At 53.8% G+C, this 114,891-nt stretch carries 124 protein-coding genes, 5 tRNA genes, 9 rRNA genes, 4 pseudogenes and 1 other annotated feature (1 of these 143 running past the window's edge); of the genes and pseudogenes, 21 read left to right on the top strand and 121 right to left on the bottom strand.

All coding sequences use genetic code 11. The features are described from left to right. The 52 genes and pseudogenes from ORD20_RS10135 to rpmG form a co-directional block, all read right to left on the bottom strand. A protein-coding gene (locus ORD20_RS10135; RefSeq protein WP_103374962.1) for an HlyD family secretion protein crosses the window boundary here: on the bottom strand, positions 1-109 show its beginning. Its footprint begins 512 nt before the window's first position; 109 of the gene's 621 nt are visible here — the first part of the coding sequence; it begins with the start codon at positions 107-109; its stop codon lies beyond the left edge, outside the window. 1 nt (position 110) lies between these two features. After that, positions 111-908 carry a hypothetical protein gene (locus ORD20_RS10130; RefSeq protein ID WP_103374963.1) on the bottom strand — a complete coding sequence of 266 codons (798 nt, stop codon included), beginning with the start codon at positions 906-908 and terminating at the stop codon, positions 111-113. A 48-nt stretch (positions 909-956) separates the two neighbouring features. Continuing rightward, positions 957-1,400, bottom strand: a complete 444-nt coding sequence (locus ORD20_RS10125) for a MarR family winged helix-turn-helix transcriptional regulator (RefSeq protein ID WP_103374964.1) — start codon at positions 1,398-1,400, stop codon at positions 957-959. A 131-nt stretch (positions 1,401-1,531) separates the two neighbouring features. Continuing rightward, positions 1,532-2,443, bottom strand: coding sequence for a proline dehydrogenase family protein (locus ORD20_RS10120; RefSeq protein ID WP_103374965.1), 912 nt, complete (start codon positions 2,441-2,443; stop codon positions 1,532-1,534). Next, positions 2,436-3,194, bottom strand: coding sequence for a tRNA pseudouridine(38-40) synthase TruA (truA, locus tag ORD20_RS10115; RefSeq protein WP_103374966.1), 759 nt, complete (start codon positions 3,192-3,194; stop codon positions 2,436-2,438). Before truA ends, ORD20_RS10120 begins: the two co-directional genes overlap by 8 nt. 1 nt (position 3,195) lies before the next feature. Next, a complete protein-coding gene (locus tag ORD20_RS10110) occupies positions 3,196-3,906 on the bottom strand; it encodes an energy-coupling factor transporter transmembrane component T (RefSeq protein ID WP_158246215.1) in 711 nt (236 codons plus the stop codon). Then, positions 3,879-4,655 carry an ATP-binding cassette domain-containing protein gene (locus ORD20_RS10105; RefSeq protein WP_158246216.1) on the bottom strand — a complete coding sequence of 259 codons (777 nt, stop codon included), beginning with the start codon at positions 4,653-4,655 and terminating at the stop codon, positions 3,879-3,881. Before ORD20_RS10105 ends, ORD20_RS10110 begins: the two co-directional genes overlap by 28 nt. Continuing rightward, on the bottom strand, positions 4,646-5,422 hold the full coding sequence (locus ORD20_RS10100; protein WP_103374969.1) for an energy-coupling factor ABC transporter ATP-binding protein: 777 nt from the start codon (positions 5,420-5,422) through the stop codon (positions 4,646-4,648). Before ORD20_RS10100 ends, ORD20_RS10105 begins: the two co-directional genes overlap by 10 nt. Beyond that, complete coding sequence (rplQ, locus tag ORD20_RS10095; protein ID WP_430626707.1) at positions 5,422-5,757, bottom strand: 50S ribosomal protein L17; 336 nt, start codon at positions 5,755-5,757, stop codon at positions 5,422-5,424. The genes ORD20_RS10100 and rplQ overlap by 1 nt, the downstream gene beginning before the upstream one ends. Before the next feature lie 28 nt (positions 5,758-5,785). Next, the gene (locus ORD20_RS10090) at positions 5,786-6,733 is read right to left on the bottom strand and encodes a DNA-directed RNA polymerase subunit alpha (RefSeq protein ID WP_103374971.1); all 948 of its coding nucleotides are present in this window, start codon (positions 6,731-6,733) and stop codon (positions 5,786-5,788) included. 50 nt (positions 6,734-6,783) lie between these two features. Then, the gene (gene rpsD, locus ORD20_RS10085) at positions 6,784-7,407 is read right to left on the bottom strand and encodes a 30S ribosomal protein S4 (RefSeq protein ID WP_103374972.1); all 624 of its coding nucleotides are present in this window, start codon (positions 7,405-7,407) and stop codon (positions 6,784-6,786) included. A gap of 26 nt (positions 7,408-7,433) precedes the next feature. Then, positions 7,434-7,826 (bottom strand): 30S ribosomal protein S11, encoded by a 393-nt coding sequence (gene rpsK / locus ORD20_RS10080; protein ID WP_103374973.1) that lies wholly within the window; start codon positions 7,824-7,826, stop codon positions 7,434-7,436. A gap of 37 nt (positions 7,827-7,863) precedes the next feature. Then, positions 7,864-8,235 (bottom strand): 30S ribosomal protein S13, encoded by a 372-nt coding sequence (gene rpsM, locus ORD20_RS10075; protein WP_103374974.1) that lies wholly within the window; start codon positions 8,233-8,235, stop codon positions 7,864-7,866. 32 nt (positions 8,236-8,267) lie between these two features. Beyond that, complete coding sequence (rpmJ, locus tag ORD20_RS10070; protein ID WP_020376674.1) at positions 8,268-8,381, bottom strand: 50S ribosomal protein L36; 114 nt, start codon at positions 8,379-8,381, stop codon at positions 8,268-8,270. A gap of 24 nt (positions 8,382-8,405) precedes the next feature. After that, the gene (gene infA / locus ORD20_RS10065) at positions 8,406-8,624 is read right to left on the bottom strand and encodes a translation initiation factor IF-1 (RefSeq protein ID WP_103374975.1); all 219 of its coding nucleotides are present in this window, start codon (positions 8,622-8,624) and stop codon (positions 8,406-8,408) included. Positions 8,625-8,720: 96 nt separating this feature from the next. After that, on the bottom strand, positions 8,721-9,488 hold the full coding sequence (map, locus tag ORD20_RS10060) for a type I methionyl aminopeptidase (protein ID WP_103374976.1): 768 nt from the start codon (positions 9,486-9,488) through the stop codon (positions 8,721-8,723). Beyond that, on the bottom strand, positions 9,481-10,137 hold the full coding sequence (locus ORD20_RS10055) for an adenylate kinase (protein ID WP_255398098.1): 657 nt from the start codon (positions 10,135-10,137) through the stop codon (positions 9,481-9,483). Before ORD20_RS10055 ends, map begins: the two co-directional genes overlap by 8 nt. Before the next feature lie 10 nt (positions 10,138-10,147). Then, positions 10,148-11,428 carry a preprotein translocase subunit SecY gene (gene secY, locus ORD20_RS10050; RefSeq protein ID WP_103374977.1) on the bottom strand — a complete coding sequence of 427 codons (1,281 nt, stop codon included), beginning with the start codon at positions 11,426-11,428 and terminating at the stop codon, positions 10,148-10,150. Position 11,429: 1 nt separating this feature from the next. Then, complete coding sequence (rplO, locus tag ORD20_RS10045; protein WP_103374978.1) at positions 11,430-11,867, bottom strand: 50S ribosomal protein L15; 438 nt, start codon at positions 11,865-11,867, stop codon at positions 11,430-11,432. Then, positions 11,864-12,067 (bottom strand): 50S ribosomal protein L30, encoded by a 204-nt coding sequence (gene rpmD / locus ORD20_RS10040; RefSeq protein ID WP_103374979.1) that lies wholly within the window; start codon positions 12,065-12,067, stop codon positions 11,864-11,866. Before rpmD ends, rplO begins: the two co-directional genes overlap by 4 nt. Then, positions 12,060-12,517, bottom strand: a pseudogene (locus ORD20_RS10035) (ribosomal protein S5). Before ORD20_RS10035 ends, rpmD begins: the two are co-directional and overlap by 8 nt. A gap of 17 nt (positions 12,518-12,534) precedes the next feature. Continuing rightward, a complete protein-coding gene (gene rplR / locus ORD20_RS10030; RefSeq protein ID WP_103374981.1) occupies positions 12,535-12,900 on the bottom strand; it encodes a 50S ribosomal protein L18 in 366 nt (121 codons plus the stop codon). Between the two features lie 10 nt (positions 12,901-12,910). Next, complete coding sequence (gene rplF, locus ORD20_RS10025; protein WP_103374982.1) at positions 12,911-13,450, bottom strand: 50S ribosomal protein L6; 540 nt, start codon at positions 13,448-13,450, stop codon at positions 12,911-12,913. Between the two features lie 28 nt (positions 13,451-13,478). Beyond that, positions 13,479-13,877, bottom strand: coding sequence for a 30S ribosomal protein S8 (gene rpsH, locus ORD20_RS10020; RefSeq protein ID WP_173677079.1), 399 nt, complete (start codon positions 13,875-13,877; stop codon positions 13,479-13,481). 11 nt (positions 13,878-13,888) lie between these two features. Beyond that, the gene (locus ORD20_RS10015) at positions 13,889-14,074 is read right to left on the bottom strand and encodes a type Z 30S ribosomal protein S14 (RefSeq protein ID WP_103374984.1); all 186 of its coding nucleotides are present in this window, start codon (positions 14,072-14,074) and stop codon (positions 13,889-13,891) included. Positions 14,075-14,084: 10 nt separating this feature from the next. Further along, positions 14,085-14,639, bottom strand: a complete 555-nt coding sequence (gene rplE, locus ORD20_RS10010) for a 50S ribosomal protein L5 (RefSeq protein WP_103374985.1) — start codon at positions 14,637-14,639, stop codon at positions 14,085-14,087. Positions 14,640-14,663: 24 nt separating this feature from the next. Beyond that, positions 14,664-14,975, bottom strand: a complete 312-nt coding sequence (gene rplX, locus ORD20_RS10005; RefSeq protein ID WP_103374986.1) for a 50S ribosomal protein L24 — start codon at positions 14,973-14,975, stop codon at positions 14,664-14,666. Positions 14,976-15,008: 33 nt separating this feature from the next. Beyond that, positions 15,009-15,380, bottom strand: a complete 372-nt coding sequence (gene rplN, locus ORD20_RS10000) for a 50S ribosomal protein L14 (protein WP_103374987.1) — start codon at positions 15,378-15,380, stop codon at positions 15,009-15,011. Between the two features lie 35 nt (positions 15,381-15,415). After that, positions 15,416-15,685, bottom strand: coding sequence for a 30S ribosomal protein S17 (rpsQ, locus tag ORD20_RS09995; RefSeq protein ID WP_103374988.1), 270 nt, complete (start codon positions 15,683-15,685; stop codon positions 15,416-15,418). A gap of 14 nt (positions 15,686-15,699) precedes the next feature. Beyond that, on the bottom strand, positions 15,700-15,903 hold the full coding sequence (rpmC, locus tag ORD20_RS09990) for a 50S ribosomal protein L29 (protein WP_103374989.1): 204 nt from the start codon (positions 15,901-15,903) through the stop codon (positions 15,700-15,702). Then, positions 15,893-16,327 (bottom strand): 50S ribosomal protein L16, encoded by a 435-nt coding sequence (gene rplP / locus ORD20_RS09985; protein WP_103374990.1) that lies wholly within the window; start codon positions 16,325-16,327, stop codon positions 15,893-15,895. Before rplP ends, rpmC begins: the two co-directional genes overlap by 11 nt. Beyond that, entirely contained in the window at positions 16,328-17,005 is a 678-nt protein-coding gene (rpsC, locus tag ORD20_RS09980) for a 30S ribosomal protein S3 (RefSeq protein WP_103374991.1), read from the bottom strand. 9 nt (positions 17,006-17,014) lie between these two features. Continuing rightward, positions 17,015-17,368 carry a 50S ribosomal protein L22 gene (rplV, locus tag ORD20_RS09975; protein WP_103375067.1) on the bottom strand — a complete coding sequence of 118 codons (354 nt, stop codon included), beginning with the start codon at positions 17,366-17,368 and terminating at the stop codon, positions 17,015-17,017. A gap of 13 nt (positions 17,369-17,381) precedes the next feature. After that, on the bottom strand, positions 17,382-17,666 hold the full coding sequence (rpsS, locus tag ORD20_RS09970; protein ID WP_103374992.1) for a 30S ribosomal protein S19: 285 nt from the start codon (positions 17,664-17,666) through the stop codon (positions 17,382-17,384). A gap of 3 nt (positions 17,667-17,669) precedes the next feature. Further along, entirely contained in the window at positions 17,670-18,506 is an 837-nt protein-coding gene (gene rplB, locus ORD20_RS09965) for a 50S ribosomal protein L2 (protein ID WP_103374993.1), read from the bottom strand. A gap of 18 nt (positions 18,507-18,524) precedes the next feature. Continuing rightward, a complete protein-coding gene (gene rplW / locus ORD20_RS09960) occupies positions 18,525-18,812 on the bottom strand; it encodes a 50S ribosomal protein L23 (protein WP_103374994.1) in 288 nt (95 codons plus the stop codon). Further along, complete coding sequence (gene rplD, locus ORD20_RS09955; RefSeq protein WP_103374995.1) at positions 18,809-19,435, bottom strand: 50S ribosomal protein L4; 627 nt, start codon at positions 19,433-19,435, stop codon at positions 18,809-18,811. Before rplD ends, rplW begins: the two co-directional genes overlap by 4 nt. A 70-nt stretch (positions 19,436-19,505) precedes the next feature. Further along, on the bottom strand, positions 19,506-20,708 hold the full coding sequence (gene tuf / locus ORD20_RS09950; protein ID WP_103374998.1) for an elongation factor Tu: 1,203 nt from the start codon (positions 20,706-20,708) through the stop codon (positions 19,506-19,508). Positions 20,709-20,752: 44 nt separating this feature from the next. Next, positions 20,753-22,108 carry an elongation factor G gene (locus ORD20_RS09945; protein WP_430626140.1) on the bottom strand — a complete coding sequence of 452 codons (1,356 nt, stop codon included), beginning with the start codon at positions 22,106-22,108 and terminating at the stop codon, positions 20,753-20,755. Between the two features lie 51 nt (positions 22,109-22,159). Beyond that, positions 22,160-22,630 carry a 30S ribosomal protein S7 gene (gene rpsG / locus ORD20_RS09940; RefSeq protein ID WP_103375000.1) on the bottom strand — a complete coding sequence of 157 codons (471 nt, stop codon included), beginning with the start codon at positions 22,628-22,630 and terminating at the stop codon, positions 22,160-22,162. A gap of 31 nt (positions 22,631-22,661) precedes the next feature. Next, a complete protein-coding gene (gene rpsL / locus ORD20_RS09935) occupies positions 22,662-23,048 on the bottom strand; it encodes a 30S ribosomal protein S12 (protein ID WP_103375001.1) in 387 nt (128 codons plus the stop codon). 31 nt (positions 23,049-23,079) lie between these two features. Then, positions 23,080-23,337 (bottom strand): ribosomal L7Ae/L30e/S12e/Gadd45 family protein, encoded by a 258-nt coding sequence (locus ORD20_RS09930; RefSeq protein WP_103375002.1) that lies wholly within the window; start codon positions 23,335-23,337, stop codon positions 23,080-23,082. A gap of 100 nt (positions 23,338-23,437) precedes the next feature. Beyond that, positions 23,438-26,590 (bottom strand): DNA-directed RNA polymerase subunit beta', encoded by a 3,153-nt coding sequence (gene rpoC / locus ORD20_RS09925; protein ID WP_430626139.1) that lies wholly within the window; start codon positions 26,588-26,590, stop codon positions 23,438-23,440. Between the two features lie 20 nt (positions 26,591-26,610). Next, positions 26,611-28,767: a DNA-directed RNA polymerase subunit beta gene (locus ORD20_RS09920; protein ID WP_430626138.1), complete on the bottom strand. Its 2,157-nt coding sequence runs from the start codon at positions 28,765-28,767 to the stop codon at positions 26,611-26,613. Between the two features lie 190 nt (positions 28,768-28,957). Then, positions 28,958-29,344, bottom strand: a complete 387-nt coding sequence (gene rplL, locus ORD20_RS09915; protein ID WP_103375005.1) for a 50S ribosomal protein L7/L12 — start codon at positions 29,342-29,344, stop codon at positions 28,958-28,960. A gap of 30 nt (positions 29,345-29,374) precedes the next feature. Beyond that, entirely contained in the window at positions 29,375-29,896 is a 522-nt protein-coding gene (gene rplJ / locus ORD20_RS09910) for a 50S ribosomal protein L10 (protein ID WP_103375006.1), read from the bottom strand. 12 nt (positions 29,897-29,908) lie between these two features. After that, positions 29,909-30,039, bottom strand: a sequence feature (ribosomal protein L10 leader region). 42 nt (positions 30,040-30,081) lie between these two features. Then, on the bottom strand, positions 30,082-30,351 hold the full coding sequence (locus ORD20_RS09905) for a hypothetical protein (protein ID WP_146039004.1): 270 nt from the start codon (positions 30,349-30,351) through the stop codon (positions 30,082-30,084). 237 nt (positions 30,352-30,588) lie between these two features. After that, positions 30,589-31,287 carry a 50S ribosomal protein L1 gene (rplA, locus tag ORD20_RS09900; RefSeq protein WP_103375008.1) on the bottom strand — a complete coding sequence of 233 codons (699 nt, stop codon included), beginning with the start codon at positions 31,285-31,287 and terminating at the stop codon, positions 30,589-30,591. Positions 31,288-31,335: 48 nt separating this feature from the next. Beyond that, positions 31,336-31,683, bottom strand: a pseudogene (gene rplK, locus ORD20_RS09895) (50S ribosomal protein L11); the annotation flags it as partial. After that, positions 31,577-32,119, bottom strand: coding sequence for a transcription termination/antitermination protein NusG (gene nusG, locus ORD20_RS09890; protein WP_430626137.1), 543 nt, complete (start codon positions 32,117-32,119; stop codon positions 31,577-31,579). The gene nusG and the pseudogene rplK, both read right to left, overlap by 107 nt. Before the next feature lie 72 nt (positions 32,120-32,191). Next, positions 32,192-32,410, bottom strand: a complete 219-nt coding sequence (secE, locus tag ORD20_RS09885; protein ID WP_242968362.1) for a preprotein translocase subunit SecE — start codon at positions 32,408-32,410, stop codon at positions 32,192-32,194. Positions 32,411-32,437: 27 nt separating this feature from the next. After that, complete coding sequence (gene rpmG / locus ORD20_RS09880) at positions 32,438-32,587, bottom strand: 50S ribosomal protein L33 (protein WP_103375012.1); 150 nt, start codon at positions 32,585-32,587, stop codon at positions 32,438-32,440. 191 nt (positions 32,588-32,778) lie between these two features. On the opposite strand from rpmG, the gene ORD20_RS09875 reads away from it, so the two are divergent. After that, positions 32,779-33,138: a hypothetical protein gene (locus tag ORD20_RS09875; protein WP_103375013.1), complete on the top strand. Its 360-nt coding sequence runs from the start codon at positions 32,779-32,781 to the stop codon at positions 33,136-33,138. A gap of 47 nt (positions 33,139-33,185) precedes the next feature. On the opposite strand, the gene cbbX is transcribed toward ORD20_RS09875, so the two are convergent. Together cbbX and rpe are read right to left on the bottom strand one after the other, a co-directional pair. Beyond that, positions 33,186-34,130 (bottom strand): CbbX protein, encoded by a 945-nt coding sequence (cbbX, locus tag ORD20_RS09870; RefSeq protein ID WP_242968366.1) that lies wholly within the window; start codon positions 34,128-34,130, stop codon positions 33,186-33,188. Between the two features lie 24 nt (positions 34,131-34,154). Then, the gene (rpe, locus tag ORD20_RS09865) at positions 34,155-34,838 is read right to left on the bottom strand and encodes a ribulose-phosphate 3-epimerase (RefSeq protein WP_103375014.1); all 684 of its coding nucleotides are present in this window, start codon (positions 34,836-34,838) and stop codon (positions 34,155-34,157) included. A gap of 227 nt (positions 34,839-35,065) precedes the next feature. On the opposite strand from rpe, the gene ORD20_RS09860 reads away from it, so the two are divergent. Next, on the top strand, positions 35,066-35,440 hold the full coding sequence (locus ORD20_RS09860) for a hypothetical protein (protein WP_103375015.1): 375 nt from the start codon (positions 35,066-35,068) through the stop codon (positions 35,438-35,440). Between the two features lie 3 nt (positions 35,441-35,443). On the opposite strand, the gene ORD20_RS09855 is transcribed toward ORD20_RS09860, so the two are convergent. After that, complete coding sequence (locus ORD20_RS09855) at positions 35,444-35,797, bottom strand: hypothetical protein (protein ID WP_103375016.1); 354 nt, start codon at positions 35,795-35,797, stop codon at positions 35,444-35,446. 183 nt (positions 35,798-35,980) lie between these two features. Between ORD20_RS09855 and ORD20_RS09850 the strand changes: the two genes are divergently transcribed. Beyond that, complete coding sequence (locus ORD20_RS09850) at positions 35,981-36,463, top strand: c-type cytochrome (protein WP_103375017.1); 483 nt, start codon at positions 35,981-35,983, stop codon at positions 36,461-36,463. A gap of 45 nt (positions 36,464-36,508) precedes the next feature. Here the strand turns inward: ORD20_RS09850 and ORD20_RS09845 are convergent, their stop codons facing one another. From ORD20_RS09845 to ORD20_RS09810, 8 genes are all read right to left on the bottom strand, one after another. Then, positions 36,509-37,345, bottom strand: coding sequence for a hypothetical protein (locus ORD20_RS09845; protein ID WP_103375018.1), 837 nt, complete (start codon positions 37,343-37,345; stop codon positions 36,509-36,511). Then, positions 37,345-37,551 carry a hypothetical protein gene (locus ORD20_RS09840; RefSeq protein WP_103375019.1) on the bottom strand — a complete coding sequence of 69 codons (207 nt, stop codon included), beginning with the start codon at positions 37,549-37,551 and terminating at the stop codon, positions 37,345-37,347. Before ORD20_RS09840 ends, ORD20_RS09845 begins: the two co-directional genes overlap by 1 nt. A gap of 41 nt (positions 37,552-37,592) precedes the next feature. Beyond that, positions 37,593-38,138 carry a cytochrome C oxidase subunit III gene (locus tag ORD20_RS09835; RefSeq protein WP_103375020.1) on the bottom strand — a complete coding sequence of 182 codons (546 nt, stop codon included), beginning with the start codon at positions 38,136-38,138 and terminating at the stop codon, positions 37,593-37,595. Between the two features lie 24 nt (positions 38,139-38,162). Continuing rightward, complete coding sequence (locus tag ORD20_RS09830; protein WP_103375021.1) at positions 38,163-40,034, bottom strand: cytochrome c oxidase subunit I; 1,872 nt, start codon at positions 40,032-40,034, stop codon at positions 38,163-38,165. A 38-nt stretch (positions 40,035-40,072) separates the two neighbouring features. Then, a complete protein-coding gene (locus tag ORD20_RS09825) occupies positions 40,073-40,891 on the bottom strand; it encodes a cytochrome c oxidase subunit II (protein WP_103375022.1) in 819 nt (272 codons plus the stop codon). Positions 40,892-40,930: 39 nt separating this feature from the next. Continuing rightward, positions 40,931-41,563 (bottom strand): hypothetical protein, encoded by a 633-nt coding sequence (locus ORD20_RS09820; RefSeq protein WP_242968369.1) that lies wholly within the window; start codon positions 41,561-41,563, stop codon positions 40,931-40,933. A gap of 39 nt (positions 41,564-41,602) precedes the next feature. Further along, positions 41,603-41,911 (bottom strand): hypothetical protein, encoded by a 309-nt coding sequence (locus ORD20_RS09815; protein WP_103375024.1) that lies wholly within the window; start codon positions 41,909-41,911, stop codon positions 41,603-41,605. A gap of 191 nt (positions 41,912-42,102) precedes the next feature. Next, complete coding sequence (locus tag ORD20_RS09810) at positions 42,103-42,879, bottom strand: DNA-methyltransferase (RefSeq protein ID WP_242968372.1); 777 nt, start codon at positions 42,877-42,879, stop codon at positions 42,103-42,105. 51 nt (positions 42,880-42,930) lie between these two features. Here ORD20_RS09810 and ORD20_RS09805 point away from each other — a divergent pair, with 51 nt between their 5' ends. Further along, positions 42,931-43,326 carry a YidH family protein gene (locus tag ORD20_RS09805; RefSeq protein ID WP_146039005.1) on the top strand — a complete coding sequence of 132 codons (396 nt, stop codon included), beginning with the start codon at positions 42,931-42,933 and terminating at the stop codon, positions 43,324-43,326. 1 nt (position 43,327) lies between these two features. On the opposite strand, the gene ORD20_RS09800 is transcribed toward ORD20_RS09805, so the two are convergent. The 3 genes from ORD20_RS09800 to ORD20_RS09790 form a co-directional block, all read right to left on the bottom strand. After that, positions 43,328-43,403 (bottom strand) — tRNA-Thr (locus ORD20_RS09800). Positions 43,404-43,405: 2 nt separating this feature from the next. Beyond that, positions 43,406-43,482: transfer RNA gene (locus ORD20_RS09795), tRNA-Met, on the bottom strand. Position 43,483: 1 nt separating this feature from the next. After that, positions 43,484-43,569 (bottom strand) — tRNA-Tyr (locus ORD20_RS09790). Positions 43,570-43,837: 268 nt separating this feature from the next. Here ORD20_RS09790 and ORD20_RS09785 point away from each other — a divergent pair. Together ORD20_RS09785 and ORD20_RS09780 are read left to right on the top strand one after the other, a co-directional pair. Further along, entirely contained in the window at positions 43,838-44,131 is a 294-nt protein-coding gene (locus ORD20_RS09785) for a helix-turn-helix transcriptional regulator (RefSeq protein WP_103375027.1), read from the top strand. Between the two features lie 208 nt (positions 44,132-44,339). After that, a complete protein-coding gene (locus ORD20_RS09780) occupies positions 44,340-45,305 on the top strand; it encodes a glycoside hydrolase family 113 (protein WP_146039006.1) in 966 nt (321 codons plus the stop codon). 46 nt (positions 45,306-45,351) lie between these two features. On the opposite strand, the gene ORD20_RS09775 is transcribed toward ORD20_RS09780, so the two are convergent. Next, positions 45,352-45,427 (bottom strand) — tRNA-Thr (locus tag ORD20_RS09775). A 309-nt stretch (positions 45,428-45,736) separates the two neighbouring features. Here ORD20_RS09775 and ORD20_RS09770 point away from each other — a divergent pair. From ORD20_RS09770 to ORD20_RS09755, 4 genes and pseudogenes are all read left to right on the top strand, one after another. Next, positions 45,737-46,195: pseudogene (locus tag ORD20_RS09770) on the top strand (AAA family ATPase); the annotation flags it as partial. A 2-nt stretch (positions 46,196-46,197) separates the two neighbouring features. Further along, a complete protein-coding gene (locus ORD20_RS09765; protein WP_430626706.1) occupies positions 46,198-46,356 on the top strand; it encodes a hypothetical protein in 159 nt (52 codons plus the stop codon). Further along, on the top strand, positions 46,353-47,486 hold the full coding sequence (locus ORD20_RS09760) for a DUF58 domain-containing protein (protein WP_103375029.1): 1,134 nt from the start codon (positions 46,353-46,355) through the stop codon (positions 47,484-47,486). Before ORD20_RS09765 ends, ORD20_RS09760 begins: the two co-directional genes overlap by 4 nt. A gap of 17 nt (positions 47,487-47,503) precedes the next feature. Further along, complete coding sequence (locus tag ORD20_RS09755; protein ID WP_430626136.1) at positions 47,504-49,063, top strand: transglutaminase-like domain-containing protein; 1,560 nt, start codon at positions 47,504-47,506, stop codon at positions 49,061-49,063. 189 nt (positions 49,064-49,252) lie between these two features. On the opposite strand, the gene sigH is transcribed toward ORD20_RS09755, so the two are convergent. The 4 genes from sigH to ORD20_RS09735 form a co-directional block, all read right to left on the bottom strand. Then, on the bottom strand, positions 49,253-49,921 hold the full coding sequence (gene sigH, locus ORD20_RS09750) for an RNA polymerase sporulation sigma factor SigH (protein WP_255398102.1): 669 nt from the start codon (positions 49,919-49,921) through the stop codon (positions 49,253-49,255). A 216-nt stretch (positions 49,922-50,137) separates the two neighbouring features. Then, a complete protein-coding gene (rlmB, locus tag ORD20_RS09745) occupies positions 50,138-50,974 on the bottom strand; it encodes a 23S rRNA (guanosine(2251)-2'-O)-methyltransferase RlmB (RefSeq protein WP_242968377.1) in 837 nt (278 codons plus the stop codon). Next, on the bottom strand, positions 50,925-52,322 hold the full coding sequence (gene cysS, locus ORD20_RS09740; RefSeq protein ID WP_103375033.1) for a cysteine--tRNA ligase: 1,398 nt from the start codon (positions 52,320-52,322) through the stop codon (positions 50,925-50,927). Before cysS ends, rlmB begins: the two co-directional genes overlap by 50 nt. Positions 52,323-52,430: 108 nt before the next feature. Next, the gene (locus ORD20_RS09735; RefSeq protein ID WP_103375034.1) at positions 52,431-53,069 is read right to left on the bottom strand and encodes a DUF1002 domain-containing protein; all 639 of its coding nucleotides are present in this window, start codon (positions 53,067-53,069) and stop codon (positions 52,431-52,433) included. A 102-nt stretch (positions 53,070-53,171) separates the two neighbouring features. On the opposite strand from ORD20_RS09735, the gene ORD20_RS09730 reads away from it, so the two are divergent. Next, positions 53,172-54,350, top strand: coding sequence for a hypothetical protein (locus ORD20_RS09730; RefSeq protein ID WP_103375035.1), 1,179 nt, complete (start codon positions 53,172-53,174; stop codon positions 54,348-54,350). Between the two features lie 22 nt (positions 54,351-54,372). Here the strand turns inward: ORD20_RS09730 and ORD20_RS09725 are convergent, their stop codons facing one another. From ORD20_RS09725 to ORD20_RS09650, 16 genes and pseudogenes are all read right to left on the bottom strand, one after another. Continuing rightward, positions 54,373-55,545, bottom strand: coding sequence for a GerAB/ArcD/ProY family transporter (locus ORD20_RS09725; protein ID WP_158246218.1), 1,173 nt, complete (start codon positions 55,543-55,545; stop codon positions 54,373-54,375). After that, positions 55,512-56,024 (bottom strand): hypothetical protein, encoded by a 513-nt coding sequence (locus tag ORD20_RS09720; protein ID WP_430626135.1) that lies wholly within the window; start codon positions 56,022-56,024, stop codon positions 55,512-55,514. Before ORD20_RS09720 ends, ORD20_RS09725 begins: the two co-directional genes overlap by 34 nt. Before the next feature lies 1 nt (position 56,025). Beyond that, complete coding sequence (locus ORD20_RS09715) at positions 56,026-57,183, bottom strand: spore germination protein (protein ID WP_430626134.1); 1,158 nt, start codon at positions 57,181-57,183, stop codon at positions 56,026-56,028. Between the two features lie 12 nt (positions 57,184-57,195). Beyond that, complete coding sequence (gene ispF / locus ORD20_RS09710; protein ID WP_430626133.1) at positions 57,196-57,597, bottom strand: 2-C-methyl-D-erythritol 2,4-cyclodiphosphate synthase; 402 nt, start codon at positions 57,595-57,597, stop codon at positions 57,196-57,198. Further along, complete coding sequence (ispD, locus tag ORD20_RS09705; protein WP_103375040.1) at positions 57,590-58,282, bottom strand: 2-C-methyl-D-erythritol 4-phosphate cytidylyltransferase; 693 nt, start codon at positions 58,280-58,282, stop codon at positions 57,590-57,592. The genes ispF and ispD overlap by 8 nt, the downstream gene beginning before the upstream one ends. Before the next feature lie 77 nt (positions 58,283-58,359). Next, positions 58,360-59,460, bottom strand: coding sequence for a PIN/TRAM domain-containing protein (locus tag ORD20_RS09700; RefSeq protein WP_103375041.1), 1,101 nt, complete (start codon positions 59,458-59,460; stop codon positions 58,360-58,362). A gap of 202 nt (positions 59,461-59,662) precedes the next feature. Continuing rightward, the gene (gene disA, locus ORD20_RS09695) at positions 59,663-60,676 is read right to left on the bottom strand and encodes a DNA integrity scanning diadenylate cyclase DisA (RefSeq protein ID WP_103375042.1); all 1,014 of its coding nucleotides are present in this window, start codon (positions 60,674-60,676) and stop codon (positions 59,663-59,665) included. 4 nt (positions 60,677-60,680) lie between these two features. Then, complete coding sequence (locus ORD20_RS09690; RefSeq protein WP_103375043.1) at positions 60,681-61,373, bottom strand: S16 family serine protease; 693 nt, start codon at positions 61,371-61,373, stop codon at positions 60,681-60,683. Positions 61,374-61,391: 18 nt separating this feature from the next. After that, complete coding sequence (locus ORD20_RS09685; protein ID WP_146039007.1) at positions 61,392-62,030, bottom strand: hypothetical protein; 639 nt, start codon at positions 62,028-62,030, stop codon at positions 61,392-61,394. 99 nt (positions 62,031-62,129) lie between these two features. Beyond that, positions 62,130-62,702, bottom strand: coding sequence for an AAA family ATPase (locus ORD20_RS09680; protein ID WP_242968385.1), 573 nt, complete (start codon positions 62,700-62,702; stop codon positions 62,130-62,132). A 6-nt stretch (positions 62,703-62,708) separates the two neighbouring features. Then, a pseudogene (locus ORD20_RS09675) lies at positions 62,709-62,774 on the bottom strand (hypothetical protein); the annotation flags it as partial. 26 nt (positions 62,775-62,800) lie between these two features. Then, positions 62,801-65,266, bottom strand: coding sequence for an ATP-dependent Clp protease ATP-binding subunit (locus ORD20_RS09670; RefSeq protein ID WP_103375046.1), 2,466 nt, complete (start codon positions 65,264-65,266; stop codon positions 62,801-62,803). Between the two features lie 45 nt (positions 65,267-65,311). Then, entirely contained in the window at positions 65,312-66,358 is a 1,047-nt protein-coding gene (locus ORD20_RS09665; RefSeq protein ID WP_103375047.1) for a protein arginine kinase, read from the bottom strand. Then, positions 66,345-66,920, bottom strand: a complete 576-nt coding sequence (locus ORD20_RS09660) for a UvrB/UvrC motif-containing protein (RefSeq protein ID WP_103375048.1) — start codon at positions 66,918-66,920, stop codon at positions 66,345-66,347. Before ORD20_RS09660 ends, ORD20_RS09665 begins: the two co-directional genes overlap by 14 nt. 2 nt (positions 66,921-66,922) lie before the next feature. Next, complete coding sequence (locus tag ORD20_RS09655) at positions 66,923-67,387, bottom strand: CtsR family transcriptional regulator (protein WP_103375049.1); 465 nt, start codon at positions 67,385-67,387, stop codon at positions 66,923-66,925. A 264-nt stretch (positions 67,388-67,651) separates the two neighbouring features. After that, entirely contained in the window at positions 67,652-67,813 is a 162-nt protein-coding gene (locus ORD20_RS09650) for a hypothetical protein (protein ID WP_430626132.1), read from the bottom strand. Between ORD20_RS09650 and ORD20_RS09645 the strand changes: the two genes are divergently transcribed. Both ORD20_RS09645 and ORD20_RS09640 read left to right on the top strand, forming a co-directional pair. Continuing rightward, positions 67,743-68,327 carry a divalent metal cation transporter gene (locus ORD20_RS09645; RefSeq protein WP_430626705.1) on the top strand — a complete coding sequence of 195 codons (585 nt, stop codon included), beginning with the start codon at positions 67,743-67,745 and terminating at the stop codon, positions 68,325-68,327. The two genes, ORD20_RS09650 and ORD20_RS09645, sit on opposite strands and share 71 nt — an antisense overlap. Before the next feature lie 56 nt (positions 68,328-68,383). Continuing rightward, entirely contained in the window at positions 68,384-68,593 is a 210-nt protein-coding gene (locus ORD20_RS09640) for a hypothetical protein (RefSeq protein ID WP_103375051.1), read from the top strand. Between the two features lie 47 nt (positions 68,594-68,640). Here ORD20_RS09640 and ORD20_RS09635 read toward each other — a convergent pair whose 3' ends face one another. The 8 genes from ORD20_RS09635 to ORD20_RS09600 all read right to left on the bottom strand — a co-directional run bounded on the left by ORD20_RS09635 (position 68,641) and on the right by ORD20_RS09600 (position 80,851). After that, a complete protein-coding gene (locus ORD20_RS09635; protein ID WP_103375052.1) occupies positions 68,641-69,936 on the bottom strand; it encodes an MBL fold metallo-hydrolase in 1,296 nt (431 codons plus the stop codon). Between the two features lie 129 nt (positions 69,937-70,065). Beyond that, positions 70,066-70,183 (bottom strand): 5S ribosomal RNA (gene rrf, locus ORD20_RS09630). Positions 70,184-70,219: 36 nt separating this feature from the next. Next, a 23S ribosomal RNA gene (locus ORD20_RS09625) occupies positions 70,220-73,119 on the bottom strand. Between the two features lie 71 nt (positions 73,120-73,190). Further along, positions 73,191-74,701: ribosomal RNA gene (locus ORD20_RS09620) — 16S ribosomal RNA — on the bottom strand. Between the two features lie 183 nt (positions 74,702-74,884). Next, on the bottom strand, positions 74,885-75,916 hold the full coding sequence (locus tag ORD20_RS09615; protein ID WP_430626131.1) for a Mur ligase family protein: 1,032 nt from the start codon (positions 75,914-75,916) through the stop codon (positions 74,885-74,887). Positions 75,917-76,213: 297 nt separating this feature from the next. After that, positions 76,214-76,331 (bottom strand): 5S ribosomal RNA (gene rrf / locus ORD20_RS09610). 36 nt (positions 76,332-76,367) lie between these two features. Then, positions 76,368-79,269 (bottom strand): 23S ribosomal RNA (locus ORD20_RS09605). Between the two features lie 71 nt (positions 79,270-79,340). Continuing rightward, positions 79,341-80,851 (bottom strand): 16S ribosomal RNA (locus ORD20_RS09600). Together the 16S, 23S and 5S rRNA genes form the textbook arrangement of a ribosomal RNA operon. 289 nt (positions 80,852-81,140) lie before the next feature. Between ORD20_RS09600 and msrB the strand changes: the two genes are divergently transcribed. Both msrB and ORD20_RS09590 read left to right on the top strand, forming a co-directional pair. Further along, positions 81,141-81,575: a peptide-methionine (R)-S-oxide reductase MsrB gene (gene msrB / locus ORD20_RS09595; RefSeq protein WP_242968140.1), complete on the top strand. Its 435-nt coding sequence runs from the start codon at positions 81,141-81,143 to the stop codon at positions 81,573-81,575. A gap of 30 nt (positions 81,576-81,605) precedes the next feature. Then, the gene (locus tag ORD20_RS09590) at positions 81,606-81,911 is read left to right on the top strand and encodes an NINE protein (RefSeq protein ID WP_103373775.1); all 306 of its coding nucleotides are present in this window, start codon (positions 81,606-81,608) and stop codon (positions 81,909-81,911) included. A gap of 12 nt (positions 81,912-81,923) precedes the next feature. Here ORD20_RS09590 and metA read toward each other — a convergent pair whose 3' ends face one another. The 6 genes from metA to ORD20_RS09560 form a co-directional block, all read right to left on the bottom strand. Next, positions 81,924-82,841: a homoserine O-acetyltransferase MetA gene (gene metA / locus ORD20_RS09585; protein WP_103373776.1), complete on the bottom strand. Its 918-nt coding sequence runs from the start codon at positions 82,839-82,841 to the stop codon at positions 81,924-81,926. An 832-nt stretch (positions 82,842-83,673) separates the two neighbouring features. Continuing rightward, positions 83,674-83,791: ribosomal RNA gene (rrf, locus tag ORD20_RS09580) — 5S ribosomal RNA — on the bottom strand. A gap of 36 nt (positions 83,792-83,827) precedes the next feature. After that, positions 83,828-86,729: ribosomal RNA gene (locus tag ORD20_RS09575) — 23S ribosomal RNA — on the bottom strand. Positions 86,730-86,753: 24 nt separating this feature from the next. Further along, a tRNA-Ile gene (locus ORD20_RS09570) sits at positions 86,754-86,829 on the bottom strand. An 83-nt stretch (positions 86,830-86,912) separates the two neighbouring features. Next, positions 86,913-88,424 (bottom strand): 16S ribosomal RNA (locus ORD20_RS09565). Between the two features lie 188 nt (positions 88,425-88,612). Next, entirely contained in the window at positions 88,613-89,731 is a 1,119-nt protein-coding gene (locus ORD20_RS09560) for a glycosyl hydrolase family 18 protein (RefSeq protein ID WP_103376149.1), read from the bottom strand. A 94-nt stretch (positions 89,732-89,825) separates the two neighbouring features. On the opposite strand from ORD20_RS09560, the gene ORD20_RS09555 reads away from it, so the two are divergent. Both ORD20_RS09555 and ORD20_RS09550 read left to right on the top strand, forming a co-directional pair. Continuing rightward, positions 89,826-90,512 (top strand): response regulator transcription factor, encoded by a 687-nt coding sequence (locus ORD20_RS09555; RefSeq protein ID WP_103376148.1) that lies wholly within the window; start codon positions 89,826-89,828, stop codon positions 90,510-90,512. 105 nt (positions 90,513-90,617) lie between these two features. Further along, entirely contained in the window at positions 90,618-92,024 is a 1,407-nt protein-coding gene (locus ORD20_RS09550; protein ID WP_158246336.1) for a sensor histidine kinase, read from the top strand. Here ORD20_RS09550 and ORD20_RS09545 read toward each other — a convergent pair. The 7 genes from ORD20_RS09545 to dusB form a co-directional block, all read right to left on the bottom strand. Continuing rightward, on the bottom strand, positions 91,963-93,309 hold the full coding sequence (locus tag ORD20_RS09545) for an APC family permease (protein WP_103376146.1): 1,347 nt from the start codon (positions 93,307-93,309) through the stop codon (positions 91,963-91,965). The genes ORD20_RS09550 and ORD20_RS09545 overlap by 62 nt on opposite strands. Position 93,310: 1 nt before the next feature. Further along, positions 93,311-93,646, bottom strand: a complete 336-nt coding sequence (locus tag ORD20_RS09540) for an SCP2 sterol-binding domain-containing protein (RefSeq protein ID WP_103376145.1) — start codon at positions 93,644-93,646, stop codon at positions 93,311-93,313. Positions 93,647-93,676: 30 nt separating this feature from the next. Continuing rightward, a complete protein-coding gene (locus ORD20_RS09535; RefSeq protein ID WP_430626130.1) occupies positions 93,677-94,549 on the bottom strand; it encodes a quinate 5-dehydrogenase in 873 nt (290 codons plus the stop codon). Positions 94,550-94,630: 81 nt separating this feature from the next. Beyond that, the gene (locus ORD20_RS09530) at positions 94,631-95,761 is read right to left on the bottom strand and encodes a lysine--tRNA ligase (protein ID WP_430626704.1); all 1,131 of its coding nucleotides are present in this window, start codon (positions 95,759-95,761) and stop codon (positions 94,631-94,633) included. Positions 95,762-95,772: 11 nt separating this feature from the next. Continuing rightward, the gene (gene greA, locus ORD20_RS09525) at positions 95,773-96,246 is read right to left on the bottom strand and encodes a transcription elongation factor GreA (protein WP_103376142.1); all 474 of its coding nucleotides are present in this window, start codon (positions 96,244-96,246) and stop codon (positions 95,773-95,775) included. A 119-nt stretch (positions 96,247-96,365) separates the two neighbouring features. Further along, positions 96,366-96,923, bottom strand: a complete 558-nt coding sequence (locus ORD20_RS09520) for a transcriptional regulator (protein ID WP_103376141.1) — start codon at positions 96,921-96,923, stop codon at positions 96,366-96,368. Then, positions 96,914-97,885, bottom strand: a complete 972-nt coding sequence (dusB, locus tag ORD20_RS09515; RefSeq protein ID WP_242968591.1) for a tRNA dihydrouridine synthase DusB — start codon at positions 97,883-97,885, stop codon at positions 96,914-96,916. The genes ORD20_RS09520 and dusB overlap by 10 nt, the downstream gene beginning before the upstream one ends. 354 nt (positions 97,886-98,239) lie before the next feature. Between dusB and ORD20_RS09510 the strand changes: the two genes are divergently transcribed. Both ORD20_RS09510 and ORD20_RS09505 read left to right on the top strand, forming a co-directional pair. After that, entirely contained in the window at positions 98,240-98,668 is a 429-nt protein-coding gene (locus ORD20_RS09510) for a MarR family winged helix-turn-helix transcriptional regulator (protein WP_242968590.1), read from the top strand. Beyond that, positions 98,665-99,939, top strand: coding sequence for an MFS transporter (locus ORD20_RS09505; protein ID WP_103376139.1), 1,275 nt, complete (start codon positions 98,665-98,667; stop codon positions 99,937-99,939). The genes ORD20_RS09510 and ORD20_RS09505 overlap by 4 nt, the downstream gene beginning before the upstream one ends. A 10-nt stretch (positions 99,940-99,949) precedes the next feature. On the opposite strand, the gene ORD20_RS09500 is transcribed toward ORD20_RS09505, so the two are convergent. Together ORD20_RS09500 and ORD20_RS09495 are read right to left on the bottom strand one after the other, a co-directional pair. After that, positions 99,950-100,777 carry a hypothetical protein gene (locus tag ORD20_RS09500; RefSeq protein WP_146039081.1) on the bottom strand — a complete coding sequence of 276 codons (828 nt, stop codon included), beginning with the start codon at positions 100,775-100,777 and terminating at the stop codon, positions 99,950-99,952. 230 nt (positions 100,778-101,007) lie between these two features. Continuing rightward, positions 101,008-102,189 carry an MFS transporter gene (locus tag ORD20_RS09495; RefSeq protein WP_103376137.1) on the bottom strand — a complete coding sequence of 394 codons (1,182 nt, stop codon included), beginning with the start codon at positions 102,187-102,189 and terminating at the stop codon, positions 101,008-101,010. A gap of 80 nt (positions 102,190-102,269) precedes the next feature. Between ORD20_RS09495 and ORD20_RS09490 the strand changes: the two genes are divergently transcribed. Then, a complete protein-coding gene (locus tag ORD20_RS09490) occupies positions 102,270-102,782 on the top strand; it encodes a MarR family winged helix-turn-helix transcriptional regulator (RefSeq protein ID WP_158246335.1) in 513 nt (170 codons plus the stop codon). A 137-nt stretch (positions 102,783-102,919) separates the two neighbouring features. Here the strand turns inward: ORD20_RS09490 and ORD20_RS09485 are convergent, their stop codons facing one another. From ORD20_RS09485 to ORD20_RS09450, 8 genes are all read right to left on the bottom strand, one after another. Then, on the bottom strand, positions 102,920-103,927 hold the full coding sequence (locus ORD20_RS09485; protein ID WP_103376135.1) for a DUF1641 domain-containing protein: 1,008 nt from the start codon (positions 103,925-103,927) through the stop codon (positions 102,920-102,922). 36 nt (positions 103,928-103,963) lie between these two features. Further along, positions 103,964-105,103 (bottom strand): NAD(P)/FAD-dependent oxidoreductase, encoded by a 1,140-nt coding sequence (locus tag ORD20_RS09480; RefSeq protein ID WP_103376134.1) that lies wholly within the window; start codon positions 105,101-105,103, stop codon positions 103,964-103,966. A 42-nt stretch (positions 105,104-105,145) separates the two neighbouring features. Beyond that, complete coding sequence (locus tag ORD20_RS09475; RefSeq protein WP_242968589.1) at positions 105,146-105,376, bottom strand: sulfurtransferase TusA family protein; 231 nt, start codon at positions 105,374-105,376, stop codon at positions 105,146-105,148. Positions 105,377-105,461: 85 nt separating this feature from the next. Further along, the gene (locus ORD20_RS09470) at positions 105,462-105,860 is read right to left on the bottom strand and encodes a DsrE family protein (RefSeq protein WP_173677108.1); all 399 of its coding nucleotides are present in this window, start codon (positions 105,858-105,860) and stop codon (positions 105,462-105,464) included. A 236-nt stretch (positions 105,861-106,096) separates the two neighbouring features. Next, positions 106,097-106,474 (bottom strand): hypothetical protein, encoded by a 378-nt coding sequence (locus ORD20_RS09465; RefSeq protein WP_430626129.1) that lies wholly within the window; start codon positions 106,472-106,474, stop codon positions 106,097-106,099. Further along, a complete protein-coding gene (locus tag ORD20_RS09460) occupies positions 106,395-107,660 on the bottom strand; it encodes a DUF58 domain-containing protein (RefSeq protein ID WP_430626128.1) in 1,266 nt (421 codons plus the stop codon). Before ORD20_RS09460 ends, ORD20_RS09465 begins: the two co-directional genes overlap by 80 nt. Then, positions 107,657-108,595, bottom strand: coding sequence for an AAA family ATPase (locus tag ORD20_RS09455; RefSeq protein WP_103376131.1), 939 nt, complete (start codon positions 108,593-108,595; stop codon positions 107,657-107,659). The genes ORD20_RS09460 and ORD20_RS09455 overlap by 4 nt, the downstream gene beginning before the upstream one ends. 45 nt (positions 108,596-108,640) lie before the next feature. Further along, entirely contained in the window at positions 108,641-109,747 is a 1,107-nt protein-coding gene (locus ORD20_RS09450) for a type III pantothenate kinase (RefSeq protein WP_430626127.1), read from the bottom strand. A gap of 148 nt (positions 109,748-109,895) precedes the next feature. Between ORD20_RS09450 and ORD20_RS09445 the strand changes: the two genes are divergently transcribed. Next, positions 109,896-111,116 carry a molybdopterin molybdotransferase MoeA gene (locus ORD20_RS09445; protein WP_173677107.1) on the top strand — a complete coding sequence of 407 codons (1,221 nt, stop codon included), beginning with the start codon at positions 109,896-109,898 and terminating at the stop codon, positions 111,114-111,116. Between the two features lie 158 nt (positions 111,117-111,274). Here the strand turns inward: ORD20_RS09445 and ORD20_RS09440 are convergent, their stop codons facing one another. From ORD20_RS09440 to ORD20_RS09430, 3 genes are all read right to left on the bottom strand, one after another. Next, the gene (locus ORD20_RS09440) at positions 111,275-111,835 is read right to left on the bottom strand and encodes a chromate transporter (protein ID WP_430626703.1); all 561 of its coding nucleotides are present in this window, start codon (positions 111,833-111,835) and stop codon (positions 111,275-111,277) included. A gap of 159 nt (positions 111,836-111,994) precedes the next feature. Beyond that, the gene (locus tag ORD20_RS09435; protein WP_158246334.1) at positions 111,995-113,203 is read right to left on the bottom strand and encodes an MFS transporter; all 1,209 of its coding nucleotides are present in this window, start codon (positions 113,201-113,203) and stop codon (positions 111,995-111,997) included. A gap of 79 nt (positions 113,204-113,282) precedes the next feature. Next, positions 113,283-114,725: a dihydrolipoyl dehydrogenase family protein gene (locus tag ORD20_RS09430; protein ID WP_103376126.1), complete on the bottom strand. Its 1,443-nt coding sequence runs from the start codon at positions 114,723-114,725 to the stop codon at positions 113,283-113,285. Positions 114,726-114,891: the final 166 nt, after the last annotated feature.

Genomic DNA, 114,891 nt, shown 5'->3' with positions numbered 1-114,891 from the left:
CATAGTTTGTGTTCACGTAATTCGCTTGGTAATAGGCATCATACCCGGCTATGCCTCCTAAAATGAGGACACCCATTATCGCCACCAACCCGATGACCCATCGCGGCATTTTACTCACCTTCTTCTTTTTCCGATTCCAAGAGGCTTTGATACCCTAGACGGAGAATCTCGATTTCTTCGAGACGTTCTTCTGCCGCCGTTATGCGTTCTAACCGAATACGAATATCAATCGTCTGCCGGTAAGCATCCTCTTCCGGTGCTTTAGGGGGAACTCCCCGGCTAATTTCTTGCCATAACATATCCGCTTCAGCTCGCAAATCCTCAAGCCGCTCGCGAATGTCCGCAGCGGACAGGACGCGCCGGTAGCGGTCTACGTGAAATTCTGGTTCAGTGCCATTCGCCCACGCCTCATATCCTTGCGATAGAATAAAGAGCTCAAGCAATCGGCGGAGTTGTCGCGGTCGCTCATCGACGCTCTCAGTTCCATCGCTACCTTGGAGCACCAGTTCGGCCATCTCCGCGGCGCGTGATTGAATTTCTTTCGCCTTATAGCGCCACCGCGCACGCGAGACTTCCTCCCGCAGGACATCAATTCGTTGAGGTAAGTGACGCGTGACAGGCACTAGTCCCGTGTTCTCGTCCGTACGGTAAGCCGGAAGGGACCTTTGCGGTTTTTCAACCGCAGGCGTTGTGGCGTCAGCGTCGGTCGTCTCTTCTGGGGTTACTTGTTGTTCTACGGTATGGTGGCCTTGCCGACCAAAGGCCAATGTCAACAAGCCTGTAATCACGCCGACCACGATTAATCCATAACCCCACAAGGGATTAAGCGACGGTTCTCCCACCAATAAAAAGATTCCTAGGATTAAGGCGACCAACGATTCGACGATTCCTGAAATCAGTAATCCCATAAGTCGTCTCCTTGCCGTACAATAATTTGCTTCGTCTTTGTCGCCGATTCAACGAAGCTCTCGACCGTCTCCGCTGTTTGCCCCCTCTTCCATGCGTTCAATTAACGATAGAAGGGTCTTGAGATCCTCTTCGGACATATGCATAAACAAATGGCGAAGAAAATCTTTACGCTGGGCATAATGGCTTGCGATTTGTTGCTGTCCCGCCTCGGTTAAACTGACAGTCACCACACGGCGATCAGATTCAGAACGGGTGCGACTCACTAAATTCGCATGAACCAGCCGGTCAATCATGGCACTAGCGCCGGCCAATGACACCCCTAGCTCTTCCGCAATGTCTCCAACCGTCATCGGCTGATGGTCAAACAGCACTTTCAACAAGGAATACTGCCCCAGCGTCAAGGTGTCTTCTGCGACCGCATGGCGCAAACGACGGCCGATTCGAGAAAAAATCCGGTCGAGATTCTCGATATACTGGTCTCGGTCGGCCACAACACTTCACCTTCTTGATTATTCGTGGTATTAACTATCAACAAGACGTAATCTTAGTACTAACAATATTATATGTCAAGGGTTCGTGCAGAAAAAAAGCCGCCTATCGGCGGCCTGATATTGCTCGTATATTAGCGCTTTGTCAGTGACCGGGCAAAAAACAGCAAATTAGCCGGCCGTTCGGCAATTCGCCGCAGATAATAAGCGTACCAATCGCGCCCCCATGGCACATAAACACGCGTCGTATAGCCGCGTTGAGCCAAATCTTCTAACACGGATAGTTTTACCCCGTATAGCATTTGAAATTCGAATTGGTCATTTGGGATATTATGGGATGCGACGTATCGCAAAACCTTGCCAATCATTTGCTCATCATGAGTCGCGACGGCGGTATAGTTGCCGTTATGTAAGGAAGCCTCGACCAACGCCACATAGTTGTCATCGACATCGGGCTTCGACGGATATGCTAAACTCGGAGGTTCTTGGTAGGCGCCTTTGACAATGCGGAAATTTTTGGGCGGGTCGGACAACGCCTTAAGATCTTCCATGGTGCGATAAAGATAGGCTTGCAGCACGACTCCGACATTGTCTGGATAACGCGCCCAAACGTCTTGAAACAAGCGTAATGTCTGTGTGGTAAAATGAGAATCTTCCATGTCGATACGCACAAACGACTGTACCTCATGGGCTCGTGCGACAATCGCCTCCAAATTGTTGGCGGCGGCCTCTTCGGAAATCGCCATCCCCATCATCGTCAGTTTAACTGAGACATGCGATTGGACATGGGTCTCAGCAATCATGTCCAACATCTGTAAATAACTATCGCGGGCAGCCGCGGCTTCGTCGAGTCGGGTCACGGATTCGCCCAGATGATCCAGCGTTGCGGCCATATGGCGCCTGTTAAGGTCCTTCACGACACGGATAGCCTCATCCAAGGTCGCCCCCGCCACAAACCGCGAGGCGCCTAATTGCATGCCATATTGCCCAATGGTTTTCGATACGAGGGGGTTGTTGCCGACGCCTAAGATAATTTGTTTAAACATGCGCCCTGTCCTTTCCGTTATAAACGATGCGTTCCAAAACCAGACCTTGGGCCGGCACCAAGCCCCCCCATTTTCGTGCTCGGGGATGCACTAATGCCTCTCGCAACGGTCCCACGTCTTGGACCTCCGCCGCGTACAACATGGCTGCAACCAAAATGCGCACCATGTGATACAAAAAACCGTTGGCACCCACATCATAGCGCCAGATAGTGCCGTGGTCCAGCATAGACCAACGACTAAGGAAAATATGCCGGATCGTCGTCCGCGCCGAAGATCCCTCCGACCGGAACGCCCAAAAATCATGGTGCCCTAGCAATAAACGGGCCGCCTCGTTTAAATGCGACCAGGAAAGCGGCTGGGCAACAGGGTAAGCGTAACGCGTCAAACCCGGCCATAAGGGCGCGGAGCCGCGGGCAATCGTATAGCTGTAATATTTCGCATGAGCCGACCGGATGGGATGAAATTCATTCGGCACCCACTCGCATTGCCCCACTTGTACGTCGGAAGGCAAGCGGCGATTGATGACAGTGGCAAGGCGCTCCAGGGGAATGGGGACTCTTCCCTGCCAGGTGATCACTTGTCCCCGAGCATGGACTCCCGCGTCGGTCCGACTGGCGCCCATGACCAGGCCTGGCCCCAATAAGTCCTGCAAGACCTCTTGGAGGACGCCTTGCACGGTTCTTCGCCCAGGTTGTTGTTGAAACCCAGCGAAATTTGTCCCATCATAGCTCACGATCATTTTCATTAGCATGTTAAATCTTCTCTTTCCAAGCGATAATCAGCGCTATCCATAGCGCCGCCGTCACGATCCAATCTAGACGCCGCCAAGGTCTTGGCCACGGCAGCACTTGTGGACGCCAGCCACGGCTCCACAGGGCTTCCGAGACATTCTCGCTCCGCAAGATGCTTGTCATAATGAGTGGCGACAGGAAGCGAAGCGCATCACGCCAATGGGGTGTGGTCCTAGCCAGTTTACGCCGGGCCTGCGCATCCCAGCGCAAGCGGCGCGCAGATTGCACGAGATTGGGCAAAAAGCGCACGGCCACCAACCCGATGAGTGAAATTTCGCCAGCCATCGTTCTTTTTCCGCTCACCCGCTTCGCTAACCATTCCACGTGGCTAAGCATGGCCCATAATGGCATAACACGGAGGATGAGCAAACTGAACCACAAGATCAACGCAAACCGCAGAAAGGTCCAAAGCGCTAGGTGGTCTTTCGCCGCCGCCGAAGGCGCAGGCGTATTAATATAGGTTAAGAGTGCCCATATTGCAGCCCCAGCAAAAACGGCCACGGCTTGCTTGCTCCCCAGGCGCACGCCCAGGCGCCATTGTGTCAACGCTAATAGAGTAAAAGCACCGACGACAGCCCACACGTGGTCCGCCGCATACAAGATAACAATACCGACAAAAAGACCTTGAAGAGGGACTAAGGGGTTTAGCGTACGTTGGACTGGGTTTTCCATAGACTCACCACCTGTTGTGCCGCTGTATGGGGATCCACCCAATCCCGCAACCCAACTGGGGCGCCACGCTCGCATAGGGTGCGCCACAAGGATTCTAGGGGACTTGAGGGAGGGAGGGAATGAGCATACCACATTTCGCCGAGATCTTGCGGAATATTGTCAAGGACCCCCTCACACCAGTAGCCCTGGGACACGAAGGATAATACCCACGGCCAGTCATGGCTAACGATGAGCATTAAATGGTTCTCACTGCGCGCGATAATCCAGTCTCGTATTCGACTTTTCCATGTCACATCTAACCCCTCGGTCGGTTCATCAAGCAAAAACACCTCGGGATCTAGGAAATCATACACAGCGCAGACCAAACGTCTTTTTTGTCCTGTGCTTAAACTCCAGACCGAGTGTTCCCACAGGTCTTCGAGGCCCCAACGCTCCTTCACAGCGTCGAGAGATTGCCGAAAGGCCGGTTCGTTCTGCTTTACGGAGGAAAACGGCCATAGAATCTCACGACTCACCGATTCCTCGGAGAGCTGATGTTCTGGTTGCTGCATCACCCATCCCACCCGGTGTCCCCCTAGGTCAACCGTGCCTGACCGGACTCGTAACTGACCGGCCAACAATGCCAGCCACTGGCTTTTACCCGACCCGTTGGGACCCATAACGGCATAGGCGCCCCGAGGAGGAGCTATCCACTGCCCAATGTGCAGGCCCGAAAACGGTAAAGTCACGTCCTTGACGATTATGGCCATAGTACCCTCCCAAGCTCTAACGCATTCTCTAACAGTGGGCTGAGAGGGGGGGCCTGCCTCCGCACCTGCTCCGCAAACTGGTACCACGATCCGCCAATTTGGCTCGCCATGGTCTCGTGGGCCATCCATTGCGCTTGGCCTTCGGCAAACCACAGACACCGATCAGCGATGTCCAGCCACCTCGGATCATGGCTTATCAGCAACACCGTCTTGGCCTCACCCCGAATATGAGTTATCAAGCGCTCCAACGTGGCTCGGCCAAATCCATCTAACATCGCCTCGGGCTCGTCCATAATCCACACTTGAGGCTGTTGAGCCATAATGGCCGCCAGCGCCGTGCGATGAAGCTCGCCGCCTGACAGGGTAGTTACCGCACGACCGCGCAATCGCTCCAATTGCATAAAGCGCAATGCGTCCTCCACGCGCTTTACATATTCAGGATAAGAGGGCGCGTACCACTGTGGCGTTATACCCACGTCATCCTCGACGCGTTCCGCCACGACTTGATGCTCAGGCTCCTGCTGCACCCAGCCCACCGCCGTAGGCGTCCACTCGTTACCTGCGTCTGGGGTATCAAAACTTACGTGACCGCTCGAAGGCTTGACAATGCCTGCGAGCAATCGTGCGAAGGTCGTCTTTCCGCCTCCATTAGGGCCGGATATAAAAATACACTCGCCCCCCTGGATCGTGAGATCCAGAGGGCCAAGTGCAGGGCGGTTTGTGCGTCCATACTGGACGACCGCATGTTCAATCTTTATTGTGACCATTACACCAATTCGAGAATGGCCATCGGCGCAGCATCCCCACGCCGAAATCCTGTCCGCATAATACGTGTGTAGCCGCCGGAGCGCGTGCTATAGCGCGGCCCAATGCTCGTAAACAGCTTGGTGACCACATCTTCATCCAACACATACGCCAACGCCTGACGACGAGCTGCTAAGTCACCACGTTTGGCCAGCGTAATCATGTGTTCAACAACCCGGTTCACTTCTTTGGCCCGGGTCACAGTTGTTTCAATGCGCTCTTCGCGCAGGGTGGACGTGACTAAATTGCGTAGCATGGCCCGTCGATGTCCCCCAATGCGCCCCAGTTTCCGGTGCATGCCTGGCATAATTCGTTCCCTCCAATAGCTACTCTTCCGTGGCCTTCAAGCCTAACCCTAAAGCCACCAGTTTTTCCTTCACTTCTTCTAGCGACTTCTTCCCGAGGTTTCTGACCTTCATCATATCGTCATCCGTTTTGTTCGTCAGTTCGCCTACGGTGTTGATGCCTGCTCGTTTAAGACAATTGAATGAACGCACCGACAAATCGAGTTCCTCGATAGGCATTTCCAAGAGCCTATCGCGAGAATCTTCGTCCCGCTGAACTCCAATTTCGACTCCCGCGCCGGTATCGGTCAACTCCATAAAGAGCTTAAGGTGATCTGAAAGGATTTTGGCCCCGCGTGAGACAGCTTCTTCGGGAGTCAGGGAACCATCTGTCCAGACCTCGAGCAACAGGCGATCATAGTCCGTAATGTGGCCGACGCGCGTATCCTCGACGCGCCAGTTAACTTTCGTTACCGGACTAAAAATCGAGTCCACGGGAATGACCCCAATCGCTTGGTCAGGACGCTTGTTTTTGTCGGCGGACACATACCCGCGACCCCGTTCGATGGTGAGCTCCATGCGTAGGCTATGGCCTTCGTCGACAAAGGCAATGTGTTGGTCTGGCTCTAAGATGTCGACGTCCGCGTCCCCGATGATATCTCCGGCCACGACTTCGCACGGCCCCTCTTTGTCAATGTGCAACGTGTGAGGTTCGTCAGACCACAGCCGGATAGCCAACCGCTTGAGATTGAGGATAATATCCGCCGTATCCTCAAGAACTCCGGGCACGACCGAAAACTCATGCAATACTCCCTCGATACGCACAGAAGTGACTGCCGTACCGGGTAAAGAGGACAGCAAAATCCTGCGTAAGGAGTTTCCGAGCGTAATGCCATAGCCACGGTTTAACGGTTCAACCGCAAATTCACCATAATTTGCGTCGGCGCCATCGTCTACCCGCCGAATTTCAGGCTTTTCAACCTCGGTCATATACGATCTGCCTGCAACTGCAGGCGCCCCCCCTTCCAGATCCCTAATACTTAACGCGAGTAGTACTCAATAATCAGCTGTTCTTGAACCGGCGTATCGATTTCGTCACGGTTCGGCATACGCACAACCGTACCCTTTAATTCTTCACGCTGGACTTCAAGCCATGCCGGAATGGTTCGCACGGGACTCTCTAGCAATGCCTTAAAGCGTGGCTTCTGCCGGCTACCTTCTCGCACTTCGACGACGTCACCGGGTTTCACAGAAAACGAAGGAATATTCACTCGGCGACCATTCACCGCGAAGTGGTTATGCCGTACAAGCTGCCGTGCCTCCGCACGCGAAGACGCGAATCCCATACGGTACACCACATTGTCCAGGCGACGCTCTAATAGCTGAAGCAAAAGCTCACCGGTGACCCCTGTCTTCGCCGAAGCTTTCTCGAAGTAGCGTGAGAACTGACCCTCCATAATGCCATAGGTCCTGCGAGCCTTTTGCTTTTCTCGCAACTGTACCCCGTACTCAGAAAGTTTACGGCGCCCTTGTCCGTGCTGCCCCGGGGGATAAGCCCGCCGCGTCACGGGGCATTTATCAGTAAAGCACTTGTCTCCCTTTAAATACAATTTCACGCCTTCACGCCGGCACAACCGACATGCAGGTCCTGTATAACGTGCCATTTGTGCGCCTCCTTCCTTTCTCTTTGTTAGACTCGCCGCCGCTTAGGTGGACGGCATCCGTTATGAGGAATCGGTGTAACATCCTTGATCATGCTGACTTCAAGTCCCGCCGCTTGAAGGGACCGAATGGCCGCTTCTCGCCCCGAACCTGGCCCTTTTACCAGGACCTCGACTTCCTTTAGCCCATACTCCATGGCCGCTTTCGCCGCTGTTTCCGCAGCCATCTGTGCTGCAAAAGGCGTGCTCTTGCGTGAGCCCTTGAATCCGGCCTGTCCGGAAGATGCCCAAGACAGTGCATTGCCCTGCGTATCAGTAATCGTTACGATCGTGTTGTTAAAAGTTGAGCGGATATGAGCGGTACCGCGGTCAACGTGGCGCCGATCACGGCGCCGTGTTTTCTGAGTGCGTCGGCTAGGCATATTTCCTTGGTGTCCCTCCTACCATAATGTTTCCCACTTATTTCTTGCGCTTTGCGCCCACCGTACGCCGGGGTCCCTTCCGGGTCCGTGCGTTGGTTTTCGTACGCTGGCCACGTACTGGCAAACCTCGCCGGTGGCGCAAGCCCCGATACGTGCCGATGTCAATAAGGCGTTTAATGTTCATCTGCACCTCACGACGCAAGTCTCCTTCAACACGATACTCCGTGTCGACAATTTGCCGAATACGCGCAACTTCATCTTCTGTCAAATCCTTGACCCGCGTGTCCCCATCAACCTGAGTCCTCGTCAGGATCTTGCGCGCCGCGGACAAACCAATTCCGTAAATGTACGGCAACGCTGCTTCTACCCGCTTGTCGCGGGGCAAATCAATGCCTGCGATTCGTGCCACCCTGATACTCCTCCTTCTGACGGATTTACAACTTATCCCTGCGCTTGCTTGTGTTTCGGATTTTCGCAGATGACCAACACCCGGCCATGCCGCTTAATAACCTTACATTTTTCGCAGATAGGCTTAACAGATGCTCTGACCTTCATCTGGAACACTCCTTCCGTAATGGCTCACTTGTAGCGATACGTGATTCGTCCGCGCGTCAGGTCATAGGGCGACAATTGCACCGTCACCTTATCGCCAGGCAAAATCTTGATAAAGTGCATCCGAATCTTCCCAGAAATATGGGCCAGCACCTTATGCCCGTTTGAAAGCTCTACGCGAAACATCGCGTTAGGCAACGGTTCAATGACAGTTCCCTCGACCTCAATCGCGTCTTCTTTTGACACCCACGTTCCCCCCTTCACCGCTGATGGCGCAACATTCCCGTTCTCCTATATTTCCCAACCGACCCAAAAACAAACATGAATACAGCATCCGATCTATTATACCGGAATTTTGCCGTCAATTCGAGTTAAAATTTCTGGTCCATCAGGATTAATGAAAATCGTGTGTTCAAAGTGCGCTGACAACGACCCATCACGGGTCACAACCGTCCAACCATCATCTAACACATCGACGTCATAGCTCCCCACGTTGACCATCGGTTCAATCGCCAACGCAAGTCCTGGCTTAAGGAGAATGCCACGCCCTGCGGGTCCGTAGTTGGGAACTTGAGGGTCCTCATGCATTTGGTGACCAATGCCATGCCCGACATAATCTCTGACCACGGAGAACCCGTGCTTCTCAACGTGCGACTGCACGGCATGCGAGATGTCACCTAAGTGCGCTCCAGGCTGAGCCGCCTTAATGCCCTCATAAAGCGCTTCTTCTGTCACCTTGAGAAGGAGGGCAGCCGTCTCATCCGGCGCTTCCCCGACAAAAGTCGACAATGCCGCATCCCCCACAAAAGAATCTAAAATCGCTCCGAGGTCCAAGCTGACCAAGTCATGCGGCTTAAGACGGCGACTGCCGGGAATACCATGAACCACTTCGTGATTGACGGAAATACACACGCTCGCCGGATAGCCATGGTATCCCTTAAAAATCGGGAGTGCGCCACGCTTTCGGATCTCTTCGTCCGCAATGGCATCTAAGTCTCTTGTGGTGACCCCAGCCACTGCGGCGGTTTTGAGGATCTGCAACACCTCCGCCACGACTTGACCGGCCAAACGCATCTTTTCCTTATCCCGCTGACTCTTTAATTCAATCATGGAGCGCCTCCAGCTTGTGCACGATGCTACGCGTCACCGCATCAACGCTTTGTGCCCCATCGACTTCGACGAGCACACCTTGTTCTCGGTAAAATCCGATGAGGGGCGCTGTTTGCTCTTGGTAGACCTTGAGCCGCGTCTCCACCGTCTCGGGGAGATCATCGGCGCGTTGAATGAGTTTCCCACCGCACCGATCACAGACATCCACCACTTTTGGGGGATCAAACTCGACATGATAGCCCGCCCCACACTCCGCACATACCCGCCGGCCTACGAGGCGTTTGACCAACAGATCATGGGCCACAGCAATGTATATCACCCCATGCAATGGTACGTGACGCTCCGCCAACATGGCAGCCAAGGCATGGCCTTGTGCAATATTCCGCGGAAAGCCGTCCAAAATAAACCCATTGGCGGTATCTGGCTGAGATAGTCGATCGGCCACCATGGCTTCGGTAACATCGTCGGGCACCAGCACTCCCTGGTTCATAAAATCCCGGGCCCGTTGTCCTAGAGCCGTATTGTCCGCAAGATTCTGGCGAAAGATATCTCCCGTGGATATATGGGGAATATGATAATAATCACTGAGAATCGCGGCTTGCGTACCTTTGCCCGCGCCTGGCGACCCGAGCATGACAAGATTTTTCACGACACGCACCTCATTTCATGAACCCTTGATATTGCTTCATCAACATCTGCGCTTGCATTTGTTTCAAGGTATCAAGGGCCACCCCGACAATAATCAGGAGCGAGGTGCCACCAAAGTACATCCCATTCACACCCATACCCATCGTCACAAAGCTTGGCAGCACCGCAATAACCCCCAAAAACAACGCGCCGATTAAGGTCAAGCGGCTGCTCACCTTTGCCAAATACTCAGCGGTCGGACGCCCTGGACGTATCCCGGGAATGTAACCCCCGCCCTTCTTTAAGTTATCGGCTACATCGTCCACCTTAAAGACAACCTGGGTATAAAAGAAGGTAAAGATCACCACCAGCAGAAATTCGGCGACAATGTAAATAGGCGAGGTGAACCCAAAATTCCGCTCTAGCGCCGTAACCCAGCCGCCCTTGAAGAACTGGCCGATGGTATAGGGCAAAATTAAAAGCGAAATGGCGAATATCACAGGGATAACCCCGGCTTGATTGACCCGAATAGGTAAATGAGTCGTCTGACCTTGATACATCCGGCGCCCTACCACTCGCTTTGGATACTGCACGGGTATTTTGCGTTGGCCTTCGTTGACATACACTACAGCCGCGATAATAGCGACCGCAATAATTAAGAAAATGATAATCTTAGGCCAACTCACGATGCCCGCCTGAATATATTTATACAATTGTTCCACGCCGTACGGGAGTCGCGAGATAATCCCAAAAAACACCAGCAGCGAAATCCCATTACCTACGCCTTTGTCCGTAATCTCTTCCCCAACCCACATCAAGATGGTTGATCCCGTAAGCAATAACATGGCCGTAAGCAACAAGGATCCGATGTCGTGGTGGATATAAGCAAATTCGCCGTTGGCGGCATACCCGTAGAGATAATACGCGATGCCCAAAGACTGCAAACTTCCCAATCCCAACGCAAGCCAACGGGTTACCTTGGTCATCTTCTTTTGGCCTTCTTCGCCCTCTTTGGACCATTCTTCCACCGTTGGGATAACGACCGTCATCAACTGCATGATAATGCTGGCGTTAATATAGGGAATGATACTTAAAGCAAAAATGGACAAAGTCGCGGTCGCCCCGCCGGAGAACAGGTTCAACAACGCGAAAATCGTTGCCCCATGCGTAAAGAGACTCTGAATCACCGAGGCGTGGACGCCCGGAATTGGAATATGGGCGCCCACTCGAAACACGACCAGCATCAGAAGTGTGAACAAAATGCGCTTGTTCAATTGGGACGACCGAAACGCGTTCACCATGTTTTGGGCCACGTCAAATCACCTCGGCCCGTCCAGAAACCGCCTCAATCTTCTCCTTTGCTGACTTCGAAAAGGCATTGACTTGTACGGTCAACGCGCGGTCCAACTCTCCTTCTCCAAGAATTTTGACCGGTAAATTCCGCCGCACGAGTCGGTGCTTTTTAAGCAATTCAACGGTAACGACCGTATTCGGGTCGAATTGGCTGAGGTCCCCCACGTTGACCACTTCATACTCAACGCGGAAAGGATTCACAAAACCCCGCTTAGGTAAGCGCCGCTGCAAGGGCATCTGCCCTCCCTCAAAACCAGGGCGAATGCTTCCTCCGGAACGGGCTTTTTGTCCTTTACTCCCCCGTCCCGCTGTCTTACCCAGTCCGGATCCTAAACCTCGGCCACGCCGCGTCTTCTTTTGCCGATGACCAGGGTTGGGCGTGAGTTCATGCAACCTCATTTCGTGTCCTCCTCTCCTCCGGGAATCTCCTCAACCTTGACCAAGTGACGAATTTTGTGAACCATCCCCCGAATCGACGGGTTGTCGTCGAATTCCACGGTTCGCCACATTTTTCGTAGCCCAAGACGGCTGGCCGTGTCTTTTTGTTCTTGCGCATATCCAATCGCGCTCTTGACCAATGTAATGCGCAGTTTAGCCACGGTGCGCCCCCCCTAACACCTCTTGCACTGTCCGCCCGCGCAACTTAGCCACCCGCGCAGCCTTTTTCAACTGCGCTAGGCCCTGCATAGTTGCTGCGACCACGTTGTTGGGATTCGACGTGCCTAACGATTTCGTCAACACGTCCCGCACGCCGGCGGCCTCGAGAACAGCACGCACGGGGCCCCCTGCAATCACACCGGTACCCGGCGCTGCGGGCTTGATTAACACACGCCCCGCCCCAAAGATACCGGTGACCTGATGGGGAACGGTGGTTCCCAAGCGAGGAATCGTAATCATAGACTTTTTCGCGTCTTCAACGCCTTTGCGGATGGCTTCAGGAATTTCCGTCCACCTTTCACCACTTTCGCCACACGGTTGATCGCCACCACTTTTTCTTTAAACTCACTGACTGCCTTAGACTCCTGATTCTGGGCTCCTGGCCGTGCCATAATGTCCCCCCTCTTCCTTAGAATTCTAGACCGGCCTCACGGGCCCCATCTGCTAACGCTTGGACCCGACCATGATACCGGTAGCCCCCACGGTCAAACACGACCTTTGACACGCCTTTTGCGCGGGCCCGCTCGCCGACCAACCGTCCCACCTCACGCGCCTTGGCAACCGTTAAGCGTCCCTCCATGTTGTCAAATACCTTTTCCAATGTGGAAGCCGCCGCGATTGTATGGCCGGTCGTGTCGTCAATCACCTGAGCATAGATGTTGAGATTGGACCGATAGACATTAAGGCGCGGCCGCTCCGGTGTACCCACTACCTTGCCTCGAATACGGAAGTGGCGCTTTTTGCGGGCCGCGTTCCTGTCGAATCGTTTGTACACGCCTATTCCCTCATTTCTTTCCGGTCTTCCCGACCTTACGAATAATCTTTTCGCCTTGGTAATGAATGCCCTTGCCCTTATACGGTTCGGGTGGCCGTACTCCGCGGATCCGGGCAGCTGTAGCTCCTACGGCTTCTTTGTCGTAGCCCTTGACGTAAATGTTCGTCGGGTTGGGGACCTCAAATTCGATTCCCGCAGGCGGCTCAATATTCACCGGATGCGAAAATCCTACCGCCAATACGAGATTTTGCCCCTGCTTGGAGGCACGGTACCCCACTCCTGCCATCTCTAGATGGCGTTGAAACCCTTGGGATACCCCCTCAACCATATTGGCTATAAGAGTCCGGGACAAACCCCATTGCGCGTGAGCTGTCGGACTGTCATCGCGGGGCGTTACCCGAATCTCACTTCCCGTCATTTCAACCTGTACCTCATCCCGCAGGGTTCGCTCGAGCTGACCCTTGGGGCCACTCACTTTGACTGTCATCCCGTCAATCTCAACGGTGACACCCGCGGGCACCGTAATAACCTTTTTGCCTATGCGTGACATTCGGTACCCTCCCCTTCAAATCCCCTGTTTACCATACGAAACAGAGTACTTCGCCGCCTACGTGCACCTCACGGGCCTGTTTTTCGGTCATCACGCCGCGCGACGTTGACAAGACCGCAATCCCAAGCCCACCTAATACGCGAGGAAGCTGATCATGGCCCGCATACACCCGCAGTCCCGGGCGACTGATACGCTTAAGACCGGTAATCACTCGCTCGCGGTTTGGACCATATTTCAAATGGAGACGGATAACCCCATGCTTACCATCTTCCACCAGTTCATAGTCGCGAATAAAGCCCTCTTGTTTCAAGATGTGGGCAAGGGCCCTCTTCATTTTGGAATCCGGTACGTCGACGTGCTCGCGGTATACGACGTTCGCGTTGCGTATCCGGGTTAACATATCTGCAATCGGATCAGTCACATCGATCCTCCTTTCCCTTACCAGCTAGCCTTACGCACGCCAGGTATTTCGCCTTGATGGGCCATTTTCCGGAAACATAACCGGCACAATCCAAAATCCCCAATGTAACCGTGGGGCCGACCGCACACTTGGCAACGGTGGTATTCCCGCACCTTGTACTTTGGAGTACGCTTGGCCTTGGCAATTAATGATTTCTTCGCCATGTCTTCCCTCCTAACGTTGTGGTGTAAACGGCATTCCCAATAATGCCAAAAGCTCTCTGGCCTCTTCGTCGCTATTAGCACTGGTGACCAACGTTACGTCCATCCCGCGGACTTTTTCCGTTTTGTCATATTCGACTTCAGGAAATATAATTTGCTCGCGCACGCCCAGCGTATAACTGCCGCGGCCGTCAAACCCCTTCGTCGACACCCCCCGGAAGTCACGCACCCGCGGCAATGCCATGAAGAACAGCTTCTCCATGAAATCGTACATCCGTTGGCCACGCAACGTCACCTTGCACCCTATCGGCATTCCTTCGCGCACTTTAAAGGACGCAATAGACTTCTTAGCCTTCGTAATAAGAGGTTTTTGCCCAGTAATCGCCGCGAGGTCGTGGACAGCAGCATCCATCAACTTTGGATTGGCAATAGAATCGCCGACCCCCATATTGACGACCACTTTGACCACCTTCGGCACATTCATAGGATTGTTGTACTTAAATCGCTCCATTAGGCGCGGTACGACTTCCTTCTCGTATCGCTCCTTGAGCTCTGACTCCACCGCCATGGTCAACCCCCTGTTCCGTATCTACTACTCAATCACCGCGCCGCAGTGTTTGCACTCGCGCACCTTTTTCCCGTTATCCAAAAACTTGTGCCCGGTACGGGTTGGCTTCTTGCACGACGGACAAATAATCATCACGTTGGATACGTGAATTGGCGCCTCCATGGCTATAATGCCGCCCTGTGGATACTGCTGCGTCGGTTTTTGGTGCTTTTTCATCATGTTGATCTTTTCGACCACCACCCGCTCTTCTTTCGGAATGGCGCGAATGATTTTGCCTTGCTTTCCCTTGTCTTTCCCGGTCAAAATCTTTACTAAGTCACCCTTTTTGACGTGCACCCTAGTCCCTCCTTCCTGAATTGAATGCGTGCCTTAAAGCACCTCAGGTGCTAGGGAAATAATTTTCATAAAGTCGTGCTCACGAAGTTCACGAGCGACCGGTCCGAAAATACGGGTTCCACGGGGCTCTTTTTCGTCCCCCCGCAGGATAACTGCCGCGTTCTCGTCAAACTTAATGTAAGACCCGTCCGCGCGCCGCTTCCCTGTCTTTGTCCGCACGATCACGGCCTTGACGACGTCGCCCTTCTTAACCACGCCCCCAGGTGCCGCTTCCTTGACAGAGGCCACGATAATATCTCCAATGTTGCCGTACCGGCGAAACGAACCCCCAAGTACCCGGATGCACATAATCTCCTTCGCACCCGTGTTATCTGCCACGCCCAATCGGGTTTGCGGCTGTATCATCCTCTATCCTCCTCTCCCTGCAAGCTTTAAGGCCCCTAGTCAAGGTCCTCGGCCCGCTGGAGAATTTCCACAACCCGCCACCGCTTTTCTTTGGATAACGGCCGCGTTTCCACAATGCGAACCTTGTCCCCCGTGCGGCACTGGTTTTCCTCATCATGTGCCTTGTAACGCTTTGTGCGCCGCATGGTCCGGCCATAAAGGGGATGCCGCACCAATGATTCCACCGTGACGACAACGGTCTTGTTCATCTTGTCGCTGACCACGGTCCCCTCGCGCACCTTCCTTTTGCCTATCCCCTCATCCATCTGCAAGTCTCCTCCTAATCCGCGTCGCGCGAAACCTGACGCTCGTGCATAATCGTGTGAACTCGCGCGATGTCCTTGCGCACTTGGCGCACCCGCATCGGGTTCTCAAGCTGGGCCGTGGCCAGTTGGAACCGCAGCCGGAACAGCTCTTCCTTGAGGGCCCGCAGTTTCCCAGCCAATTCATCTTGGCTTAGCTCCCGAATTTCTTTAGGCTTCATGCGCACTCTCCCCTGACTCCTCGCGTTTTACGAACCGCGTTCTAATGGGCAACTTGTGAGCGGCAAGACGCATGGCCTCACGCGCCACATCCTCCGGTACCCCGGCCAGTTCGAACATAATGCGTTGGGGCTTAACGACCGCTACCCAGAACTCTACGTTTCCTTTTCCACTACCCTGACGGGTCTCGGCGGGCTTCTTGGTCACGGGCTTGTCAGGAAAAATGGTGATCCATACCTGACCGCCACGTCGGATATACCGCGTCAAGGCGACACGCGCGGCCTCAATTTGCCGGTCCGTAATCCATGCAGGCTCAAGAGCCTGCAGCCCATACTCGCCGAACACCACCTTGTTACCGCGATGCGCTTCCCCTTTCATGCGGCCACGGTGCATCTTGCGATACTTGGTCCGTTTTGGCTGCAGCAATTAGTGCACCCCCTCTGAGACTGCCGCGACGCGCTTTTTGGCAGCTGGCAAGACTTGCCCCTTGAAAATCCATACTTTAACCCCAATGATTCCGTAGGTGGTATGGGCTTCAGCGAAACCATAGTCAATATCTGCACGCAGGGTGTGAAGAGGAATCGAGCCTTCCCACGTCCATTCCCGCCGAGCGATTTCGGCACCGCCGAGACGTCCGCTGACCATAATTTTGATTCCCTTAACACCATTTTGACGCATAGAGCGCGTCAACGACTGCTTCATAGCCCTTTTGAACGCAATACGGCGCTCCAATTGACTGGCCACATTTTCCGCAACCAATTGTGCGTCGGCGTCGGGCGCCTTGACCTCTAAAATATTGAGATTGACGCTCTTGCCACTTAGCTGCTCTAACTCTTTGCGCAATGATTCCACGCCCACACCGCCCTTACCAATCACCATACCTGGCTTGCCGGTGTGCACCGTGACCTTCAGCTTGTTCGCTGCCCCGCGCTCAATTTCTACGCGGGAAATGCCTGCCGCGTGGTGGCGCTTTTTAACATAGCGCCGGATGGCCAAATCTTCCCCAAGTAGCTGGGGTGTATCCTTTTTAGACCCGAACCAGCGTGAATCCCAGTCCTTAACAATGCCGAGACGCAAGCCTTTCGGGTGTACTTTTTGCCCCATAATCTCCTCCTAGCTGTTATGCCTGGGTCTCAGCACAACCGATATATGACTCGTGCGCTTCAGGATTGAAAATGCCTGCCCCCGACTCCTGGGGTGTATCCGCTTCAGCGTTGGTCCCCCATCTACCCATACTGCGTGCACGTAAAGATCGTCCGGGGCCATGTCGAAGTTGTGCTGGGCGTTAGCCACTGCGCTCTTAAGTAGCTTCGCAATCACCGACGATGCCCGCTTGGGTGTGTGCCGCAGAATTGCTTCGGCATCGCCCACGTTTTTCCCTCGTATCAAGTCCACAACAATGCGCACTTTGCGGGGTGAGATGCGGACATGGCGCACATGAGCCCGAGCTTCCGCTACGTCTGCCATCATTGCCATCCCCCTATTTCAGAGCTGTAGACCGCTCGGCTTTGTCTCCATGTCCCTTAAAGGTGCGGGTCGGAGCAAATTCACCAAGCTTGTGGCCAACCATCTCTTCTGTAATGTAAATCGGTACGTGTCTACGCCCATCGTGAATGCCAATCGTGTGTCCCACCATGTCGGGAATAATGGTACTGGCGCGCGCCCACGTCTTCAGGACTCGCTTCTCATTCTTTTCGTTCATGGCTTCGATTTTTTTTAGCAGTTTGGCATCGACGTACGGGCCCTTCTTTGTCGAACGACTCATACTCTACCTCCCTAGATTCCGCCGGCGTACAATGAGCCGGTCTGATGCCTTATGACGCTTCCGGGTTTTCTTACCCATTGCCACTTTGCCCCACGGAGTCATCGGGTGCTTGTGTCCGATCGGTGCTTTACCCTCACCACCACCGTGCGGATGGTCGACCGGGTTCATAACACTACCACGAACCGTTGGGCGCCAGCCCTTCCAGCGGTTCCGGCCCGCCTTCCCGATTCGGATGTTCTCGTGCTCGACATTGCCGACCTGTCCAATGGTGGCCCGGCAGCTTACCGGAACACGCCGCAACTCCCCTGATGGCAACCGCAGCAAAGCGTATTTGCCTTCTTTTGCAGCCAGTTGGGCTGAAACACCGGCGGAACGCGCTAACTGGGCTCCTTTGCCGGGAATCAATTCCACATTGTGCACAATCGTACCAACAGGAATGTCCTGCAGCTGCAAAGCATTGCCAGGCTTGATGTCCGCGTGGGGACCGGCCACTACGGTATCTCCGACCTTCAAACCCACAGGCGCCAAAATATAGGCAAGACTTCCATCTTCGTACTTCAATAAGGCGATGCGAGCCGTACGAAACGGATCGTATTCAATCGACATGACTTCCGCAGGCATATTTTCTTTGGTCCGCTTAAAGTCAATCTTCCGATACACTCGTTTGTGACCGCCGCCGCGGTGCCGGGTCGTAATACGCCCATAATTGTTGCGACCCGCCTTGCGGGGACGACCTTCGGTTAACGACTTCTCAGGACGCGTTTTCGTGATTTCGTCAAAAGACGCCACCGTCATGTGCCGCACGCCCGGAGAGGTCGGTTTCATCTTGCGTACTGCCAAGGTCCTGCCTCCTTAATGTTACACACCCTCGAAAATGTCGATCGTGTCACCTGGCGCGAGCGTGACGATGGCCTTTTTACGGCGCGTCGTGTGCCCAACCACGTTGCCTCGGCGTTTTTCCTTGCTAGGACGCCATAAGGTGTTCACTTTCGTGACGTGCACTTTGAAAATTTCCTCAATCGCATAACGAATTTCCACCTTGTTGGCGGATGGTGCCACCTCAAACGTGTACTTGTTTTGGGCCATCCGGTCCGTAGCCGCCTCAGTCACGAGAGGCCGCAATACAATATCGTAGGCTGTCTTCACTTGGTGAACACCTCCTCTACGCGCGCAATGGCGTCTTCATCCAACACAATGCGGTGGTACCGCAACAAACTGTAGGCATCTAGGCTGTCCGTCGTGACGGTGTGCACGTTTTTAAAGTTCCGCGCTGATGCCTTAAAGTTTTCATCCGGCCTTGCGGTCACAAACAAGACGTTGGTGCCTAATTCTAGCGCACGCAGCAATTCCGCCACTTGCTTAGTCCGGCGTTCCGGCAATGTCAGTTTGTTGACAACCTTTAGCTCCGCAGCATCCAACTTTGCGCTCAGGGCTTGGCGAATGGCCGCGCGCCGCATTTTTCGGGGGAACTTTAACGAGTAATCCCGGGGGTGCGGTCCAAATGTTACGCCACCGTGCCGCCATAACGGCGAGCGCGTGGTCCCTGCACGGGCCCGTCCTGTTCCTTTTTGACGCCAAGGCTTCTTACCGCCCCCGCGAACATCCGAACGCCGCTTGGTGTCGGCCGAACCCGCCCGCCGATTGGCCTGCAAGGCCACAATGGCTTGGTGCAATAACGAATGGTTCACAGGGACTGCGAAGACCGCCTCAGCCAGTTCACGCTGACCTACAACCTGCCCGTTTAAATCATAGACATTAACGGTCGGCATGCCTTACACCGCCCCTTTCTGGTTTCGCACTGAATCTCGAATCAGCTGGGCCACTGTCCGTCCCCCTTGCTTATAATAAAATCTGGGTTACAACACCAGCGCCCACTGTGCGGCCGCCTTCACGAATTGCAAAGCGCAGACCGTCTTCCATAGCGATTGGTGCAATAAGCTCGACTTCCATCTGAATGTTGTCACCGGGCATGACCATTTCCACACCTTCTGGAAGTTGGACCACACCTGTTACGTCTGTCGTGCGGAAGTAAAACTGGGGGCGGTAGCCGTTAAAGAACGGGGTGTGCCGACCACCTTCTTCCTTCGAAAGGACATAGACCTCAGCTTTGTATTTGGTGTGGGGGTGAATGCTCCCGGGCTTGGCGAGAACCTGACCCCGCTCGACTTCTTCTTTGTCAACACCACGGAGCAAGCAACCGATGTTGTCTCCGGCCACCGCCTGGTCCAACACCTTGCGGAACATTTCAACCCCTGTGACTACCGTCTTCTTGGCGGTTGGAACAAGACCCACAATCTCGACTTCTTCTCCCACTTTGACCGTGCCGCGCTCGACACGACCGGTCACGACGGTACCACGTCCGGTAATGGACATGGTGTCCTCAACGGGCATCAAGAACGGCCTGTTAACATCACGCTCGGGGGTCGGGATGTAGTCGTCAACCGCATCCATCAAGTCCCAAATCTTACCGCACCACTCGCAGTCCCGCTTTCCACAACCGCACTCCAAGGCCTTAAGGGCAGAGCCCGCCACGACCGGAATGTCGTCTCCAGGAAATTCGTAGCTGCTGAGCAATTCACGAACTTCGATCTCGACTAGCTCCATCAGTTCAGGGTCGTCCACCATGTCGGCCTTGTTCAAGAAGACGACAATGCTGGGCACGCCCACCTGACGAGCAAGCAAAATGTGTTCACGGGTTTGCGGCATCGGACCGTCAGCAGCAGACACCACCAAAATCGCACCGTCCATCTGCGCAGCACCGGTAATCATGTTTTTAACGTAGTCGGCGTGTCCAGGGCAATCGACGTGCGCATAGTGGCGGTTGTCGGTTTCATACTCAACGTGCGCGGTGGCAATGGTGATTCCACGTTCGCGCTCTTCGGGAGCTCCGTCAATCTGATCATAGGCCGTGTACTGCGCTTGGCCCTTGGTGGACAACACCCGTGTGATGGCCGCGGTGAGGGTCGTCTTACCGTGGTCAACGTGTCCAATCGTTCCGACATTAACGTGGGGCTTGGTGCGTTCATATTTCTTCTTGGCCATTGATAAATCCTCCTCATTGACAGTGTGTTTAGGGTTGGCAAAGACTAGTGTTTTGCCTTAATGACCTGTTCGGTCACATGGCGGGGTGCCTCATCGTAGTGCGAGAACTGCATGGTAAATGTGCCGCGCCCTTGCGTACGCGACCGAATATCCGTCGCGTAACCAAACATTTCGGCTAGAGGCACCATGCCGCGAATGGCTTGGGCGCCGCCGGGACGGGGGTCCATGCCTTCAATACGACCACGCCGGGAGTTGAGATCTCCTATGACATCACCCATATACTCATCGGGCACAACAACCTCAACAGCCATGATGGGTTCTAGCAATACGGGATTGGCTTTTTGTGCGGCGGCCTTAAATCCCATGGATCCAGCAATCTTAAACGCCATACCGGAGGACAATGTCCCCGAGTATACCCGGAAGAAGGCAAGCTTTCCTACAAAGGGGTCGGTCATGATTTTAAACGCTAATGCCGAGAAAGGCGCCGAATCGGACACTTCGCGATAAATCTCTTCGCCTGTCGCCGGATCATGGCCTCTTACGGAACCCACGTCAAGCGGCGACGGAAGGTAATCCACAACCGCGTCCAACAATGGCTGAACGCCTTTGTTGCGGTAGGACGATCCGCAAAGCACCGGAACCAATTGATTGCTTAAGGTGCCCTTCCGCAAGGCTGCGCGAATCTCGTCTTCGGTCAACTCTTCGCCTTCCAAATACTTTTCCATCAAAGCATCGTCCATGTCGGCCGCGGCTTCGAGCAAAATTTGGCGATGCTCCAAGCAAACCGCTTCTAATTCTTCCGGGATGTCCATGTATTCGCCGGTGGTCCCGAGTTCGTCTTCGTAGAGGTAGGCTTTCATTTTCAGAAGGTCGACAATCCCACGAAACTGGTCTTCGGCGCCCCATGGCCATTGAATGGCTACCGGGTTGGCTCCTAAACGGGTCCGAATTTGATTAATGGTATTCTGAAAATCGGCCCCAATGATGTCCATTTTGTTGACATAAGCAATACGGGGCACTTGATACTTATCGGCTTGCCGCCATACCGTCTCCGATTGCGGTTCAACCCCGCCCTTCGCGTCAAAAACGGCGATTGCGCCATCTAGAACGCGTAAGGAGCGCTCCACTTCAACTGTAAAGTCCACGTGGCCGGGCGTGTCGATAATGTTGATACGGTGATTACGCCAGGCAGCCGTTGTCGCGGCCGACGTGATGGTGATGCCCCGCTCTTGCTCTTGGACCATCCAGTCCATTGTTGCCGTGCCTTCGTGAACTTCCCCAATTTTGTGAGTACGGCCCGTGTAGAATAAAATACGCTCGGTGGTTGTCGTCTTACCGGCGTCAATATGGGCCATAATCCCGATGTTTCGGGTACGTTCCAAGGGAAACGATCGAGCCATGACTGCGAAACTCCCTTCTTACCTTCCTGCTTTCCAGTCCCCGGAAGCAATTTACCAACGGTAGTGCGCGAAGGCCTTGTTGGCATCCGCCATACGGTGCATTTCGTCGCGCCTTTTCACAGCGCCCCCCGCGTTATTCGCGGCATCAAGAATTTCATTGGCGAGACGCTCTTCCATAGTGCGTTCTTGCCGGTTACGCGCATACTGTACAAGCCACCGAATCGATAAAGAGAGCCGTCGTTGCGGCCGCACTTCGATGGGAACCTGATAGGTTGCGCCACCGACCCGGCGGGGCCGAACTTCCAGAAGCGGCGTCGTGTTTTTCACAGCCGCGTCAAAAACTTCCATGGCATCTTTTCCGCTCTTTTCGGCCACAATATCAAGGGCTCGGTAGACAATGCGTTCTGCAAGGTTCTTCTTTCCATCGAGCATGACCTTGTTCGTCAGTGCTGCAACGAGCGGACTATTATAGACCGCGTCGGGAGTGATTTGCCGTACTCCCGCTGCTCCACGCCTTGGCAATGCGTTACCTCCTTCTTACTTCACAGATACCCTACTTTTTACCTGCAGGTTGATTTTTCTTGGCGCCGTATTTCGACCGCCCCTGCGCGCGCTTTTGCACACCACCAGCATCAAGCGTTCCCCGCACGACGTGGTAGCGCACCCCTGGTAGGTCACGCACACGACCGCCCCGCACAAGGACAACCGAGTGTTCTTGCAGGTTGTGACCAATGCCGGGGATATAAGCCGTGACTTCTTCTCCATTGGTTAAACGAACACGTGCCACCTTACGCAATGCCGAGTTAGGTTTTTTAGGCGTCACGGTCTTGACGCTGATGCATACGCCCCGCTTCTGTGGATTCCCACGCAACGCGGGTGCCGTTGATTTCTTTGTGGTTTTCTTGCGTCCATGTCGAATCAATTGGTTAATTGTCGGCACTACCTTGACCCCCCTTTCACCGGGGCAGCTATCAGGCTCGCTCCGGTATTAGTGCCGCACAAGCAGCACCTACTTCAATTCCGCACAATCGGCCGAGTTCATCCATAGAATCCACGTAGTCAATCGGAATGCTGCGGTTTTGGCTTTGAGTCGCGATGTCCTCAATGACCCGGGCTTCAGCGTCTTTAGCTATGTAGACGTGAAGCGCTGTTCCATGGGTAATTTTCTTCAAAGTCTCCCGCATACCGACAACCCGGCGCCGATTGTCTCGCAGCGCGTCGATATCCATTGGTCTGGCCTCCCGGCGGTTACAGGCTTAGACACACTAGGGTATTTTATCACTGGAAAAGAGGCGTGTCAATTGACACGCCTCTTTTTGGCTGGTGATGCTACTTGATGAGCTCATTCTCGAGGTGCTCGGTTTCGGTACCTTCGGGGCCCTCAATCACCACATTGCGGTACCGAGACATTCCTGTCCCTGCTGGAATAAGCTTGCCGATAATCACGTTCTCTTTAAGACCCAATAGCGGATCGCGTTTGGCTTTAATCGACGCTTCCGTTAACACGCGTGTTGTTTCTTGGAAGGACGCGGCCGATAGGAACGAGTCGGTCGCTAAGGACGCCTTCGTAATTCCCAGCACCACGGGTTTTGCGACCGCAGGAGTTCCCCCACGCATCAACACTTCCGCATTTTGGTCCTCAAAATCAAACCGGTCAACCAAAGCGCCTGGCAACAAATCGGTGTCGCCGGCTTCTTCGATCTTCACCTTGCGCATCATCTGGCGGACCATGACCTCAATATGCTTGTCATTGATATCCACCCCTTGCAGCCGGTAAACCCTCTGCACCTCTTGGAGCAAGTAGTTTTGCACACCCCGAAGCCCTAGGACCCGGAGCAAATCATGGGGATTGACCGAGCCCTCGGTCAGCTCGTCACCCGCCTCAATACGGTCTCCATCATGCACGCGGATGCGTGATCCAAAGGGCACCACATACGTTTGGGCGTCATTTTGGTCATCGTTGACGACCGTAATCTCGCGCCGGCCTTTGTACGCTTGCGCAACGTCTTCCATAATAATTTCGTTGGCTTTGATCAACAGTTCACCGGTTTCGGGATGATACACATCTTCGGGCACGACCCGCCCAACAAGTCGGTCGTAGAGACCCTCGATGGTTTGGCCGCCATCTTTGATCTCAGAGACCAAGGTCCCCTGAGTGGTGCCACAATCCATCTCCCGAACAATCACATCTTGGGCCACGTCGACTAGACGCCGTGTTAAGTAACCCGAGTCTGCTGTCCGCAACGCCGTATCCGCAAGCCCTTTTCGAGCTCCGTGCGTCGACGTGAAATATTCGAGCACCGTCAAGCCTTCACGGAAATTAGCCCGGATTGGGAGCTCAATGATCCGCCCGGAAGGGTCAGCCATTAGACCCCGCATTCCGGCGAGCTGCGAAATCTGTTGCACATTACCACGGGCTCCAGAAGTGGCCATCATATACACGGAGTTATTCTTGTCAAGAGTCTCCATCAGGGCCTGGGTGACACGCTCTTTGGCTCGGGTCCAGATCCCAATGACGCGCTCATAACGCTCGTCGGCAGTAATGAGTCCCCGCCGATACTGGCGCGTGACTTGAACGACTTCGTCTTCGGCTTCCTTCAATATTTCCTTCTTTGCATCCGGTATCACGATGTCCGAGACCGCAATGGTCACGCCCGCGCGGGTCGCGAAATTAAAGCCCAGTGCCTTAATCCGGTCCAAGGTTTCCGCCGTCACGTCGTTTCCATAGGTACGAAACAAATTGGCCACGATGGTCGCTAGCGCTTTACGGCCTACGGTTTGGTCGATAAACCGCAACCCCTCCGGTAACGCGTTGTTGAAGAGGAACCGCCCTAAGGTTGACGTCCGTTTTTCGCCATCATACCGCATGGTGATTCGGGCATGTAAGTCTAGGAGCCCTTGCGAATAGGCCATTTCCCCTTCAGAAAGGTCTGCCAAGATCATGCCTTCGCCCTTAGCATTCTCCTTATCCATCGTCAGGTAGTACGATCCGAGCACCATGTCTTGGGTCGGCGTCACCACGGGTTGCCCATCTTTCGGGTTGAGAATATTTTGGGTCGATAACATGAGCACCCGCGCTTCAGACTGAGCCTCGGCGGACAAGGGGACATGCACAGCCATCTGGTCACCATCAAAGTCCGCATTATACGCGGTACAGACCAAGGGATGAATTTGAATGGCGCGCCCTTCAACTAAGACGGGTTCAAAGGCTTGAATCCCAAGGCGGTGCAAGGTTGGGGCGCGGTTTAGGAGCACCGGATGCTCACGAATAACATCTTCGAGCACATCCCACACTTCCGGCCGCACACGCTCCACCATGCGTTTCGCCGACTTGATGTTATGGGCGTAGCCTTCGTTCACCAGCTTTTTCATCACAAACGGCTTGAAGAGTTCTAACGCCATTTCCTTGGGAAGCCCACATTGGTGCATTTTGAGTTTGGGCCCTACCACAATAACCGAGCGGCCTGAATAGTCAACGCGTTTTCCGAGCAAATTCTGGCGAAATCGTCCTTGCTTTCCTTTAAGCATATCCGACAGAGATTTTAGGGGCCGATTACCCGGGCCCGTAACCGGACGTCCACGGCGGCCGTTGTCAATCAGTGCATCGACCGCCTCTTGGAGCATGCGCTTTTCATTGCGCACAATAATATCCGGTGCTCCGAGATCTAACAGCCTCTTTAACCGGTTGTTGCGATTGATCACCCGGCGATAGAGGTCGTTCAAGTCAGAGGTGGCAAACCGTCCTCCATCAAGCTGCACCATGGGGCGCAAATCTGGCGGGATGACCGGAATGACGTCCAAAATCATCCAGTCTGGCCGATTGCCGGATTGCCGGAATGCTTCCACCACTTCGAGACGGCGAATCGCCCGAATACGGCGTTGTCCCGATGAGCTGTTCAACTCGCCGCGCAGCTCCTGGGACAGGTCCTCGAGGTCCAGTTCCGCCAACAATTCCTTGACCGCTTCCGCTCCCATGCCCGCACGGAAATGGGCACCATATTTCTCCCGGTACTCCCGGTACTCTGACTCGACCAGCAATTGCTTTTTCATCAGCGGCGTTGTGCCTGGCTCGATTACCACGTAGGCCGCGAAGTATAAGACCTTCTCCAACGCACGCGGCGACATGTCGAGAATCAAGCCCATCCGAGAGGGAATCCCCTTAAAGTACCAAATGTGGGACACAGGGGCCGCTAACTCAATGTGCCCCATACGTTCCCGCCGCACCTTGGAACGTGTCACTTCTACACCGCAACGGTCACACACCACGCCTTTGTAACGGACGCGCTTGTATTTTCCGCAGTGACACTCCCAGTCCTTGGTGGGTCCAAAGATTTTCTCACAGAACAGCCCTTCACGTTCCGGTTTCAACGTCCGGTAGTTAATCGTTTCGGGCTTTTTCACTTCGCCTTTAGACCATTCCCGGATTTGCTCAGGAGATGCCAAGGCAATGCGCATCGAATCAAAGTGGTTTACATCTAACATCGAGTTGGATCCCTCCCGGTCTAGTAATCCTCGCCGTCTGTATCGCCCTCATCATCCGGGTCTACGCCATCCTCGTCGAGACCCTCATCGAACTCGGAATCCTCTGATCCTTTGCGCAAGATGGCGTAGGCATTTTCGGCTTGCTCATCAAAGTTCATGCCGCGCCCTGGCGCAAACTCTTCAGGCCGCCCACCTTCTGCATCTTCCATCAGACGGTGCAGCTCTTGCCCTTCGACATCATCTATGGCTTCAGGCAGAAGGTCAAAGGTGCGCTGATCCCCAGGCTCGTCATCCAACTCTCGCATTTCGATTTCTTCGTCGTTCTCGTTGAGAATCTTGACGTCCAATCCTAGACTTTGCAGTTCTTTAATCAGCACTTTGAAGGATTCCGGCACGCCAGGTTCTGGCACGTTCTCGCCTTTGACAATGGCTTCGTAGGTTTTGACACGCCCCACGACATCGTCAGACTTCACTGTCAGAAGCTCCTGGAGTGTGTAGGCCGCGCCATACGCTTCTAAGGCCCACACTTCCATTTCTCCAAAGCGCTGTCCACCGAATTGCGCCTTTCCGCCCAGAGGCTGCTGCGTCACCAGCGAGTAAGGGCCCGTAGACCGCGCGTGGATTTTGTCGTCGACTAAGTGGGCCAACTTCAGCATATAAACCACACCCACGGTGACCTCGTTATCAAAGCGTTCACCCGTGCGGCCATCATACAACGGCGTCTTGCCTGAGGCTGGCAAATGAGCGTCTGCGAACATACGCTGCAAGTCTTCTTCGCGCGCTCCATCAAAGACCGGCGTCGCCACTTTCATTCCTAGAGCCCGCGCGGCCCATCCCAAGTGAGTTTCCAAAACCTGCCCAATGTTCATACGGCTAGGCACCCCTAGGGGGTTCAAGACAATTTCCACAGGAGTTCCATCGGGCAAGAACGGCATGTCTTCTTCGGGCAAAATCCGGGAAATGACCCCTTTGTTCCCATGCCGCCCAGCCATTTTGTCGCCTTCCGATATTTTGCGTTTTTGGGCGATGTAGACTTGCACCAACTGATTAACGCCGGGTGAGAGTTCGTCCCCTTGGTCACGAGTAAATACCTTGACATCCACCACGATGCCCGATTCTCCATGCGGCACGCGTAACGATGTATCGCGCACTTCGCGTGCCTTTTCCCCGAAAATTGCCCGTAGCAGGCGTTCTTCAGCGGTGAGTTCCGTTTCCCCTTTCGGCGTCACCTTGCCAACTAAGACGTCGCCGGGCCGAACTTCCGCCCCAATTCGAATAATCCCGCGGTCGTCCAAGTCCTTGAGAACCTCTTCTCCCACGTTGGGAATATCCCGCGTAATCTCCTCAGGCCCCAATTTCGTATCGCGGGCATCGCATTCATATTCTTCAATATGAATGGATGTAAACACATCATTCTTTACCAGCTTTTCGCTTAGCAGAATCGCGTCTTCGTAGTTGTATCCTTCCCATGGCATAAAGGCCACCACCACGTTACGTCCCAAAGCCAACTCGCCTTTATCCGTCGAAGGACCATCTGCAATGATCTCCCCTGCCGACACGCGCTGCCCTTTGCGCACAATGGGCTTTTGATTGATACAAGTGCCCTGGTTAGACCGCGTAAACTTCAAAAGCTTATACGTGGAAACGGTGTGGTCATCATTTCTCACCGTAATTTGGTCAGCTTGAATTCGGTCGACGACACCGTCTTTCTCACTAATACTGACAACCCCTGAGTCCCTAGCGGCTTTCGCTTCCATCCCCGTGCCCACGACTGGAGAATCCGGCACCAACAACGGCACCGCTTGGCGCTGCATGTTCGCTCCCATCAAGGCACGGTTGGCATCGTCATGTTCAAGAAAGGGAATCAAGGCTGTTGCAATCGAGACCACCTGTTTAGGCGAGACGTCCATGTAGTCGACCCGCTCTGGTGTCTCTTCCAAAATTTCATGACGAGAACGCACCTGGGTCTTCAAATTGTAATCCACAAATTCTAAAATCAGGTTGCCGGTAAAATCCTGGATCGGGGAGATGTCGCGAAACATCTCACGCAAGCCCTCGCGCAAAAACCATTGATAGGAGTTTTGCTGAATTTCGATGAGGTTGGGCATGTCAAGAACTTCGTTGATGCGCGCAAAAGACACCCGCTGCGGGTGCTCGGCTTGGAGAGGATAAGCCATTCACAGTCAGCTCCTTGTTCTGATTTAGGTCCCAAAGGTTGCACGAGTGCTACAGACACGCGCCAACACGGTTGGTATGAATTGGCTTATAAAATATGGCAATTAAAAATAATATCACAAGCCCACCCCTAGGTCAAGGAAAAGTTTTTTCCGACCCAAGGGAGGGCTCCTACACTAGACTTTCAACAAACTATTTAACCTGAGCAGTTGCTCCGGCTTCTTCCAACTTCGCCTTTGCTGCATCGGCATCCGCCTTTGAAATCTTTTCCTTCACCGGCTTCGGCGCTCCGTCCACTAATGCCTTCGCTTCGGTTAGGGACAAGCCTGTCAATTCACGCACAGCCTTGATAACCTGGACCTTCTTGTCACCCGCTGAGGTCAAGATGACGTCAAACTCGGTTTGCTCAGCTTCCTCGGCCGCAGGAGCTGCTGCTCCACCAGCCGCGGGAGCCGCGGCGACCGCAACCGGGGCGGCAGCCGTCACGCCAAACTCTTCTTCCAGCGCCTTCACTAACTGGGATAATTCTAGCACATTCATCTCTTTCACGGATTCAATAATCTCTTCAACCTTGGCCATTAATTTTCCTCCTTAAGTCGCGTGAACGGGTCACGCTTGTTCTTTTTGTTGACGAACTTGGTCAAGAGCTCGGACTAAATTGGTGACGGGCGCATTTAAGACCCAAACCAGCTGTTGAATGGGCGCGTTAAGAGTTCCAACCAACTTGCCAAGGAGCACTTCACGCGTCGGCAGATCGGCCAGTTCCCGAACACTTTGGGCCGACAAGGCGCGTTTGCCCAAAATCCCGGCCTTAATTTCGATCTTGCGGAATTCCCGCGCCGCCTGCGTCATAAGCTTCGCGGCAACGACAGGGTCGTCATGCGCAAAGGCCACGGCTGTAGGACCTTCCAAGTACGGCTCTAGTCCTTCAATACCGACTTCATCCGCAGCTCTCTTAATCAAGGTGTTTTTGATAACCTTGAACGAGACCCCACCTTTGCGAAGACTTTCGCGCAACTGCCCTAACTGCTGCACAGTCAAGCCTCGGTAATTCGCAAGGACCGCCCCCGATGAGGCTTGCAATTCCTCGCGCGTCTCTTCAATGACCTGCGCTTTTTGTGGTGTTGGCACACATTCACCCCCTTAAACAAAAAAATGCCTCCACCCAAGAACGGCAGAGGATCTGTAGACAAAACATATCCAAATTCCTACCTAAGTGGGGTATTAAGCCTGATTAAGGCACCCACTGTCTTGGGTTCGGAGTTTACCCTAACACGAATGGCACAAAAAAGCAACCACATTTTCACCATGCAATCTCAATTACCAAGATCGGGCCCTTGCGGCATTGTCGTGGCCCCAGTCACCACGCTTAGAAGAATAATACCAAACGATACCATCAACAGGCCTCGACCGATATGGTGGAAATGTTCTATTCGGCCTCCGGCCACAATGGCTAAGATAGCCGCTAGAGATACGGCTAATTTGATGAGGTCGCGCACGATCTCTTCTCCACCTTTCTGTTGTGATTGTCGGGCCATCATTTCTAAAACGCGCCTGAGATTATGACGCAATGACTGGAGAGACAAAGTCCGATCCCCAACGGACCGGATCGCCAGCGACAACAAAACAGTTAGGGAGAAAGCCACCCTATTGTAAAACAATATAGCATAAGGATTATGACGAAAGTTGACGAACAAAGTAGCGGTGAAAAAAGTTGTTCTGCTCCCGAAGGGCAAGGTCTTGAAGCGGGCGACGATTCACCCAATACAAAAGGCGCCGACAGCGCCGACGCCTTTTGATTGCGATACACACAACAGTCTTGGTTAGACGGCGCGTTGTGCCGACTGAGGATTTACACGAATTCCAGGTCCCATCGTGGTGGAAATCGTAATCGACTTCAAATAAACCCCTTTAGCTGCAGCCGGGCGCGCTTTATTCAAGGCATCCACCAACACCACAAGATTTTCTTCCAGCTGCTCAGGAGCAAAGCTGACCTTACCAATAGGGGCATGGACAATCCCAGCTTTTTCCGTACGAAACTCGATTTTTCCGGCTTTAATTTCTTTGACCGCATTGGCCACGTCAAATGTCACGGTTCCGGTCTTAGGATTAGGCATCAAGCCCTTGGGGCCCAAGATTTTTCCAAGACGCCCAACCAACGCCATCATATCAGGCGTCGCGACAGCCACATCAAAGTCTGTCCAGCCTGCTTGGACACGCTCCGCTAAGTCCTCGGCCCCCACGACATCCGCGCCGGCTTCTTCGGCCTCTTTAGCTTTGTCCCCTTTTGCAAACACTGCTACCCGTTGTGTTTTGCCGATGCCTTGGGGAAGTACTACCGCACCCCGAACAACCTGATCGGAGTGACGGGGATCAACGCCGAGGCGGATCGCGACTTCCACCGTTTCATCAAATTTAGCGTGAGCCGTTTCTTTCGCCAATTGAATAGCGGTACTGACGTCATATAAACGGCCCTTTTCCACACGGGCAGCGGCCTCTACGTATCGTTTGCCTACACTCATTCTAAACCCTCCTTGTGGTCCAGCGGCTGCATAGCCTCCCACGAAGCTTTAATCAGCAATCTCCACGCCCATACTGCGTGCTGTACCTTCAATCATCCGCATGGCCGCTTCGATCGTCGTCGCATTCAAGTCGGGCATCTTCGTCTCTGCGATTTGTTTGACCTGTTCTCGGGTCAAAGTCCCCACCTTTTTGGTATTAGGGGTTGCTGAACCACTTTCCAGACCGAGCGCCTTTTTAATTAAGACGGCCGCGGGCGGAGTTTTGGTCACAAATGTAAAGGAGCGATCTTCATAAACCGTAATTTCTACGGGAATAATCAGACCAACTTGGCCTTGCGTACGTTCGTTGTAATCCTTGACGAAGGCCATGATATTCACGCCGTGTTGCCCTAAGGAAAACCTCTTCGATACGCCCAGAAAAACCTTCAAAGGGCCCTTCAATTACTGTAATCTCCTGGCCCACTGTCAAATTCACTTTGGGCAATTCGGGAACTCCTGACAGGTCGCTGCCCAGGATCATATGCACTTCGTGTTCAAGTAAGGGAATGGGACGCGTGCCCGACCCCACAAATCCGGTTACACCCGGCGTATTGCGCACGACGTACCATGAATCGTCCGTCATGATCATTTCCACCATGACATAGCCCGGAAACACTTTCTTTTTCACGAGCTTTTTTTTGCCATCTTTCACTTCAAGCTCTTCTTCCATGGGAACCATGATCCGAAAGATCTTGTCTCCCATGTTCATGGACTCCACACGCTTTTCTAGGTTAGCTTTCACTTTGTTCTCGTAACCAGAATAGGTGTGTATCACATACCAATTTTTCTCCACTGTACCAGCCGCCTTCCCTCACAAAAAAATGCGCCAAGCCGGCGTCAGGGTAAGGCCTCCAAGGCGCTTGTACTAGCGAACGAAATGGTCCAGCCCCAAATTAAACAGGGCATCAAGCCCCATAATAATCAGCGCGACAAGTAAAGAAAAAGACACTACAAACCCTGTATACGACAAAGTCTGGCGAGGCGTTGGCCACACCACTTTTTTCAATTCTGACCGCACTTCCCGAAGATAGCGGCGAGACCTATCAGTTGTCGATACAGTTGTTTTGCCCTTTGCTTCCATCATTTTCCCCATTTCTGTGAATCCGGAAACCTATCGCGTTTCACGATGAACAGTATGGGTCCGGCACCACCGACAGTATTTGCGGCGCTCCAGCCGATTAGGGTCATTTTTCTTGTTCTTGGTCGTCGTGTAATTGCGTCGTTTGCAATCCGAGCACGCCAAGGTAATAATTGTACGCATGTCGCTTACCTCCCACTCATGCGCAAGGATTTTATCATACCGTGGTTAAGGTGTCAATGACAGAAGAAGTGGCCGCGAGCCGTTAGCCTATTCCCAGGCTACGTTCCTTCAACCGACAGATGTTGATGACACCTCCAAAGAGGTTGGCATACAATAATAGGAAAATCATACCCATTAAGGAAGGATGTCCTATGCCGCTTAGCACCGACGACCTTCGCACCTTTTTACACTCCGCTCGTGCCCTAGGTCCAGAATATGATGAGGAATGGATTGAGCAGGTCCGCACAGCTATGCAACGCGCCGACATCGATGCCGGTCTGTCCACATTTGCCCAACTATCCCCTGCCCAACAGCGCCGATGGCTCCGCCAAGCGCGCCGCATCGCACAACGCCCGCATCCTTGGGCCTTGGTGGCTGTGGTCTTCGCCACAATGGCATTTTCAATCCCACTGCTGGCGATTGGCGGGATGTTTGGCCAGCTCCCAGGGATTCTTGCGGTGTTGAGTTTGGATGTATTGGCTATGGCCACATTATGGTGGGTTAGTCGATAAAAACCCGGTCGAGAATCTCCTAAGAGATCCCGACCGGCTCATTACCTTTATCCTTGGTCAGGAACGCCTTGGCTAAAGACGCGACTTGCAAGGATGTCTTCTGCCTCAATGGTTATCAAATCGTCTTTTTGCACGCGGCCCCCTTTTGCGAATAGCCGATTGGCCTGCCGTAGTCGTGCTCGATCTAATGCATTGCGGATACTGCGGGCGTTCGCAAAGTTCGGCATCTGCATGCGCTTTTCTAAGTACGAACGAAAGGCGGTGCGCGCATCTGGGCTGAGACGATAATGCTGCTCAGCCAGCATCAGTTCGGCTATGAGCAACAATTCATCCGCAGAGTAATCTGGAAAATCGATATGGTGAGCAATCCGTGACCGCATGCCAGGATTGGATTTAAAAAATCGGTCCATCCGATCTTTATATCCCGCCAGAATAACGACGAGATCATCTCGTTGATTCTCCATCACTTGTAGAAGAATCTCAATGGTTTCTTGCCCGTAATCTCGTTCATTCTCTTCGCGATAAAGATAATAGGCTTCGTCAATAAAAAGCACGCCGCCCATAGCCCGTTTCAGGACTTCTTTTGTTTTCGGCGCAGTATGTCCAATATACTGTCCAACGAGGTCATCGCGGGTCACCGCGACCATGTGACCTTTGCGCACATATCCCAAGCGGTGTAGGATTTCCGCCATGCGCATGGCCACGGTGGTTTTCCCTGTTCCCGGGTTGCCTGTAAAAGACATGTGTAAAGAAGGCGTTTGCGATGATAATTCCAATTGGCGACGCATCTTATCGACGAGAAGAAGCGCAGCAATTTCACGAATCCTGGTCTTCACGGGAACGAGGCCAACTAATTCCTTGTCCAATTGCGCTAAAATGTCAAGGACTTTTGTCTCACCTAAGACGGTGTCGAAATCCATTGACGCTTCGACTTCGGTACTCTGCGGCACTAAATCCATCGTCATTGCGCGTGTTTGGGCCCAGTTGCCCAAGATCCACGCTCCCTCCTCCCTGTTCTATCGCGTCGTGTTTAATCCGTCTTGCGCATGTTCTTGAATTTGTTGAATAGCTGCCCGCCGGTCGGATTGGCCAAAAATCGCGCTGCCCACCACCAAGATCTCAGCACCCGCGCGAGTGACCTCCCGTGCCGTTTCGGCATTGATTCCACCATCGACTTCAATCGCAATTTCGGGGTATCCCGCATCATCTAGCTTTTTGCGGAGCGCTTCCACCTTGGCCGTCATGGCCGGAATATAACGCTGCCCCCCAAATCCGGGATTAACAGTCATCACTAATACATAGTCAAGATCTTTTAATACATAATCCACCGCATTAGTGGGCGTTGAGGGCGTAAGAGCTAACCCAGCCTTTTTCCCTGCCGAACGAATCATGTCCAGAGCCCTTTGCACATGCGGTGTGGCCTCATAATGAAGAGAAATGCTGTCTGCGCCCGCCTTTAAAAAGTCGGGAATATATTGTTCAGGACGCACAATCATTAAGTGCACATCAAGATGTGCCGATGTTTCAGGACGCAAGGATTCTACGATGATGGGGCCCATAGTGATATTAGGCACAAACTGCCCATCCATGACATCAATATGAATCCAGTCAGCCCCTCCCGCTAGGACTTCTTGAACCTCAGCGCCTAGGCGAGAAAAATTTGCCGATAAAATCGATGGAGCAATTAACGCCCGTTTCATCGCAGCCTCCTTTTTCTCAGTTGCTGAAGCATACACAGCAACCTTGTGAATTTTCTCACTAATTATCGGTCAATTGGCTGTCTCTGTCAAGAGTGTCGACGGTCAATTACTGTTACAATCCCGTCAATCCCCACTTTCTTTGGCTGACTGCCGCACGTTGTTCTACGGTCTATAGTTCATTGCATAAGGTAAAGCAATGTTGTCCATCAGCTAAGGAGGCGGGTTTAATGCATATTCTCAGGCATTTACATCCTGCCATCATCCATTTCCCAATTGTGTTGTTTCTTTTAGCGGCTTCCGCTCGGATTTTCAGCAAAAAAGTCCCCGCACCACTCATTCAATTGCTGCTGTTGTTCAGCATCGCCGCGGGATTTTTAGCCCTTATAACTGGACTCTTAGCTGCTGGCCCTTTGACATGGGCTACGTTGCCCAACCTCTTGCGGCTACACATGATCTTAGCTCTAACCTGGTGGATCTTGGCCTGTTACCTTTATTTCACCTTTGCCAAGGACACCTGGGTCTCCCTCACGATCTGGCTTTTCGCCTCTGTCCTTCTCCTAGCCACCGCCACCTTGGGCGGGGCCATGGTGCATGGCTGGTAAGTATTAATGTGCTTTTTGATAGGCCCACCCTAAAATGGCGTCAGCAGCCCCCACAATCAACCCAATAGCAATGGAGTCGAATACATACGCAAAAGTATGAACGATGGGGTAGACAAAATGCGTAAAATAAATGCTCACGATGGTTGTCGTGACAATAAATCCCACAAAAGAACGCCCTGGAGGCGACAAATATCCCCCAAAAACCTCGTCCGCCAAGTAGCCAATCCCACCAACTAACGCGGCAATCATCAATGCCTCCCCTAGGGTAATGGCGGGAAACAAACTTAAGGTATAGCGAAAGATTTCGAGCAGCAACAAGGTGATCACAAAACGCGAAATGGCACCTTTCCAGTTCATCGTAAGCCTCCTCCACTCCAATGATCTCTGCTCTAGTGTGAGTCGACAGCCTTGTCTTTATGCCGCCACCGTAGGTGGTATAGGCAAAATTTTTAGGGACACGATAGGCATGAGAGGACTCTAATCGCAGTTTTCGTTTTCACAAGCAACAGCAATGAGTTTTTCTAAGGAGGCTATAACAGGGTGGAAAAGTATAAACTTTGGGGTACCGCAGCACTCGCTATGACTATTCTCGCTGGCGGCTGCGGTTTGTACGGAGGAGCGGGCCCCAATAACAATGTGCCTCGCGGTGCCAAAGGTCAACAACCTTATGGGGTCAGCGATATTAACAACACGCAAAACCCCGCCTTAGATCATAAAGCCAACCGCACACGACTCAAAAAGGTCGTAGCCGACAGCAAAATTCCCCCATCTCAAGCCGCAATTCAAGCAGGCTCGGTTGTTTTTGCTCGGGATTGCGCGTCATGTCACGGCAACCAAGGCATTGGCACCACAGGCGCTCCGCGGCTTGCCGCGCCGAGTGGCGTCGTATCTACATTTGATAATGAGGCTCGTCTTAAAACCTTCATTGCGCTTCATATGCCTGCCAATCATCCAGGAACTTTGAGCGCGAAAGATGCTATTAATGTCTCCCAGTACGTTTGGCACATTGCCAAAGGCAAATAATGCAAAGCAAAAAAGGCTAGGATTCTGGCCTAGCCTTTTTCTTTTTTAATGTACGTAATATAAGGCCAAACAAATGAAAACCGACCCCAAATAGATCCACGACAACATACGCTGCCACGGTCTGATCATCCGATGCGAAAAGGCAACACTTGAGCCGATACCTAATACATACATCAGCCCCAAGAGAAAAACCCACAGCAAATAAAGAGTTGGCAACCGGTCCACGTAAAAAGGAACTAAAGCCAAAAGCGCCGTAACTTCCCCCCCTATCAGCGTTTGCGTTTTTAACCGCTCCTCGCGCGAGGGATACGTCGCCTGCTGCCGTCGAGACTCGTAAACATAGGACAACCATTGGTCCCCACGGATATCCGCCCAGACCCAACCCATAACAAAGATCCCCATGATCGCAGCATCCTTCACATCAAACCCATGAGGACTCAAACTCATCCCGACCGCCAGACTCCCGATCCCTGCCACCCAAGTAAAGGCCCTCAACGACAGATAACCTGCCCGTGCTTCTACCACCCGCCATAACCCAATGGCATCAAAGGCCAAGAGACTGAAATGGGCGGTATGATAGCTCATATGACTCAGCCAGACATACGAAATACTTTGAATCCCCATGGCCCATACCATACGCAACGCCATAGCGATGATAGGTCCTCGCGTCATGGACGCCACAAGGGCCATGCTCCACAACGACAATCCCCATCCACTGCTTGCCGCAGCCAAGGTTCCCCCATCTGGCCACGCATGATTGGCTGCGATAAGAGCACAGCCACTGGTCATGGTGAAAACCGCTATGCGTATCCATGAAGACTGAATAAGGCCCGCCTCATAGGACGAGGCAGGCCTTTTCACTACAGGCCGTTCCACCTCCATCAGGTTCTCCGGATCGATGACGGATCTTTAGGCGGCTTCGGCTTCGGGTCATCATACTCTTCATCGACACGCAATGCGACTTTGCGAAATGCTAACAAGAGAACTGTCATAATGATGATTTGAAACATCCACCAAAATGGATCCCACCAGTGCGCCATCCCGGGACTATACGGAATGCGCACGGGTAATTGGGGGAAAAAACCCATTGTTTATGTCCCTCCTTTAGGCTATTACAAAATCCCGTAGCTTAAATCCAGTACAGGAACAAGTACGACAAAAATCCTGCAACCATTTGAAAAATCCAGAAGTACTCAGCGGCTTCCGCATCCCAGTGATAATGGGCGGTAAACTGCACACGTGCGGCACGGAAACTAATGGCCACAAGGACAAAAATCCCTATGAGCTCATAAAATCCTGACACGCCGCTTAAGGTGTAGTACACTTCGCCATAGCGTGTCCCGGGCGGGATAAAGCGAGTTCCCCATTGGTACGCCAGCAACACCAACTGCGCGCCGCCTATTACGGCGGCCCGCCGAAATCCTTGGATCATGGCCATCAAGTGGCCTGCGCGAATGGCCTGCAAAGCCCGCCACGCAATGAGTCCGGACAGCAACCCGAAAAATGCTTCGATTGATCCGAGCCACTTGCTAGCTACCGGGCTCACATAGTACCCATCAAACATATACCAATCGGCAAATATGAGAATGAAAGGCACCGATTGGCTTACGAGGAAGATACGAAACCCCCACCGATAAGCGGCGATTTCTCGGTCTTTTGCATAGGTTACAGCCATTAGTCTGCTCCTTTTTGTGTTGGGCTACTCGGCAGGTTCCGGATTTTTCACCAAGTATGCCGAGGGTTCATCATGGTCATAGCGGTAAAATCCGCGCACGACTTCGACTTCTCCATCGAAGTTGTCATCAGGAGGAGGAGAGGTGGTCAACCATTCAAGAGTTCGCGCATGCCATGGATTTTCAGGTGATTTGGGGCCTTTTACCCAAGCCCACCAAATGTGTATAGCGTTGGCGATGAAGCCTGCTCCTAAAAAGAAGGCAAACAGCGATACAGAGTAATTCAGGGGTTTTAAATAGGGTGGATAAGCGGGCACCCAACGGTTCATGCCATCGAGCCCTAGCAAAAACATCTGACTAAAGGTCCCGTTGAATCCAATAAAGATCCACAGGGCGAGCCACTTTCCTAGGGTGTCATTAAACATTCGACCCGATAGCTTGGGCAGCCAGTAATACATCGCCGCGACCCACGTGAAAATCGCGCCCCCAATAATCGTATAGTGAAAATGGGCAATAACAAAGAACGTGTCGTGGACCTGAAGATTTACCGGAGGGTCCGCCAAATACACGCCGGTCAACCCGCCAATGACAAAGTTGAAAATCGCCATCAACACCAATAGCGTTGGCGTGGTAAAGCGAAGGCGCGCCCGCCATAAGGTCCCAATAGCCGCCATAAACGAAAAGCCGGTGGGGATGGAAATCATCTCACTGAAAAACGAGAAGGGAAACATCTCACTGTTGCGCATGTTGGTGAAAATGTGATGTGCCCATACCAAGCCACTCAGCATCATGACAAAAATCAAACCAATAATGGCCCAGTCGCGGGCAAAGAGGTTTTTCTGTGCCATAACCGGAATGATTTCATTCCACAATGCGAAGGCTGGCAACACGATAATATAGACCTCAGGATGGCCGAAGAGCCAAAACATGCTGAGATAGGTCAACGGACTGCCTAAAGCATCAAAAAAATGAAAGGGAATCAGTTTGTCCAAGAGCGCCATGACAAAGGTCATTTCGATTTCCGGCTGCCAAATCAGATTCAACAAAGAGACGGTCAAGATTCCCCATACAAAAAGCGGTAAACGAGCCCACGTCATTCCTCGCGCGCGGTGAAAGATAATCGTCGCCGCCAAGTTCAGCGAAGCAATAATGGTCGACAGGGTCATAGCAAAGATTCCCAAGTAATAAAACACCATGCCTCCGGGATCTTGACTCGCCAAGGGTTCGTAGCCTCGCCAACCGGTATCCCAATATCCTAAGAGAGGACTGGCGATAAGTGTCAACGCTCCCGCCGGCAAAAGCCAATGGCCGATCCCAGACAGCCTTGAGAATACAGTCTCTTTGGCGCCAATCATTAATGGCACAAAGTAGTTGCCCAGCCCTGAAATCAAGACCACCGTGCCCACTCCAAACATCATGAGCGACCCGTGAACACCGACCGCCGTCAAATACTGTCCCGTATAGGTGAAGAAGTGCATCGACGGCTGCATCAACTCGTAACGAATCGCCATCGCATCCATCCCCGCTATAAAAAAGATGGAGCTCGAAGTCACAAGATATTGGAGACCAATCACTTTGTGATTGGTGCTAAGACCAAAATACTTGCGCCAATTCTTCGGTTCCACCCACGTACTCGGAGACCCGAACAACGGCAAGATTACCCCTTCATAGCCTCCCACGCCCATGAGCCACCCGATAAGAGCGCCCACCCATCCCACCACGACAGACGGCTCTGTTACCAAAGGGTGGCCTCTAAACGGGTCGACGGCCACCGTCATCAAGTCGAAAATCGCAAATCCTATCGTGGCCCATACCAGACCCCGAAGGACTGGAGCCATATGCATAACTTTAGGCTGCGGATTATTACGCGCCTCCGCCTGCGTTATTTGCTGTTCCATCAATCAACCTCCTAAGGCATTACTGTCACAACCACCATTTATGATCCGCCCGCAGCCGCCTGTAACTTTTGTTCGTATTTAATCCATTTGGCAAATTGCGCCGCCGTAACCACCGAGACCGGCGATTCCATATAGGGATGCCCCGGTCCACAGACTTCTGCGCATTGCACCCGGACTAATGGACTGGTGTGGTAATTGGCTACGTGTTCAGGAATCAGAAATTCGGTGCGCGTTTCGCCTGGAATCACATCTTCCTTAATGCCAAACGCGGGAATCCAAAAGCTATGAATGACACCCGCATACACGTCATAAGTGTGAAAGGGGTCATACGACCGTAAGAAAAACTCGACCGGTCGGTTGACGGGCAACTCCATTTCATCAAGCCCTTGCGCATTAACCGCTTGGGTCACATGGTATTGGGGATAATTGAACATCCATTCCCACTGCCGCGCTGTCACATTCACAATCAGAGGATGTTGCGCCTTTTCTTTACGCCAGTTCGTAAACATCGCTTCAAGGTCCACTGATGTGGGGTGGAGCCAAAACATAATATTGAGCGCAAAGCTCAGTCCCACCCACGTAAAAATGAACGCGCGATTACGCATCGCCTGGACCTCACTGGGCTTGGGCTCATTATTGGGAGCCCTAAAGCGTACCAGCGCAAATATCGTGACCAGCGCAATGAAGATAAAAATCGGCATCAACCACGAGGACAAAAAGTTGAATGCACTGAGGGCCAAACTTCCCTGGTTAGAGATGGTGTAATAAAACGAATGTGCCCGGTGTGTCCGGAACACCCACTCTCCAACCGCTGTAAGCCCGGCCCAGAGTATGCCAAAGACCACGATGTTTCCCATATAAACCTTCCCTTCTCGCCACTCAGCAAATGACGGTTCTTAGGCCGGGAGAATGTTGATAATCCCTTGCATACCATCCCGATAATGGATAAATTCTTGGACAAAGCATCCGTAATACCAAATCCCCGGCTTATTAGGCACAGTAAACGTCAGCTTAAGACTCCCGTTGGGTTGAATGGTCGGGCTAAAATCTCCCCCGGACTGAATTTGATAGGGTCCTTTGGGTCCGACATACGTTACATGTGCCGTATTCGGCACAAAGTTATCGATCTTATAAGGGTCACTCAATGTCACATCGACGTCTTGCCAAAAATCAATCGCCCACGCATCCGCATCCATCTCACCAAAGGCTTGAAAGTAGTCCATATTTAAATGGCGCCCGATCGTCCATTCATGCCAATGAGTATGGCTTTGATTTTGCAAGGTCACTTCGAGCTTGTCGCCCACCCGCCACGTCATATAATTCGGTACAAAATAATAGTCAAACTGATAGAGATTGATCTTGCCGGACATGACCGGGGACCCAAAGACATCCCGCGCCACATTGACAATCGCTTGTTTGCCAAAGATGGCTGCGGCTGCTGTGGCCGCCAATCCAGCTCCGCCCCAGAGCAGCTGCCTGCGGCTCCAGGTCTGTTCCATAATGCCTGTTGGTTCATGCGGCTGACTCATCGTCATCCCTTCCTTTGTCTTGTAATCTCGCACCTATGGCTACCGAATTTTCACAACGCTCATCGTCTGGTCGGTTTGAGGATTCACGCTCACTCGATAGACGTGCTGGCCCCGCACGACGCGTACCACCAGAACCGGAGTCCCCGCCTGCACAGCGCCATTTAAGGCCACCACCCGTCCACCACCGACGGCATTCATAGCGGCGCTGTCCGCCCGAATAATCACTTTGGATTCAGGCACAGACCATCCATGAGCAGCCTGCACGTATCCGGGCCCCAGTCCTGCGGCCGCGACCGCGAACCCTAATGCGGCCAAAGCCCCGCGCCCCCACAACCATTTCCCTCTCATAACATCTCCTGCCTTTTTCGTTGTTATCACTGGTAATCTGTTCTAACTGACCTGGGGTAACCCGTCCGGTGGTGGTATGTGTTTTTCTGCCATCTTCTATGCAGTCGTCGGTAAAAAGACATAAAAAAACCCCCGCGCTTACGCGCGGGAGCCTCAAATACGGCCGACCTTTCAAGCCACCGCCTCACCGCTCAACGGGTAATCTGAGCCATTCGGCGGCGAATAATGGCGACCGCATCAGGATTGCTATCCCCCAATACAACCGGACGCCCGCGACTTACAGCGGCTACGCCGGTGGTTCCCGAGCCCGCCATAAAATCCCCAACCCATTGGCCTGGCGTCGTCAATAACTCCACAACCCGGTCTAACAATTGCACCGGTTTCTGTGTGGGATAACCAGTCCGTTCTTTGGAGGAAATGGCAATGATGGGCATATCCCAGACACTGTCGATGTAGCGTCCTTGCCGAACGGCCTCGTCAATGTAAATCCGATACGCGTGAGATTGCCCTCGCCCCTTATGACCCCAGATCCACTCGCGACCATTTTCATCGACGTGCACTTGCTGCTTTTTCATGCGTATGTAGTGTTCGCGGCCCCACGGATCAGACAACGGCTGCATCCGTGCCGCCCCACTGCGGGCCCAAATCAACAACACATCATGTTTACTGTTCACCCGTAGGCCCGCCGGAGTCCGGCGGCCGGTATAATGCCAAACAATTTCATTGCGAAAATTCTCATACCCAAAGACTTCGTCGCCGATTACTTTAATGTAATGACTCGCATGATAGTCACAATGTAAGACAAAAAACCCCGTAGGCGCTAAAAGGGGTAGAATAGAGACCATATAAGTCCGGATAAATTCTAAATAAGCCGTGAGGGTGGGCCACCGATCCACAAAGGCCCCTGCATCCGCCTTCTGCACCTTTCCGGAATAAAACGGAGGGTCCGTGTACACGAGTTGCATCATGCCAGAAAACCCTAAACGATCCAACAAGGCGATTTGCTGGAAAAAAGGCGCTTGCATAATCAGATGCGGGATCGGCTCATCAAGGGAGGAGAATATATCATCGCGCACAAACCGGATCCGCGAGAGATTTTGGCGAATGAACGCACCTTTTTGTCGTGGTTGCGTACAGGCATATCGTTGATGGCGTTTGGCTTTGTCGTATCGAAGTTTGATCTTTTTTTGCAAATTACCGCTCACCGTCCTGTGCAAAATGGAGCATTGGGTATGGGTTTAGTCGCAGGCGGTGTCATTATCATGGCTGTTGCTACATGGCAATATCACCGCAACTACATTCGTATTCAGCGCGGTGAAACCCTTACCGACATGAAATTTTCTCTATTGACGGGATTTATTCTCGTAGCAGTGGGAATCGCAGTATTTGTGTATTTGCTAGGAACTGGACAATAAATGGAGCTCACGACCGGATTTGAACCGGTGACCTCGTCCTTACCAAGGACGTGCTCTACCTACTGAGCTACGTGAGCAATGGTTGCGGGGACAGGATTTGAACCTGCGACCTCCGGGTTATGAGCCCGACGAGCTACCAGACTGCTCTACCCCGCGGTGGTGGATGGGGTTGGATTCGAACCAACGTAGGCGTTAGCCAGCGATTTTACAGACCGCCCCCTTTAGCCACTCGGGCACCCATCCGTAAACACATCCATGGTCACTTGCACCAACATCTCCGAGGAAACGCTGTGTAGTACCGGACCGCTTAGTTATTATAACGGCAGTGAGTCAAAAATACAACCCTATTTTGAAGAACCCTAGCCTGGGAATTTCTTTCGCCTGATCTCAGACCTTGTGATCTTTTGACCCTAGCAAGAGATACGCAAAAGCCCTTCACGCTACCGGTAGCGTAGCGGCTCCAATTGGTTTATCATAAAGAAAACTGTTCGGGCAAGGAGGGCGCTTTGAAATGTCTGAGTGGACATTTCTTAACAATCACAGCCAAGTTTTACTGTGCATTGCCCGCAATGGCACAAAAGAACGCTTGACGGCCCGCGAAATTGCTGAAATCGTTGGAATTACCGAACGGGCGGTCCAAAGAATTCTGGAAGACCTGGAATCGGCCGGTTATATTAGCCGTTTTCGCGATGGCCGCAACAATCGCTATGAAATACATCCCGAGCTGCCCATGCGCCATCCAGCGCAGCAGGGGCGGGCGGTCAAAGATCTCCTGGAACTGCTCTCATTACCAGACTGGAAGTAAGGCTTTTGGGCTTGCCCTCGTTTTCGCACCAACGCGCAATAAATTGTATTTAAGATGGGCACACTGACCTCCAACTCTATTAAGTGGAGGCGTGCTCATTGCGATGCGTCTTATCCGAATAGCTATAGCCACTTTGCTCCTATTTATAAATACAGGATGCGGGGACATCATATCCCAACCACCTCCCTTGCCTTCTTTGACAAGTCGTATGAAAGGCATGACAGAGGCCGGTTACACGCCGTTGGTTTTTAACTCGGCTGCTGTTCGCAATGCCGTGAACCATCTTCATCACGACGGAGTAACGTGGCTGGCCATTCAAACCGCTTGGTATCAAAATACCAATAGCTCTACGACGATTTTTCCCAGTGCTAAAAAAACGCCGACAGATGCCAGCGTGTCCCAACTTATTCGCTTAGCCCATCATGACGGCATGCGTGTCTTTTTAAATCCCTTCGTCAATTCTCTCCAAGGCAGTGGATGGCAAGCGCTGTTCCATCCGCGCAATGTGGCACAGTGGTTTAAAAGTTTTGACGTCTATATTGCTCACTATGCTCAGCTAGCTAATGCGGACCATGCTGACCTGTTTGCGATTGGGGACGAATTTGATTCGCTCGATACGGTACCCGCGTATCGTCCTTATTGGCTCCATGCGATTCAGATTGTGCGCCATGATTATCACGGCCCCATCACCTATGGAGCGGATTATCCCAATTATCAAAGCGTCACATTTTGGTCGGCCTTAACAGATGTCGGTGTGGACGCTTACTTCCCTCTCAGCCAAGATCCCCATCCCACGACGTCCGCTTTAGCGGCTAGTTGGAACCGTATAGCCAATCAAATTGAAAATTGGCGGCTGTCCTCTGGGCTCGCCAATAAACCCTTTCTCATCACAGAACTCGGCTATCCTTCCGAAAATGGCGCAGCAGCTACTCCGGGCTCCTGGTTTCCGGATAAGGCTGTAAATTTACGTCTACAGCAACAGCTGTACGAAGCCACTTTTGAAAGCATTTGGCGTAGGCCGTGGCTTAAAGGAATAATGTGGTTTTGGTGGGCTAATCCCTCGAATCCCGATTGGCAAGGCGGGCCACATAATAATGGATACACGCCGCGTGACAAACCGGCGGAATCCGTCCTAAAACAATATTTTAGAAAATCCACGTCTTCTTCGGCATAATTGGTAGGAGCCAATAAAAAAACTCCGGCCATCGCGGAGTGGTTTGTGGAGCTGGCGAAAGGACTTGAACCTTCAACCTACTGATTACAAATCAGTTGCTCTGCCAATTGAGCTACGCCAGCACAAATTGCTCTGCTATTATACCACAACTTTGAGGGTTTCATGACCGTACACATAAATTTTTCATTCAACTTCGTCCTTCCCTTCTTACCTTACCCGCCCTGGGTCCAAGAATTTGCGTGACCCAAGGCGGGTTCGTGACGTTATGCCAAGCGTAGCTCCATCAACTGCGGTATCATTAACATATGAGCGATTATTCGTGGTCACCATGGTAAGAGGAAGGAGCTGTTCTGGTGAGAGAAGCCCCTAAACGCACAAATAATCCGGCAGACGAACCGTTACATCCCGAACTTTTTCGTGTAATTGATAATATGGAACACGTAATCGTCGGAAAACGCACCGTTATCGTAAAATTAGTATGTGCTGTGCTGGCACAAGGCCACGTATTGCTCGATGACGTGCCCGGCGTGGGCAAAACCACGTTAGCTAAGGCCCTAGCAGCCACATTGGACTTACAATATGCTCGCATTCAATTTACTCCCGACTTGCTGCCAACGGATGTCACGGGGGTCAATATTTATAATCCGGCTCAGAATGCCTTTGTGTTTCAACCAGGCCCCGTATTTTCGAACCTCCTTCTCGCGGATGAAATTAACCGAACCTCTCCCCGAACGCAAAGCGCCCTGCTTGAAGTGATGGAGGAAAACCAAGTCACCGTAGACGGCGTCGCCCACCGGCTCGCGCCCCCATTCATGGTCCTTGCTACACAAAACCCGATAGAATATGAGGGAACCTTTCCATTACCCGAAAGCCAACTTGACGCGACTTTGTTATCCCAGATGACATTCAAAGCCTCCTCCTCGACGTCGCCGCACACCGCATTATCCTGAAAGGGGGCCACCGCCATCAGCAAATTGCCGCGGCGCAAGACGTTTTGCGTGATGTCTTAAAGCAAACGCCCATCCCTGAACCCGAGCGGCGTGAGCGATGAAACCTCTTGTCTGGCGTAGTCTAGTCACAATAGGCATAGCCGTGAGCACTTGGAGCTTTGCCTACTTTCAAGGCGGTTACCTTGCTTACCACATATGGGATACTTTACGAATTTTAGCCGTGCTCATCGTCATCCAATTGCTTTTCCCACTGCGTCATCTTCATGTGGTCCGCCACCTCGAGCCCTCTGAGGTTATGGAGGGTGACACGGTAAGCGTTTCTCTGGTGGTGTCGCTCGATGCCTGGTGGCCGTGGGGATGGGTCTGTGTCTCTGATCCTCTTCCTCTTAGCCTCAAAGCCAATGCTACGCCGCATTTTGTTCTGGCATTATGGCCGCATCGCCGCACAACCGTAATGTATCAATTAGCCAACGTCCGCCGCGGCGTCTATCGATTAGGACAACCCGTAGCCGTTACTGGGGATATCTTTGGATTATGGACGAAATCCCGAATTCTTGATCTCCCGCCCGCTACGCTCGTCGTTTGGCCGAAGACGATTGTCTTACGCAGCTTTGGCGCCATACTGTCTCAGTGGGAAGGAACATCTGAAGCCCCACGCCGTTTTGCCGAAGAATCCAGTCTGTTATTTGGGATTCGGGACTATGTAGCAGGTGACCGTCTTGCCCAAATTCATTGGCGCACCTCGGCACGCACAGGCGCATTCAAAGTCAAGCAATTTGAGCCGATGACCCATCCTCGCATCCGCATCATTTTAGATACATTGTCATCCTTTGACAATGCGGAGCAATGGGAACTTGCCATTCAAGTTGCTGCATCGCTCCTTCATTTATCGGCACGTTATTCCCAAGCCGCGGGGCTATTGTGGATGGGAGAGGGTGACCAACAATTCGCGGTCAACACCGGACAGTCGCATTATCTGTTAATGCAAAACTATTTGGCCTCGTTGCCCGCCATGGACGCCACGGTGCAAGAGACCTCCATGGCCTACATTCCCCTTGACGCCATTCCTCTTTGGATTACAGGCTCAGGAACACATCCGGCGATGACCCCAGATGCCCCCGTATTATTCATCGGCCCAAACGGCGTGTCCCGCCTTGAAGAATTGCCATTTTACCTTGAGAGACCCCTGAATGACGTACAAGCGATTCGATCGGACCCCAAGCCAATTTGACCCGAAGGAGGAGTTGGGTGAACACACGACAGCTGCTATGGCGCGGACTTTGGATGAGTGCACTCTTTTGGCCTTATACCCACAGTGGAGGCTTTCATGATGCCGCGGTGCTCGCACTTACCCCGTTTTGGCTCGCCTTGGGCGATTTGTGGTCCCGTTGGCTTCTCAAAAGCCTGACTTGGGCCATTGCCTTAACCGCGGAACTCGTCCTCGAATGGTCGTCATGGCCTGGATTTCGTCACATCATCGGAACATTCACCCGGTCCGTGCGTGTGCTCCATGCTTTATCGTTTGCCCATTGGGATCAGATTTCAGCCCATATCGCCACGCCCTTGCTGTTCGCAATCATCGCCATTATTTTCTCGTTATTGGGATGGAGTTCGTACGCCCGGCAAACCCGGACGCCAGCTCGAATTGGCTTGAACGGCTATAAATTCCACACACTCTTTTACCCCGGGGTACCCTTAACGTTCCAATCCCCCGCCTCTCTTTTGCTCTATCCTGGCAAAGAACAGTTCACGGCATCGAATATTGCCACCTATCATGTAACCAGTGTTATTCCCCAATTTACGACCCAAGAGCTAGGCAGTGTTTTCTTCGGAGAATATTCCCAAGCAGCCCTGAAAGAGGATTTGCAGGTGCCCCGCAATCTCTCACCCAATGTCGCCAAATTAGCCCACCAAGTGACCCGCGACGCTCTAGGACCTTGGCAAGCAGTCTCTGAACTGAAAGCCTACCTCGATAGCCATTACCGCTATTCCTTTGTCGTCACACCAAGCCGCACTAATGTTGTCAATCATTTCTTGTTTCACGACAAAGAGGGCTATTGTGATCAATTTTCCAGCGCTTTTATAATGATGGCCCGCACACTCGGAATCCCCGCACGCTGGGTCGTTGGCTATGCTCCCGGCACCTACAATACCAAAAAACATGGGTACGTCGTACGCGCTATCGATGCGCATTCATGGGCTCAGGTGTACATCGCACCCTACGGATGGGTGGCCATTGATCCTACCCCGGGGTTTTATATGCCGGGTATTGTTAAAAGCCCCCCTACCACACCCCAGGCACAGCCAACGGCGCAAAATCCCGTGGTTTCGCTCCCCAAAGTTCACTACACGCAAATACCGGCAGCCAGCAGCCACCATCTGACAAACGCCGGTCAAACATCTTCCCGTCCCCACCCCTTGTCCCCGAAACACCCGCGTCAATGGCTATGGCCCCTTCTTCTCGGAGGCCTCGGCATTTTAGCATGGGTCGGAGCTTGGGCGGGACAACGGAGGCGGCATCGTTTTGAACCCGCGTCTCTTAGCGCCGCTCGCCTTTGGCACCGCGTAAGACGATGGAGTCGTTGGCGATTGAGGCTTTCATCCCGTACCCTTACGCCGCGAGAATGGGCTCGCTACTGGGATTCGCACCCGAATGCAACAGAAGCCCACGAATTGGCCCAGCTTCTCGAACACGGGCTGTTTAGCGCCACCGGCTGGGATCCACGGGAGCGTGAAAAAGCTTGGGCCTTATGGCGCCAACTGCGCTTTGTCCGCCATTTTAAAAAAGCGACGTCGCAAGTATCCTAATGCCACAATAAGCATACACCGGAAATTAAAAGGAAAGCTGACGTCCGTAAGAGGGAGCGTAGGAAAAAGAAGGACCTTTCGTATTGCCATTAAGCCGCTATAGGAAACGAAGGATTTAAAGAGCAAGAAAACAATGTTGCCTTACGGCAACATTATCCCGTCAAGATAATAGGAAGACCAACTCAATTGTTATAGACGGCGTAGAGAGGGTAAAAACATGGCATCGCGTCCATCGAGATAGCGTTCCAGTTTGCGCTTGACACGCTGCAGGGCATTGTCAATCGACTTCACATGACGCCGCAACTCAATAGCAATCTCATGATAAGACCGACCGTCGAGATACGCCATGAGCACTTTCCATTCTAAGTCGCTAAGAATTTCTCCCATTTTTTCTTCGATATCACCAAATTCTTCCCGGTGAATTACCATTTCTTCAGGGTCCGACACTTTTGCCGTCGAAACCACATCATATAACGTGCGGTCCGAATCCTCTTCAAATAATGGCTTATTCAAGGAAACGTAGGAATTTAACGGCACATGCTTTTGTCTCGTAGCGGTCTTAATGGCCGTGATGATTTGCCGAGTAATACATAACTCCGCAAACGCTCGAAACGAGGATAATTTATCGCTTCGAAAATCACGAATAGCCTTGTAAAGGCCGATCATTCCTTCTTGCACAATATCTTCCCGATCCGCACCAATTAAAAAGTAGGACCGCGCTTTAGCCCGAACAAAATTCCGGTACTTCTGGATAATATAGTCCAGGGCATCACTACTACCATCCCGAGCTTCAGCTACGATATCTTCATCGGTCATGTCTTCATAATTGTGGGTCGTATCACAAGAGGGCACCAACACGTTATCATCGCCTCCACCGCTCGTTCTGTTATTATCAGAAAATTCGATACACGTGGTGCCTATTCGCTTTACATAAATGTCTGCGCTCATTATAATCAGGCAGGAAATTCGCCGTCAAGCGTTCTGGCGGCGAATCATGCAATAATTTGCTTTTTTGTTGCGTCTGCTAAATTAGTCTATCCGTCATCAGCCCCGACCTAGCGTCAAGCGTCGTAACTATTTTCTATCCGTTGTCTCGCGCTCCGCACTACGTTGGCGCACTACTTCAAACGCCAAGACCGCGCACGCCGTGGCTGCATTTAACGACGCGACCTGGCCTTGCATAGGCAATTTCACCATCTGATCACAGCGCTTCTTCACCAACGGCCGCAGCCCTGGGCCTTCGGCTCCAATAACCAGTGCCACAGGCCCTCGAAACTGGGCTTGCGTGTACACGATTGGGGCTTCCGGATCAGCGGCATACACAAAAAGACCCCAAGTTTTTAATGTTTCCACGGCTTGTGCCAAATTAGGGACTTCCGCCACCGGCACGTATTCGGTCGCCCCTGCCGCCGCTTTACTCACGGCAGCACTAAGCGGTGCGCTACCATGCTGAGGAACTATCACGGCACACGCCCCCGCCGCATTAGCAACGCGAATAATCGCCCCGAGATTTTGCGGGTCTTGAATTTGATCTAAGAGAATCACCAAAGCATTTTGACCTTGAGCAGCCACAATCTCTTTCACATCATCCAATGTTTTTAAGGGAACTGCACTGACCGCCGCAACAACCCCTTGATGATTAAGAGGCCCCGCCAACGCATCCAATTTAGCCCGTGGCACCATCTGGATTGTAATGCCGCGTTCACGCCCCAGACCAATAATCTCGCGCATACTACCTTCATGTTCGCGGTCAAGAACCCATAGGCGTTGGATCCCCCGCCCAGCACGCAAAGCCTCCAACACCGGCCGACGTCCGACTAAAATATTATCCTCGCCCTCTTGATGGAGTTCCGCCTGTCTCTCACGCGGACGGCTGAGATAAGATCCGCGGTCCCTCTGGTGTGTCTTCAATGGTATATCCCGCCTTTGCCAGTAAATTGCGGATAGCATCGGCCTCCTGAAAATCTCGTCGCGCTCGTGCCTGCTCGCGAATGCTCAGCAGCCGTTCAGCCATCGTCGATAACGATAGGACTTGGGACGTTTCCGGCAAGAGACCCAAGATCTGGTCCGCCGCCTGCAAGTTCCTACGCGCCCATGCGAGTGCCAATGCCCCATGGCCTTGGGCCATGCCATATCGCACATCATGCGCCATTTCAAAAACTTCCGCAAAGGCTTTGGCCGTATTAAAGTCATCGTCTAAGCACTCGGCCAGCCGCTGTTCAAAACTTTCCAAACGCCGTGCCCACGGTTCATCCACCCATTCACTAGGGGCTGGCTGATTTTTTGCTTCGTCCCATAGGCGCCATATCCGTTGCAAGCCTCGCCCCCACTCCTCAGCAGAGGCTAGCTGAAAGTCTAAGGGCGATCGGTAGTGAACGCTCAAGAGGTAGGTACGTAAAACGACAGGGTCAATCTGCTCCAAAATCTCCCGAAGCCCCAGCCCATTGCCGAGGGATTTCGACATCTTGACGTTATCTTGGGTGATCAGTCCATTGTGGACCCAATAGCTAGCGGGTTCACATCCGAAATACCCCATGGATTGGGCCCTTTCATTTTCATGATGCGGGAACACTAAGTCAAGGCCGCCCCCATGCAGGTCGAATTGCCGTCCTAAATATTGCGCAGCCATGGTTGAGCACTCGATATGCCATCCAGGTCGTCCATAGCCCCATGGGCTAACCCACCCGGGTTCCGTATCGTCAGCACTTTTCCATAGCGCAAAATCCTGGGGCGCACGCTTACCTTCGTGCACTTCCATTCGCACCCCCGCATACAAATCCTCAATTTTGCGGCCGGATAATTGACCATAAGTGCCATCATCTGTCACCGTAAAATACACATCATGCCCGGAGACATATGCCATCTGTTTGTTAATCAGCTCGGTGATAAACGCGATAATTTGTGGGATATTTTCGGTCACACGCGGCGCGTAATCGGGCGGAATCACCCGCAGACGTTGCATAACATCCGTATATTGCGCCATATATCGTTCGGCTAACACTTTAGGATCCTCATGTTCTGCTAATGCTTGGCGCACAATTTTGTCATCAATATCTGTGAAATTCTGGACATGCCGTACGAAATACCCACGCCGCGTCAAGTGCCGTTTGATCACGTCCCACATCACGGCCGGACGGGCATGGCCCACATGCGCCTCCGCATAGGGTGTCACACCGCATACATAAATCGAAACTTCGGGCGGCTTCAAAGGGATGAACGGCCGCTTCTGCCGCGTTAACGTATCGTAGATATAGATCATCGGACCCCGCCTTTCTGACCCGGCCCCGATGCATGGGAGCCCCTGACTGTTCCCTGCATTTTAGGAAAAGTTGGACCCGACGTCAATCCAAGGTCACGGGAGGCGTGCCTACGCCTGTTGGTCTCGTAGGGTCTGCCAAATAGCGTCGGCCAATTGCTGACGTTGAACTGCGGTTGCCGAAACCTGACATTGCCGTGCTAGGCGCTCAACCTCAGCCGCTCTTTGGGGAGCGGACAAATTCGGGGTGCGCTTTGCGAGTTGTGTCAGGACGGTAACCAGACGCACCACGCCCGCCGCATCATGCCCATGGTGCGTCAACTGGCTCATCACCGCAAGCTCCTCTTGAGCGTCATGTTGTACATGGGGATTCACCGGCTCATGGGCTAAACGTGCCGCCGCCCACAGGGCTGGCAACACATGGATACCAGGAATCCCGTAAGGAGCAGCAATCACAACAGAACCTTTATTCATGCCTGCTGTTTCCAGTACGGCTCGGTACATCGGCGCCCGCACCTGGGTAATATGGTAGACGTGAACCGATAGTCCGCCGTCTCTCTCACTCGTTTCTAGGGAGGCACACCCCATAAACCGCCCCTCTCCGGGATGTAAAAACACCGTGGTAATCACAGGTGGGCCGTGACTTGTGGCGAGGTAGGCAACCATCTGCTGACGTTGGCCCGGCGTGAGTCCGGAACCTAACGCAATGACTTGCAGCCCTATGGCTATACCGTGAGCCCAAGTGTTCATCGCTTCACCATCCCTTGCGGAACTCTGGCCGCCAAATCGTGTTATAGCTTGCCCTCCCTTTATGCAGGCGATACACTAAGACTAGGAAAGTGAGGGAACGATGTGCCTATTCGCCGTTTTTTAGGAGTCTTGGCCATAGCTGCAACGGCTCTTACCGGTTGCGGTTCTTCTTCCCCGATGCCCGCCCAAGGCCCCATTCAAAACGCACCCAAACACACCAAAACCCTCATAACGGCCAATGTTTCGTGGCAATCGGTCTCCATCGGCCCTGAAGTGCTTCTCAATGAAGGCACGGCGATTTCGTCCGTATTATGGGGACCCGACGAACGAATTTATTACGGGACCAGTAACCCGCTAGGGGATAGCACCACGATTGGATGGTACAACTTCGCCACCCACCGCAATGTCTGGACCACTGTCCCTCCAACGACCGCTTTTCCCTCGGGATCGGGCCTCAATCCTCACACTCTAAGCCTTGCACAGTCGGCCTATTGGGGCGCGGTTGATCTCGTTGTGAGCGGCAGTGACACCGTTTGGTACCGGCACTGGGGCTATGTCGGCGGATGGACCCGCACCGGAGCATTTGTCCCGGGCGATTACGGTATTCCCGGTCCAACCGTTCATGCGCAGAATGAAACCGCCTCCGTGTATACATCATTTCAAGGCAGCCAGCTCGTGCGTATTATGAATACCACCACACGACACATGCAGTCGTTTACGCTTCCCAGTCCCGAGGATCCGGTGGCCATTGCATTTGCTAGACGCCCCGGTTATTTGTGGTTGTTAACCGCTGACGCCTTATGGTCTCTTGATATCGCCCAAAATTTATGGACACCTGTTGTCAGCGCCGCGCCCGGCGATTTTTTTGTCGCGATGGGTCATCAAACGGGGCCAAGTCCCCTATGGCTGCTCGATGCGAATGGCAATATTGGTGAAGTTCTCCACCACACGACGTTGCAGTGGATTGCACACCTGCACCTAAGTCCTCTAGCCGCACAATCGGCGACTCAGCATGGGCTATGGATCGCCGGCCTGCGTCATCTAAGTCTTTGGATTCCAGGCCAGCCTCTGCAACAATGGCCATGGCCATCCTTATCCTATCCCGCCAGCGCTGCATCCTTCTCCCACCATGCAGTCGGCGTAACCGCTAATTGGCCTCCAATCCCCCACATTGTTGCAGGCCCCGAGGGACAATTAGTCATTGGCTACGGCACCGATATCGGTCAAGCACGTCTAATCGCCAAGCGCATTACCATCTCGGCCACACCGAAAACGCCCTAATCCGCCCCGGCTACGGCACCCTCTAGCGGGGAAGACTTCTCGCTTGGGAGCTTTGGCGCCGTCCTTTCCTCCATGTGATAAGCACCAAGGTACTCACCCATAACGAGGTCCCCACAAAGTTGATGGGAGCTAAAATTACCAAGAGCAAATGCTCTAAAATGGCCGGATTAAAGCTCACTTCCAAGACCATGGCCCCCACCATGACAATCGCGACGGCCACCGCAACTTTGCTTTGACTGGGCTTCCCATGGTGCAAATGATCCAATAGCAAGCCTTGATGCCAGATATGCCAACCGATAAACCCCATAAAACTGACCGTCCAAATGATTGCCACTCCAAAACCAATCTCACTAATAAAGAAATTCGAGAGGTCAATGTTTTCAAACACAAACACAATGGGCCATGTGGAATGAGCCACTCCTTGCGGTCCAAGCGTCGAAACCGCGAGCACATAAAGGACGACAAGCAACGCTATTTGTAGTCCCGTACCCCACAACGTCACCCCTACCGCCCGAGCCCTCACGGCTTTACGCATCATGCCGATCGCCGTCGCCGTCGGCATGATGGGAATCCAGAAGAAGGTGCCAGAGACGCTCGCCATAGCCACCGGTTTTAAAGCAATAGGGAAGTGAGGGCGTAACGCATTGGGAAATTGCATGTTGTGAAATCCTAGCACGGCGGTTATCAACGTTAAAACTGTAAGGCCTGGAATCGTAATCGTAAACATTCGCACCACCGAAATGGGTGGTCTGGTACTTAACCAAAACACATAAATCACCAATACTACCCCTAAACTCCATGCTCGGTGTCCTGGAATGACTACCGTCGTTAACACGGAAATATACAAAGCACTAATTAATGCCAGATACGCCGCCGTCATAAGCCCCGTAGCTATCGCAATGCTGGCCGCAAGCACGTTGCCGACCGTTGACTCGAGTTTTTGATATGCGTTTTGACCAGGCGCTTTAAGCGCCCAATACGCCACTCCCCCAAAGACCAAGACAGCCCATAGGCCCGATAGCAGCAACGCAATAGTCCCATTTTGCCCCGCCATTTGGCATAAACTCCGAGGCCAAACATAAATGCCTCCACTCGCATAGGCGGCAAGGATGACCATGAGAAATTCAAATAAACCCATGCGCTCCATGGATTGGGAAAAGGTTACACGGTTCGCGCGGTAGATGTGATGTGGCACTGGACACTCACCTCCAAGGGTGGCATTGATGAATGAGGAGCTGAGAGCCATACCAATTGGTTCCTGACCCCAAAGGGGTCGGCCTGTTCTTGACCCGCCCACCGGTAAAGTGCCAACACATTATGCAAAATCTCTCGTTCCGCTGCCAAATTGAGGGCCCGATTGGCCGCATTTCTCTGGACGGACTGCCAATGACCTGCCACAGAAATTTTCCAGTAAGCCACCGCACGCCTTCCACGAATGTCGACTCGGCGCCGCGTCGAGATGCGCACGTCCTCGGCATAAGCGGAGCGTTTGTTATCCAGAACTTGCAACGCGCCATTCTTATAAAGCCCCATAACCATGGCCCAATGAACCGTTTGTGCAGGAGAGCACACAATCACCCGCGATGGTGTCAGCCATGCGCACCGATTCACCTCAATCGTCTTATGCATCACCGTGGTGACGGGAATGACGGCCGTCTGGCTTGGCACCAGCATGTCATCCCAAGCCCCCAAAATTGGGCCGCAGACGCAGTGCGGCCTCACGGATAATTTCAATCACAAAAATCATAATAATGGCCTCAAGAATGGGAGGAAACGGTAAACCAATATGGCTGCCGATGATGGTGGTCAACAATTGATAGGGCACCAGATTCTGATTCGTCGTGGTAAACACAATGTAGAGTCCCGGAAAATACAGCGTAATGAAAAAACCGGCCATGCGAATAAACCGTGCAAACGAGGCATCATACCACGGCGAGTTGTAATCCATTCCCGTTTGATAGAAGTCCCAAAGAGTGGCAGGTAACAAAATAACAAAAGGGTCCCCATCGACAAGCACCGCGACTTTGCCTTGTTCGAGAGCCCATACTACAAAGTCTACGTGCTCGGTATAGCGCACCGTGGGAAAGATGCTATAGGGATGATCGCGAATCATACTCCCGATTTGCGTGGCATTGGGGACCGCATCCAAACGGATGCGGTGCAACCGGTAAAGCACCGTTTCCCAAAGGCCTGGGTTTACCACGCCATGCAGCCCCGCCACCACAATAGGATGATGGTCCAATGTGCCTAATTGCATCTGCTGAAACACAAGACGTTTGTCTCTAAGCCGACGGCGAATCTGGTTCATTTGGGTCAGCCCAATCTCGTTGAACGCTTCTTGGGGCCCGCGGATGGCCAATTCCGTCTGAGGCCGTTCGATCGCTCGTTGACGATACTGAACCGTATCGACCAACCACGCATACGTGGACCCTTCGGGCACTAAAACCGTGTTCCCCGCCAACAGTTTGGGCCAAATTTTATTCCAGTGGGTTTCTTGACTGATGTGCCCCACATGCAAAGTGCTCTGGTCCCAGTGGTCGGGAGGTGCGGTGGTCTTAAGCAAGGGAGCAATGATATCTTGGTCGACCATCTCGGTATCGACCAGCCCATCGATGTACACCATCAAAACCCGTTGTTGGGATCCGCATTCCACAACGCGCACAATCGCATCAGGGCTCTTATTTAACTCGGATTTCAGATATTGCTCAATGGCCGGCAAATCGCCAGAAATGGTATCGGGGGTTAATTCCTTCCATGCGGCAAGCTCAGCCAGCAACCGTCCGGACGATTCGCTGATTTGTTGCACATCGCGGATTTTTGACGGATCTAACACCGTACGCCCTCCTCACAACACCTGAGTTAAAAGATCACACTCACAGACTCTGCTGAGATTTTCGCGCATGGCCAGAATATAAGGCGCCATCTTAGGTTTTTGGGCCACAATCGTCATATCCGCTGAGACAAGTTGATATCCATGGTGTTTCATCATCACGACCACTTGTTGCAAGAGCGTCAATGATGAGGCGCCTTGCACCCTCGGATCGTCGCTTTTAAAGTAGGTGCCTAAGTCTCCTAAGGCCAAGGCGCCTAAAATTGCATCCATAAGTGCATGAGTTAATACGTCGCCATCCGTGTCGCCCTCAAGACCCCGGTCATAAGGAATACCCACCCCGCCCACAATCAACGGGCGTCCTTCGACCAAAGGGTGAACGTCAATGCCCTGGCCAATACGGGTGGAATTACCCATGGCTTAGCCTCCATTCAAACCACAAGATGTCCTCAGGCGTCGTCAACTTCCGGTTATTGGGATCGCCGTCCACCATCACCACGCGGTGCCCCATCGCCTCCACGACTTCCGCATCGTCCGTCGGGATCCCATGCGTCCAACGCCGATGCGCCTCCCATATGACATGCTGATGAAATCCCTGCGGGGTCTGCGCTAAACGCAAGGATGTGCGCGCGATGGTTTGGGCGACGTCCCACCCGTCTTGTGTTTCGTCTACCCGTTTGACGGTATCGGTGACGGCCACTCCCGGCAACGCCGCTCCCCATTCGGCCGCGGCTTGTCGCACACGGTCAATGACGGCCTCTGGCACTAAAATACGCGCTGCATCATGAATCAGCACAACGTCGAGTGGATCCATCTGAGGACGTAGAGCTTCGAGCCCCTTTTGCACCGATAAATAACGGTCACGTCCGCCCGTAACCGTCTTCCAGTGTGTCAACTGCAAAATGTCTAACCACCGCAACACATCCGCCTCTTGTTCGGGGCGGACCACCACCACTCCGCCATCAAAACGGCCGTGCACCGCAAAATGTTCCAAGCTCCATGCGAAGGCTGGTCGCCCTTGCAACATGATCCAGAGCTTGGCCCCATAAGGGCCCATGCGTAGGCTTTGACCTGCTGCCAATAACAACCCAAAACTTCTCACCCATCATCCTCCGTTGTCATTGTGTCGAGATCACAAGAACCCGGCCTCCGCCGGGTTCTGATATCACCGTATTGCGCTTAGGCTTCACTCAATTCTACACTATTTAAGGCCGCTTTCAGTTTAGCAAAAATCATACGGCCCGCCGCTGTTTGCAACACGGACGTCACCACGACGGCAACAGTCTGTCCAATAAATTTGCGACCGCCATCCACTACAATCATGGTTCCATCATCCAAATAGCCAATGCCTTGCCCAGACTCTTTCCCATCTTTAATCACATGGACAACCATCTCTTCCCCGGGCAATACAACCGGCTTCACGGCATTCGCCAACTCGTTAATGTTCAGCACCGGTACGCCTTGCAAGGCAGCCACTTTGTTCAAATTGAAATCGTTTGTAATGACTTTGCCGTCTAAGATCTTAGCCAGCTTCAGTAATTTCGAGTCCACTTCCAAATTGGGATCCACATCACGCTCGTAAATTTGCACTTGGGTTTTGAGCTCTTTTTGGATATGGTTCAAGATGTCCAAGCCCCGGCGTCCACGATTGCGTTTGAGCACATCGGCTGAGTCGGCAATGTGGCGAAGCTCTTCGAGAACAAACCCCGGAATCACCAAAGGGCCTTCCAAAAATCCCGTCTGGCAAATGTCTGCGATACGACCGTCGATAATCACCGACGTGTCGAGAATCTTCGGCTTGACACTATCGGCGGCAGCTCGGTGTTTAACCCGAGGCAACCAGCTCTGCGGCCGCATAAGTTCGTCTTTTTTTCGAATCGACACGCGCAAACCCACATAGCCAAGACCAACGGTAATAGCGATTCGCACGAGAATGCCCAACAAGCCAAATCCCGTCAATTCCGAGGTGAGAAGGAAGGCAATCAACAGCCCAACAATTAAGCCCACGGCACCAGACAACAAGTCTTGTGTCGGCGTTTTCTGCAGCCGACTTTCCCCCCACTCCATGGCCTTTGATGCTCCGCCCCACAGCCACGGTCCCAACACATAGGCTAAAATCCCACCGCCTACCAATCCTATAGCGAGAAAAATGACACCGCGATCCGGCCCGAACCCCTTCAGATATGGCAGAGCCTTGAGCATGTGAAGATTTTGAAATACGCCGCCAATCCCGAGAACGGCCCCAAGAAGCATAATAATTTGGCGCATGGTCTTTCCCATATCTGCCACCTCCTCCTGTCCTGTTCAGATGACCCAGCAAATTCTTGCCATCCCAATTTCTAGTGTCTCCCGGAGGTGTGGAATAAATACCTTAATTTACAAGTCCAATAAACAGAATTTAAAACCCCCGTGCTCTCTATGATAGCACCGAACACATGAGAAAAAGCAAAGAATTTGGCAAAAACACACCCGACCCCCACAGCTAGGCGTCGGTTTTGCCAAGGCCGCTATGCAAAGCCGTCCAGAGCTGATACCCCGTATCGTGGTCTATGCCCCCAACCAGGGATAATTCCTCAGCCGTCGCTTCAGCTAATGCCTGCCGGCTTGCAAAGTGGCTACCGAGTCGGTCAATGACAGGCCCTGGCAGAAGTTGTAGGTGGTATAGCCACCTATATCCGCGTGGAGATAGGGGCTGGCCCAGACTATCAAATCCCAGAGCGATTCCCCACGCCGTGGTGTTCCAAGATTCCGCTTCTTCCCAGGGAGGAGGTGGCGCATTAGCCTCTCGCTGATAATCTCTCCACAGCCATAACCACTCCCAGTAAATATCAGGATATTCCTCCAGTTGCAAATCAATCAAATGGCCATCGCGGCCCAATTCAACTACGTAGCGTTTGATTTCTCGCCGAATTTTTAAAGCAATATAGCCTCTGCGCATCACTTCGGCAACTTCGCCCAGCGTGGCCAAGCCTTCTTGTTCAGCCTCCCCCAGGCGACGTGTAGCACTACGAAACAAGCGGTCATAACGTCCTAAGGACGCCAAGGCATTCGTAGCCTTGGTTAAAATGTAGCTGAGGTCATGCAACATATAGCGCATCTGGCCGCGGTACAAGGTCACCACTTGTCGCCTTTGCGAAACAGCGATAACCGTGGCATCTCGGGTTTGGGCAATCCGCTCTGCCGTCCGGTGGCGCATCCCCGTCTCATGAGACGGGGCATATTTTTTGGGAATCATTTCGACATTCGCCCGCCTAATGCGCTCGAGGTGACGATCTAACAAAATAGCGCCGTCCATTTTAGCAAGTTCATACACTAACTGGTGCTGAAAGGGCACATCCAGGGGGAACCCGCCATCGCAGTCCTCATCGATGGCGGGTTCCCCTCCAATGATAATCAAGGCCCCCGTACGGGCGCGCAAAATATTGTCCAACGCATCCCGCAAAGGTGTCCCCGGCGCCACGCCAGCCAATATTTCTAAAAGTGGATCCTCATTCACGTTCTCAGTCCTCCGGACTTTCTAATCCGAGCCGCGCAATCACGTCGCCTATGCGCGTCGCGGCAAATGTTAATATCCCGGGCTGAACCGATGACACCGTGCCGGGCACCACTAAACGGGTAAACCCAAGCCCCCCCGCTTCTTTGACACGTTCTTCTAAGCGGGGAACGCGTCGAATTTCACCTGTTAACCCGACTTCCCCACAGACCGCCCACTCAGGCCCGATCGCTTGGCCGGTCAACGAGGATACTGCGGCCGCTAAAATGCCTAAATCCATCGCGGGATCATCAATGGATACGCCGCCGGTGACTTTGAAATACGCATCCATTTCGGAAATCCTCAAGCGTAAATGCCGTTCAATGACCGCCAAGACTAATGCCACGCGGTGTGGATCCATGCCTGAGACCACGCGCCTAGGGGTCCCAAAGCTCCGCACCAACAACGCCTGCACCTCCACCATTAAGGGACGTGTGCCTTCAAACGCTGCGACAACGACTGATCCCGGCCGATCGACAGGTCGCTCTTCTAAAAGCATACGGGACGGGTCCTCAACCCCAACCAATCCCTCCCCTTCCATCGCAAAAAGTCCTAACTCACTGGTCGAACCAAAACGATTTTTAACGCCCCGCAGAACGCGGAAGATATTTTGTCGGTCCCCCTCAAACATGAGCACGACGTCGACTAAATGCTCTACCACCCGGGGCCCTGCTAGCGCTTATTGGACACTGTCTTCATCCTTCGTTCGGGGCCATAGGAATTTGTCGGTGTTCGCATCATACTCCAGCCACGGCAGATGGTCCGTCGGATCTAACGCAACCTGCCTCCATGACCCACGGTGACGCCATAATTGAGCCAGCGGAAGCCATAAGGCGGCGGGCGCTTGTCCAATCCGGCGAGGTTCGTGTCGAAGTCCCGCCAAGACGTCTTGCACGTCCCCATGGGAGTGCCAGGCAACAGAATCTGCATGGCCTTCCACATACCGGCGTAGGGTTTGCCATTGACGTTTTCCCAAACGCGCCATGAACGCCGCAGGCAGGGTCCATGTCCCGTTGTACTGCCAGCGATTATCCCAAGAGAGCCAGATTGGTCGCCGAAACCACTCACGTTGGCTATTGAGCGTCTCGTCCACGAGAACACACCACGCATTCACGTCATCTGGGTCATCTGCGATAAAGAAGATCACGGGATTCAATTGCATGGGCAATACACCTATGCCATGACTCGCGATGCTTTGTCCAAGCTGCCAAGCCTCTAAGGAACGGGTGTGTGCCTGTCCATTGAATTGCCGACGCAAAACCTTATTACCTTGAGCCCATAACGCTAGGAGCTGGGCATATTGTCTCTGAGGATCCAAAGTTGTCTCCGTTTCCTGCACGTTGACCGCTGCGGCGGGCTCTCGCGCGCCACTCCCAGTGTTTCATGCATATAGCCCAGTGCCTCAGCCTAAGTTACCCTAAGCTGCGGGCCGCATTGACCCTTCTTTGTTCACATGCCCAACCAAAAAGATTGGACACATCGTTTTAGCCACTTTCATCAAACGAGCGGCAATGCCGCGAACCTGACCCACACTCCCCGGTGCACTCTCGATCTCCGCGTCATAGACGGTCTGCAACGAATCGACTACCACGAGTTGCCATGATCGGGAGGTGATAACCGATTCAATGATGCGAATGTTACCTTCCGCCATAACATAAAGTTGGTCAGGCAAAGCACCAAGTCGCTGTGCACGAATTCGGGTTTGGGCGGCAGACTCTTCAGCGGTAATATAGAGCACCGGTCCTTGCCTGCTAACAAACGCCGCGATCTGCAGCAATAGCGTCGACTTGCCTATCCCAGGATCGCCTCCCAACAGAAAATATCCGTTAGGCACCATTCCCCCACCCAAAACCCTGTCAACCTCGGCAATCCCGGTCGATATCCGCACAGTACTTTCCGCTTCAATCGTGGTAATCGGCACCGGCGTGGCTCCCGAACCGGAAGCGGAAGGAGCCGGAGTCGGCTCCTTCCGGACGATTTCCTGCTCCATGGTATTATACCCACCACACCCCGGACAGCGGCCCATCCAGCGAACACTGGTGGTGGCACAAACCTGGCACACATACCGCGTCTGTTCTCGGATTGTCCTCACCCCCGCTGGTCATTAAGCACAGTGTCACTGGTCGTCATTTCGGTAAACGTTAGTTTCCCATCTTCCGCATCCACCAAAATATGCGCCCCTTCCGGGAACTTCGCCGCCAGAATCGCCTCTGCCAAGGGGTCTTCCACCAGCCGCTGAATTGCACGGCGCAAGGGACGAGCACCAAACACGGGATCATAGCCATCTTTAGCAATAACGAGCTTCGCCGCATCAGTAATCGCCAACGTATAGCCGTTTTGTTGCAGGCGGTCTTCAACCTCTTTCAGCATAATCCCCACAATTTGTGCCAGTTGATCGCCAGACAGCTCATGGAACACAATAATCTCATCCACACGATTGATAAACTCGGGACGAAATGTGTGCTTCACTTCATCCATCAGCCGATCTTTCATCTCGCGGTAATGCCCTTCATCCGACTCCCGACGAAACCCAATGGTGTTTTGACGTTTAATCAGGTCAGCTCCCACATTTGAGGTCATAATGATGACGGTATTGCGAAAGTCCACCGTGCGCCCTTTAGCTTCTGTCAGCCGTCCTTCTTCCAACACTTGCAGAAGAATATTAAAAACCTCAGGATGCGCCTTTTCAATTTCATCAAGCAAAACCACAGAATACGGATGGCGTCTCACCGCTTCTGTCAATTGACCGCCTTCTTCATATCCCACATATCCGGGCGGAGCGCCCATGAGTCGTGACACGGCATGGCGTTCCATATACTCGGACATATCAATCGTCACCATGGCCTCTTCATCGCCAAACAGTGACGCCGCCAAGGCCTTGGCCAGCTCAGATTTCCCAACTCCTGTGGGCCCCAAGAAGAGAAATGATCCAATCGGCCGGCGCGGATTTTTCAACCCGGCCCGGGCCCGGCGTATGGCACGGCTTACGGCTTCAACGGCCTCTTGCTGCCCCACCACCCGGGCATGTAGTTCATCCTCCAGCTTCAAGAGACGTTCCGATTCCTCGCCTTTAAGTTTTTCGACGGGAATTCCTGTCCACGACGAGACAATGTGCGCAATATCTTCGGGCGTGACATTGATGGCTTCCTTCCCTTGGCGGGCGTGCCATTCCTGAGTCTCACGTTCTAGCTCCTCACGCAGCTTCTGCTCTTCGTCCCGCATTTGCGCCGCTTTCTCAAATTCTTGCGCTTGGACGGCCGCTTCTTTTTCCTTGCGAATGTCTTCCAATTTTTCGGCCAAGTCCTTTAAGTCAGGCGGGGCGACATAGCTCTTCAAACGCACCCGCGACGCGGCTTCATCAATCAAGTCGATCGCTTTGTCGGGAAGAAACCGGTCCGAAACATAACGGTCAGAGAGGCGCACCGCCGCCTCCAGGGCTTCGTCAATAATGTTGACCCGGTGGTGGGCCTCGTAGCGATCACGCAAGCCCTTTAAAATCTGAAGCGTTTCTTCTGCGGAAGGCTCCTCCACCATAATCGGCTGAAACCGTCGTTCCAAGGCCGGATCCCGCTCAACATATTTGCGATATTCGTCCAAGGTAGTCGCTCCAATGGCTTGCAACTCACCCCGCGCCAAGGCTGGTTTTAAAATGTTGGCCGCATCAATAGCTCCTTCCGCAGCGCCAGCGCCCACAATCGTGTGCATCTCGTCAATGAATAAAATGACATTTTTCGCTTCACGAATTTCGTTCATGGCGCGTTTTAGACGATCTTCAAACTCTCCCCGGTATTTAGAGCCGGCCAGCATGGCCCCTAAGTCCAACGCCACCACACGGCGGTCCTTGAGAATTTCTGGCACCTTGTTTTCCACAATGCGCTCTGCTAGGCCTTCAACCACAGCCGTCTTGCCTACACCCGGCTCTCCAATTAATACCGGATTATTCTTCGTGCGCCGACTCAAAATTTGAATGACGCGCTCAGCCTCCGTGTCTCGGCCAATGACCGGATCCAACTTGTTCTCTCGTGCCATCTGAGTTAAGTCCCGTCCATAGAGGTCCAAGGTCGGCGTATTCACCGATGGCGCCTGCTCCGACGCATTGCTAGCCGCTTGTTGTCCTCCCGCCGCATTGTGCAAGAGCTGGTGACGGACTTTGTTTAAATCGGCGCCCGCTGCCAACAATACTTGTGCCGCGACACCCTCACCTTCACGAATCAATCCGAGGAGCAAGTGTTCAGGCCCAATGTAATTTTGGTTGAGAGCTCTTGCTTCCTGTCCAGCCAATTCCAAAACGACTTTTTTCGCCCGGGGTGTAAATGTGACCTCCTCATTGGGGCCAATAGCAGGTCCTCGCCCGGTTGCCTTCAACACTTCGGCTCTTACTGTTTCCAGGTCCAACCCGATTGACTGGAGTACTTTCGCGGGCAATGAGTTCGTTTCGCGAATCAATCCCAACAGCAGATGCTCCGTGCCTACAAAATTATGTCCCATACGGCGCGCTTCATCTTGGGCATGAATCACCACACGCCGCGCCTTTTCGGTAAATTGTCCGAACATCGCTATTCCCCTTCCCTTCTAAAGCATCCCCTGACACCTATTCCTTTAGGCTGACTGGGCCTCATCTTGCAGCCGTTTGCGTAACAGGGTTGCCCGCATTTGATCCCGTTCGCTTGCACTTAATTCCCGGCCGCTCTGCGATTGCAAAAATCCCGGACGCGTGACGAGTGTGAGTTGCGCGAACGTACTTTTCGTTGCCGGTAATAACTTCAAATCTTGGCCCAGTTTCACTTCCGAAAGCAGACGTAATGCCTCTTCTGACGTCATAATGCGGGCGTGACTCATAAGACCCCATGCCCTCTCCACACGATCGGCAAGCATCAACTCCGCGTTATGTTGTAGATATTCCCTGGCATGGCGCTCGCGCCCGACAATTTGCTGGGTCACCGTTGCGAGATTATGAATGAATTCTTCCTCACTCAGCCCGAGGGACACTTGGTTGGAAATCTGAAAAATATTGCCGACCGCATCCGAGCCCTCACCATATAGTCCCCTAACAACCATCCCAATTTGAGCTAAGGTGGTAAAGACTTGAGACGCCTGGCGTGTCAAAACTAAGGCGGGCAGATGCACCATAACAGAAGCCCTCATGGCCGTCCCAATATTGGTTGGACAAGCCGTTAAATATCCCAGACGGGCGTCAAACGCATAGTCTAGCGTAGCTTCCAGCGTATCGTCCAACCGGTCAGCCACTGACCATGCCTCTGAGAGCTGCAAGCCGGACAACAGCACTTGCAAGCGAAGATGGTCTTCCTCATTCACCATAATACTAATGCTTTCTCGCTCGTCGATGGCAACGGCTCGAAACGCAATGGGATCTTCCATCATGGCCGGGCTCATGAGGTGCTTTTCCATCAAGACCTGGCGGTTGACCGGTGATAAGTCTGCAAGTTTTTGAAAATGTAGCGCCCATCCCCCTTGCACGCCTAAAATAGCTTGTTCCACCCGGGCCAACATTGTCTGCGCACCATCAGCGGTCATATGATTGGGGAAGCGCGTATCCTTCAGATTCCGCGCCAACCGAATGCGACTGGATAAGACAATGTCCGCATCGGGTCCTTGGGCCTGCATCCACGCACTAAACGGTTCCATGGTCTTGGCTCCCTTGTGACTCGACATGCTGTTCTTCAAGCGTGCGAATTTGATCACGAAACCGTGCTGCATCCTCAAATGCTTCTTGCGCAATGGCTTCTCGCATTTTCGCGCGTAAATCCTCAAGCGTGCGTTGATGCAAAATATCTTGCCCACTTCGGCGCGGCACTTTGCCGTGATGCTCCACACTTCCATGCAACCGTTTGACCAACGGCTCTAACTCGTTCCCAAAAGCTTGATAGCAGCGGTCACATCCTAGCCGTCCGGTCTCCGCAAATTGTTGATAGGAATAGCCACACGTGGGACATTGTTTGTCGGGAATAGGTGCAGCCCGCTGTCCCGAGGGATTTAGGCCAATTAATCCCCCTAATACATGTTGAATCGTAAATTGGGGTGCTAGCATAAAATGATAGGCCCCTTCTTGTCGCGCGCACTCTTCGCACAAATACCGGTCAAACTTTTCGCCATTAACCACCGTCGTCATATGCACAGAGGCTGGCCGTGTTTCACAGCGCTGACACAGCTGCGCGCGATCACCACGCGCTTCATGAGTATTTTCCATCGTTAAGTCGCCCCTTTAGGCCGCAAGAGAGTTGTCAGCATTGCCTGCAATAACCTAGCCCGTAAGCGATCACGTTCTGGCAATCCTACTCCCAAGACGTCGCGACGCACCACCGCAAGCAACATAGCGCGTTCCCGTTCGGTAATATGCCCGCTTTCGTAAAGCCTTTCCACCACACTCACCGCACGATTTTGATCAATGCTTTCTAAGCCTTGGACTGCAAGCATCACATCTTCAAAACCTTCAATGAGCTGCAACACCTTGATGCCGCCCCCGCCTCCACGGCGTCCTTCCACCAAATATCCACGCTCTGGTGTAAAACGCGTCATCAGCACGTAGGTAATCTGGGACGGAACGCAGTCGAAACGTTCGGCGATATCGGCACGCTGAATCTCAATCACACCCGCTTCAGATTGCGATAGCAAGCGTCTTAAGTATTCTTCTATTTCATCGCTAAGACTCGCCATGACGCTCCCCTCTTTGCTGACTTTGACTTTTGTTGTTTTTCATTTGTAGTATACCACTTCTGTCAAGCCATGGAGGATGCACCCACATAATACCATACCCCAAATTTTTGCCAACACTGCACAGATCAAGAAAATCAGGAATCACTTTCACCTCTGCTTTTGTCCCACCATAGTGTGTTATTGCCTGAGGCTAACAAAGAAAACTACTACTAAGAAACTTGAGGTGATGCACGCATGACCCCCCAGACTCCCCCAAAGACCCCATTAACGCAAGAGCACTTGCACCGTGCTGCCGACCGGCGCCAGGTAGAGACCGCCCGGCGCCGTCAGCGACAAAGGCCTCACCGTACGGGACATACGCCACGGCCGCATCGATACCACCTTAGGAGCTGCCCTTGCGGCTATTGCGGCGCTGGGCTGCATCATAGCCACAGCGCCCCTCTATGTACATCACATGAATGCAAGCCAGTTTGGCACTGCACAATTTGCCCAAGCGCTTGTCCCCTATGTTGGCCGCATTGGAGGAGCATTATTTGCCCTCGGCGTGTTGGAAGCAGGACTGGTAGCCGCTACGGTAATTTCCACATCTTCCGCCTATGCCTTTGGCGAAGTGACTCGCACGGCTCACAGCCTTAACCGGTCCTTTCGCGAGGCCAAAGGGTTTTATCTCATCCTCATTGGCATCGCAGCCGTCGCCGGCGCTTTAGTTTTGTTGCCTGGCTTCCCCTTGGAAATGGTCGTTATCATGGTCAATGTCATTGCTGTGCTAACGATGCCGCCGGCCATTGGTTTTCTTCTCATTCTCGCCAATGACCGCGAAATCATGGGCCCCCACCGGAGCACATGGTGGCTCAATGCCATGGGACTCACCGTTGGCATCTTTGTCACGACAGCTGGCATCATTTATGCCATCTCCGTTATCTTTCCCCGTCTGTTTTGAACACTCTGGACTATCCAACGCCCGCCTGCCAATACCAAATTAAGGAGGTCTTATCGATGAATTCCCTTACGCTTGACACCCAACAAGTGCCTGACCTATCGCTCGAAGAATTGCTCGCGGATCACGAATCCGCGCGTGAGAAAGTGGAGAAACTGGGCCGCCTGCCGTTGTCCCCCACTCTGAAGGTTATCATTTGGGGACTTCGGGTTTATGTCCTCTTCATGGTGGTCGTCGTCGTCATCAATGCCTTCGAGATCACGCATTAAGTATCTCTCAATAACAGCCCGGCAGCCACCTACCGCTGCCGGGCTGTTTACACGTCATAGCGTCGACCATATTCGGGCACGATCCGAATCGTCGGGGGGCTAGGCTCCAACAACTCCGGAGCATGAGTGTGAATCGGATAGACCACCTGGGGCTTGATCCATTCCACAATCTGATGGATGGCTTTAGGACTGCCATGTCCACGTGAACCAATCGTCCGTAAAGGGACATGGTACTGGGCCAACCAACGCTGTAACGAGCGGCCGGCAGGAGACGAAAGGCGGGGCTCCCCGTCGGCATGAATAAAGACACTGTCTGGCCCTAATGACAAATCCATCATCCAAGGAATATCTTTGGGCCACATTTGAAGAATGTACCGATTGGGTGACGCCTTGATGTTTTCCAATTGGCCAGCCGAATAAGTCACCATGTGGGCATCGATGCCATAGGCCTTAAGAAACACCGCAAATTCCTTGGACCATAAGATGGTGCGATCATAAGACCGTGCAATGCGGTCAAATGCTTCAATTCTCTCGATATTTCGGGGTCTAAGAGTCATTAACGCCAATCCGCGCGTGTTGTGCAAAATCTGGCCAAAGACGTGGTCGACGTGTGCCTCTGTCACAGGGTCTTCTGTTTCGGCTGATTTCGCTCCCAGTGTGGTCCCTTCAATGGCCAAGACCTCGGCGCCACGGGCTTGGTGACAGAATTCTTTAACCCACTCGGTATGACGACCATGCAAGCGAATATCCCCTGTAAAGGCCACCCGCCTTCCACGGCTTTCTACGATGTATCCTGAAGCCCCTGGGACATCATGATCAACGGGGTAACGCGTCACCGTGAAAGGGCCAAAAGACAGTGGCCGTCCCGCTTCCATGGGAAGCATGTAAGGCCGTTCGCCTTCCAACATCACTTTTTCCGCAAAGATTAATTCAAATGTCGGATCCGCTTGCGCGGCGCGCCCAACGGCATTTAACGCGTCGCGAATCGCAATCGTTTCCTTGGCCGCATAAATCGGAACGACGGGATCCACCCAGCCTATCAGGCCAATGTGATCGACGTGAGCATGCGTAATAAAGAGAACCGTGCGCCCATCACTGCCGCCGGCCAGTCCCGTTCCCTGAACCGCCTCCTCACGAAATAAATGCGGAATCCACGGCGCATCGCCCGCCCTCAAACGGTCAGCTAATTCACGGCCTGGTCTGGGATCGACAGGGTGATGATACAAATCAGAGCGTGGACGATCCCAGCCTAAATCACAAAGAACCCGCCACCCGTCTTCTTCGACCATCACTTTACTCGACCCTGTTGTTCCCACACCACCCCAAAAGCTCACTTTGGCCATGTTGCCTTCCCCTTCCCTGTCGATAGCATTGTAACATAGGGATGAGCAAAGCCTCCGTCTACAGCCAACGGAGTCGGCCCAAAGAAAAATCCCTCTTTTTCAAAGAAAAGAGGGATTTAGTAAAAAAAATTGTCGGCACGACTGGGCCTCCCAGATCCCTGCGGATCCAGTACCACCAGCGAGGCAGTGGGGGACGACCGTGTGCGGCATGGGAACGGGTCAACACACTTCCTCTGAGGCACCGACAAAGACGTCGGACCATCTCGGGCCCTAACAACTTCACAGGAGAAAGGACTTGACCGATTAGTATGGCCTCGCTCCGCCCGTTGCCGGGTGTCCACGGACCACCTATCGACCCACTGTTCTGGTGGGGGTCTCTCGGGGCTCTGACGAGCCCCCTGGATATCTCATCTTGGGGCCGGTTTCGCGCTTAGATGCGGTCAGCGCTTCTCCGATCCGAACATAGCTTCCCAGCGCTGCGTTTGGCAACACAACTGGGCACACCAGCGGTTCGTCCACTCCGGTCCTCTCGTACTAGGAGTCGCGCCCCGCAAATATCCTCCGCTTACGACGGAGAGGGACCGAACTGTCTCACGACGTTCTGAACCCAGCTCACGTACCGCTTTAATTGGCGAACAGCCAAACCCTTGGGACCGACTTCAGCCCCAGGATGCGATGAGCCGACATCGAGGTGCCAAACCTTCCCGTCGATATGGACTCTTGGGGAAGATCAGCCTGTTATCCCCGGGGTAGCTTTTATCCGTTGCGCGATGGCCCTGCCACACGGTGCCACCGGATCACTAAGCCCGCCTTTCGGCCCTGCTCGCACTGTCGCGCTCGCAGTCAAGCTCCCTTGTGCCTTTGCACGCCCTGCACGCTGTCCAACCGTGCTGAGGGAACCATGGGGCGCCTCCGTTACACTTTAGGAGGCGACCGCCCCAGTCAAACTGCCCCCCTGCCACTGTCCCGCGTCGGGTGACGACGGCGGTTAGATCGTGCACGCCGTGAGGGTGGTATCCCAAGGATGGCTCCCCCGCCGCTGACGCGGCGGCTTCTCCGCCTCCCACCTATCCTGTACACACGTCGCGCTCGACCCATGGCAGGCTACAGTAAAGCTCCACGGGGTCTTTCTGTCCAGTCGTAAGAACCCTGCATCTTCACAGGGATTGCAATTTCACCGAGTCTCTCGTTGAGACAGTGCCCAAGTCGTTACGCCTTTCGTGCGGGTCGGAACTTACCCGACAAGGAATTTCGCTACCTTAGGACCGTTATAGTTACGGCCGCCGTTGACTGGGGCTTCGGGTCGGTGCTTGCACACCTCGCCTTAACCTTCCAGCACCGGGCAGGCGTCAGCCCCTATACGGCGTCTTGCGACTTCGCAGGGACCTGTGTTTTTGGTAAACAGTCGCTTGGGCCGCTGTAGTGCCCCCGGCGGCGGACGCCGCCGGGCCCCCTTCTCCCGAAGTTACGGGGGTAATTTGCCGAGTTCCTTAACGAGAGGTCACTCGCGCGCCTGAGGCTCCTCGCCTCACCTACCTGTGTCGGTTTCGGGTACGGACACTCGGACACTCCCGAATCACTTTTCTTGGTCGCGGACGGCGCTCACTTCCGTACTCGTTTCCGTCCCCCTGGCGGGACGCCCTCGACCAACGGGGGCGCTGACCCCCGTCCGCGACGTCCTGATTCGTTCGCCATGTCCGACTGGTCACGGAATCTCCACCGTGTCTCCATCGACTACGCCTTAACGGCCTCGCCTTAGGCCCGACTAACCCGGAGCGGACGATCCTGCCTCCGGAACCCTGCGCTTTCGGCGGGCCCGATTCTCACGGGCCTTTTCGCTACTCATACCGGCATTCGCACTCCGCCGCGGTCCACGGCCGTTTCCACGACCGCTTCGCCCCCCGGCGGACGCTCCCCTACCACTGGCCCCCGTGCGGGGGCCAATTCGCCGCTTCGGTAGTCCGCTTAGCCCCGGACATTCTCGGCGCCGCGCGACTGCGACCAGTGAGCTATTACGCACTCTTTCAAGGATAGCTGCTTCTAAGCCAACCTCCTGGCTGTCTCGATCACGCGACGACCTTTGCCACTCAGCGCACATTTAGGGACCTTAGCGGACGATCTGGGCTCTTGCCCTTTTGACCTTGGAGCTTATCCCCCAACGTCTGACTCTCTCCCGCCTACCGACGACTTTGTCGTTTGCGAACAGGCAGTAATCCTTCACGGACCCCTTCCATTCACAGAGCGCTACCCCGTCGGTATTGTTCGGGGAGGCTCGCCCTCAAGCGATTTCGGGGAGAACCAGCTATCTCCGTGTTCGATTGGCATTTCACCCCTAGCCGCCGCTCATCCCAGCCCTTTTCAACGGACACGGGTGCGGCCCTTCATCCCGGCTTAAGGGGATTGCAGCCTGGCGCCGGCTAGATCACACGGTTTCGGGTCGATCGACCGCCACTTGTCGCCCTCTTCAGACTCGCTTGCGCTCCGGCTCCCGTCCTTGCGGACGTTAACCTCGCGGCGGCCGGTCACTCGCCGGTTCATTCTTCAATAGGCACGCCATCATCCCGTTGCCGAGACTCTGACGGCTTGACAGCACACGGTTTCAGGGTCTCTTTCACTCCCCTCCCGGGGGGCTTTTCACCGTTCCCTCACGGTACTCTGCGCTATCGGTGACGGATGGTCGGTAGTCTTGGGCGGTGGGCCGCCCAGCTTCCCACGGTCTTTCACGAGAACCGTGGTACTCGGGATCAGCGGCCGGTCCGGCCGCGGCAGCACGACGGGGCTCTCACCCGCTCGGGCGCTGCATTCCAACAGCTTCATGCTCCCGCGACCGCGCCGGCGCGGGCCCCCTACTGGCCCGCATCCGCTGTCCACAACCCGACGACTCCGCGGAGGTAGGCCGTCTCGGAGCCGTCGTTTGGACTGGTCCCCGTTCGCTCGCCGCTACTAAGGGATTCGCTTTCGCTTTCTCGACACAGGTACTGAGATGTTTCAGTTCCCCGCTTTGGACTCGGTCGGGCCCTAGTGGCCCGCCGTCTAGACCTGCCGGTCTAGGGGTTTCCCCATTCGGTGACCCTCGGATCGATGCGTGCGACGCCGCTCCCCGAGGCCTTTCGTGGCGTGCCACGACCTTCTTCGCCCCATCCGCACCCGAGGCATCCCCCGTGTGCTGGTGTTGTCTTTCTCCTGTAAAGTTGTCAAGGTCCGAGTCGGTCCTTGGAAACCATATCGTCATGTGCGTCGGGAGCATTCCCTAGAAAGGAGGTGATCCAGCCGCACCTTCCGATACGGCTACCTTGTTACGACTTCACCCCAATCATCCGCCCCACCGTCGACGGGACCGTCCCTGACGGGTTCGGCCGACCGGCTTCGGGTGTGGCCAACTCTCGTGGTGTGACGGGCGGTGTGTACAAGGCCCGGGAACGAATTCACCGCCCCATGCTGATGGGCGATTACTAGCAATTCCGGCTTCATGCAGGCGAGTTGCAGCCTGCAATCCGAACTGAGATCCCGTTTGAAGGATTCGCTCCCGCTCGCGCGGTCGCGGCCCGTTGTCGGGACCATTGTAGCACGTGTGTAGCCCAGGACATCAAGGCCATGCGGATTTGACGTCATCCCCACCTTCCTCCGGTTTGTCACCGGCAGTCTCGTGTGAGTGCCCGGCCGGACCGCTGGCAACACACGACAAGGGTTGCGCTCGTTGCGGGACTTAACCCAACATCTCACGACACGAGCTGACGACAACCATGCAGCACCTGAGCACGCTCCCCGAAGGGCCCGCCGCTTTCGCGGCGCTCACGTGCCTGTCCAGTCCTGGTAAGGTTCTGCGCGTTGCGTCGAATTAAACCACATGCTCCACTGCTTGTGCGGCCCCCGTCAATTCCTTTGAGTTTCAACCTTGCGGCCGTACTCCCCAGGCGGGATACTTAGTGCGTTAGCTCCGGCACCGCAGGGTGGACCCCCACGACACCTAGTATCCATCGTTTACGGCGTGGACTACCGGGGTATCTAATCCCGTTTGCTCCCCACGCTGTCGCGCCTCAGCGTCAGGGTCAGGCCAGTGCGCCGCCTTCGCCACTGGTGTTCTTCCTGATCTCTACGCATTTCACCGCTCCACCAGGAATTCCACGCACCTCTCCTGCCCTCCAGTGCGACCGTTTAGCCGCCCTCCTCCGGGTGAGCCGGAGGCTTAAAACCGCTACGTATCGCACCGCCTACACGCCCTTTACGCCCAGTAATTCCGGACAACGCTTGCCCCCTACGTCTTACCGCGGCTGCTGGCACGTAGTTTGCAGGGGCTTCCTTCGTCGGTACCGGCTCCCCGGGACTCCCGTCCCGGTCTTCGTCCCGACAGACAGAGCTTTACAACCCGAAGGCCGTCTTCACTCACGCGGCGTTGCTCCATCAGGCTTGCGCCCATTGTGGAAGATTCCCTACTGCTGCCTCCCGTAGGAGTCTGGGCCGTGTCTCAGTCCCAGTGTGGCCGTTCACCCTCTCAGGCCGACTACCCATCGTCGCCTTGGGAGGCCGTTACCCCCCCAACTAGCTAATGGGCCGCGAGCTCCGCAATGAGCGCCAGTTGCCCAGCTTTCTTCCCGTAGGAACGTATGCGGGATTGCCGCGCCTTTCGGCCCGATATCCCCCACTCATCGATAGATCACTCACGTGTTCCTCACCCGTCCGCCGCTGACCCGAAGGTCCGCTCGACTTGCATGTATTACGCACGCCGCCAGCGTTCGTCCTGAGCCAGGATCAAACTCTCCATGACTCATTGTCTTGCTGACTGTTTCTGTTTCCCTTGACGCATTCATGACGATATAGTTTTCAAGGACCGACGCCGCCCGCTGAAGCGGGGGGCTCACTGTCCTCGCGGACAGCTTTGATATAATAACACCGGACTCGCGCCAATGCAAGCCCTTTTTTAAATCTCGCTAAAAAGTCATCCAAAGCGCTAAGACGGACGCCTGCGTCGATATCTTGTCCACAAAAAAGGCACCAAATACCGAGTTGCCGCAGGCATTGTATACCAAAACCTTTTAAGGGACAATGCGGGTTTCACGGCTGCATACGCTCGGTCATATTGCTTCATCAAGGCGAAGGCCACCCCAAATCGTAGATAATGCCAATGATTCAGGCGTGTCTGAAATGCTACACCTAATCCCTGCAATTCGATTTCGGTGTACCACGGCGACTCTTCCACAATTCGAGCACGTAGGGCTCCACGTGCAATACCGTAGCTCGTGACGGCAGCTTTGCTTTGTGCAGCAATGGTTGAAAAATGCTCATCATCGGCGTTCAAGACCGCTCCCAAGCTATCTTCAGGCAGCATCCGAAAAAGCGTGGCTTTAGCATCTACATAACGTTCCATGGTGCCATGAAAATCTAAATGCTCCCGAGTAATATTGGTTAAGATGGCAATCTGAAATTGCGTGCCGCGTACCCGCTGCTGCACAATCCCATGGGAAGAGACTTCAACCACTGCCGCATCTCCACCACACTCGACAATCTTAGCAAGATATGCCTGAAGATCTGGACTTTCGGGCGTCGTTAACGCGGCTGGCTCCTGACTGCAAACGACATCATTAATGACACTAGAAATGAGCCCGGTACGAATGCCCGCAGCATTGAGCAAAGCGCTAAGCCAGTAAACGACGGAGGTCTTTCCATTGGTCCCTGTCACGGCCACGGCTTTAAGGTGCTGTGAAGGATGCCCATAAAACTGCGTCGCTAGATCAGCGGCCGCCTGGCGGCTTGATTTCACCTGAATATAGGGAACTGTTACGTCCACCAGATGTTTTTCCCCTACGACCGCGACAGCTCCACGGGCCACGGCTTGCGCAATGAACTGATGGCCGTCCTGGGAAGCCCCCGGGACGGCAACAAAAATATCGCCTGGCTCCACCATGCGGGAATCCATACGAATCCCCCTGACCGCAGGGCCAATTACCCAACCGAATTCGGTTATGCGCAGCTGTTGGTCCATTAGAATGATTCCCCCGTTTTCCTACCTACAATGATTGTCCCCATGTATCATGAATCTATCATGAATAGAATTGGCCCTGAATATCAGTGTATGATCATCCGAAGTGGCAGACAAGCGCCCGCGTCATCTGTGATCTAGGGTAAAGTTTTCTGGTATTGTATGCCGTTTCTCCTAAAAAATCCCTAAGGGACAAACTCCTCGAATGAGTTTTTGTCCTCTATAGCAATATCCCTCCACGATCGAAATGATAAATAAAGAGGTCCCTTTCATATTATAGAAAGGGACCTCTTAAAAATATTGTCGGCACGACTGGGCCTCCCAGATCCCTGCGGATCCAGTACCACCAGCGAGGCAGTGGGGGACGACCGTGTGCGGCATGGGAACGGGTCAACACACTTCCTCTGAGGCACCGACAAAGGCGTCGGACCATCTCGGGCCCTAACAACTTCACAGGAGAAAGGACTTGACCGATTAGTATGGCCTCGCTCCGCCCGTTGCCGGGTGTCCACGGACCACCTATCGACCCACTGTTCTGGTGGGGGTCTCTCGGGGCTCTGACGAGCCCCCTGGATATCTCATCTTGGGGCCGGTTTCGCGCTTAGATGCGGTCAGCGCTTCTCCGATCCGAACATAGCTTCCCAGCGCTGCGTTTGGCAACACAACTGGGCACACCAGCGGTTCGTCCACTCCGGTCCTCTCGTACTAGGAGTCGCGCCCCGCAAATATCCTCCGCTTACGACGGAGAGGGACCGAACTGTCTCACGACGTTCTGAACCCAGCTCACGTACCGCTTTAATTGGCGAACAGCCAAACCCTTGGGACCGACTTCAGCCCCAGGATGCGATGAGCCGACATCGAGGTGCCAAACCTTCCCGTCGATATGGACTCTTGGGGAAGATCAGCCTGTTATCCCCGGGGTAGCTTTTATCCGTTACGCGATGGCCCTGCCACACGGTGCCACCGGATCACTAAGCCCGCCTTTCGGCCCTGCTCGCACTGTCGCGCTCGCAGTCAAGCTCCCTTGTGCCTTTGCACGCCCTGCACGCTGTCCAACCGTGCTGAGGGAACCATGGGGCGCCTCCGTTACACTTTAGGAGGCGACCGCCCCAGTCAAACTGCCCCCCTGCCACTGTCCCGCGTCGGGTGACGACGGCGGTTAGATCGTGCACGCCGTGAGGGTGGTATCCCAAGGATGGCTCCCCCGCCGCTGACGCGGCGGCTTCTCCGCCTCCCACCTATCCTGTACACACGTCGCGCTCGACCCATGGCAGGCTACAGTAAAGCTCCACGGGGTCTTTCTGTCCAGTCGTAAGAACCCTGCATCTTCACAGGGATTGCAATTTCACCGAGTCTCTCGTTGAGACAGTGCCCAAGTCGTTACGCCTTTCGTGCGGGTCGGAACTTACCCGACAAGGAATTTCGCTACCTTAGGACCGTTATAGTTACGGCCGCCGTTGACTGGGGCTTCGGGTCGGCGCTTGCACACCTCGCCTTAACCTTCCAGCACCGGGCAGGCGTCAGCCCCTATACGGCGTCTTGCGACTTCGCAGGGACCTGTGTTTTTGGTAAACAGTCGCTTGGGCCGCTGTAGTGCCCCCGGCGGCGGACGCCGCCGGGCCCCCTTCTCCCGAAGTTACGGGGGTAATTTGCCGAGTTCCTTAACGAGAGGTCACTCGCGCGCCTGAGGCTCCTCGCCTCACCTACCTGTGTCGGTTTCGGGTACGGACACTCGGACACTCCCGAATCACTTTTCTTGGTCGCGGACGGCGCTCACTTCCGTACTAGCGTTTCCGTCCCCCTGGCGGGACGCCCTCGACCAACGGGGCGCTGACCCCCGTCCGCGACGTCCTGATTCGTTCGCCATGTCCGACTGGTCACGGAATCTCCACCGTGTCTCCATCGACTACGCCTTAACGGCCTCGCCTTAGGCCCGACTAACCCGGAGCGGACGATCCTGCCTCCGGAACCCTGCGGCTTTCGGCGGGCCCGATTCTCACGGGCCTTTTCGCTACTCATACCGGCATTCGCACTCCGCCGCGGTCCACGGCCGTTTCCACGACCGCTTCGCCCCCCGGCGGACGCTCCCCTACCACTGGCCCCCGTGCGGGGGCCAATTCGCCGCTTCGGTAGTCCGCTTAGCCCCGGACATTCTCGGCGCCGCGCGACTGCGACCAGTGAGCTATTACGCACTCTTTCAAGGATAGCTGCTTCTAAGCCAACCTCCTGGCTGTCTCGATCACGCGACGACCTTTGCCACTCAGCGCACATTTAGGGACCTTAGCGGACGATCTGGGCTCTTGCCCTTTTGACCTTGGAGCTTATCCCCCAACGTCTGACTCTCTCCCGCCTACCGACGACTTTGTCGTTTGCGAACAGGCAGTAATCCTTCACGGACCCCTTCCATTCACAGAGCGCTACCCCGTCGGTATTGTTCGGGGAGGCTCGCCCTCAAGCGATTTCGGGGAGAACCAGCTATCTCCGTGTTCGATTGGCATTTCACCCCTAGCCGCCGCTCATCCCAGCCCTTTTCAACGGACACGGGTGCGGCCCTTCATCCCGGCTTAAGGGGATTGCAGCCTGGCGCCGGCTAGATCACACGGTTTCGGGTCGATCGACCGCCACTTGTCGCCCTCTTCAGACTCGCTTGCGCTCCGGCTCCCGTCCTTGCGGACGTTAACCTCGCGGCGGCCGGTCACTCGCCGGTTCATTCTTCAATAGGCACGCCATCATCCCGTTGCCGAGACTCTGACGGCTTGACAGCACACGGTTTCAGGGTCTCTTTCACTCCCCTCCCGGGGGGCTTTTCACCGTTCCCTCACGGTACTTTGCGCTATCGGTGACGGATGGTCGGTAGTCTTGGGCGGTGGGCCGCCCAGCTTCCCACGGTCTTTCACGAGAACCGTGGTACTCGGGATCAGCGGCCGGTCCGGCCGCGGCAGCACGACGGGGCTCTCACCCGCTCGGGCGCTGCATTCCAACAGCTTCATGCTCCCGCGACCGCGCCGGGGCGGGCCCCCTACTGGCCCGCATCCGCTGTCCACAACCCGACGACTCCGCGGAGGTAGGCCGTCTCGGAGCCGTCGTTTGGACTGGTCCCCGTTCGCTCGCCGCTACTAAGGGATTCGCTTTCGCTTTCTCGACACAGGTACTGAGATGTTTCAGTTCCCCGCTTTGGACTCGGTCGGGCCCTAGTGGCCCGCCGTCTAGACCTGCCGGTCTAGGGGTTTCCCCATTCGGTGACCCTCGGATCGATGCGTGCGACGCCGCTCCCCGAGGCCTTTCGTGGCGTGCCACGACCTTCTTCGCCCCATCCGCACCCGAGGCATCCCCCGTGTGCTGGTGTTGTCTTTCTCCTGTAAAGTTGTCAAGGTCCGAGTCGGTCCTTGGAAACCATATCGTCATGTGCGTCGGGAGCATTCCCTAGAAAGGAGGTGATCCAGCCGCACCTTCCGATACGGCTACCTTGTTACGACTTCACCCCAATCATCCGCCCCACCGTCGACGGGACCGTCCCTCACGGGTTCGGCCGACCGGCTTCGGGTGTGGCCAACTCTCGTGGTGTGACGGGCGGTGTGTACAAGGCCCGGGAACGAATTCACCGCCCCATGCTGATGGGCGATTACTAGCAATTCCGGCTTCATGCAGGCGAGTTGCAGCCTGCAATCCGAACTGAGATCCCGTTTGAAGGATTCGCTCCCGCTCGCGCGGTCGCGGCCCGTTGTCGGGACCATTGTAGCACGTGTGTAGCCCAGGACATCAAGGCCATGCGGATTTGACGTCATCCCCACCTTCCTCCGGTTTGTCACCGGCAGTCTCGTGTGAGTGCCCGGCCGGACCGCTGGCAACACACGACAAGGGTTGCGCTCGTTGCGGGACTTAACCCAACATCTCACGACACGAGCTGACGACAACCATGCAGCACCTGAGCACGCTCCCCGAAGGGCCCGCCGCTTTCGCGGCGCTCACGTGCCTGTCCAGTCCTGGTAAGGTTCTGCGCGTTGCGTCGAATTAAACCACATGCTCCACTGCTTGTGCGGGCCCCCGTCAATTCCTTTGAGTTTCAACCTTGCGGCCGTACTCCCCAGGCGGGATACTTAGTGCGTTAGCTCCGGCACCGCAGGGTGGACCCCCACGACACCTAGTATCCATCGTTTACGGCGTGGACTACGGGGTATCTAATCCCGTTTGCTCCCCACGCTGTCGCGCCTCAGCGTCAGGGTCAGGCCAGTGCGCCGCCTTCGCCACTGGTGTTCTTCCTGATCTCTACGCATTTCACCGCTCCACCAGGAATTCCACGCACCTCTCCTGCCCTCCAGTGCGACCGTTTAGCCGCCCTCCTCCGGGTGAGCCGGAGGCTTAAAACCGCTACGTATCGCACCGCCTACACGCCCTTTACGCCCAGTAATTCCGGACAACGCTTGCCCCCTACGTCTTACCGCGGCTGCTGGCACGTAGTTTGCAGGGGCTTCCTTCGTCGGTACCGGCTCCCCGGGACTCCCGTCCCGGTCTTCGTCCCGACAGACAGAGCTTTACAACCCGAAGGCCGTCTTCACTCACGCGGCGTTGCTCCATCAGGCTTGCGCCCATTGTGGAAGATTCCCTACTGCTGCCTCCCGTAGGAGTCTGGGCCGTGTCTCAGTCCCAGTGTGGCCGTTCACCCTCTCAGGCCGGCTACCCATCGTCGCCTTGGGAGGCCGTTACCCCCCCAACTAGCTAATGGGCCGCGAGCTCCGCGATGAGCGCCAGTTGCCCAGCTTTCTTCCCGTAGGAACGTATGCGGGATTGCCGCGCCTTTCGGCCCGATATCCCCCACTCATCGATAGATCACTCACGTGTTCCTCACCCGTCCGCCGCTGACCCGAAGGTCCGCTCGACTTGCATGTATTACGCACGCCGCCAGCGTTCGTCCTGAGCCAGGATCAAACTCTCCATGACTCATTGTCTTGCTGACTGTTTCTGTTTCCCTTGACGCATTCATGACGATATAGTTTTCAAGGACCGACGCCGCCCGCTGAAGCGGGGGGCTCACTGTCCTCGCGGACAGCTTTGATATAATAACACCATGGCACAGGATTTGTCTATAGCTTTTTTAAAGTTTTTTGGTTGGCTGAACTTTACTCCCACCGCATTGCTCTTCTCCAACTAATGGGTGTATGGTGAGAGTACCAACGTTAATATTAATAGATGGCACATCCCAAACAAAAGCAACAATGAGGTGATTCCACTGTCAAAAAAAGACGACGCTTTACCGAAGCTTACGCCCCTCCAATTCTTCGTAACCCAACAAAACGGAACAGAACCTCCGTATCAAAATGAATATTGGGATAACCATGAAGAAGGGCTGTACGTTGATGTCGTCTCCGGGATCCCATTATTCTCTTCTCGGGACAAGTTCGATTCGCATTGTGGATGGCCAAGTTTTACAAAACCATTAAGCCCGGACGTGATCCATGAGACTCTGGACACCAGTCACGGAATGCGCCGGATTGAAGTGCGCAGTACAGAAGCAGATTCCCATTTAGGACATGTTTTTGATGATGGCCCACGGGATAAGGGCGGACTACGCTATTGCATTAATTCCGCAGCGCTGCGCTTTATTCCCATCACAAAGCTCGAAGAAGCCGGATATGGCCGTTACTTAGATCTTTTTAAGAAATAGCGCATCCACCACTGCGAAGGAGGGCACATTATGAGGGACAAGGTCAACGCCGGGCTTTTAGCCCTATTTTTGGGCGCATTTGGCCTACAGAAATTTTATCTCAGGAAACACGCACAAGGCGTGCTCTATGTTCTCTTTTCTTGGACATTTATTCCCATGATTGCCTCATTCATTGAGGCTATCCGAATTTTTTCGATGACCGATGACCAATTTGATGACCGCTACAATACGGTATTTCATGACCAATTGGAAAACCTACGTGCGCTACGCAATAACGGACGGATCACACAAGATCAATTCGACGCCCAAAGGCACGCATTGACCCAGCTGCAATAACCTCCTTCTCCTTTAAACGCGCGGCCTGCCCAACTCATAGGGCGTTTCCTGGTAAACATAGTAGTTCAACCAGTTGCTAAACAGTAGGTGCGCATGAGCTCTCCATTTATGCACCGGAGTTTTGGCTGGGTTGTTCGCTGGAAAGTAGTCGCGCGGCATTGCAATGTCTAATCCGCGGCCCTTGTCGCGTTCGTACTCCTTGCTCAAGCTGTCACTATCATATTCGGCATGACCGGTGGCAAAAACCTGCCGCCCATCCTTAGTGGCCAAAAGATATAATCCTGCATCCGCTGAATCCGCCAAAATCTTCAAAGCCGGAATTTTAACAACATCCTCCTCTCGAATTTCTGTGTGGCGCGAGTGCGGCACGAAAAATTGTTCATCGAAGCCTCGGACAAGAGGTGTTTGTTCACGTAGGCGGTGCTCAAAAACTCCAAACATTTTTTGCGGCAAGTCATATTTAGGAATGCCATAGTGATGGTAAAGAGCAGCCTGTGCCCCCCAACAGATATGAAAAGTGGATGTCACATGCTCTAACTTCCAGTCCAATATCCGCTGCATTTCCGGCCAGTAGTCCACCTCTTCAAAAGCGAGATGCTCTATAGGAGCTCCCGTAACAATCATGCCATCAAAATACTGGTCCGCAATTTCGTCAAAGGTATTGTAAAAAGCCATCAAATGCTCTTGAGACGTGTTTTTCGAATTATGATTCTTAATCCGGAGCAAAGTCACATCAACTTGTAATGGCGTATTGCCCAACAATCGCAACAACTGCGTCTCGGTCGTCTCCTTAAGAGGCATAAGATTCAAGATAATGATTCGCAAGGGTCGAATATCCTGATGTCCTGCTTTTTGGTCGCCCATGACAAAAATATTCTCACGGTGCAAAATCTCTTTGGCCGGAAGATGATCGGGAATTTTTATGGGCACAAATTATACCTGCCTTTCTTACTACAGCCTTGTACTGGCTGATCAGTGAACTCCCCTTCGGCCATTGTTGCAGACATGACAATGACCCAGTGCCATGAGGCGAAAATTCAGGGCGGCTCCTAGACACTTTGTACTAAAGTTGCCGTGAGCCCAAGCTTCTCCTATTGTAGCATGGTTAAAGGCTTTATTCAGGTTTGCCGCAGGTGCCGGCCCCAAACCTATTAATAGCCTGCGTACGACTCCGATTACTCCTTGCGTTCCCCTCTGGGTGTAACGTCACGTTCTTGGTGTTCGGCAACACGGCATTTGCCCCCTTAATCTGCCCGGTCGCACCTTGCTTTTGGCAGGACGAGAGGAAATCGCGGTGATACTGACAAACCACTGATCGGGCTCTACAACACACCGCGTGAAACGCAACGACCCAGCCGGAGATGGGGGGCCACCGAGAGAAAACCGATCCTGGGGCTGGGTGGACGTTGGCGTGGATCGGACGGCGCAAGGAGTGCTGCGAGAGCTGGGGTACGCGCTTGTTGGCGTCCCAAGCTTCATGTGGCCGTTGCCATGCACTGTCCGCTCTGCCTTGGTGAAGGAGGCGGCCAGTTTGAGGACGATAGTCATCCTTATAATTCCGGCCTTGTTGACACCATCCGGATATTTCTGGTCTTGGCGGGTTCGCGGTATCGGCAGCAGGAAACCTGGTGTGATCACGGGTGAATGTTCGGCCTCCAACCCATTCGCGGCTGACGCGAAATGAGACTGGGGTCCAGAACCCGATCGATCCTCAGAAAGCACTAAAAACCCCCCGTCTATTTCAGACGAGGGGTGAAAAAAATTGTCGGCACGACTGGGCCTCCCAGATCCCTGCGGATCCAGTACCACCAGCGAGGCAGTGGGGGACGACCGTGTGCGGCATGGGAACGGGTCAACACACTTCCTCTGAGGCACCGACAAAGACGTCGGACCATCTCGGGCCCTAACAACTTCACAGGAGAAAGGACTTGACCGATTAGTATGGCCTCGCTCCGCCCGTTGCCGGGTGTCCACGGACCACCTATCAACCCACTGTTCTGGTGGGGGTCTCTCGGGGCTCTGACGAGCCCCCTGGATATCTCATCTTGGGGCCGGTTTCGCGCTTAGATGCGGTCAGCGCTTCTCCGATCCGAACATAGCTTCCCAGCGCTGCGTTTGGCAACACAACTGGGCACACCAGCGGTTCGTCCACTCCGGTCCTCTCGTACTAGGAGTCGCGCCCCGCAAATATCCTCCGCTTACGACGGAGAGGGACCGAACTGTCTCACGACGTTCTGAACCCAGCTCACGTACCGCTTTAATTGGCGAACAGCCAAACCCTTGGGACCGACTTCAGCCCCAGGATGCGATGAGCCGACATCGAGGTGCCAAACCTTCCCGTCGATATGGACTCTTGGGGAAGATCAGCCTGTTATCCCCGGGGTAGCTTTTATCCGTTGCGCGATGGCCCTGCCACACGGTGCCACCGGATCACTAAGCCCGCCTTTCGGCCCTGCTCGCACTGTCGCGCTCGCAGTCAAGCTCCCTTGTGCCTTTGCACGCCCTGCACGCTGTCCAACCGTGCTGAGGGAACCATGGGGCGCCTCCGTTACACTTTAGGAGGCGACCGCCCCAGTCAAACTGCCCCCCTGCCACTGTCCCGCGTCGGGTGACGACGGCGGTTAGATCGTGCACGCCGTGAGGGTGGTATCCCAAGGATGGCTCCCCCGCCGCTGACGCGGCGGCTTCTCCGCCTCCCACCTATCCTGTACACACGTCGCGCTCGACCCATGGCAGGCTACAGTAAAGCTCCACGGGGTCTTTCTGTCCAGTCGTAAGAACCCTGCATCTTCACAGGGATTGCAATTTCACCGAGTCTCTCGTTGAGACAGTGCCCAAGTCGTTACGCCTTTCGTGCGGGTCGGAACTTACCCGACAAGGAATTTCGCTACCTTAGGACCGTTATAGTTACGGCCGCCGTTGACTGGGGCTTCGGGTCGGTGCTTGCACACCTCGCCTTAACCTTCCAGCACCGGGCAGGCGTCAGCCCCTATACGGCGTCTTGCGACTTCGCAGGGACCTGTGTTTTTGGTAAACAGTCGCTTGGGCCGCTGTAGTGCCCCCGGCGGCGGACGCCGCCGGGCCCCCTTCTCCCGAAGTTACGGGGGTAATTTGCCGAGTTCCTTAACGAGAGGTCACTCGCGCGCCTGAGGCTCCTCGCCTCACCTACCTGTGTCGGTTTCGGGTACGGACACTCGGACACTCCCGAATCACTTTTCTTGGTCGCGGACGGCGCTCACTTCCGTACTAGCGTTTCCGTCCCCCTGGCGGGACGCCCTCGACCAACGGGGCGCTGACCCCCGTCCGCGACGTCCTGATTCGTTCGCCATGTCCGACTGGTCACGGAATCTCCACCGTGTCTCCATCGACTACGCCTTAACGGCCTCGCCTTAGGCCCGACTAACCCGGAGCGGACGATCCTGCCTCCGGAACCCTGCGGCTTTCGGCGGGCCCGATTCTCACGGGCCTTTTCGCTACTCATACCGGCATTCGCACTCCGCCGCGGTCCACGGCCGTTTCCACGACCGCTTCGCCCCCCGGCGGACGCTCCCCTACCACTGGCCCCCGTGCGGGGGCCAATTCGCCGCTTCGGTAGTCCGCTTAGCCCCGGACATTCTCGGCGCCGCGCGACTGCGACCAGTGAGCTATTACGCACTCTTTCAAGGATAGCTGCTTCTAAGCCAACCTCCTGGCTGTCTCGATCACGCGACGACCTTTGCCACTCAGCGCACATTTAGGGACCTTAGCGGACGATCTGGGCTCTTGCCCTTTTGACCTTGGAGCTTATCCCCCAACGTCTGACTCTCTCCCGCCTACCGACGACTTTGTCGTTTGCGAACAGGCAGTAATCCTTCACGGACCCCTTCCATTCACAGAGCGCTACCCCGTCGGTATTGTTCGGGGAGGCTCGCCCTCAAGCGATTTCGGGGAGAACCAGCTATCTCCGTGTTCGATTGGCATTTCACCCCTAGCCGCCGCTCATCCCAGCCCTTTTCAACGGACACGGGTGCGGCCCTTCATCCCGGCTTAAGGGGATTGCAGCCTGGCGCCGGCTAGATCACACGGTTTCGGGTCGATCGACCGCCACTTGTCGCCCTCTTCAGACTCGCTTGCGCTCCGGCTCCCGTCCTTGCGGACGTTAACCTCGCGGCGGCCGGTCACTCGCCGGTTCATTCTTCAATAGGCACGCCATCATCCCGTTGCCGAGACTCTGACGGCTTGACAGCACACGGTTTCAGGGTCTCTTTCACTCCCCTCCCGGGGGGCTTTTCACCGTTCCCTCACGGTACTCTGCGCTATCGGTGACGGATGGTCGGTAGTCTTGGGCGGTGGGCCGCCCAGCTTCCCACGGTCTTTCACGAGAACCGTGGTACTCGGGATCAGCGGCCGGTCCGGCCGCGGCAGCACGACGGGGCTCTCACCCGCTCGGGCGCTGCATTCCAACAGCTTCATGCTCCCGCGACCGCGCCGGCGCGGGCCCCCTACTGGCCCGCATCCGCTGTCCACAACCCGACGACTCCGCGGAGGTAGGCCGTCTCGGAGCCGTCGTTTGGACTGGTCCCCGTTCGCTCGCCGCTACTAAGGGATTCGCTTTCGCTTTCTCGACACAGGTACTGAGATGTTTCAGTTCCCCGCTTTGGACTCGGTCGGGCCCTAGTGGCCCGCCGTCTAGACCTGCCGGTCTAGGGGTTTCCCCATTCGGTGACCCTCGGATCGATGCGTGCGACGCCGCTCCCCGAGGCCTTTCGTGGCGTGCCACGACCTTCTTCGCCCCATCCGCACCCGAGGCATCCCCCGTGTGCTGGTGTTGTCTTTCTCCTGTAAAGTTGTCAAGGTCCAAAATGGTGGGCCGAGGTGGACTTGAACCACCGACCTCCCGCTTATCAGGCGGGTGCGCTAACCACTGCGCTATCGGCCCTTCATAGAACTGATGAACTCATCAACGAGTTCTCCCAGTCCCCAAAAACCATATCGTCATGCCGCGTCGGGAGCATTCCCTAGAAAGGAGGTGATCCAGCCGCACCTTCCGATACGGCTACCTTGTTACGACTTCACCCCAATCATCCGCCCCACCGTCGACGGGACCGTCCCTCACGGGTTCGGCCGACCGGCTTCGGGTGTGGCCAACTCTCGTGGTGTGACGGGCGGTGTGTACAAGGCCCGGGAACGAATTCACCGCCCCATGCTGATGGGCGATTACTAGCAATTCCGGCTTCATGCAGGCGAGTTGCAGCCTGCAATCCGAACTGAGATCCCGTTTGAAGGATTCGCTCCCGCTCGCGCGGTCGCGGCCCGTTGTCGGGACCATTGTAGCACGTGTGTAGCCCAGGACATCAAGGCCATGCGGATTTGACGTCATCCCCACCTTCCTCCGGTTTGTCACCGGCAGTCTCGTGTGAGTGCCCGGCCGGACCGCTGGCAACACACGACAAGGGTTGCGCTCGTTGCGGGACTTAACCCAACATCTCACGACACGAGCTGACGACAACCATGCAGCACCTGAGCACGCTCCCCGAAGGGCCCGCCGCTTTCGCGGCGCTCACGTGCCTGTCCAGTCCTGGTAAGGTTCTGCGCGTTGCGTCGAATTAAACCACATGCTCCACTGCTTGTGCGGGCCCCCGTCAATTCCTTTGAGTTTCAACCTTGCGGCCGTACTCCCCAGGCGGGATACTTAGTGCGTTAGCTCCGGCACCGCAGGGTGGACCCCCACGACACCTAGTATCCATCGTTTACGGCGTGGACTACCGGGGTATCTAATCCCGTTTGCTCCCCACGCTGTCGCGCCTCAGCGTCAGGGTCAGGCCAGTGCGCCGCCTTCGCCACTGGTGTTCTTCCTGATCTCTACGCATTTCACCGCTCCACCAGGAATTCCACGCACCTCTCCTGCCCTCCAGTGCGACCGTTTAGCCGCCCTCCTCCGGGTGAGCCGGAGGCTTAAAACCGCTACGTATCGCACCGCCTACACGCCCTTTACGCCCAGTAATTCCGGACAACGCTTGCCCCCTACGTCTTACCGCGGCTGCTGGCACGTAGTTTGCAGGGGCTTCCTTCGTCGGTACCGGCTCCCCGGGACTCCCGTCCCGGTCTTCGTCCCGACAGACAGAGCTTTACAACCCGAAGGCCGTCTTCACTCACGCGGCGTTGCTCCATCAGGCTTGCGCCCATTGTGGAAGATTCCCTACTGCTGCCTCCCGTAGGAGTCTGGGCCGTGTCTCAGTCCCAGTGTGGCCGTTCACCCTCTCAGGCCGGCTACCCATCGTCGCCTTGGGAGGCCGTTACCCCCCCAACTAGCTAATGGGCCGCGAGCTCCGCGATGAGCGCCAGTTGCCCAGCTTTCTTCCCGTAGGAACGTATGCGGGATTGCCGCGCCTTTCGGCCCGATATCCCCCACTCATCGATAGATCACTCACGTGTTCCTCACCCGTCCGCCGCTGACCCGAAGGTCCGCTCGACTTGCATGTATTACGCACGCCGCCAGCGTTCGTCCTGAGCCAGGATCAAACTCTCCATGACTCATTGTCTTGCTGACTGTTTCTGTTTCCCTTGACGCATTCATGACGATATAGTTTTCAAGGACCGACGCCGCCCGCTGAAGCGGGGGGGCTCACTGTCCTCGCGGACAGCTTTGATATAATAACACCGGACTCGCGCCAATGCAAGCCCTTTTTTAAACCTTTTTAAAAACCGTTGGAACGGAAGGTTTACTGCAAGAAATCCCAAATTTTTGGGTCCTCAATGCCTAGTCGCCACAACGCAATGCCCCGCAACTCATATCCTGATACCAAATTTATCTTCGATAAGAGACTTTGAGTGTCTTCAAACCATACCGAATGGGTTTGCCCATCTTGAACATAAACAAAGTGGTTTTGCCCTGATTGATGGGTATACTGCTCCTCTAGGCCTTGTGCCTGACCATAACTTAACGCAACAGCGCCAGAACCACCCCAATCATAGCCGTAACCCGGGATCCCAAGAATCACTTTGCGAGGCGGCACAACAGAAATAGTGTAATTCAAAACTGATTGAACCCAAGAGGGTGAGGCGATCGGACCGGGAGCGCCACCTGCATAATGCTCGTCGTAAGCCATAATCATCAATAAGTCTGCACTTTTCGCTAACGCCGCGTAATTATACGCACCTGTCCATGAATTCTGCGGTTGATAGCTTGTCTCTGCTGGCAAAGACAAGGTGACATAATATCCGTGTTGATGAAAGACCTGCGCTAACCGTTGAACAAAAGACGTAAAAGCATTTTGTTCTCCAGGGGCAATGCCTTCCCAGTCAAGATTCACCCCATCAAAACCGTTATCTTCTACTAGGGTTAACATATTTTCTATAGCACGATTGCTCGCCTGCGCGCTATTTAATAACGGTCCGAAAACCGATTGGCCTGCCATATTTTCGACGAGAGCAAACGTCCATAGGTTATGTTCGCGGGCAATTTTCAATACCGCTGGATTCGTTTGCCCCGTAATCGTCCCGTTGGCTTCAATCGTGTACCAAAAAGGAATAATCCCGCTTAAAAAAGGCAAATAATGTTGAAGCATGGCTGCCGCATTACCTTGATTGCCCGGGTCATAAAAATATCCCAACACCATTCCTGGGGGCAATCCATCAGTCGGCGACGCCTGACGCGCTTTGGCATTAGCACGATGACGCAAGGACACGGAAACCTCCGCCGGGCGCAAAAGGGCCCGGTCCCAACTGGCCACGACAGGAACATTTTGAAGATAGAGCAAGGCTCCAATCACGGCAATCAAGGCGATAATTCCCATAATGACGGTCCTTGGATGCCTTCGGCCTGATATTGGCGACCACATTCACGCCCCTCCTTCATCTCAATGCATTCTATGCGGGCCACTGCCTATTTAGACGGGCTTTTCAGTATAATAGTCGTGAAAGGATGGGGAGCGCGTGCATACCTTACTCATCGAAGATGATGATCGTGTTGCTCGATTGATAACATTAGAACTCCGACATGCCGGTTGGGATGTGCAATGGTGCGCCAAAGGTCGTGATGGATTGTCAGAAGCCGTTGGCGGTAGCTACGATGTCGTGATATTGGACTTGATGCTGCCTGACATCGACGGGTTGAAAGTGTGCCAATCGCTACGCCAAGTCTCAGATACGCCCATTCTCATTTTGACGGCACGCGATGCCGTTATTGACCGCGTGCGCGGGCTTGATGCTGGGGCCGATGATTATCTAGTCAAGCCTTTTGCAACGGCTGAGCTGCTTGCACGAATGCGAGCCTTAACACGGCGTCCTGCCAACGTATTTCATCAAGATGATATGATTAAAGTAGGGCCACTAGAGCTCTATCCCATGCGCCATGAAGTTCGCTTAATGAACAGCACGATTGATCTGACCCGTCGCGAATTCGATTTGTTGCAATACTTTATGCAAAATGTCGGGATTACCCTAACGCGCGATATGATTCTCGACCGCGTATGGGGATGGGGTTACTCGGGGGCTTCAAATATTGTCGATGTCTATGTCGGATATCTGCGGCAAAAAGTAGGTCTTCCCACCGAAGAACTCAACCTCGTCACAATTCGCGGCGTCGGTTATGTGTTAAAATTCGAAGCGTCTCCAGCGTAGACTCCACAACCAGCGGAGATGAAGGGCAAGCGGGCCATCAAAGCGATGCGGCCCCGTAATCTAGGTGCGCGTCTTATCACTTCTTGAACAATGACAGGTGGCATTATGGACAACAACTTTGTTCCGCCAAAAGGCGGTGGAGCCGGGCGCACCCAGGTTTCTCGAAAGCACCTGGTTACCTATCCTAAAAGTTTGCGCACACGTTTCACCATTCAAACGGGTGGGGCTATTGTTAGTTTAGTCGTTGCCTTTGCTCTGATTACCCTTTTTGCCGTGAGTATTCATTTGTATGATGCTGCTGTCAGTGACGCCTCGAGCGTTTATTCGGGCATTTCTGAAGCGCATGGCACTACACTGCAGGTCCTTTTGCATGAATATACCCGCAAAGTCGATCCGCATGTTTGGATATTGAAAGACCATCGCGTCTTATTTCGCTCACCTAATACGACCCCATATCCCTTTGGCCCCCTAACCAATGCCATCGTCCCCCATCCGCTCTCCTCGCGCTTAGTCCACGAGCGGGAAGGCCTGCAGTACGTTGTAGACTGGCCCCTGCGCCCAGACATTGATCTGTTAGGCGATTTAGTCTTAGTCATGGGCATAACAGGGGTAGCAGCAGCAGCGGGCGGCGTCCTGCTTGGTCGTTGGACGACACACCGAGTCCTTGAGCCGGTTAAGCGTATGACGCATTCCGTCGAACGCATGTTGGCTACGAATCAATTTTTGCCGGTGGAAAACCCGTCGCGCACCGATGATGAATTCAGCCGACTGGCTGGACTCCTCTCTCAATTAGTGCAAACGCTGGAATCCAGGTGGCAAAGGGACCGAACATTGCTGGCTGACGCAGCCCATCAATTGCGTACTCCTCTTGAAGTCATTCGTGGCAATTTAGACATCCTCCGCGATTGGGATACGATCGATCGCGCTACGGAAGAAGAAACGATTGCCGCTATTGACCGGGCCGTCTCGGAAATGATTACGCTAGTGGGAGATCTTCTCACGTTGGAACACGTGCGCAATGACGGACCGGTCGAGCTGGCCCCCTACTCTCTGCGGCCTCTGTTAGAAGATGCGGTGGAAGATGCGCGAGCTCTTAACCCAGACCTGCACATTACCCTTCACGCCGTTCATACCCACCGCATCTTGGGCCACGAACCGTTCGTACGGCGGGCGTTATGGGCCGTACTCGAAAATGCCGTCAAGTATAGTCCGCCTGGGGGGGCCATTGATATCGACATCATTCCCCAAGGACCATTCTTAGGAATCACCATCCAAGACCATGGGCCAGGAATCCCACCAGAAGATATTCCCCATATTTTTACGCGCTTTTTTCGCGGGACTAATGGGCATGGCAAGCCCGGAACTGGACTCGGGTTGAGTATTGCAGAGGCGCTAATGAAATCCCAACGAGGCTCAATTACTGTACACTCTACGGCCCACGGAGCTGCTTTTACCTTGTGGTTTCTTCGGGCTCCGAACTCATCACCGGGTTCCGCCGAGGAGCCTTTTTAAGACGTGGAACATAATACCAAACATAGCCGGTCACGATGGCTGTCAACCCCATAACGAATAAGAGCGCCGTGGGTATGCCCCCGGTCGTGGTGAGCAACGCTCCCACTCCTAACAGCAAAAATACGGCGCCGACAATAAGCGCGGCCCACGGATAACCCAGCGCCCGAAAAGGCCGCGGTCGCTGCGCTTCCCGCCTACGGAGGGAAAATACCAGCCACGCCGATAAGGCGTACACCAATCCTTCGACGCCCGCTCCGGCGTTGATCAAAACGGTATACCATCCCGTCGCCATGACTCCTAAAGCCAGCGCTAAGGATAACCCAGCTAGAAGCAAGAGCGCATAAGACGGCACCCAATATTTATTCAGATGAGACAAACCCCGTGGCAGGGTCTTCTCGCGCGCCAACGCGTAAACAAATCGCGAGGCGGTAAAGAGTCCCCCATTGAAGGTCGTCATGGCGGTCGTCATGGTAATGATCACCATCCACCAAAATCCCCAGCGCCCCAAGGCTTTCTCTCCGACAATCAATTGCGGGATGAGTGTAGCATGCAAAGCGCGGATATCCGGAAAAATCACGCTAATCGCTACGGTAAAAAGGCCAAAAGCCACTGCAATCAACCCCAACGCCATGTACATGCCGCGCGAAATCGCTCTGGCATCATCAAATTCTTCTGCCAATGGCGTCACCCATTCGAAGCCTACGTAAATAAATACCCCTAACGCCACCGCTTGAAAAATTCCAGGACCGACATGAAATAGCGGTTGGCCATGAGGCCAAGGAGTCTTTCCTAAAATAATCAGCGAAATCACAACCAGAGTCATCAAGAGCACGGCACCGTTAATATCTTGGATTTTACCTGATACCCTAATACCACGCAGATTGGCTCCTGCAATCGCCCCTAACAACAAAACAATCCATAGCCAACCTGGTATTATCGGCACGGCGGCATGAAATGCTTGAGCCAATACAAAAGCATCCGCCGCAATCACAAAAACCACCGTGGCGGCATAGACCAAAGAGATAATTAACGATAGCCTGTCGTTTAGGCCCTTGCGTGTCCAGACCCGAATAGCGGCCGCCGATGGATAAAGACCGCTGAGTTCTGCAAAATTGCTGGCAGAAAAAATAATGAGGCCTCCTGCCACGAGCAAGGCAATCCATGCCGAAGCCCCACCAGCGTATTCGGCCACTTCTACACAGGCCAAAAAATTGATAGCGGCAGAAGCTAAACCAGCACTCGTTGAAACGGCCGTGCGAAGCGGCAACACATGCCTCGAGGCCATCTTATTCCCCCCAAATCAACAGCGTAATAATATCCAGCCGCATCAAATCATCTTGGCTCCCTTTCACCAAAAGGTCCCCCGCATTATAAGGCTCCGTCGGACTCATTGCACCTGAAAAAATAGCTTGGATGATGTCATAAGGGGCTTGAATCTGCAAATCAGGTTCTACAGCAGGTCCCTCGCCTGCCGTAATCACGCCCTCTTGACTGGTCAGCCAAAAAGATTGCGCGCGGTCCGTCGCTACAATGGCAATCCGCCGAGTCCAGTCGCGATTCATCTGACGCAGACGGGAATTAGCATTGCATTGCGCAGCAAAATGTTCTAGGGTCTTGAGCATATCTGTTAGCCTCTTTCTTCACGTTATTCTCTAGTGGGACGCATTTCCCTTTGCACCTTCAAATCGGCTCACATGCCACTGCAGTCCCGCATTCATCACAACATCCGCCCAGCCGTTGTCTTCCGGTCGCACGCCCGATATCGCCACCAGCGCCGCTTCCATCACGTTCGTACCAAAACTACGCCCGTCTAAGAACGGCGTCGTGGTCACCAAGGTCTGTAAATGGCGTTCCTCCAACAACAAGCGATCGTCTTTCGTCGTGGTATTCGTCACGATTACCTTACCCTGTAACTGATCGGGCAAGTAGCGGCGAATGAAGTGAAAATCTCCAGCGATAATGTCGGCTTCATTAAAATATTTTCCATAAGCATTGTTGGACACGGTATGGTCTTGTTCAGAACCCGTAGGATACAACATCGAGAAAGGCATTTTGATGAGATCTGGCAAAAGCTTTCGGGCAAACTCTTCGAAATCGCCCGCGATTGTTGGAAAGCCCATGGTATAGAAGGCCTCAGCCATTCCAAATCGATCCATTGCGGAGACTAAAAGAACTTTTTGATGCGGGTTGATAAGACCCATTTCCACCAATTGCTGAATCACATGGGGTTCCCACACCGCTTTGAGCCCACTACCATCCACAACCGGCGTATGGCGCGCGGCTTGGGCAAGCTTTTGAGCATCTCGAATTTCATATCGCTGACTTTTAACAACAAGATACCGGTCAATGCCACCTAAACCGATCACATCGACCTTCCCGTCCAACGATGCAATCCATTGCCGTGCACGTTCCATATCGCCATCTGTACCCCGCCGCACAATCTCCACAGCCTGGTCTAATATGACTGCGGTCGTCTGATGATCACGGCGCGCACTACCAAGGCTGACACTGACCACGTGTTTCATTAAATTTCTCAAAGCCTCCCATAGAAAAAAGCTGTGCACAATATTGCACACAGCTAGTGTATCGCCTTTTTCTTCTTATTCCTAGAGCTCGTCTACACTTCCTAAGGGTCGCATCGTCGGGAAAAGAATGACATCCTTGATAGACGGACTATCAGTCAACAACATTATCAGGCGGTCAATACCAATTCCCAACCCCCCCGTCGGTGGCATTCCATGCTCTAGGGCGTTAAGAAAGTCTTCATCAAGGGGAGGCACTTCATCGTTACCCTGACGCCGCTGTTCTTGCTGGGCTAAAAACCGTTCGCGCTGGTCTAATGGGTCATTGAGTTCAGAAAAGGCATTGGCCAATTCACGCCCTGCCACAAACAATTCAAAGCGCTCCGTGAGGTGTGGATGGTGCGGATCGCGTTTCGCTAAGGGCGAAATATCCACGGGATGATGCCACAGAAAGGTGGGTTGTACCAAATCCGGCTCCACAACTGACCCAACAATCTTGTCAAAGCCCCCTACAATCAAGCGCTTAAGATGCAGCTCAAGCGCAATGCGCAGATAAAGCGTCATGTCGAGCGCATTATGGTGGGTCGCGAAGGGCCGAGCTTCAGTACCTCCTGCCAAGGGCAGGAGGACCGGAGTTTCAACTTCGGTAAAATGGCGTTCAGCGAGAAATTGGCGGATAAACGTAATGGTTCGACTGCGGATATCAAAAACCCTCCGCACTTCCGGATTGACTAACAAGTCGAGATAGCGTTGCCGATAGCGTAAATCGATATTCGTCAGCCCATGCCGCTTATCGGGTAAATCTAGCAAACTTTTGCTCAGATATTCAAACGTTTGCACCTCAATGGAAATTTCTCCACGGCGCGTCTTAAAGACAGTGCCCTCTACTCCTAGGATGTCACCGAGATCTAGATACTCGGTGAGCCCGAACAACTCGGGGCCCACAATGTCTTCCCGAATGTGGCACTGAATTTTGCCTTCTTCATCCGCCAAATCCAAAAACATGGCCCGACCATGGGTACGAATCGCCATCACACGACCTGCGACCCGCACGGTCCGACCTTCCCACTCCTCGTAGTTTGCATGTAAATCAGCGCTATGCGCTGTCACATCGAAGCGGGTCGGCTGATACGGATTGACGCCCCGCGCTCGCAACGCCTGCAATTTTCCAAGCCGCACCGCGCGGGGATCAAAACTTTCCTCTGCCAAAATCAGCCCTCCAAAAGTTATGAAATCTTCACAATCTGCATCCGAATTTTGCCAACCGGCGCAGACACTTCCACAATTTGTCCGACTCTCGCTCCCATCAACGCTTTACCAACGGGAGATTCGTTTGAAATATGATTTTTGTTGGGATCGGCCTCAGCAGCTCCCACTAGTGTGTACTCTTCTTCAAAATCTTCTTCCAAATCTTTGACAGTCACCACCGACCCAATGTGAACGGCATTGGGGTCGACATTGTGATTGTCTACAACCTTAGCTTGACGGAGCATTTTTTCAAGGGTCTGAATTCGGCCTTCTACAAAAGCCTGCTCATTTTTCGCGTCCTCATACTCGGAGTTCTCGGATATATCCCCAAATTCCCTAGCCGTCTTAATACGTTCTGAAACCTCATGGCGTTTGACCGTCTTAAGATTTTCCAGTTCTGTTTCGAGCTTTTTGAGGCCCTCTTCGGACACTAGCAACTCCTTGTCGCTCAAAATGATACCCCGCTTTCTTTAGTTAACGCTGACTGATGAATGTTACGGAAAAATTTGCTCTCGTATGCTATGTGGACCCATTATATACATTTGGCGCCGCCATGCAATAATCCGTATCACTATTTTGGCGAATCGTTCAAAGATAGCCCGCCTTCAGACACAGCCAGAATAGTTTTTCGCAACGAGTCAATATCCACCACCACATCAGCGCTGAGAGGCGTTTCCCCTAACACTACCGGGATTACAGCACGGCTGTCTAGCAATGCCGCCATTAGGCGCACCCGCGCGTTGGAGGCTAATAAGATAATGGCATCAAACTGACGAAATCGGCTGGCAAGGTCCATGATCTCATTAATCAATTCTATGCCATTTTTTGACTGCGCGTACTCCCAACGCTCTTGGTTAGTCATCACCCAACACAGTTCTACGCCAAGATCCTGGCACGTCTTACGAATTTCCTCCGTATTCTGCACAGGAAAGCCAATCACGGCTATCGAGCGTCCTTTACGAAGCTCACCAACCGTCTCTAGACGCGAGACAAAAGATCGATCCACGTGAAACTTTCGGGCCACATCTTGTTGAGACAGACCTTGAGAGCGGGCCAAAAGAATTTGCTCGGCCATATCGGTAATGCGGGACAAACTAACCACTTTGTCTCCGATGCGGATTAAATCCACGTCAAATCCTCATTGCGTGCATGATTCAACCACTCCGCAATGAGTCGCTCGGCATCTTCCAACGTCTCGATCGACGTCGACCGACTGCGAAAAGCCGCGGATCCCGTTGTGCCCCGCAAATACCATGCTAATTGCTTGCGCATCTCGCGAATCCCCACCACCTCACCCTTCACTTCAACCATCCTTTGCGTGTGTAAACGCGCCATTGCTGCGCGTTCTTCAGCTGATGGGGGGGAGAGATGCTGACCTGTACGAACAAACTCCGTAATCCGGCGAAAGATCCACGGATCACCAAATGAGGCGCGTCCCACCATGACCCCATCCGCATGGGTCTGTTCCATCATCCGCACAGCATCTTCGGGCGTTTTGATATCTCCATTGCCAATAACGGGTATAGACACGCGTTCTTTCACTTGACGAATAAAGTCCCAGTTCGCTGGCCGTACGTATTGGTCATCTCGGGTACGCGCATGAATGGTTAGTGCCGCCGCTCCCACGCGCTCAAAAGCCTCAGCCAGTTGCGGGGCGGTAATCGAATGATGATCCCATCCGGCACGCATCTTCACGGTAACAGGAATATCGACCGCATTCACCACCGCTTGCACCACGGCTACGGCTCCCGGAATATCGTTTAGCAACGCAGACCCATCACCGTTCTTGACAACCTTGGGCACGGGACAGCCCATATTGATGTCAATAAGGTCACACCCTTGTGCGGCCGCCTCGCGTGCGGCTTCTGCCATCATCTCAGGGTCTGACCCTGCTATTTGAATCCCCACAGGGGTTTCTTGCGGATCAATTTCCATCAACCAGTAACTCTTAGCACTCTTATGCAATAAGGCGTTCGCATTCACCATCTCTGTAATGCATAACGTTGCACCCTGTTTTCGGGCAATCGCACGAAACGCCCGGTTAGACACGCCGGCCATCGGAGCAAGCATCACAGGTGGATCAATCGTCATGGGTCCAATTTTCATCGCGGAAAACCGTAGCCTCCTTCCCGTTTGGTGATGAACAACAACGATCACCTTCTTAAAATTTGCCACGCTATTATACCATAATCATTTGACCCTTATTCCGGGCCGCAAGCTAGCATCGCTACAGAGCCTCTTGCCTATAGTCTCCCATAACACTTGTGGAGCCATTTCTCTCCTCAATTATTTTAGGCGGGAAACTCCTCTCTCACAACGTCCTCGGGAATTTTTTCCAGAAATTCTGCCAGCGGGTCTTTGTTGCATAGGACCGTGGATTTCTTGTTATAATTAAGTAAGTTACTAAAATGAGTGTGCTCGCCCCATATTCAGGAGGTTTGTGCAATGGACCCACAATCTCGCCAAATGCTCATGGCACTCATCGCTCTGCAAGATGCTTTGGGCGGACAATACGGCACTTTATCTCGCCCTAAGTTGCGGTTGCTATTAAAGTTGACGCACTCCTCTCTCACGATTTCCGAATTAGCCGAGCGTCTCAACATCTCGTCGCCAGGTGTAACGCAAATGATTGACAAACTTCAAGCTGAAGGCATTGTCGCACGTCACAGTCCTGTAGGCGACCAACGAACGGTCTGTGTCACCCTCACCGAAACCGGGCGGCAGGTGCTGCACATCGCAGAGGCGGCTTTCTTGACGAGAGTCCAAAGCTTGCTCAAACCTTTAAGCCCGGAGGAGCAAGAAAACCTTCTCACTCTACTCAAAAAGATTACCGATCCGACTATGTCCTATGGAAAGAAGATGACCCTATCGTGAGCAGCGCTCCCTCTCCTTATACACGCAAAGGCTGGCACTCTCTAGGCACGGTTGCCCAACGCCTCATTGCGGCCCGTTTTCTTCGGAGTATCGCCCAAGGTGCCCTCGCTGTCGACTTTACCCTCTATCTCAAAGCAAGAGGTTGGAGTGCGGTCGACGTGGGATTGCTCTTGATGGCGGGCGGCCTATCTGGCGCGGTTCTGAGCCTCTTGGTGGGCATTGTCAGCGACCGCATCGGCCGCCGTCTTTTCTTACTCATCTATGAAATCGGTCTGACCGTCGGCATGGCCGCCATCATTATCCACCCCGCAGCCTGGATTATTGTCGTGACCGCAGCAATTTTTGGGTTTGGGCGCGGCGCCAACGGATCATCCGGTCCTTTCGCTCCGGCAGAACAGGCATGGCTCGCCCAATCCATTCCCGGACCGCGCCGAGGTTCTGTGTTCAGCTTTAATGCGGGTCTACAGTTTTGGGGCATGGGAATTGGATCCCTGTTGGCTGCAGTATTGCCGCATATGATTCCGGGAGCACGGGGCGCACAGGCCTATTTGCCGCTATTCTTGCTGAACTTGCTGATGGCCCTTATCAACTTAGCCCAAATTTACAGCATTCATGAATCCCCACGGCATAATGCTCATCCTTCCGAGTCCGCATCAAAGACCGACGGGGTTCCCGAGGAACACGCCATCCATCGCCGCGAAAACAGGGCGCTCACACTGCTTGCCATTGTCAATACGATCAACGCCCTCGGCATCGGACTCGTCGCCCCTTTGTTACCATACTGGTTTAATGTCAAATTCGGGGTAGGCCCCGCCGAAATTGGGCCCGTCTATGGACTGACATTTTTTCTTACGGGCATCTCATCCCTCATCATCGGCCGGGTATCCGAATCGATCGGTCTTATTCGTTCTATCGTGATTCCGCGCCTGCTTGGGGTAGTACTCCTGATTGGGATTCCTTTTATGCCAAGTTTTACGATAGCGGCCGTACTCTATGTGGTCCGTTCAATTGTCAATCGCGGCTCGGTCGGCGCTCGGCAAGCCTTTAGCCTTTCGCTTGTCCGCGATAAGCGTCGTGGCTTTGCCAGCAGTTTAAACGCTGTCTCCTGGAGCCTTCCCGCCGCTGTGGGTCCAGCCGTGGGAGGCTGGTTCATCAACATGGGATCCTTAGTCTGGCCCTTCATAATTGCGGCTGGGCTGCAGCTCGGTTACGTCATTTTATTTCCGACCATCATGGCCCAATACGAGGTCAAAAGTCCCGCGTCTCCGTAAGATCCGCGCATCACGTTTTGTGGAACACTTCGGCAGCATCGACGCCTAGGGCATGATAAAGCCGCCCCGCTGTATCGGTTAGCGGAGGCGCACCAGGAAACGAAACCGTCTCACAGGCCGCATTGTCTTGAATCACCCACGCTGGCTGGTGAATAAAATCAACTGTCAGCGTGGCTCCTTGTCCAAAATCATCCGCACACCCTTCCATAAAAGGACTGCTTGGAGGCAATGCATTCAAAATGCGAACGATTTGGTTAATTTTTTTCCGTTGACGCAGAACAAAATCCTGCGCGGAAGCGCCGTAGCGCCACGGATGATAGACGACCCGAATGTCCGCAATCTCTTGCGGGTTAAGAATTTTGGTGGATGCCGGGCGAGTTGGCGGCGTATAGGATAGGGTTTCATAGGCCATGAAACACGCATGAGGCCCTACTGGGCGAAAGTTCAAGGCAATTTCCTGATTGTTTTGGATACCCTGGCCAAACTCTATCCCTTGAATGGTATCCGATACGTTTCCATCGCTACTTTCCGCCTGGCTTAACACCCGGTAGCCGCGTTGCTCCAAAGCGCGGGTAAACCATCTTTCCGCCGTTGCGGCAGACGTCGGCACTCGGTAGGCCGTGGACATAAATTCCTGGACACCGCCGGCAGTAGGAAATCCAAAGGGAGAATTCCCTAAATGTGCTGACGTTTTGACACTGCCGGGGTAATTAGGAACCGTAACAACGCCACGGCTGTTGTCCGCGACCCATTGGGCATGGGCTGGGGGCACACCTATCAGAAGTCCTGCCATCACGACGGGACTCATTACCGCGGCGCCCAACGTCTTGTCCATCATATCGCCTCCTATTTTCCTGTAGCATTCCCAGCTCGCTCCAAAGATATGGCATGGAGAAACCAAAGGTCAACGCCGCACGCCCGAGACCCATAAAACACTTACCCTAGATTTCAACCTTTTTTCTCTGCTTGGTGCAAGCATTTTCTCTCTTTTAACGAACACTAGGGGATTGCTCATGAATAAGCAATCCCCTATTAAGAAAAAAGCACACCGCTTTTAACCCACCAACCCTATCCTTGACTCGCCACTTCCCCCATTGTGCTATGGCGCTCAAGCGCTGTAGTCAGGACGTGGCCCTGACTTAATAAGGCAATGATTCCGATGCATAAAATGCCAGCCGATACAAAAAACGGTACTGTCATCCCGAAATGCTGTCCGATTAATCCGGACAAGATCGGAGCCACTGCCGCTCCAGCCCACCGCAGAAAATTATAGGCTCCCGAAGAAATGGACCTTGAGTAAGGGGATATCTCCATGGCCAGCGTCGTAAACAACGCGTTGGCGATGCCGCAAAAAAACCCTGTAATCACCACAATGTACAACAGTGCATAACCAGGCAGAATTCCTGCTAATACAAAGAGAATCACAATAAACGGTAAATTTAAGGATAATATCGTCACCGGCTTCATGCGGCGTAGTAGCCAGTTCACCACCACCACGGATGAAAATGCCACCAATATTCCCCAGAAAAAGTAGGTATACCCCAAGGTAATCGCTTTTAGCCGGCCTAACGTGAGCGGTGAATAGGCTAAAATGGTAAAGAAGGCATAGCTATAGCTCAACCCAATCAATGCATTCGTTAAAATCGCGCGGTCACCCAACGCCCGAAAAATATCCCGCGCAGTCCTTGGCACCTCTTTTGCTGGCGGCTCTTTAACCAAAGTCCACGTCGCCAAAAAGGCAATAGCCATCAACGACGCCGTCCCGAAAAAGGGATCCCGCCAATTGAGGCTGCCGAGCGCTCCACCCAGTAAGGGACCCGACGCAATTCCCAGTCCTAAGGCGGCTTCATATAAGGTAATTGCCGGCCCCATGCCGCCCGTCGACAAGCCCACAATAATGGACAAGGCTGTGGATGTGAAGAAGGCATTGCCAAGGCCCCACCCCCCGCGAAATATCGCTAAAATCGGGATAGACGGGGACAACCCTGAACAGGTGGCAAAGACAACAACCATTCCCAATCCCAGCATCATCGTCCGTTTACCCCCCAAGCGGGTACCTAACACGCCAGAAATCAGCATGGTCAACGCCATGACCGCAATGTAGCTCGTAAACAGCCATTCCACCTGAGACGGGGTTGCTCCCATAGCCCGTCCAATCAACGGCAAAATCGGATCGACCACCCCAATGCCCATAAACGCCACAAATGTCGCAAACGCCGTCGCCCACACGGCAGACGGATAATGTTTCATTGAAATTCCTCCTTATGCGGTAACTTGTATGATACAATATCGTTGTTGCATCATACAAGTTAACGTTCATGGTAGGATGGATGTCGTTAAGATCCGTAAAGGGGCAATGCCGTATTCATGACGATAGCGTAGAGCAGGTGGAATATGCCGTAGCCGCTTTGGTCCGGCTTGTGACCGCAGCGCATCCCCGTGACCCGCGCATCGCAGCATTGGACCGTTCCGCTTACTTAATTTTGCACGAAGTACTAAGTCACCCTGATCCGCCTGCTGTGCAAGATTTGGCGGGCGAACTCAAAGTCGATTTGTCGACCATGAGTCGCCAAGTCTCCGCCATGGAGGCCAAAGGCCTCTTAGAACGCGTCCCAGAACCTCATAATTCCCGGGTACACCGCGTTCAGGCCACGCAATATGGTCGAGATCAATTTAAATTGATGAAAAGCGCCCGTCTGGAAGTCTATAAGGACATCTTGGACGACTGGCCCGAAGGTGAGCGTGCGCGCCTCGCCTATTACCTCCAAAAGCTCAGCGAATCGGTTCGCGAATATCAAAACTGCTCTAATGAAAGAAACGCGCCAGACAATAATCGGCCATGACAAAATGAGTCCCTCTCCAATCAGCGCCACGAGTGGGCAAAAACCATTCGTAGCAGACTGACGAGGAACTCACTTACAAAACAGGCGTCCGGAAGGGCACGTTTGGCCGCTCCCCACTTCTTTAAAAAGGTATGCGGTTAGCTGACCCCTTCCATGATGTGCGGCACTTTTTTCAGTACGTTAATAATCATCTTCACGCCCACTTGCACATCAGGGTCTTTAAGTGCACGCAACAGTCCCATTGCCGTCATTTTCTGCGGATCCGCCTTGGCTTCCTCTACGGCACTGGCGGCAGCATCCATAATTTTGAGTCCTAAGTCTAACAATCCTGAACGGATAGCTCCGTCAAGCGCTCGCGACGCTTCCACGACGATGCCGGACACACGCTCCACCATTTGCGTTGTGGCCGAGTCACGCACAGCACTGATTAAAGAGGAAAAGTCCACAATAGCGGCCCATGTGCCATCATGTTGCCATGACACCATCTGTTGAAACAAACTCATCATGGCATTTTGATTATCCAGCACAAAATTGAGCGCTGAGACGGTTTCAGGTTCTGATGCCCTGGCGGCCAAAGAGCCCAGCGACGACAATAACGAGGCAACGCGCTCAGCCATTGCAGGACTGGCAGAACTTTTCACAGCCGTCAGCAATGCCGTAAACTCCTTAATTGCATCCCATGTGCCGTCATGCTGCCACACATCTAGCTGCGCAGCCGCTTGCGTAAGCGACGGCGCCCGCTCGATCAGCTCCTGGGCCGCCTTTTTCGCCTCGTCACTCGCAGCCAGTGCCGTGAGTTCTCCCATATTGGACAATAAGGAGCCAACCCGCTCCGCCATAGGCGGCGTCGCCGACGCTTTAAAAGCCGCGGCTAGCGAAGCAAGCTCCACCAACGCGTTCCACGTGCCATCTTGATGCCAGCGCGCCAACTGCACCAATGTCGACTGAATGACGGCTTCATGCTCTAAGATTGTATCCACCGTGCGGCCCGCAGCCGGATCTTGCGCCTTGGCCGCCAATTCTCCAACCGTACTCAACATCGTTCCAATCCGCTCCGCCATCTGCGGCGTCGCACTGTCACGAAACGCCGTGAGCAGCGCTTTCCATTCTCCTAGGGTTTCTTCCGAAACTTCAATGGCAGCCATACGCTTACGTCCTTTCTGTATTCTCTGCCCGGCACCTTATAGAACACCTGCTGGGGTGAGCCAATACATGCGGTTATAGGCGAGCTTGAACATATGAATCATCTCGGTCGGTTCTTGGGGTTTGGGCGGATGCGCATAATCAAACTGAATGTAGGTCGCATTCTTCAAGCCAGTTTCAATAAAACAAAAGACTTTGCCGTCATAGCGAACGGAACCTAAGCCACCCCGTAGCAAATTGACGAGATTGGCCGCCACGACGTCTGCCTCAAAATGCGCCGTGGAACCTGCTTTACTAATGGGAAGATTAGTGGCATCTCCCAACACGAAGATATTGTCCGCACCTTCCATCCGCAATGAGTAGCGGTCGGTTGGAATCCAATTGCCCGCATCGCCCAATTCCGAGCGGCCAATAATGTCCTGACCGCGATGCGGTGGGATCGCAACAAGAAGGTCATAATTCAGCGTTTCTCCTTCTAAGCTGGTGATTGTGCGCTTGGCGGGATCCACATTTTCCGGATTGAAATAGATATGAGATTCGATGCCCCGCTCCGCAAACACGGGTGTGGCCCAGTTTGCAACGGGTTCAAGGGAATGGATGCGGCCAATGGGATACGTATAAACCAATTCCGTTTTGTCACCTAAACCACGCGCTTTCATCCATTCCTGCACCATAAATGTGAATTCAAGCGGGGCTACCGGGCATTTGTGTGGTACACCAACAGTCACCACAATGCGGCCCCCTTGAAAATTGTGCAACGCTTCGCGTAATTTAAGGGCCCCCTCTTCCGTGTAAAAAATATGCCCTCCTTCGGTCAATCCGGGAATCGTTTCCGGGGCCGGCCGGCTGCCTGTTGCAATCACAAGGTAATCGTAGGAGATTTTCTCGCCATCTTGCATAATCACAGCTTGGGCTTCACGGTCTATTCGTTCCGCATTGCCCACTTTCAAATGCACATGCCGATCTAAGATGTCACGTTCGGGTTTTTGAGCTTCGGCGGGCACCACTTGGTCAAAGGCAATGTATAAAAACATCGGTTGGTAAACATGCTGTGCGGATTCTGAAATAACCGTAATGTCTAATGCTCCTGTACGAAGCTCGGTGCCCATTTGCCGTGCGACTTGATTGGCGACAATGGTGCCGCCGACTCCGCCTCCAAGAATCACGATTCGCTGCATCTTCCGACGTCCTCCCTTTTGCAATAGATAATATGAAGCCTTTTATCGGACTTTTTTGACTTGCACCTTATAAATGCCGTCTTCTTCGCGATTTTGCACAACTTCATGACCTGCACGCGCCACCCATTCGGGAATATCTTTCGCGCTGCCTGCATCCGACGACCAGATCTCAAACACGGTACCAACAGCTTCCTGACGAATGCCCTTAATCAATTCCATAAGCGGCCCTGGGCAGAACGATCCGCGCGCATCAATCACTTTAATATCATCCACGATCTGCTCAACCTGCCTTTCTCTAAAGAGATCTATCGGGATCAACCATTAAAACGGCGAGTATCCCCCTACATAGGCCACATCGTTAAAACGTCAATGTCGGCTGCCCTTCGGCTTTAGCCAAAAAGCCCGCCACCCCCATCACCTCATCAAAAACGGGATGCATCTCACCGAGCGTCCAATGATATAAATCCATCACCAGTCCACAGGCATATAGCTTAACCTCGCCAAAGTCTTTTGCTTGTTGAAATAATTCTATAAAGTCTTGTCCACCAGATGCTGCAATTTTTTGGGCAACTGGCCCTTTAACCAGCGCGGACCCAGCGATATTGGGATCTTTATGAAAAGCGGGCAATGCCTCCATCGAGACAAACACGTTGACGGGCTTCCCATAACTGCTTGCCACCACACTAAGCATGGCAGCCGCGTGCAACCGGCTGTACTCACCAGAAAGAACCATAAGATTTATTGTTTCCTCGGCCATCACAGTGCCTCCCAAAGTAGGGTAAGTGCTTGGATTGCGATTTTTATTTTACCACGATATATGAATACGCAGACTATTAGTTCAAAATAGTTTTTTATTTTATCGGAACCATGTCAAATTATTTGCAACCCTATTGGATTTTTATATGCTTCTCCCGGGCTAGATATCTCGGTTGTATTGTCTACTTAATGCGTTGCGCTCTAGACATTTTTGAGTTTCTCAATAACCAGTTAGGATTACCTAGGCTTCGTGACTTTCCGCCAAAGCCGCTGCACCTCATTGGCGCGCGTTTTCGTATCATCCTCCATGCCATAGCGCACCTGTTCATAAATTTCCGCTATTGCTCGTCCCCATTCTCCAAACCCCTGCGCGGTCAACCATTGACGCAGGGTTTCTCCCTGGCGTTTGCCTTGGTGGTGCTGTGCTGCTTGTCGCAATCCTCGGGATACCACATGCCGCACGGGCGTTAACCGCGCCGGTCTAGGTATTGGTGGACGTTTGGGTAATGACTCTATCACCACCATATCTGATGTCTTAGAAACGGAAGATACCGGCTGGATTTTCAATCGCAGTCGCCATGCTAAGAGCACGCCCGCTGCTAGTACGCGTCTCATGCACCACGCCTCCTTCAGTCCACGCCCAGTGCACGTCAACCACGGTGGGTATCTGCACACTAGACCCCGCACTCAGCCAGCCGATCACATGTCCTTGGCTTGACAATCGTTGCAATAAGAGATCGACGGCCTCGTCCCACTTGGGCGATACCACCAACAAAAGACCCGCAGGCCGTTCTTGCCGCAACAAGTTCTCTAATAATCCCTGAACATTGGTAGATACCGCAGGGGTCGCAACTGCCCATGCTAAATTCGTGAAATATTCTGCGCGCGCGGCCATTGCCGTGGTAGGCTCTAAAGAGACGCCATGACCTAATCCTGGGAGCGCACAGGATATGGTCAATCCGCACGCTAGGCCTTGATCGAACGCGATCTGCACGGCACTGGCCGCCAAGCTCAAACACGTTTCAACCGCTTGCATGTCAATCCCATGCCAAGGCACGTCGGCGGTATAGGGATGGCAAATGATATCGACCGATAGAGCACGAACCCGCTCGACGTCCTTCACCATCAGGGTGCCGGCTCGCGCCGAAGCAAACGGATGCACATCACGCAAGGGTTCCCCATACCGGTAAGGCCGAATCCCCCGGTAGTATGATGGATCTGGTTCGTCCCAGAGCCATCCCTTGGTTTCTCCCAACTCTCGCACCGCCTGCCACAATGGCAGATCGATGTCAAAGCGCCGTGGCCACACTGTAACCACGGTCGGGAGAAAGTGCCTTTGAACCGTTTCCCGCCACCCCCACAAATCGCTTTGCACCAGTGTCGTGTCCCCCAATATCCAGCGACCTCGCGCCACGCCTTTTAGGGGCCAGACCACACGCGCTTTTTGATATTCCCCTAACACAAATTCGGCGCCCACGTGATGGCTGCCGTTATCTTGCACCAAACCCTGGGGAATCTCTTGTCGCACGCGAATCCATCCAGCCGCTATGGCTAAAGGATTGCTGATAGACACGCTGTAGAGCCATTCTTGGCCAATTTCCAAGGTGATTTGCTGCGGTACGCTGTCAATGATCAGAGCCGCGTACGTACGGCGTGCCCACTTCTGCGATAAGAGGATGGCAGCGGCCACGAAGAAGCCTATGATTATCCACAGCGCGCGTCCCGCAATGATTCCGGCCAGCACCAGCAAGGCCGCAAGGGCTTCCAACAACCAAACCGGCTGTTCAGTCCCTCGCATCATTCCACCGGCACCGCAATCTGAGCCACAATCTCGTTCAACACGTCACGCACGGCCTGTTGGCGTTCGCCCCAAGTCCCCCCACGTATGCCTCCTGCCACGATTAAGCGATGCCCTAATACCACCGGCAGCGACACCTGCACATCATCGGGGATCACATAATTTCTTCCTTGCACCCATGCGTACGCCCGTAAAATTCGTATCCATTGAACAGCGGCCCGGGGTGAAGCCCCCAAAGAAATGCGGGGATGCGCACGCGTCGCCTGCACAATATCCACTACGTAGCGCACGATGTCATCCGATATATGCACTTGCTGCGACGCGTCTTGCCAGCGTAAGAGGTCGGCAGCAGAAGCCAAAGGGCTAGGCACATCGCTCGTGTCGTTTCTGGAAAATCGGGTGAGAATCTCAAATTCTTCATCCGCCGTCGGATAGCCTAATCCAAACGACAACCAGAACCGATCTTTTTGGGCTTCAGGCAGGGGAAAGGTCCCCGCCATCTCGACGGGGTTCGCCGTGGCCATAACGAAAAAGGGCCGCGGCAAAGAGTAGGTTTCCGATTCCGCGCTAACTTCCCTATCTTCCATCGCTTCGAGCAAGGCCGATTGAGCCCGCGGCGTAGCTCGGTTGATTTCATCTACCAAGACGACTTGGTGAAAAATGGGTCCCTGACGAAACGTCATCGTCTGGTTACTGGGATCATAAATCATAGCGCCCGTAATGTCTGAGGGCAATACATCAGGTGTCGCTTGAATCCGTGCATAGGATAAATCTAACAAGCGTGCCAGCGTACGTGCCAATCGGGTCTTGGCGACGCCAGGCACATCCTCAATCAGAATATGGCCGCCAGCGACCAAAGCAGAGACGGTCCAGAGCGCAGGCTGGCGTTTTCCGACGACATAACCTGTAAGCTTGTCCAATAATTGTTGAGGCGACATTCGCCCCCCTCCTTTATTTCGCCAATCAGGCCTCTATGCTTTTGTTTAAGGCGCGACCCACCTTATCGGCCCGTCGTCCCATCCGTCCCACTCCCATCCCGAAGAGGCCACCTGCCCGCCATGTTCCTCATCCAGCTCAGCAGCGGCGACCTTGCGGCTCACATCGCTAGACAAACTAAGCGCCCAGCGCCACGCGTCGGCCGGTTTAAACCATTGTCCAAGCCACGTAGCCACTTGATCCGGATCGGCTCCTTCCAACCATAACCACGCGTCGGCCACCGCTAAGACGTCGCACAGGACGCGGTAATGTTGGGCTGCTAAAGACACGACAGGCAATGTTGTGTCGGATCCCACGATACCTGCCAACCCGTAGAGACCGGCCTCAAGAGCTGGCGGATCACTTAAGAGCCACGTCAATGGGTCCGCCGTAGCCCTATCTGCCCACCAGCATAGAAGACGGCTGAGAAGCAATGGACCATAACTCTGCGCACCGCCATACACGGTAGGCTTGGGAAAAAGTCTCACCCAGCTTTGGGTTCCTAAATGCGCTACCCGCTCGACATGCCATGGCGCCTCTTTCCCATCGCCTCGGCAACAACTATCTAAATCTCTAATCCATTGGTCTACGGACACCTTGGGTATAGGAGCTAAAGCAGGCATGACAAACTGCTCCCGTCTTTGATGCCACTTCCAGGTATTGACATGGGCCGTTGCGCGCCATGGAATCGGATCGGCTCCGAAGTCTTGTATCGGCACCCGGTCCATATATCGGCCAACCGCCTCACGAATCGGCAACACCGTCAGTTGGCTGTCTTGGCATGTTTCTACAGCCTTGGCGACAACTTTCAACCCATAGCCGGGCGGCGTAATTTCCAGTGGCGGAGCATCGGATAAAGCGCTGGCAACGCGGTGAAAAACAGGTGCGAGAAGCGGCACCACCGACGCCATCACAACCTGATCCACTTGCTCTACAAGCACTTCTCGCAAAAAGCCGCGCAAAGGCACGCGGTACTCATCGGCCGTTCGTCTAACATCCGTCGATAGCCGCCATTCTTCTTGCCATACGCCATCATGAAACAGCCCCACTTTAATATGGGTATTCCCAATATCAATTGCCAATAAATAGTCGACAAACCGCAGCGGGGAATCCACCGATGTCTCCCCTTTCTTTATTCGCTCCGATGCTTTTCATCATCCCATGGTCAAGACTCTTGAGCAAGTCTTGCCCCAAGCTTGCCGCTATTTGCTAAAATAAAAACCATCTGAATGCGAACGGTCGTGATGAAAGGCAGGAATTGGCATGCTGATGTCTGTGGAAGAGGCGCAATCTCGCATCTTGGCTCATGTTCCCCCGCGTAAGACTCCCGAACTCATCTCCTTAATGGACGCATTGGGGCGCATCGTGGCCGCCCCCATAGCCTGTCACGAGGATATTCCCGGATTTGCCAACAGCTCAATGGACGGATATGCTGTGCACGCGGCCGACCTGGCCAATGCTTCGCGGGAAAATCCCATCTCTTTGGAGGTACGTGGCGTCATTGCCGCGGGGCACCCCCTTTCCCGGCCGCTCCAATCTGGTGAAGCCTATAAGATCATGACAGGAGCCCCCTTACCCCCAGGGGCTGACGCCGTGATTCAAGTGGAATGGACAACAACGCCTGCCCCAGGCCGCATGTCGGCATGGGCCCCCGTATCTCCCGGGCAAAATGTCCGCCAAGCCGGGCAAGACATGCGCGCCGGCCAAAAGATTTTAGAGCCTGGCACCGTCTTGAGTCCGCCCTTAATCGGTATCCTCGCGTCATTAGGGATGGACCACGTTCCCGTCATGCCCAAGCCCCACGTAGCTATCGTGTCAACAGGCGATGAGTTGGTCCCGCCAGGTCAGCCTCTGGGACCCGGTCAAATTCGCAATTCCAATAGCTACGCGCTCGCCGCGGCTATAACTGCGGCGGGTGGGAAACCTTGGCTTTTGCCTCCCGCGCGTGATACCAAAGAAGCGATTGCTTCCCGCTTGGCTGAAGCCCAAACGTCAGATATCATTTTAAGTTCGGGCGGCGTATCCGTCGGCGATTTTGACTGGGTCAAACAAGTACTGGAAGAAGAAGGTCAGCTCGAATTATGGCGCGTCAATATGAAACCCGGTAAACCCTTAGCCTTTGGCATGCTCCACGGCCGCCCGTTCTTTGGGCTGCCCGGTAATCCCGTCTCAGCCCTTGTGACCTTTGAATTGTTTGTGCGCCCCATGATTCGCACCTGGTTAGCAGACGCCAACTGGCGCCGTCTTACATTGGCATTGCCCCTCTTTGAACCATTCACAGAGATTCAAGACCGCTGGCATTATGTGCGCAGTCGCTTGGTGACAGAACACGGCCAGTTGTGGGTCCACCCCTATGCGCAACAAGATTCCGCGGTGCAGTCCTCATGGATTGGGGCTGACGCCCTCATGATCGTCCCCCCTGATACCGGGCCTTACAAAGCCGGTGAGATCATGACAGTCATGCTCTTACGCTCGGGATTTTAAAATCGGAGACGGGCGTGGGAAGCGAAAGCGGCGCAAAACTGAGCCATGATCCTGTCGGTTTGACAAACAGGCGGAACTCAGCCCATCCCCCGGCTTGGTGCGGGCGCGTAGCCGTTTGACAATATCTCGACCTGGTCTTAGACATTTCAGCTCTAAATTTATTCGTGGTGAATCTCAGACGTAGGTTTGCTGCCCCGAGAAAGTGGTTGGCGCCTTATCAAAAAATCGAATAACCCAATGGCTGCTGCTATCCCAATCGTGATAACGGGGTTGAGTCCCAAAACAGTCAGGGCCAATGACAAAAGCGCTAATATTGCGGTGACGACGGCTTTCGGAACATCTTTCCATAATGTCCAAACCACGTCAATTAACAGGCCCACGACAGCCACTTCGATGCCATGCAACGCACCCGTTAACCAGGGATTATGCAAGATACGCGTCGCGACGGCCAACAACATAATTAACAAAAAAGACGGCCACAAGGCGGCAATGGTGCCCATCACCAAGCCTTTCCACCCTTGCAGGCGGTAGGCGATGGCGGCCAAAACATTAGACGTGGTTGGTCCTGGTGCAAAAGCACTCATTTCGACAACATTATCAAATTGCTCGGCATCGATCCATGCGTGACCATCCACCACTTCGCTACGGATAAACGACAGCACCGCATACCCCCCACCGAAGCCTAAAAGGCCGATTTTTGTGTAGACCCCTATTAACACTAATGGCACTTTTCATCAAAGGAATCATGCCAAAGCCCCCGCCAAATCCCAACAATCCCACCCACAAAAAATTCAACACCAGCGCTACTACATGTCCGATATCCTTGACAACCTCCTTCCTCACGATCCCACTTGGCATTCATCCTACCACGTAGGCTATCAGATCGTCTTGTGCGAGACGCGTTTTGCATAGGCTAGCAGTCCTATGCCCACGAGATAGATCAATGCCAAAAGGCCCCAGGCAGGACGATAGGAGTCAGACCAACGGATAATCAGGCCAAAAATCGGTAAGAAGAGTACAATGCCTATAAAACCGGCCATGCCTGTCAGCCCCAACGCAATGCCGCGTTGCGATGTTGAGCTTTTTTGGGCTACCCACGCCGTCAACAAAGCATTCCAGCCATCAAGGCCGGCGCCGAGCGCAAAAAAGATAAGAATAATCACCACGAGTGGTATGCCGTGCGGAATAATAGCCCATAACACCAATGACAAAACGCCCACACTGCTGGTTAACGCAATCAGCCACGGAACACTGTGCGCCCCCTTGTCCATCATCTTACCCATATAAATCCGGGCCAGAAATCCTCCCAACAACGCCAGCGCTATAATAGGCCCCGCAATACCCATGTGCACATGCCAACGGTCGTGCAAATCTAACAGCGCATACGTCAGCAGGGCATATTGACCCGGCGACAATAGCAAACTGGTCAACAACGGATACTTCAAGGGCCGCAATACCTCTACCAGACTTTTGAGCCCTTGCGTCGCAGGCATGGCCGCTCGCGGCGAGTGATTCGTGGGCGCAAGCGCCCAGGCAAATACCAGCGTCCACCCGCCGGCATTTACAGCAATGACCCAAAGCACCGTGGCCAGCGACCAAGTTTTGACGAGAAATGGAAATAAACTGGCAGCTAAAATCCCCCCTAAGGGAGTTGCGGCCTGGCGGATCCCAATGGCCACGCCCTCCCGCGACGATCCATCAAAGACGTGCGTAATAGCGGTCGTTCCCGTCAAGGACAACGCCGGAAGAAAAAAACCGACCAGACTTAATAGCGCTTCCAAAGCCCAAAAATTACGTGGTAACAACATTGCCAAAAGCCCCATCACGACGAGGATGGCACTTCCTGCCATCCATGCCACGCGGCGTGATCCGAAGCGGTCCAGGGCGATGCCAGCGGGAATCATGCCAATAACGGCTCCTAACGCCACAGTGGAAAACAAAATGCCCATTTGCGTGACGCCCAGGCGAGCATATTCTTTAAACGCGACACTAAGTATGGATAAGCCTTGTTGCGACATCGTAATCGCCAATTGATCCAGCGACGCAATTGTCAACAGCCCTGCTGGACCAATGCTTTTAGACTTCATACGCCTCAGCAGCATCAAGGTTCAACGCTGCCTTTCCTCCCCACTCAATTTACACACCCGCAACTTTGCGCGAACGGGTTTAGTCTGTCCTGATTGCCCCGCCCTCTTGCGCTGTTTCGCTCTGGGCCTCTATAAGCGCCTTCATCGCTAGGTCCGTGACCACCTCATGCAGCGTCGGATGAGGATGAACCGTCTCGACGAAAGATTCGAGCGTTCCTTGGTGGGTCATGACCTGCGTCATCTCGCTAATCAGCTCTGAAGCCCCTAAACCAATAATCTGACATCCCATAATCTTATGCGTTGCCCGGTCCCAAATCAATTGGGCAAAGCCCCTCTCATCTCCGGCCACCAAGGGACGAACGCTGTGCTGGTATTGCCACTGCGTGACCCGCCAGGTGGGGTGCATCACCAATGACCGTGTATCAGCACCGACCGCCGCAATTTCTGGTGAAGACATGATGACATGGGGCACAATGTCATGAGCAGCCGCGGTTGGCTTTTTCAAAATATGCTGGGCCACAATAGAGGATTGCCGCGCTGCCGCATGGGCTAGCATGATTTGTCCATTCACGTCGCCCGGCGCGTAAATATGAGGCGCTGTCGTTTGAAAATAACGATTCACCGGCACTTCCCCCCGCGGCCCAAGCGTAATCCCCACTTTGTCCCATGCCATCTGCCCCGTATTCGGTTCTCGCCCAATGGCAACCAATACGCGGTCCACCGTTTTCCGACGAAAGCCTCTTAATGGATGATTATATCCGACTGTCCATCGACCATCAGGACGCGTCTCAATACGCGTAACCCGGACATCGGTTTCGACCTCGATGGGATTGATGGCACTCGACCAGTTTTTCGTCAAATACGCCCCAATGGCGGGATCTTCCGAGGCCAATATGCGAGATGCTGCCTCCAACACATGCACGTGGGTACCCAGTGCCTGATACAACGTGGCCAATTCTGCCCCGATATATCCTCCCCCGACGATGCATAAGGATGATGGAATGGTGTCTAGCTTTAACGCTTGGGCGTTAGTCCACAACGAAGCATCATCCGCTTCAGGAACCCGTAGAGGCTTAGGCCGCGAGCCGGGGCTCGCGATAATATAGTCTGCCGATAGGATTTTCCGGGCATCGCCAGTTTGCACGACGACGTGATGCGCATCTAAAAAATCAGCACGGCCATAAACGACGGTGACCCCTAACTGAGTCAAACGTTGTTGCATCTCTAAAGACCGTTGCCGCAAAATTTTCTGCTTCCGTTCCGTCAAAACAGACAGGGCCAATTCCTGAAATTGAGCGTTAGCCAGTCCAAAACGTGCCGCCTCCTGTATATCTCTTATTCGTTTGGCGGTTTCTAAATAAATTTTCGAAGGGATACATCCTTCAAATAGACACGTGCCTCCCAACGCGTGGCCTTGCTCTATCACCGCGACCCGCTTGCTGTGACGTGCCAAGTAAAGGGCGGCAGGAGTGGCTCCTGGTCCCGCGCCAATGGTGACAACATCGAATTTTGTGGTATCCATTCCCGCTCCCCCTTATCGACGGACCGCCCCTAGTGAAGAGCACCACTTTGCGCTATTAATCGTACAACTTTGGCGGACGCCTGGATAATTTTAACAGTATAGACGGTTACTATCCGCCTTTCTTTTCTTATTCCAAAGGGCCGTGTGCATAACCTCAAAGGCTCTT

Origin of the sequence: Sulfobacillus thermotolerans (assembly GCF_039623705.1) — a bacterium.
GTDB classification, from domain to species: domain Bacteria; phylum Bacillota; class Sulfobacillia; order Sulfobacillales; family Sulfobacillaceae; genus Sulfobacillus; species Sulfobacillus thermotolerans.
Note: the sequence above shows the minus strand (reverse complement) of the source record. Positions and strands in the feature narration are given on the sequence as shown.

Coding starts and splice junctions, on each gene's coding strand:
- ORD20_RS09920 (WP_430626138.1), bottom strand. CDS start 28,767: ATGGCTTATCCTCTCCAAGCCGAGCACCCGCAGCGGGTGTCTTTTGCG.
- ORD20_RS09445 (WP_173677107.1), top strand. CDS start 109,896: ATGCTGATGTCTGTGGAAGAGGCGCAATCTCGCATCTTGGCTCATGTT.
- ORD20_RS09670 (WP_103375046.1), bottom strand. CDS start 65,266: ATGTTCGGACAATTTACCGAAAAGGCGCGGCGTGTGGTGATTCATGCC.
- rplA (WP_103375008.1), bottom strand. CDS start 31,287: ATGAGTGTAGGCAAACGATACGTAGAGGCCGCTGCCCGTGTGGAAAAG.
- ORD20_RS09590 (WP_103373775.1), top strand. CDS start 81,606: ATGAGGGACAAGGTCAACGCCGGGCTTTTAGCCCTATTTTTGGGCGCA.
- ORD20_RS09545 (WP_103376146.1), bottom strand. CDS start 93,309: ATGGCCTCGAGGCATGTGTTGCCGCTTCGCACGGCCGTTTCAACGAGT.
- rplF (WP_103374982.1), bottom strand. CDS start 13,450: ATGTCACGCATAGGCAAAAAGGTTATTACGGTGCCCGCGGGTGTCACC.
- ORD20_RS10015 (WP_103374984.1), bottom strand. CDS start 14,074: ATGGCGAAGAAATCATTAATTGCCAAGGCCAAGCGTACTCCAAAGTAC.
- ORD20_RS09500 (WP_146039081.1), bottom strand. CDS start 100,777: ATGATGGACAAGACGTTGGGCGCCGCGGTAATGAGTCCCGTCGTGATG.
- ORD20_RS09485 (WP_103376135.1), bottom strand. CDS start 103,927: ATGGCTGCCATTGAAGTTTCGGAAGAAACCCTAGGAGAATGGAAAGCG.
- ORD20_RS09860 (WP_103375015.1), top strand. CDS start 35,066: ATGCATATTCTCAGGCATTTACATCCTGCCATCATCCATTTCCCAATT.
- ORD20_RS09550 (WP_158246336.1), top strand. CDS start 90,618: ATGGACAACAACTTTGTTCCGCCAAAAGGCGGTGGAGCCGGGCGCACC.
- rplV (WP_103375067.1), bottom strand. CDS start 17,368: ATGGCAGACGTAGCGGAAGCTCGGGCTCATGTGCGCCATGTCCGCATC.
- rpmC (WP_103374989.1), bottom strand. CDS start 15,903: ATGAAGCCTAAAGAAATTCGGGAGCTAAGCCAAGATGAATTGGCTGGG.
- ORD20_RS09810 (WP_242968372.1), bottom strand. CDS start 42,879: ATGATGCAACTCGTGTACACGGACCCTCCGTTTTATTCCGGAAAGGTG.
- ORD20_RS09435 (WP_158246334.1), bottom strand. CDS start 113,203: ATGAAGTCTAAAAGCATTGGTCCAGCAGGGCTGTTGACAATTGCGTCG.
- ORD20_RS09455 (WP_103376131.1), bottom strand. CDS start 108,595: ATGTCGCCTCAACAATTATTGGACAAGCTTACAGGTTATGTCGTCGGA.
- rplE (WP_103374985.1), bottom strand. CDS start 14,639: ATGGCGGTGGAGTCAGAGCTCAAGGAGCGATACGAGAAGGAAGTCGTA.
- rplN (WP_103374987.1), bottom strand. CDS start 15,380: ATGATACAGCCGCAAACCCGATTGGGCGTGGCAGATAACACGGGTGCG.
- rpsK (WP_103374973.1), bottom strand. CDS start 7,826: ATGCCTAGCCGACGCACTCAGAAAACACGGCGCCGTGATCGGCGCCAC.
- ORD20_RS09845 (WP_103375018.1), bottom strand. CDS start 37,345: ATGGAGGTGGAACGGCCTGTAGTGAAAAGGCCTGCCTCGTCCTATGAG.
- ORD20_RS09640 (WP_103375051.1), top strand. CDS start 68,384: ATGAATTCCCTTACGCTTGACACCCAACAAGTGCCTGACCTATCGCTC.
- ORD20_RS09465 (WP_430626129.1), bottom strand. CDS start 106,474: ATGAGACGCGTACTAGCAGCGGGCGTGCTCTTAGCATGGCGACTGCGA.
- ORD20_RS09835 (WP_103375020.1), bottom strand. CDS start 38,138: ATGGCTGTAACCTATGCAAAAGACCGAGAAATCGCCGCTTATCGGTGG.
- ORD20_RS09830 (WP_103375021.1), bottom strand. CDS start 40,034: ATGGAACAGCAAATAACGCAGGCGGAGGCGCGTAATAATCCGCAGCCT.
- ORD20_RS09495 (WP_103376137.1), bottom strand. CDS start 102,189: ATGAAACATTATCCGTCTGCCGTGTGGGCGACGGCGTTTGCGACATTT.
- cysS (WP_103375033.1), bottom strand. CDS start 52,322: ATGATCTATATCTACGATACGTTAACGCGGCAGAAGCGGCCGTTCATC.
- ORD20_RS09820 (WP_242968369.1), bottom strand. CDS start 41,563: ATGAGTCAGCCGCATGAACCAACAGGCATTATGGAACAGACCTGGAGC.
- ORD20_RS10110 (WP_158246215.1), bottom strand. CDS start 3,906: ATGGAAAACCCAGTCCAACGTACGCTAAACCCCTTAGTCCCTCTTCAA.
- ORD20_RS09650 (WP_430626132.1), bottom strand. CDS start 67,813: ATGATGCAGCCCAGCGCCGCAATAGCCGCAAGGGCAGCTCCTAAGGTG.
- rpe (WP_103375014.1), bottom strand. CDS start 34,838: ATGAAACGGGCGTTAATTGCTCCATCGATTTTATCGGCAAATTTTTCT.
- rplO (WP_103374978.1), bottom strand. CDS start 11,867: ATGAGGTTGCATGAACTCACGCCCAACCCTGGTCATCGGCAAAAGAAG.
- ORD20_RS09785 (WP_103375027.1), top strand. CDS start 43,838: ATGTCTGAGTGGACATTTCTTAACAATCACAGCCAAGTTTTACTGTGC.
- ORD20_RS10120 (WP_103374965.1), bottom strand. CDS start 2,443: ATGTTTAAACAAATTATCTTAGGCGTCGGCAACAACCCCCTCGTATCG.
- rpsQ (WP_103374988.1), bottom strand. CDS start 15,685: ATGGATGAGGGGATAGGCAAAAGGAAGGTGCGCGAGGGGACCGTGGTC.
- ORD20_RS09735 (WP_103375034.1), bottom strand. CDS start 53,069: ATGAACACTTGGGCTCACGGTATAGCCATAGGGCTGCAAGTCATTGCG.
- ORD20_RS09780 (WP_146039006.1), top strand. CDS start 44,340: ATGAAAGGCATGACAGAGGCCGGTTACACGCCGTTGGTTTTTAACTCG.
- rpmG (WP_103375012.1), bottom strand. CDS start 32,587: ATGCGTACAATTATTACCTTGGCGTGCTCGGATTGCAAACGACGCAAT.
- ORD20_RS09510 (WP_242968590.1), top strand. CDS start 98,240: ATGGACCCACAATCTCGCCAAATGCTCATGGCACTCATCGCTCTGCAA.
- ORD20_RS09680 (WP_242968385.1), bottom strand. CDS start 62,702: ATGGAGCAGGAAATCGTCCGGAAGGAGCCGACTCCGGCTCCTTCCGCT.
- ORD20_RS09490 (WP_158246335.1), top strand. CDS start 102,270: ATGTCGTTAAGATCCGTAAAGGGGCAATGCCGTATTCATGACGATAGC.
- ORD20_RS09760 (WP_103375029.1), top strand. CDS start 46,353: ATGAAACCTCTTGTCTGGCGTAGTCTAGTCACAATAGGCATAGCCGTG.
- ORD20_RS09540 (WP_103376145.1), bottom strand. CDS start 93,646: ATGCTCAAGACCCTAGAACATTTTGCTGCGCAATGCAATGCTAATTCC.
- ORD20_RS09635 (WP_103375052.1), bottom strand. CDS start 69,936: ATGGCCAAAGTGAGCTTTTGGGGTGGTGTGGGAACAACAGGGTCGAGT.
- ORD20_RS09615 (WP_430626131.1), bottom strand. CDS start 75,916: ATGGACCAACAGCTGCGCATAACCGAATTCGGTTGGGTAATTGGCCCT.
- ORD20_RS09460 (WP_430626128.1), bottom strand. CDS start 107,660: ATGATGCGAGGGACTGAACAGCCGGTTTGGTTGTTGGAAGCCCTTGCG.
- ORD20_RS09825 (WP_103375022.1), bottom strand. CDS start 40,891: ATGGGAAACATCGTGGTCTTTGGCATACTCTGGGCCGGGCTTACAGCG.
- ORD20_RS09700 (WP_103375041.1), bottom strand. CDS start 59,460: ATGGGAAAGACCATGCGCCAAATTATTATGCTTCTTGGGGCCGTTCTC.
- secE (WP_242968362.1), bottom strand. CDS start 32,410: ATGATGGAAGCAAAGGGCAAAACAACTGTATCGACAACTGATAGGTCT.
- ORD20_RS09480 (WP_103376134.1), bottom strand. CDS start 105,103: ATGCAGCGAATCGTGATTCTTGGAGGCGGAGTCGGCGGCACCATTGTC.
- ORD20_RS09840 (WP_103375019.1), bottom strand. CDS start 37,551: ATGGGTTTTTTCCCCCAATTACCCGTGCGCATTCCGTATAGTCCCGGG.
- ORD20_RS09665 (WP_103375047.1), bottom strand. CDS start 66,358: ATGGAACCGTTTAGTGCGTGGATGCAGGCCCAAGGACCCGATGCGGAC.
- rpoC (WP_430626139.1), bottom strand. CDS start 26,590: ATGTTAGATGTAAACCACTTTGATTCGATGCGCATTGCCTTGGCATCT.
- rpsD (WP_103374972.1), bottom strand. CDS start 7,407: ATGGCACGTTATACAGGACCTGCATGTCGGTTGTGCCGGCGTGAAGGC.
- rplL (WP_103375005.1), bottom strand. CDS start 29,344: ATGGCCAAGGTTGAAGAGATTATTGAATCCGTGAAAGAGATGAATGTG.
- ORD20_RS10100 (WP_103374969.1), bottom strand. CDS start 5,422: ATGGTCACAATAAAGATTGAACATGCGGTCGTCCAGTATGGACGCACA.
- ORD20_RS10105 (WP_158246216.1), bottom strand. CDS start 4,655: ATGGCCATAATCGTCAAGGACGTGACTTTACCGTTTTCGGGCCTGCAC.
- ORD20_RS09655 (WP_103375049.1), bottom strand. CDS start 67,387: ATGGCGAGTCTTAGCGATGAAATAGAAGAATACTTAAGACGCTTGCTA.
- rplD (WP_103374995.1), bottom strand. CDS start 19,435: ATGCCGACCGTTAATGTCTATGATTTAAACGGGCAGGTTGTAGGTCAG.
- ORD20_RS09815 (WP_103375024.1), bottom strand. CDS start 41,911: ATGAGAGGGAAATGGTTGTGGGGGCGCGGGGCTTTGGCCGCATTAGGG.
- ORD20_RS09855 (WP_103375016.1), bottom strand. CDS start 35,797: ATGAACTGGAAAGGTGCCATTTCGCGTTTTGTGATCACCTTGTTGCTG.
- map (WP_103374976.1), bottom strand. CDS start 9,488: ATGATTGAATTAAAGAGTCAGCGGGATAAGGAAAAGATGCGTTTGGCC.
- ispF (WP_430626133.1), bottom strand. CDS start 57,597: ATGGGTAATTCCACCCGTATTGGCCAGGGCATTGACGTTCACCCTTTG.
- ORD20_RS09875 (WP_103375013.1), top strand. CDS start 32,779: ATGCCGCTTAGCACCGACGACCTTCGCACCTTTTTACACTCCGCTCGT.
- dusB (WP_242968591.1), bottom strand. CDS start 97,885: ATGACGATTGATCCACCTGTGATGCTTGCTCCGATGGCCGGCGTGTCT.
- ORD20_RS09930 (WP_103375002.1), bottom strand. CDS start 23,337: ATGGATATCGACGCGCTGCGAGACAATCGGCGCCGGGTTGTCGGTATG.
- ORD20_RS09720 (WP_430626135.1), bottom strand. CDS start 56,024: ATGCTGGTGCCAAGCCAGACGGCCGTCATTCCCGTCACCACGGTGATG.
- rplQ (WP_430626707.1), bottom strand. CDS start 5,757: ATGCACCGGAAACTGGGGCGCATTGGGGGACATCGACGGGCCATGCTA.
- ORD20_RS09660 (WP_103375048.1), bottom strand. CDS start 66,920: ATGGAAAATACTCATGAAGCGCGTGGTGATCGCGCGCAGCTGTGTCAG.
- ORD20_RS09430 (WP_103376126.1), bottom strand. CDS start 114,725: ATGGATACCACAAAATTCGATGTTGTCACCATTGGCGCGGGACCAGGA.
- ORD20_RS09560 (WP_103376149.1), bottom strand. CDS start 89,731: ATGTGGTCGCCAATATCAGGCCGAAGGCATCCAAGGACCGTCATTATG.
- ORD20_RS10090 (WP_103374971.1), bottom strand. CDS start 6,733: ATGACCGAGGTTGAAAAGCCTGAAATTCGGCGGGTAGACGATGGCGCC.
- ORD20_RS09470 (WP_173677108.1), bottom strand. CDS start 105,860: ATGGCCGAGGAAACAATAAATCTTATGGTTCTTTCTGGTGAGTACAGC.
- truA (WP_103374966.1), bottom strand. CDS start 3,194: ATGCTAATGAAAATGATCGTGAGCTATGATGGGACAAATTTCGCTGGG.
- rpsC (WP_103374991.1), bottom strand. CDS start 17,005: ATGGGGCAAAAAGTACACCCGAAAGGCTTGCGTCTCGGCATTGTTAAG.
- ORD20_RS10130 (WP_103374963.1), bottom strand. CDS start 908: ATGGGATTACTGATTTCAGGAATCGTCGAATCGTTGGTCGCCTTAATC.
- ORD20_RS09945 (WP_430626140.1), bottom strand. CDS start 22,108: ATGGCTCGATCGTTTCCCTTGGAACGTACCCGAAACATCGGGATTATG.
- rpsS (WP_103374992.1), bottom strand. CDS start 17,666: ATGAGTCGTTCGACAAAGAAGGGCCCGTACGTCGATGCCAAACTGCTA.
- ORD20_RS09535 (WP_430626130.1), bottom strand. CDS start 94,549: ATGAAACACGTGGTCAGTGTCAGCCTTGGTAGTGCGCGCCGTGATCAT.
- tuf (WP_103374998.1), bottom strand. CDS start 20,708: ATGGCCAAGAAGAAATATGAACGCACCAAGCCCCACGTTAATGTCGGA.
- rpmJ (WP_020376674.1), bottom strand. CDS start 8,381: ATGAAGGTCAGAGCATCTGTTAAGCCTATCTGCGAAAAATGTAAGGTT.